A 112,119-nucleotide genomic window follows, 5' to 3' on the forward strand; every position below is an offset into this window, starting at 1 on the left:
TACCTCGTCGTGCGCGAGGTCCTCGCCGGCCTCGGGATCACAGGCCGGGGCCAGGAAGAGGTTCTGCCACTGCGGCTTGGCGGGAGGCGTCCAGCGGTCGGTCTGCTCTCCACGGTGAACCTGAGGGTGGTGCGACATTGCTTCTTCCTTACTTCGCTGCTTCTTCGTGGTTGTGCTGCGGGCCGCGGTTCCTGTCAACGGGCCGCACGGCGGGTGGACCGGTGGCGAAGCCACAGGGGCAGGGCGTACCAGGACAGCGCGAACCAGACCATCACGCCGCCGACGAGCAGTTTCGCCATGAGCCCCGGCACCACGACGTGCAGGATCAGGAGCAGGGTGCAGCCGATGGTCACCGCCATCAGGAGCATCCCGCACATCATCAACCGGTGCGCCACCTCGACCATCTCGTCCTTCATCCGCTGCCCCGAGAGGAAGCGGTGGATGGAGACCGGGGCGATCAGGCACGCCGTGGCCGTGGCGCCCGAGACGACGGTGGTGACGTAGACGGCGTGGTCGAAGGTGTCCAGGTCGTGGAAGAGGGGAGTGAAGGCGACGCTGAGCAGGAATCCGAAGAGGATCTGGACTCCTGTCTGGGCGACGCGCGTCTCCTGCATGATCTCGTTCCAGCGACGGTTGACCCGCTCGCGCGGCGTCTCCGGTGCCTCGTCCGCGGCCGTACCGCTGTGTCCTCCGCACGCGCAGGAGCACCCCTCGGCCCTTGCCTCCGGCTTCTCGATCGACTCCGTCGTCATGTTCGTGTTCCCCCTCCCTTCGCGGACCGTTCATCTGCCCGTTGCGGCCGGTCGCATGCCGGATGCGGCGACGACGGCGCCGGGAAAACGGCACCTACCGCCCGTCCGTCGCCTTGCCACCGGTGCCGGTCTTCCATGCCGGCCGGCTCGTGGACCCTCCGCGGTGGGTCTCGTCCTGTACGAGCAGGGAGAGGAGCGAGGCCACGGTCAGGCCCGCTTCGGCGGGGTGGCGCAGCACCTTGTCCGGTTGGACGCGGTAGGTGTTGGTGCGGCCGTCGCGGGTGTGGGAGAGGTATTCGTCGTGTTCCAGGTCGGAGATGATCCGCTGGACGGCGCGCTCGGTGAGCCGGCAGTGGGCGGCGATGTCGCGGATCCGGATGTTCGGATTGTCGGCGATGGCCGCCAGCACGCGGGCGTGATTGGTGACGAACGTCCATCCGGGGCGAGCTTCGGGCACTTCAACCATGCACGGCATTCTACTGACCGTCTTTGCGTGAACCCCGGTACATGACATACTTTTCGTGTAACGGATGACAGGACCTGTGTAGCGCGGGAGGGACCCGAAGTGTCTTTGCATGAGGCGGTCACTGGGTGCACGGACGCTGCCGACGCGGGCCGGACACAGGACCTCGGCCAGGCTGCGGTGGCGCAGTACGAGTGGGGCGGCGTCTGTGTCGTCGGAGCGAGCGGCTCGTACGACCTGTACTCGATCACCCCGCTGTCGGAAGCGCTGGACGCGGCAGCGAGGGAGCACTCGAAGGTGGTGCTGGATGCCTCCCGCATCACCTTCGCCGACTCGACCCTCCTGAACCTGCTGATCCTCACCCAGCGAGCCGTCGACCTCCGAGTGGCCGCGCCGACGCAGCAGTTGCGCCGCCTGTTGGACATCACCGGGGTCGACACGCTCCTCAAGGTGCGGGAGACGGTGGAGGAGGCCGCTGCGTGCTGAGTCCCGCGGTCGTGACCGGGAGGTCGGATTAGACCTTTCGGCACGGGGCATTCGGGATTCTGTTTGACGCGGTACCGCCCGAGTCGCGGGAGCCGCGGAATCGACGGAGACAGTCACCGCCTGGCGGTGCGGCGGCAGGCCGCCGCGCAGGCGGGATTCACCAGGGGAGAGGTAACACGATGATCCTTCCGGCGGAGAAGGAACTGCGTGCGGTGCTGGCCCGGTTCGCCCACGCGCGCATGGAACACGACGTGTGTCCCACCGGCCACACCAGCAGGGCGCTCGAGGACGCCACCTACACGCTGTGTGTGATCACCGGAGCCCGCACCGCCGAGGACGCCCTGGTCACGGCGGACGCCCTGCTCGAGCGGTACACCGACCGCACGAGCGTCTCCCAGGACGAGGAGACGCTGGCCGCCTGATCGGCGCGTGGGGAACGGGGAGTTCGGTGGCGTCACCCCGCGGGGTCACGCCACGCTCCCGCTCCCCACGCGCCGATCCCGCCGGCCCCCGTTCACCGACGGTGCGTGTCGGCCGCCGCAGTCGGCTTCTGTGCGGCGTGCAGGTGCTCGTAGGTGCCGGTGAGTTCGAGCAGCCGCCGGAGCGCCGGGCCGATGTTGTCCAGGTGGAGGCCGATGCCGTTCTGGACGGCCGTGCGGTGGATCTGCAGAAGCGTGGACAGCCCCATGGAATCGACCGTTTCGAGCTCCCGGCAGTCCAGGCGCAGGTACTCCGCGCCCTCGTGCTCCCGCAGGGCCGACCGCACCCGGTCGAGCAGGTCCTCGCAGGTGTCGTAGTCCAAGTCACCGGTGAGAGCCATGCGTACGGTGTGCGGCGGGCAGGAGGTCGGCGACGGAACGTCGGATTCCGAGTCCGGAGTTGTAGTCACGGTGATGTCCAGGGTCACGGGTCAGAGGCGGGCGGTGAGGGTGCTGCGTCCGGCGTCGATGAAGTCACGGGCGCGCGGGAAGTCGCGCAGCTGCTCCTCCAGCAGGTCGAGGCCGGGCACGAGGGCGCGTGCGGGTACTCCTCGGGCGGCGAGGACGTCGGCTGTCCAGGCGATGAACTCGGTGAATATCTCGGGGGCGTCGACGTAGAGGGACGCGGTCAGGAAGTCGACGATGTGGGCCAGGTCCTCGGCGGTGCGTTCGCGCTGTTCGTCGGTGTAGTCCCGCACGAACGCGAAGCGTTCCTGCAGGGCGTGGAAGGTGTCGCGTACCAGGCGGGCGGAGGAGCGGGCGACCATGGTGTACTCCTGGTCGCCCAGGTGGGGCAGGTCGTCGATCACCTGGTGGGCCGGCGACGGCCGGGGGAGTGGGCCGGCGGCGAGCCTGTCGGCGGCCGCCCGCGCATCGGGTGCCCAGGCGTCCGCGCCCAGCAGACGGGCGTAGCGGCCGTCGGCACCGAAGGCGAGACCGCCGGTCATGACGGGCGCCCCGGCTGCCTGGACGGCGGTGATCGCGCTGTGGGCCAGCGGGAGACGGGTGGCCAGGGAACTGGACAGGCACACCGCGTCGGGGCCGGTGCGGTGGATGTGACCGATGAGGTGCGCCGTGGGCACCTGCGCACCGAGGTAGTCGACCTGCCACCCCCGCAGTCGCAAGGTCTCCGCCACCAGGCGCGCCGGCAGCGCGTGCCACTCCTGGTCCACACAGGCGATCACGATCCGACCGTGCGGTGCATCGGTGCGGCGCACGGGCAGGACCGCTATCGCGCGGTCGTTGATGGCCGTGGCGGCGTGCTCGCCGGCCACGCTCAGGCGGTTGGCCGCCCATTCGACGCCCACCCTGCGCTGGACGGCTCCGATGACGTCCAGCAGCACCGTCTCGGGTTCCAGGCCCGCGCCGAGGGCGTCGTCGACGACGTCGAGGGCCGCGTAGGTGTCCCCGGCGAGCACGGCGGACCAGAGCCGGTCCACCCAGGGTGCGGCCTGCGCGTCGCAGGGGAGCGCGCTGCGGCGGGCGTCGACGCCGTGCTCGCCGGTTCGGTCGTCGACGTCGGTGGTGCGGAGGGTCATGCCGTGTACCTTCCCCGCGTCGTCCCGTCCACCGCACTGAGATGGGAGCCGCGAGGAGCGGTGATGGCCATGACGGCGATGTCGTCGTGACGTCCGTCACCGAGCCACTGCGAGGTGACCATCTGGATCCGCTCGACGACGGCCTCGGCCGGCATGCCGACGCATTCGGCCGCGGCGCTCTTGAGGCGCTGTTCGCCGAAGAGGGTGTCGCCCAGCGGCCCGCCTCTGGCTTCGGTGACTCCGTCGGTGAACAGCAGACACGTGTCGCCCGGCGCGAGCCGCACGTGCGCGGTGTGGGCGCTGATGGCGGGCAGCACGCCGATCAGGCTTCCGTGGGTGTCGACCTCCTCCACGGTCCCGTTGCCACGCAGGACGAGCGGTGGGGGATGGCCCGCGGCGGTGAGGCGGAGGGCCACGTCGCGTTCCTCGCGGCGGACCGAGGCCAGCACGAGGGTCGCGAAGCGGGTGTGGTGGCTGGTGCGCATCGCGTTGTTCAGCAGCCGCAGCATCCTCGTGTGGTCGTCGGCCATGGGGAGCAGGGCCTGCAGCGTGTTGCGGATCTTGCCCGTGAGCACGGCGGCTTCCAGGCCTTTGCCCGCCACGTCCCCGAGGACGGCGAGGGTCTCGGGAAGGTCCTCGCCGGGCGGGTGGACGTCGTAGAAGTCACCGCCGACGCGTTCCGTGTCCTTGCTCGGCCGGTAGCCGCCCGCGAATTCCACCCCCTCCAGCTGCCGCAGGGTGGGCGGCAGCAGTTCCCGCATGAGGGTGTCGGAGATCATGTTCTGCTCGGCGTAGAGTCGGGCGGCCGACATGGCCGCGCCGGCCCGGGCGGCGAAAAGCCTGGCCAGCATCTCGTCCCCGTCGGTGAAGGCGGCCTCCTTGCCACGGCGCAGAAGCACCAGCGCGCCCGCCGACACGCCATGGCCCGGCAGCGGGGTGACCGCCAGGGAGCCGACCTCTCCGAAGCCCTCGGGGACCAGCCACCGGGGCGCGGACCCGGGGTCTATCCACTGCGCGGGCACCGGCGGGAAACCGCGCAGGGCCTCGGTGAGACCGGGCACCGTGTCCGGGGACTCCATGACCGTGCGCCGGGAGACCTCGCCCCGGTGGTCGCAGACCACCAGCGGCAGCTTGCCGGTCGTGGTGGGGGAGACGACCAGCGCCGCGTCCGCCAGGTGCTGGGTGGACAGCCGCGCCGTGACCTCCATGCAGCGGTCCAGGTTCAGTGAGGACAGCAGCGCGGTGGACGCCTCGTTGAGGAACTGGGTCCGCGCCCGTTCCGCCTCCAGCTCCGTGCGGAGCGACTGGCGCTCCGTCTCGTCGACCAGCCACCACGCGGTCCGGTCCCCGGACGCCGCCGACGGATGCGCGGAGAAGAACCGATCGCCGACCGGACCCCGCACGGACCCGGCCAGTGGGGCTCCGCTCGCGGCGGCGAGCCAGGCGGGGGACCGCAGCCGCCGGCCGGAACGGGCGGCAGGCAGGAGCCCGGAGGCCGCGGCATTGAGTTCCACTACGTGCCCGTCCGCGCCTATGACCACCACCGGGTACGGGGCGGTGGCGGCGCTCACCGTGCTGGCAGCACCGGTGCGGGGGCGGGCGGGGGTAGAAGTCATGCAACGGGGCCCCTACGCGTGGACCCTCACCTCACTCAGCGAAGAAAACAGATGTCTAACGACAACAGTCCCGCAGTGCGGTGGTTTCGTGCAACCACCGCAGTCACCCACATCCGTCACACCCTGCCGGGTGAGGGCGGAAAACCCTGGACTTCCTGGGGATTCCGGGTTCCCCGCGCGACGGTCAATCCGCTCAGACCTTCACGATCCGTCCACACTTCGCGGGAAGGGCCGGGCGCGGATCAGCGTCCCAGCCAGTCCAGGCAGACCACGAGGGCGTCGTCGACCGAGGACGACGGGCCGCGGTGGCCGGACAGTTCCCGCAGGACGGCGCGCGGGACCTCCGCGGCGGGAAGCATACGGGTGGCCTGGATGGCCCGGCTCAGTGCGGCGTCGCCGTACGCCTCCCCCTCGGGCGAGGCCACCGCGTAGACGCCGTCGCTGACGAAGACGAGCCGGTCACCGCGCTCGGCCCGCATCTCCTGGTGCACGTAGTCGGTCTCCTCGAACATCCCCAGCGGCAGTTGCGCCTCCAGCTCGACGCGCTCGACGACACCGTCGCGCAGCCGCAGCAACCGCGGTGAGCCGGCGTCCACCACGGACACGCGCCCGGTGGCCAGCTCGAAGTCCAGCATCAGCACCGACAGGTAGGAGCGGCCGCGGTAGTGCGCGTACACGGCCTGGTCAGCGAGGGCGGCCTGGTCGGCCAGGGAGAGGCCGGCCCGGCGGGCGTTGCGCAGCGCGCTGATGGCCAGATTGGTCAGCAGTGAGGCTTCTGTGCCCTCACCCATGCCGTTGGTGACATACAGCATCAGGCGGTCCGCTGTGGCGGACCAGTCGAAGTTGTCGCCGAAGATCGCGTAGGCGGGCTCCAGCTGGGCGCCCAGCTCGTACTCCGGCCGCACGCAGGAGCGGCCGGGCAGCAGCTGCCACTGCATCTCCGCGGCCAGCGTCAACCGGTCCCGGCGCCGCGCCTGCATGTACACGTCGGTCTCGCGCTCCGCCACGACGACCTCGTGTGCGAGCACCTGGGCGACGTCGGCCAGTTCGGCCAGGGCCCCTTCGGCCTGTTCGCCGTCGAGCAGCGTCACCGACAGCACGCCGAGCCGGTCGCCGCGCACCGTGACCGGCAGATGCTGGCGTACCAGGCCGTCGGGCAGCGCTTCGACGTGCGGTTCCTGGGTGGCGAAGGCGCGGCCCGCGGCGCTGTCGTGCACGGGGACCGGTTCGGTGGTGTGCGGCAGCACGGACACCGGTTGCAGCACGGTCAGGCCGTAGTCGGCCATGAACAGTTCGACCGAGCGGGCCGCGTACTGCTCCGTCAGCACGTCGCGGACGGCGTCGAGCAATTCATGGGGCGCCGCCGTACGCAGAGCGCGTTCAGCGGCCACGAATCTGTTCACGAGGAAGAACACCAATCTGTTGCCGGGCCCCGTGCGGGGCCTCGTCGAATATGCGTGAGCCGAGTGTGCCGGATGCGCCGGGCGCGCCGGGTGTGTCGTCGCCGGTCAGCCGAGTCATCCGCCTGCCGCGGCGCCGCCTAGTAAGGTGAGAGCGTCCCAGTGTCTGCGAGAGTGTGACCGTGACTGCTTCCCGTCCCAGCCCCGACGAGGTCGCACGCGTGACCTCCACGGCCGCGGAGCTGCTGGAAGTGGTCTGGGGCCGGGCTTCGACCGCGCCAGCCTCCGTCTCCCAGCTGCGCGTGCTGTTCATCCTCGAGCACCACGAGGGGATCAACCTGCGCACGCTCGCCGGTTCCCTCGCGTCCACGCCGCCGTCGACCAGCCGGTTGTGCGACCGCCTGCAGGCTGCCGGTTTCGTCGAACGCACGGTCAGCTCGACCAGCCGGCGAGAAGTGCGCCTCTACCTCAGCAAGAGGGGGCGTGCCTTCCTCGACGACCTGCGGGAGCGCAGGGAGCGGGAGCTGCGAGCGGTGCTGGACCAGATGCCCGCCGCCAAGCGGACCGCCCTGCTGGCCGGTCTTGAAGCCTTCTGCGAGACCGCGGCGAGCCAGCTTCACCACGACGCCGGCCCCGGCACCCGCTCCGCCTGATCCCCGCAGCGGAGCGGCGCGGTTCCCGGCACCGCGGTGGCGGCGCCCGGCGCTCGGCCCGGTCGACCCCTCCGCCGAGACATGCGGCGTCGTCCTCCCCATGGTCCCTCCCCTTGTTCCCTGCTCCTTCGCGAGCGGCGCCCCCGGCTGCCTGTGCACCGCATACCCCGCTTGCCCGCGTCGAACGGAACCGTGGCGTTCATCTCGTACAGAACACCCAAACGTGCGTATAGCGCACGCCGCCCCCGGTCGCGCGCACCACCGTGGGCGAGTCGGGTGGTGCCGGCACCACCGGTGATCCGGTGCCTGGACCCCCTGTCTCGCGGGCGACCGCGGAGGAGGGTTGATCCCGTCACCGCGGACTCCGGCCGGAGCCCGGGGCACCGACAACGGAACGAGGGATCACGATGGCCAGTCACACGCGGCGGAGAGTTCTCAAGGGCGCGGCGGTCGCGGCAGCGGGCGGTGCGGTGGGGAGCGGGCTCGGGTCCGGCTTCTTCACGGCCGCGGCGCAGGCGAACCCCGTGGCGCCGAAGTGCGTCGAGACCGGGCAGACCCCGTTCCTCGAAGGGGCGTTCGCGCCGGTCACCGAGGAGCTGACCGCCTTCGGCCTGAACGTCGTCGGCCGTGTCCCGCGCGACCTGGACGGCCGGTACCTGCGCAACGGCCCGAACGCGCTGGGCCTTGAGGACGTCCGCGCCCACCACTGGATGATCGGCGACGGGATGGTGCACGGAGTCCGGCTGCGCGGCGGACGCGCGGAGTGGTACCGCAACCGCTGGGTGCGGTCGTCGCAGGTGAGGGCGAAGCTGGGTGAGACCGGTTCGGGGCAGGCACCGCCGGACGACTTCGCGTGCAACACGCACGTGATCCCGTACAAGGGACGCATCCTGGCGATGCAGGAAGGCGGGCCACTGCCGTACGAGCTGGACGGCGAACTGGGCACCGTACGCCCCTACGACTTCCGTGCCACGCTCGAGGGCGCCTTCACGGCACACACCAAGTACGACGCCGCGGCCGACGAACTGCACGCGATCGCGTACTACCCCACCTGGGACCACGTGCGGCACATCGTGATCGACCGCACCGGCCGGGCCAGGGCCGCGCGGCGGATCCCCGTCGCGGACGCGCCGATGATGCACGACTTCGCCCTCACCGAGAAGTACGTGGTCATCGTGGACGTCCCCGTCACCTTCGACGGTGCCGCCGCCGAGTCCGGCGCGATCGTGCCGTACGTGTGGAACGACCGGCACCCCATGCGCATCGGGCTGCTGCCGCGCGCCGGCGGCACCACGCGCTGGTTCGAGATCGACCCGGTGTACTACTCGCACACCCTCAACGCCTACGACCAGGGCGACACGGTCGTGGTGGAGTACACCGGTTTCCCCGCCCCCTTCCACGCGGCCGGGCGCGGCATGGGCGGGCCCTCCGCCACCGGCTCCCCGACGCTCGACCGATGGACGATCGACCTGCGCGCGGACCGGGTCCGCGCCGCGCGGCTGGACGACCGGCCGCAGGAGTTCCCCCGCATCAACGAAGCCCTGGTATCGCGCCGCCACCGCTACGCCTACACCGCGAGCGCGGCCGAGATGTGGCGCGCGTACGAGGCCGTCGACGGGGCGTGTCCGGACGACAAGTTCACCAACTGCCTGGTGAAGCACGACATGGCGCGGGGCAGCAGGCACGTCCACCGCTTCCCCCGGGGTGCCGCGGCCAGCGAGCCGGTGTTCGTCCCGCGGCGCGGTGCGCGGGACGAGGACGACGGCTACGTGCTGTCGTACGTGAACGACCCCGACCGGGGAGCGACCGACCTGGTGATCCTCTCCGCGCAGGACTTCACGGGTCACCCACTGGCCCGCGTCCAGCTGCCCGGACGTGTTCCGCTGGGATTCCACGGCAGCTGGATCCCGGACGCCTGAGGCCTTCCGCCGCCGGGAACCCGGCCGGTCGTCGCGCGAGCGCCCGCCGCGACGGCCGGCCTTCAGCCGAGCTGCTCGGCGAGTCCGACGACGATGTTCTCGGGACCGCGGACGTAACAGAGCCGGTAGACGTTCTCGTACTGCACGATCTCACCGACGAGTTCGGCCCCGCCGCTGTCCCGCAGCCGGGCCACGACGTCATCGACGTCGTCGACGGCGAACATGACGCGACGAAGACCGAGGGTGTTCGCCGGTGCGTCGTGCGGTTCGGGAACGACGGCCTCCGGACGGTGGAACTTCGCCAGCTCCACCCGGCCCCGGCCGCCCGGGACCCGCAGCATGGCCACGTCCTGCCGGACGTCACGGAGGCCGATGACCCGCTCCGCCCCGGGCCATTCGAGCGGTCCGCTGCCCTCCAGCTCCAGGCCCAGCTCGACGAAGAACGCGATGACGGAGTCGAGGTCGTCGACGACGATGAGGACATTGTCCAACCGCTGGACGGTCATGTGGGGAGCCTCCTTCGAGTGGCGCGGTCACCGTAGCGTGCGCCGGACTCGCTCGTCGGCCTCGCGCGAGGACACCGGCCCCGGCGTGCCGCAGTCGTGCCGACGCAGCATCGAACGGACGTGCCCTCGGTCGTCCTGCGTGGAAGTCCTGCGCGAAGGCCCAGCGAGGAGATTCAGCGAAGGAATTCAGCGAGGAGATGCAGCGAGGCGAGACGTATCGTATTGCCATGTCGCCCGTCATGGCGTACTGTCCTTCGCATGGGTTCCCTGTGACATCACCGGCGCCGACGGCGTAGAGCACCGCTCCGCCGTCGCCTCGCCCCGTCGTGCAGCCACTCACCCCGAATCCGGCCCCGGAATCCCGTGCGGCCAGGAGGGAACCGACCTTGCACACCGCACAACTCACCCTCTGTCACGTCACCAAGCGCTACCCCGGCCGCACCGTCCTGGACCAGGTCTCCCTCACCCTCAAGCCGGGCGAGAAGGCCGGGCTGATCGGCGACAACGGCGCGGGCAAGTCCACCCTGCTCAGGATCCTCGCCGGGCAGGAGCGCCCGGACAGCGGTGAGGTGACCGTGACCGCCGCCGGCGGGATCGGCCACCTCCCGCAGAGCATCCCGCTGCCCCCGACCGCCACCGTCCAGGACGCGGTCGACCTGTCCCTCGCTGACCTGCGCGCCCTGGAGGCGGAGCTGCGCCGGGCCGAGCGGGCACTCGGTGCCGGCGACGATCCGGCGGCGCTGTCGGCGTACGCCGTGCTCCTCGGACGCTACGAGGCCCGGGGCGGCTACGACGCCGATCACCGGGTGGACATCGCGCTGCACCACCTCGGGCTGCCGGCGCTCGGCCGGGAGCGTCGGCTCGGCACCCTGTCCGGGGGCGAGCGCTCCCGTCTCGCCCTGGCCGGGGTCCTCGCCGGCCGCCCGGAGGTCCTGCTCCTGGACGAGCCGACGAACGACCTGGACGACCGGGCCGTGGAATGGCTGGAGGCGCAACTGCGGGCGCACCGCGGCACGGTGCTCGCGGTCACCCACGACCGGGTCTTCCTGGAGCGCTTGACCACCACGGTCCTGGAGGCCGAGGCGGGAAGGGTCACCCGCTACGGCGACGGCTACACCGGCTACCGCACGGCGAAGGCTGCCGAGCGCCGCCGTCGGCTCCAGGAGTACGCGGACTGGCGGTCCGAACTGGCCCGCAACGAACGGCTGGCCACCGGCCACGCCGCCCGCCTCGGAGCCATCCCGCGCAAGGCCGCGCTGGCCAACTTCGGTCACGGCGGCTTCCGGGCCCGAGGCCGGGCGCACGGGGCGATGGCCCGCGTCCGCAACGCCCGCGAGCGGGTCGAGCGGCTGAACGAGAACCCGGTGGCGCCGCCGCCGGACCCGCTGGCCTTCACGGCGTACGCGAGGGCGGCGGGGGAGACGGCGGCAGGCGTCGAGGCCCCTGCCGCGGAGCCGGCCGCGGTACGACTGGCCGACGTGCGTGTGGGTGACCGTCTGCACCTGGGGTCCCTCGTCCTCGGCAGTCGCGGCCGGCTTCTCGTCACCGGCCCCAACGGCGCAGGCAAGACGACGCTGTTGAAAGTGCTCGCCGGCGAACTGCGGCCGGACGAGGGCACGGTGCGGGTTCCCGGCCGGGTCGGTCATCTGCGCCAGGGCGAGACGCCGTGGCCGGCCCGCCTGAGGGTGGTCGAGGCGTTCGGGCTGGGCCGCCCGGGCACCGCCGACGAACACGCCGACGCCCTGCTCGCCCTCGGCCTCTTCCGTGCGGCGGAACTGCGCTTGCGCATGGGCGAGTTGTCGTACGGCCAGCGCCGCCGCGTGGACCTGGCCCGGCTGGTCTCGGAGCCCGCCGACCTCCTGCTGCTGGACGAGCCGACGAACCACCTGTCCCCGGCCCTGGTCGAGGAACTGGAGGAGGCGCTGACCGGGTTCCCGGGGGCGATCGTGCTGGTCACACACGACCGTGCCCTGCGCGGACGCTTCCAGGGTGAGCGTCTGCGGCTGCCGGGGGCGGCGGACGTCCCGGCGGGGTGAAGCCCGCCGGGTCCGTGCCGACCGCCGACCGCCTACCGCCGACCGCCGCCCGTCGTCGTTGGGCGGCGGGCGGCGGTCGCTCCGTCGTCGACCGTGTCGCTCGCGAGGACACGGCCGTCGGCCGCGCCGGTGTGGGCGAGCCGGACCGGGCCGGGTCCGCTTCGTATCCGGACTTCCGTTCGGTCGGGCGAACGCCGGTGCGGCGGGAAGGCGTACGGCCGAGCCTGCCTTGTCAGTGCGGCGGCAACGGATGTATAACGTTGCAAAATCAGCGCACGGGCTCGGCGCACGGCTCAGGGTGACGACACCGGACCCGCACCGACCACCCGAGTCGGGCCGCTCAGGGAAGGGAACGCCGTGCGGGTCAGCCTCAAGGACGTCGCCGCGCACGCGGGGGTCTCGATCAAGACCGTCTCCAACGTGGTGAACAACTACCAGCACGTCGCTCCCGCCATGCGGGAGCGCGTGCAGCGTTCCATCGACGAACTCGGTTACCGGCCCAATCTCACGGCCCGGCACCTGCGGGCGGGACGCACGGGCATCATCGCGCTCGCCCTGCCCGAGCTGGGCAACCCCTACTTCGCGGAACTGGCCGCGGCGGTCATCGACACGGCGGCCCAGCACGACTACACCGTGCTGCTCGACCACACCGGCGGGCGTCGTGAGCAGGAGCTGCTGGTGAGCCAGGGCTTCCGGGCGCGGGTCATCGACGGGCTGATCCTCAGCCCCATCGAGCTGGAGACCGAGGACCTGCGCGATCGCGCCGGGAACGTGCCGCTCGTACTGCTGGGCGAGCGGGACTACGACCTGCCCTACGACCACATCGCCATCGACAACGTCGCCGCCGCCCGCGAGGCCGTCGCGCACCTGGTCGCCCTCGGCCGCCGGGAGGTGGCCTTCATCGGCGCCCGTCGCGGGAGCAACCAGCCGGCCCAACTGCGGGTGCGCGGCTGGCGCGAGGAGCTGGCCGCGGCCGGGCTGCCCGTCGACGAGGGGCTCATCGCGGCCACGGACGGCTGGGGGCACGCGGACGGTGCGGCGGCCATGACCCGCCTCCTCGACGAGGGGAGGCGTCCCGACGCGGTCTTCGCCTTCAACGACCCCATGGCGATCGGCGCGATGCGGGTGCTGCACGCGCGGGGACTGCGGGTGCCCGAGGACATCGCGGTGGTGGGGTTCGACGACGTCGTCGAGGGGCGGTTCGGAGCCGTGTCCCTCACGTCCGTCTCGCCGGACAAGGCGGCCATCGGCCGGCTCGCGGTGGAGTCGGTCCTCGCCCGGCTCGGGGGCGCCGCTCCGGAACCCCGGCGCGTCTGGGCCGGCTATCGACTGGTCGAGCGGGAGAGCACGGTGGGGCGCCGCGCCGCCGAGGAGACACCGAGCGGCTGACGGCGGGACCGCCCTCCCGGGGAGGAAGGGGACAGCGGCGTCCGGGCGGGGGAGCGCGCCCGCCGAAGGCGGTGTGACAGCGTTGTCAGCCGCTGACGCGCACCAGTTTTCACGCCCCCCGGTGACGAGTCAAGAGGTGAGTGCCGTCGCGGTCGCCGCGAGACCCGGCGCCGCCGCCGGGAACTCTCCGTCGGACGGCCGGACCGACGCCGGTACCGGGCCCGCCCCCTCGCCCGCCGGGCTGTGGTCACCCGGTCCGCCGCGTGCGTCCGCCGGTCCCGTGGCCCGCCCGCGTCTCCTGCGCAGGGGGTTTACAGGTCCCTTGCAACGATGTAAAACCCTCTTGCGGCGCACCGGACACAGGGCCGGCGCCCAGGGGGTCGGCCGGTTCTGCTCGTCGTTCGGTTCCCCATTCCCTTTCAGCGTTCGCCCGGATCGGGGTCACCACCATGCAGCGCACCACTCCTCGCCGTCCTCTCCTCGCCCGTCCCGTGGTCGTGGCCCTGGCCGCCGCCGTGGCCCTGACCGCGACCGCCTGCGCGAAGACGGAGGACGACAGTTCGGACAACAAGCAGTCGGAGACGGCCGCAGGCGCCGAGCAGAAGGTCGTCACTCCGAAGCCCGGCAGCAAGACCTGCACCATCGACGCCTACGGCGCGAAGAAGATCGATCTGAAGAACGCCACCGTGGGCTTCTCCCAGTCCGAGAAGGAAGCCAATCCGTTCCGCATCGCCGAGACCCGGTCCATCAAGGACGAGGCGAAGAAGCGGGGCGTCAGGCTGCTGACGGCCAACGCCCAGTCGCAGTTCTCCAAGCAGATCAGCGACGTGCAGAACCTGCTGGCCAAGGGCGTCGACCTGCTGGTGATCGCGCCGCTCAACTCCGACGGCTGGGACCCGGTGCTGCAGGCGGCCGCCGCCAAGAAGGTGCCGATCGTCACGATCGACCGCAAGATCAACGCCGAACCCTGCAAGGACTACGCCTCGTTCATCGCCTCCGACTTCGTCGAGCAGGGCCGACGCGCCGCCGACCAGATGATCGAGGCGACGGGCGGCAAGGGTGAGGTCGCCATCCTGCTCGGCGCGGCCGGAAACAACGTCACCACCGAGCGGACCAAGGGGTTCAAGGAGCGGATCGCCGAGAAGGCCCCGGATCTGAAGGTCGTCTTCGAGCAGACCGGTGACTTCGCCCGCGAGAAGGGCCAGCAGGTCACCGAGCAGCTCATCCAGTCCGAGCCGGGCATCAAGGGGATCTACGCCGAGAACGACGAGATGGGCCTCGGCGCCGTGACCGCGCTCAAGGGCGCGGGCAAGAAGGCCGGCGACGTCAGCATCGTCACGGTGGACGGCACCCGCAACGCCGTACAGGGCGTCGTGGACGGCTGGATCAGCGGCGTCGTCGAGTCGAACCCGCGGTTCGGGCCGCTGGCGTTCCAGACGCTGGACACCTTCACCAAGGGCGAGGAAGTCCCCCAGGACATCATCATCGAGGACGGCGCCTACAACGCGGACAACGCCAAGCAGGACATCGGCAAGGCCTACTGACCCTCCTCCGGGGCCCGGACACCGGGCCCCGGCCCCCTCTCACCCCCTTCCTGGAGGCACAGGTGGCACCCCCCGCCGAAGTCCTCGCCGTCCGCGGACTCAGCAAGACCTTCCCCGGCGTCCGGGCCCTGGACGACGTGGACCTGACCCTGCACCCCGGCGAGGTGCACGCCCTGATCGGCGAGAACGGCGCCGGCAAGTCGACCCTCATCAAGCTCCTCACCGGCGTCTACCGGCCCGACGCGGGAGACATCACCTTCCAGGGCCGCACGGTCTCCTTCGCCACTCCTCTGGAGGCCCAGAAGGCCGGCATCTCGACCATCTACCAAGAGGTCAACCTCATCCCCCTGCTGAGCGTGGCCCGCAACCTCTTCCTGGGCCGCGAGCCGCGCAACCGCTTCGGCCTGCTGGACGTCGCCCGCATGAACCGCGAGGCCGAGCAGGCACTCGGCACGTACGGCGTCCGGGTGGACGTGCGGCAGCCCCTGCGCACCCTGGGGGTCGGCGCCCAGCAGATGGTCGCCCTGGCCCGCGCCGTGGCGACGGACGCCCGGATCGTCGTCATGGACGAGCCGACCTCCTCGCTCGAACCCCGCGAGGTCGAGACCCTGTTCTCGGTGATCCGGCGCCTGCGCGACGCCGGCATCGCCGTCGTGTACGTCAGTCACCGCCTGGACGAGCTCTACGCGATGTGCAGCACCGTCACCGTGCTGCGCGACGGGCGCCGCGTCCACCACGGCCGGCTGGCCGACCTGGACCGCCTCGCCCTGGTCTCCACCATGCTCGGCCGGGACCTCGGCGACGTCCGCGAGGAGGGGGCGACGAAGTTCTCCGGCGACCACCAGGCCGCCGACACCAGGCCCGTGCTCCGGGCCGAGGGACTGACGGTCCCGCACAAGCTGCACGACGTCTCCGTGAGCATCCGCCCGGGCGAGGTCGTCGGGCTGGGCGGCCTGCTCGGCTCGGGACGCACCGAGACGGCGAAGGCCATCTCCGGTGCCCTTGCGAGGAGTTCGGGCGAGGTCACGGTGGCCGGCGCTCCGCTGCGCGGCGGCTCCACCCCGGCGGCCATCCGCGCGGGGATCAGCCTCCTGCCCGAGGACCGCAAGAGCGAGGGCATCGTCCCCGGTCTGTCGGTCCGGGAGAACATCGCGCTCGCGGCGCTGCCCCGGCTCTCCCGCTTCGGCCTCGTCTCCGAGGCCCGCGTCGACAGCATCGTGGACACCTTCGTCAAGCGGCTGCGCATCAAGGCGTCCTCCCCGCACCAGAAGGTCGGCGAGCTGTCCGGTGGCAACCAGCAGAAGGTGCTCCTCGCCCGCTGGCTGGCCATGAACCCCAAGGTGCTGCTCCTGGACGAGCCCACCCGCGGCATCGACGTCGGCGCCAAGGCGGAGGTCCAGAAACTCGTCGACGAACTGGCCGAGGACGGCCTGGGCGTCCTGCTCATCTCCTCCGACCTGGAGGAACTCATCGAAGGGTCCGACCGCGTGGTCGTACTGAAGGACGGTGCGGTCGTCGGCGAGCTGACCGGCGACGACGTCACCGAGGACACACTGATGCGCACCATCGCCGGCGGTGGCGAGCCGGTGCACGACGCGGTGAGGGAGGCGGCCACCGATGGCTGAGGCCACCCTCCGCACCCCGGCCCTGGACCGGGCCCGCATCCTGCAGTGGCTGCAGACCTACGGCGTGTACGCCGGCGTGGCCCTGCTGCTGGTCGTCAACATCGTCATCACCCCGCACTTCATGTCCGCGGAGAACTTCCGCACCCAGGCCGTCCAGGTCGCCCCCGTCATCATCGTCGCGCTGGGCATGGCCCTGGTCATCGGCACCGAGGGCGTCGACCTGTCGGTCGGTGCCGTGATGGCCCTGGCAGCCTCGGTGACGGCCCTCTACCTCGGCTACGGCCTGCTGCCCGCGCTGCTGGTGGTGGCTCTGTTCGCCGCCGGCGTGGGACTGGCCAACGGCGCGCTGGTCGCGTTCATCGGCGTCCAGCCCATCGTGGCCACGCTGGCGCTCATGGTCGGCGGCCGGGGTCTGGCCCTGGTCCTGCTTCCGCAGCTGGAGGACCTGCACAACCCGGCGCTGGCCTCCCTCGGCTCCGGTGACCTCGCCGGCATCCCGTACCTGATCCTGATCGCCGCCGCGCTGGCCGTGCTGGTCGCGTTCGTCGTCCGCCGCACCACCTTCGGCCGCCAGCTCCTGGCCATCGGCGACAGCCGTCCGGCAGCCCAGCTCGCCGGTCTGCCGGTACGGCGCGTACTGATCATCGTGTACGTCGCCTGTGCGCTGCTCGCCGCCGTCGCGGGCGTGCTGGCCACCGCCCGCCTCCAGGCCAGCGACCCGACGTCGCTCGGCAACCTGATGGAACTGTCCGCCATCACCGCCGTCGTCGTCGGTGGCACCCCGCTGACGGGCGGACGCGTCAACATCGCGGGCACCGTGGCGGGAGCGGTCCTCATCCAGTTGCTCACCGCCACCCTGATCAAGCACGATCTGCCGCCCTCGTGGACCCAGATCGCCCAGGCCATAGTGATCGTGTGCGCGGTCTACGCGGCACGGGGACGGGGGAAGCGATGACCACCACCGGGACGGACCTGCCCGTGACCACCGCGAGCAACGAACCGACCGACGCCACCGCACCGGTGGGTTCCGCGCGCTCCGAGCGGCTCAGCGCCCTGGTCCAGCAGCACGGCGCGCTCGCGGTGCTGGTGCTCGTCTCGATCGTCGCCTCCTTCAGCTTCGACTCGTTCGCCACCGGCGACAACGTCTCCAACATGGCCACGGGTTCGGCGTTCCTCGCGATCGTCGCCCTCGGCATGACCTTCGTCATCATCACCGGCGGCATCGACCTGTCCGTCGGATCCCTGTTCGCCCTCGGCGGTGTCCTGGCGGCCTGGGGGTCCCGCCACGGCACCCTGGTGGCGCTGCTGCTGCCCCTTCTGGTGTGCGGCCTGATCGGAGTCGTCAACGGCCTGCTGGTCGCCCGCTCCCGGCTGGCCCCCTTCATCGTCACACTGGCCGCCATGCTGGGGGCGCGCGGACTGATGCTCGCCCTCACCGACGAGGGCGCCGAAACCTATCTGATCGGCAAGGGTTCGTTCCTCGCCGAACTCGGGCAGGGCAGCACCCTGGGCGTGGGCAACCCCGTGTGGATCACGCTGGTGCTGTTCGTGGCGGGGGCCGTGGTGCTGCGCCGGACCCGCTTCGGGCAGCACGTGTACGCCGTCGGCGGCAACGAGGACGCCGCCGCGCTGATGGGCGCGCCGGTGGCCCGCACCAAGATCGCCGTATACACCTTGTCCGGGGCGCTGGCGGGTCTCGCCGGAGCGCTCAACGCCGCCTGGCTCGCCTCCGGGGTGACCATCCTCGGCAACGGCATGGAACTCGACGCCATCTCCGCCGTCGTCATCGGCGGCACCCTGCTCACCGGCGGTCTGGGCTACGTCAGCGGTTCACTGGTCGGTGTCCTGCTCCTGAAGGTCATCCAGAACATCATCAACCAGATCGGATCGCTGGACTCCTCCTACCAACTCGTGGTCAGCGGCGCCTTCCTGGCGCTCGTCGTGATCGCCCAGACCTGGCTGGGACGGAGACGGCAACTGATGTGACGGTGTCCAGGACACACGGCGGCCGGTGCCCGGCAATGGCACCGGCCGCCGCGTCGTGTGCCGGTGGTGCCGTGTGTACTCGCCGTGTCGTGTGCCGGCAGTGTGGTGAGTCCGCAGCGTCGTGTCGTGCGGCAGCCGCGTGGCGGATCCGCAGCGTCGTGTCGTGCGGCAGCCGCGTGGCGGATCCGTGCGGCATCGCCGTGCCCCGGGCCCGGAAACACGCGGTCCCGGCGAGTGCGCCGAGCGGCACTCGCCGGGACCGTCACAGGAGCCTGGGCTACGGCTTCTCCTGCGCGTGGAGCGTGTTCACCTCCTCGGCGGTGAGTGCCCGGTCGTAGGCGTGGACCTCGTCGACCGCGCCGTTCCAGAAGTCGGTGTCGTCTCCGTTCCACTGGGCGCGCCCGACCGCGAGCGGCCCGGAACCGACGTAGTTGGCGCCGCCGGCCGCGGTCGCCGCCAACTGCCCGTCGACGTACAGCTTGATCTCGTTCTTCCCGCCGTCGCGTACTCCGACGAGGTGGTACCAGCGGCCGGTCTCCGGGGTGGTGACCAGCCGGGCACGGTGCTCGCCGGGCGTGCTGAAGGCGAAGGCGCCCTGGCCGTACTGCAGGTAGAACGGGCTCGCCCGGAACCGGCCGTCCTGGCTCACGGCGGTGGCGTAGTTGCCGGGGAGCGCGTCGAGCCTCACCCAGGCGGAGACCGAGTAGCTTCCGGTGGTGTCGAGCACGGGGCCGTCCGTCTCGGCGGACTGCCCCTGCCCGTCGAACCTCAGGGCGCTGCCGCTGACACCGGGCGTCCAGGTGGTGCCCTCGGAGAGCCGCAGAGGCCTGGAGTTCGGGCCGTCGTCCCGCGCGGTGGTTCCGGCGCCCTCGTCGAGGGTCCAGTGCCCGCCGCCCTTCAGCTCCGGCCGCTCACCCGCGGCGGCGCCCGCCGCCAGGACTCTGCGGTTGACCTCACGCACCTGGTCCGGGTCGACCTTGATCTCCCGGCGGTCGTACGTGTACAAACCGTTGAGCTCGTTCTCCAGGTCGGTGATCTGCGTGTACACCGAGCCCGACAGCTCGGCGCCGGCCTGTTCCAGGTAGAACTTCTCGGTGTTCTCGACGTACTTGCGGGTCAGCGCCTCCTTGTCGGCGACGCCGCTGTAGATCACGGTAGGGGCGCCCGGCCACATGTGCCCCGGCGTGCGCAGCGTGAAGCCGCCGTGCTCGCCGTCGAGCGCGGCACGGTGGTCGGGGAACGGCGGGTCTTCGTTGTTGTAGTCGTGGTGGTCGACGATGTCGCCCTTGCCCGAGTCGCCCTTGGAGTTGCAGCAGTTCACACCGCTGTGGGCGTTGACGACACGGGACGGGTCGGCGGCCTTGACGGCCTCGGCGATACGTCCGCTCTCCTCGCGGTTCCACTCGCCCCAGCCCTCGTTGAAGACGATGTTGCCGATGACGGCGGGGGAGTCGTGGTGCTGCCGCATCGCCTCCATGCCCTGGTCGACGAACGCCTTCTGACCGGTCGTGCCGGTGATGTTCCCGGAGACGAAGTCCTGCCAGACCAGCAGGCCCAGGCGGTCCGCGTGGTAGAACCACCGGGCCGGCTCCACCTTGATGTGCTTGCGCACGGAGTTGAAGCCCAGCTTCTTGTGGGCCTTCAGGTCGAAGGCGAGTGCCTCGTCGCTGGGGGCCGTGTACAGGCCGTCGGGCCAGAAGCCCTGGTCGAGTGTGGCGAGCGAGAAGACCGGCTTCCCGTTCAGCACCAGCTTCTGGTATCCGCCGACCTTCTCGACGCCCACCTCGCGCATGCCGAAGTAGCTGCCGACCTTGTCGGTGGATCCGCCGTCGGTGAGTTCGACGTCGAGGTCGTACAGGTAGGGGTCGTCCGGGCTCCACAGGTGCTGCTTCGCCACCGGCAGCCGCAGCTCCTCGTTGGCGGGTCCGCGCACCCGGCCGACGACCTTGCCGCGCTTGTCACGGGCGACGGCCTCGACGCGCGCCTCGGGGGAGGCGCCCTCGGACTCGACGGTCACCGCGAGGCTGCCGGAGTCGATGTCGGGGGTCGTGACCACGTTGTCGACGGAGGTGCCGGCGACCGGTTCCATCCACACCGTCTGCCAGATTCCCGACGACTGGGTGTAGAAGATGCCGCCCGGGTTCCCGGACTGCTTGCCCATCGGCTGGTCGGCGCCACCAGTGTCGGTGACCGCGACGACGATTTCCTGCGGCCCCTTGTCCTTGAGCGCGTCGGTGACGTCGGCGCTGAACGCGTTGTAGCCGCCGGTGTGTTCGGCGACCTTCTTGCCGTTGACCCAGACGGCGGCCTCGTAGTCCACGGCACCGAAGTTGAGCTTCAGCCGCTGGCCCTTGCCGCCCTTGCCGCCCTTGCCGACCTTCCAGCTCCCGGGCACGTCGACGAGCCTGCGGTAGAACATGTGGTCCTCGTGCCGCTCGATCCCGGAGAGCTGGGACTCGACCGGGAACGGCACGATGATCTTCTCGTCGAGATCCTGGCCGAAGACCGGCGGTTCACCGGCTTCCGCGGCGGCGAACTGCCAGGGCCCGTTCAGGTTCTTCCACTTGGCACGCACCTGCTGCGGGCGCGGGTACTCAGGCAGCGGGTGCTTCTCGTCGAGCCGGTCGCCCCACGTGGTGGTGAGCCGGTGAGCGGAGTCGTTCTGCGCGTAGCGGTGGATGTCCGGCACGGTCTCGCCGCCGGAGGTCAGCCCGCCGTCGCCGTCGTAGGCCACCCGGACCTGCTGGTTCTTCTGGATCGGCTCCCCGAGGGTGACCAGCAGGGTGTTGCGGTCCCCCGGAGCCACCGAGACCGAGTCGATCGGCATCGGGGTGGTGTCGGCCTCGATCTCCAGGTGGTCGGCCAGCGCCTTGCCGGCGCCGCCGACGCTGCCCTCGAACCGGGCCCGCACCTGCCGGCCGTTCTCCGTGACCGACGGCTCGACCGGGTAGACCTCGAAGCCGTCCGGCGGTGTGAACGCCGACATGGGGACGGCCTGCTTGGGCAGGGACGGGGTCGACCAGCGCAGGAACATGTTGGCCCCGCCGGTGTCCTGGAACATCTCCAGGCGGAAGTCGTGCTTCTCGCCCGCGGCCAGCCTGACCGGCGCACTGGTCTGCTCGTTGTCCCAGTCGGGCTGCCAGTGGTCGATGACCGGTTCGCCGTCGACGAAGAGCCGGAAGCCGTTGTCTCCGCTGGCGTAGAAGGTGTAGTCACCGGTGGCCGGTGCCTCGAGCTGCCCGGTCCAGCGGGCGGTGGTGTGTTCCGTCCGGCCGGTCAGTTCCTGGAAGACGCCGGTCAGGCCGGAGAAGTTGATCTGCGGGTCCAGCAGGGTGCCGCCCAGCTGCGCGAAGTCCCGCGCGCCCGGCGCCGACATGCTGAAGTACTCGCCCTTGAGCCCGTGCACCGCGACGGCGGCGCGTTCGGAGGCGGTGGCCGCCGTACCGGTGGGCGCCGCGGTGGCCGAAGTGCCGGTCACCAGGCCGGTGGTGGGGAGTGCCAGGGCCGCGGCGGTGAGCAGGGCCCAGGCCCTCGCTCGTGGGCGGGTGTGTCTTTGTCTCATCGAACCTTCCTCGCGCAAGGGCCCCGTCCCGGGACCTTTCGGCAGGCGGCGGCGCCGGTTGGGCAGGCGCCGGACGACGATTCTTCCAACGTTGGAAATTCTTGACAGCGGAATGACAACACGTCCGTCGGTGGCTGTCCAGACCTCGGACACCGCCGCCGCGTCCGCTCCCGGGGGAGGCGTCCGGGGCCTCGGGGAGGTGGGGCGTCGGGCAGGCTGCCCAGGGCGGAGACAGTGCCCAACCGCCTTGCGCGGCGCGTCTGGACCGGCTCCGTCGGATCCGCCGCGGCTCCTTCCGGCCGGCCGGGCCGGCGGGCCGTCCGGAAGCCGTCATGCCGCCGGCCCGAGGCGGCTCAGCCTCGCAACCGGTCCAGTTCGCCGCCGATCGCATCCCGCAGTACGTCGTGCTGCGGACCGAGCTTGAACCGGCTGTCGCTCCACCGCTCGGGCGGGTGGAGCCACACGGGCTTGCCCACCACATCGGCGGGCTCCCACGCGAACCGCGGCCACACGTGCGCGTGCAGGAACGGATCGGTGTTCCCCAGGATCTCCAGGTTGACCCGGCGGAAGGCGGGGTCCAGCCGCCGACATGCACGCTCGACCGCCTCACCGAGCTGGTCCATGTCCGACAGGAAGGACAGCCGCTTCGCCCTCGGCAGGTCAGACAGCCGCTGCACGTCCGGTTCGTCCACGAGCAGGACCGAGTAGCCGGGCAGGAACTGGACGTCCCCGATCACCGCGAACCCTGCCGTCAACCTCCGCAGCACGGTGGGGTTCTCGCCCCGCAGCGCCGTCCCGATCCGATCCGTCCGCCAGTCACCGGTCATGGGCGGAACCTACCGGCGTGCGTCGCCGGGCGTCGGTCGGGTAGCGTGCGGAGCATGTCGAGCCCCGAAGCATCCAGGGTGGGGGCTTTCGGTCACGCCGTCAGCCCCCTGCACCACTGACTCCGTAGCCCTGCCGTCCCGCCGCGCACCGTGGCCGGACGCCGGTGCCCCGTGGGTGGCCCGTGGGTGCTGACCGCGGTGACGAGAACGCCTTCCCCGCTGTTTCTCATCGCCTCGGAGCCACTCGATGCCTCTTCCGCTGTACCTGCTCGCCATGGCCGTCTTCGCCATGGGCACCTCCGAATTCATGCTCGCCGGCCTCCTGCCCGGCATCGCCCGCGACCTCGACGTGACGGTGGGGACGGCGGGCTCGCTCACCTCGGCCTTCGCCCTCGGCATGGTCGTCGGCGCACCTCTGGTGGCCGGGCTCGCCCGCAACCGGTCCGCTCGGTCCGCTCTCCTCGGGTTCGTCCTCGTCTTCGCCGCGGCGCACGCGCTGGGCGCCACCACCACGCACTTTCCCGTCCTGTTCGCCACCCGGATCGTCGCGGCGCTCGCCAACGCGGGCTTCGTCGCCGTGGCACTGACCACGGCCGCCCGGCTGGTGGCAGTGGACAGAAAGGGGCGCGCGCTGGCGGTGCTGCTGTCCGGAACGACGGCGGCCACGATCGCCGGGGTCCCGGCCGGGTCGGTGGTCGGCACCATGCTCGGCTGGCGAGCCACCTTCTGGGCCGTCGCCGCCCTCTGCCTGCCCGCGGCCATCGGCATCCTCAAAGGCATCCCGGCAGACCCCGTCCCGGAAGACGCGCCGCACAGGCCGGCCCTGCGAGCGGAACTCCGGCAGCTCAGGAGTCCGCGTCTGGGCCTCGTGATGCTGCTCGGCGCCCTGGTGAACGCGGCGACCTTCGCGAGTTTCACCTTCCTCGCCCCCGTCGTGACCGACACCGCGGGCCTGGGCGACCTCTGGATCCCGGTCGCCCTGGTGCTCTTCGGCCTCGGTTCCTTCGCCGGCATCACCGTCGCCGGACGAGTGTCGGACACCCGCCCCGGTCTGGTCGTCACCTACGGAGGACCGCTGCTCCTCCTCGGCTGGCCGGCCCTGGCCGTGCTGTCAGACCGGCCGGCCGCCCTGCTCGCCCTGGTGTTCCTGCAGGGCGCGCTGTCGTTCGCGCTGGGCAGCACTCTGATCACGCGGGTCCTCTACGAGGCGGCGGCAGCACCCACCATGGGCGGTGCGTACGCGACCGCGGCCCTCAACACCGGCGCCGCGCTCGGACCGCTCGTCGCGGCGGCCTCCCTCGACACCTCCCTCGGAGATCTCGGGCCCCTGTGGGTCAGTGCCCTGCTCGTCGCGACCGCGCTGCTCGTCGCCTGTCCCTTCCGCGGCGTGCTCGCCGTCGGTCGCGGGACGAGGGCGCCCCGGTGACCCGGATGTGCCGCGCGCGGACCACGGCCGCCTGACCAACGGTTCAGCGGTGCCGGGTCACTCCTCGGTGCGCGTGCTGCGGACCGGTTGTTTCGGCGCCGCTTCCGCGGGGGTCCCGATGTCGCTTCGGGAGCGGTGCGACGTGTTGCGGCCGGCGGCAGGGGCGGCCAGGGTTGCCGCGGCGACGAACGCGAGCACCACGACCATCGCCGACCGCAGGCCGTAGTGGTCGCCCAGGAAACCGAGGGTGGGCGGTCCCACCAGGAAGGCGAGGTAGCCGATCGTCGCGACGAGACCGACGCGGGCGGTCTCGTCGGGTCCCGAGTCGCCCGCCGCCGACAGGGCCACCGGAAAGCCCAAGGACGCACCCAGTCCCCAGAACAGCACGGCGGCCGCGGCCAGGACGGTGTGGTCGGAGAAGATGACCAGGGCCAGGCCGACGGCTCCGGACATCGCACTGGCCCGTATCACCGTCGCCCGGCTGTGGCGACCGAGGAGGAAGGTACCGCTGAAGCGTCCCAGGGTCATCGCGGCGGCGAACCCCACGTAGACGAGGGAGCCGACGGCGGCGTCGAGCCCGTGGCCGTCGACCATGAGCAGCGGCAGCCAGTCGTTGGCGGCGCCCTCGGCGAGAGCCATGGCCAGGACGATGGCCCCGATCATCAGGAGCCTCCGGTCCCGCCACACCCGCGGCCTCGCGCCCCGCGCGGTGTCCGAAGCGGGCGGTGCGCCGCGCATGCCGGTCCCGGCGGGTACGGCGCCGATGGCGTACGCGAAGATCGCCGCCGCCACCACGGACACGGCCCACAGGTGCCAGTGGGCGGGGAACGCCGCGGCGGTCGCGACCATGCCGGCCAGGCCCCCGACGACGGTGCCCAGGCTGAAGCACCCGTGGAGCGTGGGCAGCACCGCCGTGCCGGTGAGCCGCTCCACGTGCGCACCGTCCACGTTGATCGCGACCTCGCCCGCCCCGACCCCGCCGCCGAACAGGCACAGCCCCGAGGTGACCAGGGGAGCGGAGGCGAGCACGGTGCCCACACCGACGACGACCACGCTCGTGATGACCATCAGGGTGGCCACTGCCGTCACGGGCCTGGTCCCCCACCGCGACACGAAGCGGCCCGAGCACAGGATGCCGGCCATCGAGCCGACCGACAGGCCGAACAGCACCAGCCCCATCTGTCCCGTGGAAACGCCCAGTTGGTCACGGATGTCCGGGGTGCGGGTGACCCAGGAGGACATGACGACGCCGTTGAGGAAGAAGAACAGGAACAGTGCCCGACGGCGTCGGCTCACGGCGTGGTCGTCCAAGGAAGGGCTCCGCCGGGGTTGGGGACAATGGGGGACAGGCAGGCGACGTATCCGCGCACCCACCGAGTATGCACAAATGTACACACCGGGCGGAAGGCCGAGAAGACGAGACTCTGAAGACGAGACAGCGAAGCCGAGCCAGTGAAGACAAGACAGTCAAGACGAGACCGAGAAGGCAAGGCGGACAACGGCGATGACAGGCAGCACCCGCGGCCCCAACGACCCCCGGCGCCGCGAACGCATTCTCGACGCCGCGCTCGACGTCGTCGCCGAGCACGGCGCCATCAAGGTGACCTTTCGCAGGATCGCCGAGGCGGCGGGTGTGCCGCTCGGTTCGCTCACCTACTACTTCGACGACATGCAGCACCTGCTCACCGAGGCCTTCACCCGGCACGCCGAGTCCGTGTCCACGCGCTACGGCGCCCTTCTGGAGGCAGCGCGGACCCGTCAGGAGGCCCAGGAGGCAGTCGTCGAGATCATCTGCGGCAAGGTGTGGGGGACCGACCACAACCTCCTGCTCGGCTACGAGCTCTACGCCTTCGCCACCCGTCACCCCGAGGTGCGCACGGTCATGCGGTCCTGGATGCGAGCGAGCCGGGACTCGCTGGCCAGACACTTCGACCCGCTCACCGCACGCGCCCTCGACGCCCTGATCGAAGGGCTCTCCATCCACAACTCGGTCGACCCGCGGCCCACCGACCGCGCGGAGGTGGCCGCCATCGTCGAGGCCGTCGTCGACCGGCGCTGCTGAGCCCGGTCCGCGGCCCGGTGGACGCGGTGGACGCGGGGGACGCAGGGGATGCGGCCCCCTTCGGCGCGGAGGGGGCCCCTTCTGCCGCACGCACCCCTCCCGCTCCCCGGCGTCAGGACCCGGCCGTCAGATTGCGCCGCAGCGAGCCGGGGGCGCGCAGGGCCTTCTCGATCTGCTCCAGCGACTTGTTGCGGGTCTCGGGCACCTTCAGCAGAACGAAGGCCACGCACAGGACGTTCATGGCCGCGTACACGAAGAACGTCCCCGACCGTCCGATGGCGTTGACGGTGCTCAGCGCGGTGACCGCGATCAGCAGGTCGAACCCCCACACGGTGAGCGTGGCGAGACTCGTCGCCGGACCGCGCACGCTCAGGGGGAGGATCTCGGGAGCGATGAGCCACACGACCGACTGCATGCCGATGCCGTTGAAGAGGATGTAGGCGAACAGCGCCGCGATCACGGTCCAGCGCTGGACGGGGGAGTCGTCCATCAGGAACGCCGCTCCCAGCACCGTCATGGCCAGCGCGGACAGCGGCACGAAGTACAGCATCGTCCGGCGCCGGCCGAGGGAGTCCACGGCGATCGCGCCCGTGACGCCCGCGACGACGAGCATCGCTCCGATACCGATGCCGGTCAGGAGCGCGACGGAGTCGCCGAATCCCGCGTCGGACAACATGGTCGGGGCGTAGTAGACGACGGCGTTGATACCGGTCAGCTGGGAGAAGGCGGCCACCCCCAGGGCGACGACCAGGGCCGGCCGGACCCACGGCCGGGTCAGGGCGCGGCGGTCGGCGCGGGGAGCCGAGGCGGAGACCTCGCGGATACTGGCGGTCTCGGCCGCGACATCCGCGTCCTTCGGCCGCAGGCGCCGCAGGACCGACTCGGCCTGCTCCTCCCGGTCGTGCTCGACCAGCCACCGTGGGCTCTCCGGCAGCCTGAGCATCCCGGCCGCCAGTACGGCCGCCGGAATGACGGCGAGCCCGAACATGATCCGCCACCCGCCACTGCCGGCGAACAGCCAGCCGCAGAGGTGGGCGAGCAACTGGCCGATGGCCACCATCAGTTGGAACAGCACCATGAGACGGCCGCGGATGGCCGCGGGTGCGACCTCCGCGATGTAGACCGGGACCATGTTGGACGCCCCGCCCACCGCCAGGCCGAGTACGAAGCGGGCCGCGATCAGGGTTCCGGTACCCGGCGCCAGAGCGGCTCCCAGGGCGCCGGCGGCGAAGACCGCCGCGACCCAGACGACCACCCGGCGGCGCCCGAAGCGCCCGGCGAGCCGGCCCGAGCACAGGGCGCCGGCCATCGCGCCGACCAGGATCACGCTCACCACCATCTCCTGGCCCCGGGACGAGAGTCCGAGGTCTTCGCGGAGGTAGAGGAGCGCACCGGAGATGATGCCCGTGTCGTAGCCGAAGAGCAGACCACCGAGGGCGGACACCGCCGCGACCGCGTAGACCTGGGCCGGCTGCCGGCCCGACGAGCCCGCGGCGGTGCCCTCGGTCTCGGCAACGGCCACCGCGGCGGCGCTCTCAGGCATCGCCCATGACCAGACCCTCGATGGTGTGCTTCTGCGTCACCGGCGTCAGCTCGTCCACGACCGGGCAGTCGAGGTGGCGGCGAACCCGCTCCGGCAGTGCTTCCCAGAACGGGCGGGAGACGGCCGTGTCGTGCCGGTCGCCGTTCGTCGCCTCGGGCCCGTCGACGCCCAGCACCAGCACGGGCCGTGACTTCGCGGAGTCGTTGGTCGTGCCGCGATGGATCGTCAGCGCCGTCCGGGCCGAGATGTCGCCGCGCCGCGGGTACTTGCGTACGGCGCGCTCCGCATAACGGTCGTAGTGCGACCGGGGCGGGAACATGCCGTGCTCGAACTCCTCGTCGTCGTCCCACTGCGTGCCGGGGGCGATCTCGAAGGGACCCATGTCCTCCTCGGTGTCGACCGTGGTCACGTTGAAGGCGAGCGAGGTGAGGCGCCGGTCGCGACGGGTCTCCTCGGGCATGGGGAAGTCGCGGTGCCAGGGCTGGTTGACGGCGCCTTCGAGCGGGACGTCGAAACCGAGCTCGACGATCCGGTAGTCCGGGCCGAGCGCCGCGGTGCACAGGGAGCGCACCCAGGGGTGGTCGACCAGCTCCACGAAACCCCTGATCTGCTCGGGATGGATCTCGACGTAGTACCGGTTCGGTCCACGGCCCACCGCGCCGCCGGGCCGGGACCGGGCCTCCGCGAACGCCTTGGCGACGTCCTCGCCGAGCCGGTCCGCCCACTGCGGGGTGAAGGCGCCCCTGCGCGCGGTGATGCCGTCCGCGTACAGGGCCGCCACGTCCGCCGTCACGTCGACGTCCAGGTCCGCGGCGTCGACACCGGGAAAAACAGACACGCTCATGGTGCGCCTCCTCGCGCTGTGCTGACTGCGACCATGTTGCGACGTTGAATGCGACGTTGCAATAGGTTCCCGGGAGATTCTGGTGACCGTTACCCGGGCATGCGAGGATGTCGGCTGTGAGTAGTCGCCTGAAGGACGTCGCCGCCCTCGCCGGGGTGTCGACCCGTACCGTTTCCAACGTCGTCAGCGGCTCGGGCTCGGTGGCCGAGGAGACGCGGGCGCGGGTCCAGGCGGCCCTGGACGAGCTGGGCTACCGGCCGAACGTCGCCGCTCGCAACCTGCGCGCCGGACGCACCGGGCTGATCGGCCTGGCCATTCCCGAGCTCTACTCACCGTACTTCGGCGAACTCGCGAGCCAGATCGTGCACGCCGCCCAGGAGCGCTCGTGGACCGTCGTGATCGACCAGACCTTCGGGGACCCCGACGCGGAGCGGCGGCTGCTCGACGGCACCGGCGGGCGCCTGGTCGACGGTCTCATCATCAGCCCGTGGGCGCTCGGGCCGGAGGAGCTGACCAACACGTCCCGTGACGTGCCGGTCGTCCTCCTCGGCGAACGGCAGCCGCACGGGCTCGCCGACCGCGTCGCCGTCGACAACGTCCAGGCGGCCGAGGAGGCGACGTCCCATCTGCTCGCCTCCGGCCGCAGGCGCATCGCCGCGATCGGTCCGCAGCCGCACCTGCGCAACGAGACGGCCCGGCAGCGGCTGGAGGGATACCGCAACGCCCTGCGAGGCGCCGGGCTGAAGCCGGACCGGGCCCTCGAACAGGCCGTGACGACGCTGCACCGCAAGGACGGAGCGGAAGCGATGACCGCCCTGCTGGACGCGGGCACGCGCCCGGACGCCGTCTTCGCCTTCACCGACGAACTCGCCCTGGGCGCCCTGCACGTGGCGCACCAGCGAGGCGTGAGCGTGCCGCGTGAGCTGGCCGTCGTGGGCTTCGACGGCATCGAGGACGGGCAGTACGCCAATCCGCCGTTGACGACGGTCGTCCCGGACAAGCGGCAGATCGCCGAGCGGGCCCTGCAGTGCCTGGCCGACCGCATATACAGCCCGGCCTCGGCGGTGCCGCCCCTCGACATCGTGATCCCGCACCGCCTCGAGGTGCGCGGGAGCAGCGCGCGGGTCGACTGACGCCTCGGACCGGGGAGTTCAGGGCCTCGGTGCCGCTGCCGGGTCCGGAACCGATCGGCCCGTCATCGCACACGTCCGGCCTCCAGGGGCGGCTCGCTCCTTGCCCGGCACGGCATGCGTACCGTCGGCGGGCCGCCGGCCGACCGTGGCTCTCGGGGCGAGGATGGCGTGATGTCGTGCATCGGACCGATAAACCGCATCGGGGCGATTGTCACCGCTTCGGGGTAAGCCTGCCGTGACCCGGGCGGACATCGCCGTTCCAGCGGCTAGCTTTCTGAGCGCGGACGGATCCCCGTGATCCGTCCGGTCCGATGTCCACGCCTCTTCGCCTCTCCGTCTCTCCGCCTTTTCACCTCTTCGCCTCCCGGCCTCTTCGCCCCCCGTCGACGCACCCGCGTGCGCCGGTCGGTCCGTCGTGCAAGGAGAACGTCTCCCGATGTCCGTCGACAGCCTCCCGGAAGCTCAGACCCCCTCCGACGCGCCGCAGCAGTCCCTGAGTACCGCCGCCGCCCGCAACCTCGCCACCACCACCAAGTCCGCGCCGCAGATGCAGGAGATCACCTCCCGCTGGTTGCTGCGCATGCTGCCCTGGGTCGAGGCAGGGGGCGGCGCCTACCGGGTCAACCGGAGGCTGCGGCACACCCTCGGCGACGGGCGCATCGAATTCGTCCAGGACGGCGCCACGGTCCGGGTGATCCCCCGGGAGCTCACCGAACTGGCCGTTCTGCGCGGCTTCACGGACACGGACGTCCTCAGCACCCTCGCCGACCGCTGCGCGCAACGCGACTTCACGGCGGGCGACGTCCTGGTCGAGCGCGGCAGTCCCGCGGACCGCATCCACCTCATCGCCCACGGCCGGGTGAGCCAGACCTCCGAGGGCAAGTACGGCGAGCGGGTCTCCGTCGCAGTGCTCGCGGACGGCGGCCACTTCGGCGAGAAGGCCCTGACCGACGCCGACGCCCGCCATGACTGCACCTTCACCGCCGAGACCTCGGGCACTCTGCTCACCCTCTCCCGCGCCGACTTCACCGCGGTCCAGGCCGCGGCACCGCAGTTGCGGGCCCATGTCGACGCCGTCGGTTCCCGCACCCGGCAGCCGCAGACCAAGCACGGCGAGGCGGAGATCGCCGTCTCGGCGGGCCACGTCGGCGAGGCGGAACTGCCCGCCACCTTCGTGGACTACGAGCTGCGGCCGCGGGAGTACGAGCTCGCCGTCGCACAGACCGTCCTGAGGATCCACACCCGGGTCGCGGACCTCTACAGCGACCCGATGGACCAGAGCGCGGAACAGCTCAGGCTCGTCGTCGAGGCGTTGCGGGAGCGGCAGGAACACGAGCTGATCAACAACCGGGAGTTCGGGCTGCTGCACAACGCCGACTTCAAGCAGCGCATCCAGCCCCGCAGCGGCCCGCCGACCCCGGACGACATGGACGAGCTGCTGTGCCGCCGGCGCGGCACCAGGATGTTCCTCGCGCACCCCAGGACCATCGCCGCCATCGGGCGCGGCTTCAACGCCTGCGGTCTCCACCCCGAGCACGTCGACCTCGGCGGCCAGACCGTCCCCGCCTGGCGCGGCGTCCCCATCCTGCCCTGCAACAAGATCCCGGTGAGCGAGGAACAGACCAGTTCCATCATCGCGATGCGTACCGGTGAGAAGAGCCAGGGCGTCGTCGGCCTGCGGCAGACGGGACTGCCGGACGAGTACGAACCGGGCCTGTCCGTCCGGTTCATGGGCATCAACGAGCAGGCGGTCACCTCCTACCTCGTCAGCACCTACTACTCCGCCGCGGTGCTCCTGCCCGACGCCCTCGGCGTGATGGAGAACGTCCAGATCGCCCCCGTGTCGAGCTGAGGCCCCGAGCAGCCCCAGGACCACTCCCCGACGCCACCCCTCCGCCGTCCAGCGTCCCACCCACTGCAGCAAGGAGCCGCCGATGCCCGACTCCCGGCCCCTCGGACCACGCCCCGCCGAACCGGGGCCGACGCCGCCCACCGCCGTACCGGACCCGCCCGCCCCGGCGACCCCGGGCGGCCCGGTCGCACCGACCGTGTCCGACTTCCTGGCGGCACTGCACCCGCCGGTCGCGGTCACCGGTCCGGCACCGTCCCCGGCGCCCGTCGCCGCGGCGCCGCCCCCGACGCCCGCCCCCTCCGCGCCGGCCACGCCCGCCCCGGATGCGGCCGACACCGCTCTCCAGCGGGTTCTGCGCGGCCCGACCGGGCTGGGCACGACCGGACTCGCCCTGACCGGCAGGTACGAGCAGCATCCGGAGCCGGTGGTCCCGGCACCCGCCGCACCCGCCGCCGGACGAGCCGTTCCCGGCCTCTACCACCACCCCGTCCCGGAGCCCGACCCCGCGCGCGTCGAAGAGGTGAGCCGCCGGATCAAGCGCTGGGCCGAGGACGAGGTCCAGCTCTACCCCGAGGAATGGGAAGGGCAGTTCGACGGCTTCTCCGTCGGCCGCTACATGGTCGGCTGCCACCCCGACGCCCCGTCCGTCGACCACCTGATGCTCGCCACCCGCCTGATGGTCGCGGAGAACGCGGTGGACGACTGCTACTGCGAGGACCACGGCGGGTCACCCGTCGGCCTCGGCGGTCGCCTCCTCCTCGCCCACACGGCGATCGACCACTTCCACACCACCGCGGAGTACACGCCGGCCTGGCGGGAGTCACTCACCTCGGACGCCCCGCGCCGTGCCTACCACAGCGCCATGGACTACTTCGTCCGCGCGGCGACCGACTCCCAGGCCGACCGCTACCGGCACGACATGGCCCGGCTGCACATGGGTTACCTCGCCGAGGCCGCCTGGGCCCAGACCGAGCACCTCCCTGAGGTGTGGGAGTACCTGGCGATGCGCCAGTTCAACAACTTCCGCCCCTGTCCCACGATCACCGACACCGTCGGCGGCTACGAACTGCCCGCCGACCTGCACGCCCGCCCCGACATGCAACGGGTCATCGCCCTCGCCGGCAACGCGACCACGATCGTCAACGACCTCTACTCGTACACCAAGGAACTCAACAGCCCGGGCCGCCACCTGAACCTGCCGGTGGTGATCGCCGAGCGCGAGCAGCTCTGCGAACGCGACGCCTACCTCAAGGCCATCGAGGTCCACAACGAACTCCAGCGCGCCTTCGAGGCAGCCGCGGCCGAGCTCGCCGCGGCCTGCCCCCTGCCCCCCGTGCTGCGCTTCCTCAAAGGCGTGGCCGCGTGGGTCGACGGCAACCACGACTGGCACCGTACCAACACCTACCGCTACAGCCTGCCCGACTTCTGGTAAGGAACGGACGTATCTGTGACCACTGAGACCACCACCACCTCATCCACCTCCGCCACCGCCGTCGCGAAGATCCCGTCCCCGGCGACGCCGTACCAGCAGGACATCGCCCGCTACTGGAACAACGAGGCACGGCCGGTCAACCTCCGGCTCGGTGACGTGGACGGGCTCTACCACCACCACTACGGCATCGGTGCCGTGGACCGCACCGCGGTCGGCGACCCGGCACACAGCGAGTACGAGAAGAAGGTCATCGCGGAACTGCACCGTCTGGAGTCGGCACAGGCGGAGTTCCTCATGGACCACCTCGGTACGGTCGGCCCCGGCGACACCCTCGTCGACGCCGGCTGCGGACGCGGCGGCTCCATGGTCATGGCCCACCGCCGCTTCGGCTGCCGGGTCGAGGGGGTCACGCTGTCCGCCACCCAGGCGGAGTTCGGCAACAGCCGCGCGCGTGAACTGCGCATCGACGACCACGTGCGCTCCCGCGTGTGCAACATGCTCGACACCCCCTTCGACAAGGGCAGCATCACGGCCTCGTGGAACAACGAGTCGACCATGTACGTCGACCTCCACGACCTGTTCGCCGAGCACTCCCGCTTCCTGAAGCCCGGCGGCCGGTACGTGACGATCACCGGCTGCTGGAATCCCCGCTACGGCCAGCCGTCGAAGTGGGTCTCCCAGATCAACGCCCACTTCGAGTGCAACATCCACTCACGCCGCGAGTACCTGCGCGCCATGGCCGACAACCGGCTCGTGCCGCACACCATCGTCGACCTCACCGCGGACACCCTGCCCTACTGGGAGCTGCGCGCCACGTCCTCCCTGGTCACGGGGATCGAGGAGGCGTTCATCGAGTCCTACCGCGACGGCTCCTTCCAGTACGTCCTGATCGCGGCCGACCGGGTGTGAGTCCGACTCGCGGGACCGGAGCCCTTCCGGCGGCTCCGGTCCCGCGAGCCGCGCCGGCGCGTGCCGGGCCCCATCGGCCCAGGTCGCGGACGTGTCCGCCGACCGGAGGTAGGCTGCGGCGGTGCGTACGGTCGAGCTCCTGTTGGACGAGACGGCGGAGTCGGCGGTCCTGGAGGCCTGGCGGCGGCTCGCCGACGCGGGACTGCCCAGTCAGGCCCGGCACCGCTCGCCGACCAACCGCCCCCACCTCACTCTGGCCGCCTGCCCGGAGCTGACCGCCCCGATCCGGTGGGAGCTGGCCGAGGTGGCCGCCGCCCTGCCCCTGCCGGCCCGCTTCACCGGTGTGGCGCGCTTCGAACGACCCACCTCGGTGCTGGCCTGGGCGCTGGACCGCGACGCCGCGCTGGCCGCTCTGCACCGGCGGGTGTGGGAGGCGGTGACCTCGGACAGCCCGGCCCAAGCCCTCAGTCCCTTCCACGAGCCCGGCCGCTGGAGCCCGCACATCACCCTCGGCCGGACCCTCCGGGCCGGGGCGTTCGCGGACCGAAGAGTCCCTGAGCTGCTGCCGTCCCCGCCCCTCGCGGCCGCTCTGGTCACCCTGCGCAGCTACGACACCGAGGCCGGCACCGTGGAAGTGCTGCGGCCCCGCCCCTGAGCGGCCCGCCGGGCAGCCGGCCGCTCGGCGACACCCTCCCCCGGGAAGCTCCCCGCGATGAGTTTCCGGTGGCCTCGCGGTCTACCCGTCGAGGAAGGGAGCGCACCATGCGCAAGGTCATTGTTTGCACGTTCCTGACGCTCGACGGCGTCATGCAGGCGCCGGGCGGCCCGGACGAGGACGCGGAGAGCGGCTTCGAGCACGGCGGCTGGCAGAAGCCGGTGGACGACGACGAGGTGGGCACCGCCATCGCCGGATGGTACGAGGGCTCCGACGCGATGCTGCTCGGCCGCAAGACGTACGACATCTTCGCGTCGTACTGGCCGACCGCCGATCCGGGCAACCCGTTCACCGACCGGATGAACAGCATGCGCAAGTACGTGGCGTCCCGGACGCTGACGTCCGTCGACTGGCAGAACTCCACACTGCTGGCGGGCGACACCGCCGATGCCGTACGCGAGCTGAAGGCGACCGACGGCGGCGACATCAACGTCGTCGGCAGCGGCGACCTCGCCCAGACGCTCATGCGGCACGACCTCGTCGACGAGTACCGGCTGACCATCCACCCCGTGATCATCGGCACCGGCAAGCGGCTGTTCGCCGACGGGGCGATCCCGACCGCGCTGGAGCCGGTCAGCGTGACGACGACGAAGGGCGGCACCGTCGTCGGCGTCTACCGCCCGAACGGCAGGCCCACCTACGACAGCTACTAGGTCTTCCGGTCGGCCGGTTCCAGCCGACCGTGCCCAGGGACCGGCCTGGCCACGACCTGCCGGCGCGCCCGGCAGAAACGGGGCTTCACGCCCGTCCCCCGAGCCGCCGGCGGCGGATGCCGCGAGGTGACGGCCGCCCGATCCGTCAGCGGGGGATCGAGTACCGCCTCCCGCCCGGACGGCGGACGCTTCTTCACATCCGCAGCCCGCTGCGATCACGACGCTGTTACTCACTTTCGGGTGAACGTGTTCAGGCCTCGGGGGTGGCGTGCTCTGGCGCTCGGGAGCCACGAGCCAGTGCGCGCAAGCCTCGTTGAGCCGTATGTCCGTCAACTTCGTGCCTTCGGCGCATATATGGATGTTGCAGGCGACTGTCACGGCGGTATGGGCGAACGGCAACACCGTTCACGTCTTCTCCACGTGCCGGTCGCGGTGCGGGCAGGGTGTGGTCGTGCGGCCGATCCGGCCGCCATCCGCACCAGGCGCAGTCCGGTCCGCGGCGTGACCGCGGTCGGCTGTGTCCGCACGAAGCAGGGGAGAACCCGTGTCGAAGTTCCTCACCTCCCGCCGGCTCACCGCCGCGGTTCTCACGGTCGGTGCCCTCACCGCCGCGGTCGCGGTGCCGGCGTCGGCGGCCGACCACCGGCCCAAGCGTCCGAACGTCGAGATCAGCCGCGTCCAGTACGACTCCCCGGGGCGTGACGACCACTCCAACCGTTCGCTGAACAAGGAGTGGGTGGAGATCACCAACAACACCCGCCACGCGGTGAACCTGAAGGGCTGGACCCTCAAGAGCGAGGACGGCCACACCTACAAGTTCCGTCACTACCGCCTGGACGGGCGGGCCACCGTCCGCGTCCACACCGGCCAGGGCCGCGACACCGGCCGTGACGTGTACCAGGACCGCCGCGACTACGTGTGGGACAACCGGTCCGACACCGCCACCCTCCGCAACGACCACCGCCGGTTCGTCGACGACAAGTCCTGGGGCCACAAGCGCCACGGCGGACGCCACTAAGAGCCGGCGGACGAGCCGGTAGTCGGGCCCGGGCACCGGCACGGCACCGCCACAGCACACGGCGCGCCATCCCTTCCAGGGGTGGCGCGCCGTCGGCTTGCGCCTCGATACGGGGGCCCCGGGCGGGCGTGGACCGGTGGGCGCCGTGGGCGCGGGCAGGACGGGTAATTCGCTTGCCCCGGCGGCAGGTCGGCGCTGCACTGTGGGCGGACACCATGATCCGGTGGTGCCGGTTCACCGAGGAGGCAGCGGCAGCGATGGACATCCGTCCCACCACCGACAAGGATCTCGACGTCTTCGTGGACACGGTCCATGCCGCGTTCGGGCGCTTCCCGGAGACCCCGGTCGAGGGCGGCGGGCTCTGGTGGTCGGCGCTCGAGACGGACCGCTGCCTGCTCGCCCGTACGGCGGACGGGCGGGCCGTCGGCACCGCCGCCGCCTACTCCTTCGAGCTCACCCTGCCAGGGAAGACCGTCGTCCCGGCCGCCGGAGTGACCGCCGTCGGTGTCCTGCCCTCGCACCGGCGCCAGGGGGTGCTCACCGCGATGATGCGGCATCAGCTTGCCGAGGTGCGGGGACGCGGAGAGTTCCTGTGCGTGCTGCTGGCCTCCGAGGCCCCGATCTACGGGAGGTTCGGTTACGGACCGGCGACCTACACGGCGCGGCTGACCGTGCCGCGCCACGGGGCAGCCCTCGCCGCACCCCGGGTGGCCGGCGCGGCCGGCGCGCCGGCGACGGGCTCCGACAACGGCTCTCTCGACGGCTCGGACGGCGGCTCGGTCGAGGTCCTGCGTCGGACCGAGTGCGGAGAGGTGCTGGAGGAGGTCTACGACCGCTATCGCCGCGCCCAGCCCGGCGCGTTGTCCCGGCCGCACCGCTGGTGGGCCCTGCGCGCGGGGCAGCCCCCGATATCGCCGGCGCCGCGCTACGTCGCCGTCCACCGGGACACCGACGGCGTCCCGGACGGGTACGCGAGCTACTCGGTCGAGTCCGGCACCCTGACGGTCGACGAGACCGTCGCCAGCGACGACGCCGCCTTCACGGCCCTGGCCCGGTTCGTCCTCGGACACGACCTGGTGTCCCGGGTCACGTTCAAGCACGTCCCGCCCGATCACCCGCTGCGCTGGCGGTTCGCGGACTTCCGCGCCGGTGAGGTGAGCGGCGACACCGACTGGCTCTGGGTGCGGCTGCTGGACGTACCGCGTGCGCTGACGGCACGCGGCTGGTCCGCGGACGGCGAGCTGGTCCTCGACGTGCACGATCCGTTCCTCGGCGGGCGCGACCGTCACCTGCTGACCGTCCGGGACGGCAAGGCCGACTGCGTTCCGACGGACCGGGAGCCCGACCTGTCCCTCGACATCCGCGACTTGGGCTCCGTCTACCTCGGCGGCACTGCCCCGAGCACGCTCGTGCGGGCCGGACACGTCCGGGCACACCGTCCCGGCGCGGCGACCCTCGCTGACGCGCTCTTCCGCGCCGAGTCCTCCCCGCACTGCCTCCACTGGTTCTAAACCGCGCCAGGGCGGCCGGCGCAGGCGCTGCGGCGCGGTGCTGGGGCGGGTCAGTCCCCGAAGTAGGCCCGGGCGACGGCGTGGCTGTCCTCGTAGAGGTGGTAGCGGGTGATCCGCCCGTCCCGCACCGTGATGTGCAGGGCGAACGCGGTGTCGATGTCCCGGCCCGTCTTCTTGACCTCGGAGACCATGCGTCCCAGGAGCACCACGTCGTCGCCCTCGGCGATGATCTGGCGGAGCTCGAACTCCTTGGTCCGCACATGGGTTTGCAGCAGCTCGAAGAACGTCCGCATGCCGGCCGACGAGTGGACCTCCGGTACCCATGGGATGCCGGGCGGGTGCGGGATCGAGAAGGACACCGAGTCGGCGAACAGTGCCGCGGCCTCCCCGCTCCTCCCCTCGGCGAGCAGCGGAAACAAACGTTGCACGGTCTGCGTCGGTGACTCTGCCGTCATGCCTGACGACCCTACCGGTCGCCGACCGCATCACGAACGTGTTCGTTACGATCGGTCGCATGGCAGCGAGAAGAGACCCGATCAGCCGCCGGGAGCGCCCGGCCAAGCCGGCCCTGTCCCGTGGATGGATCGTCGACACCGCGGTGGCGATCATGCGTGCGGAGGGGCTGGAGAAGGTCACCATGCGCCGCCTGGCGAAGGAGCTGGACACCGGTCCCGCCTCCCTCTACGTGTACGTGGCCAATACGGCGGAACTGCACGCGGCCGTGCTCGACGCACTGCTCGGCGAGGTCGACCTCGACGCCGCGGACGCCGCAGACGCCGCGGACGCCGCGGACGCCGCGGGGGACTGGCGCGGGCAGCTCCGCGCGGTGCTGACGTCGTACACCCTCGTGCTGTTCGCACATCCGCAGCTGGCCCGGTCGGCCCTGGTCGCCCGCCCCAGCGGCCAGAACTACCTGCGCCTGGTGGAGCGCGTCCTCGGGCTCCTCGCCCGCAGCGGAGCCCCCCGTGCCCAGGTCGCCTGGGGTGTGGACATGCTCCTGCAACACGCCACCGCGACCGCGGCCGAGCACTCGACCCAGGAACACGATCCGACGTCCGACGACGACTGGAACGCCACCGTCCGGGCTCTGCGCGAGGCGGACGGGACGACCCATCCCGCGATCGCCTCCCACCTGACGGTTCTGACCAGCGGCTCCGTCCAGGACCGTATGGGCTGGTTCTTCGACGTGCTCGTCAACGGGATCACCGGGACGCCTGTGCCCGGCACGGGTGACCGGGTGGACGCCGTCGGCTGAGGCCCGGGCCGCAGAGCGAAAGGCCCGGTAGGGGCCGGATCGAATCGCTGGACCGGCTTCCCGGCAGCACTTTCCGCGGGGATGCGCATCGTCTGGCGAACTTGTTCGCCACGAACATGTTCGTTAGCCTGATGGGAGACCCGCATCCACCGGCACGCGCACCTCCCGGAGGCATCGATGAGCACCGACCACCACCCCATCGCGATCGTCGGCGGCGGCCTGGGCGGCCTCACCGCCGCCCGGGTCCTGCACGTCCACGGCATCGAGTCCACGGTCTTCGACCTCGAAGCGGGCCCCGAGGCCCGTACGCAGGGCGGCATGCTCGACATCCACGAGGAGAACGGCCAGCAGGCGATCCGTGCCGCCGGCCTCCATGACGAGTTCCGCAAGATCATCCACGAGGGCGGTCAGGCGATGCGCCTGCTCGGCCCCGACGGCACCGTCCACCTCGACGCCGAGGACGAGGGCGACGGGGGCCGCCCGGAGGTCGACCGCGGTGACCTGCGCGACCTGCTGCTCGACTCCCTGCCGGAGGGCACGGTCCGCTGGGGCCGCAAGGTCACCGGGGTCCGGCCGCTCGGCGACGGCCGCCACGAGGTCACGTTCGCGGACGGCTCGTCCGTCACCACCGGACTGCTGATCGGTGCCGACGGCGCCTGGTCGCGCGTCCGGCCCCTGCTGTCGGACGCCGTACCCGCCTACACCGGCATCTCCTTCGTGGAGAGCGACCTGTACGAAGCGGACAGGCGCCACCCGCGCAGTGCGGCCGTCATCGGCGGCGGATTCTTCCTCTGCCTCGGCGACCGGCGCGGCTTCCTCGCCCACCGCGAGACCGACGGCAGCCTCCACGTGTACACCGCGCTCAAGGCGGACGAGGACTGGGTCGACACGATCGACTTCACCGACCACGCCGCCGCCAAGTCCGCGGTCCTCGCCCACTTCGAGGGCTGGGACGAGGACCTGCGCGGCCTGGTCGCCCACGCGGACACGCTCACCCCGCGCCGCATCCACGCCCTGCCCGTCGGACACCGCTGGCAGCGGACCCGCGGCGTCACCCTGCTCGGCGACGCCGCCCACCTGATGTCCCCCTTCGCCGGTGAGGGCGCCAACCTCGCCATGTACGACGGCGCCGAGCTCGCCCTCGCGCTCGCCGCCCACCCCGGGGACACCGAGGCCGCGCTCACCGCCTACGAGGAAGCGCTCTTCCCCCGTGGTGAAGCATCCGCCGTCGAGTCGGCGCGCAGCCTGGACACCATGTTCGGTACGGACGGCCTGGAGCAGATGGTCGGGTTCTTCACCTCCGCACCCGCCGAGTGAAGCGCCGGGTGGGCGCCCGCCGGGGGAGGGCCGGTGAACCCGGAAGCGACGCGGCCCGGGAGACCCGTCCGAAGCCGTAGAGTCGGCTGGGCAGGAGGGCGACGGAGCGCGGAGGGAGCGAGTCGGGTGCCCCGGACGGGAACGACGGCGGTGCTGGCGCTGTTGCCGGAGGCCGAGCCGCTGTTGCGGTCGGCCGCCGAGGTGGACGGGTCGGCGGTGCGAGCGGGCGTGCCCGCACACGCCGCGCTGCTCTATCCCTGGCTGTCCCACGACGAGTTCGGAGCGCCGGAGCTGCACCGGCTGCGGGCCGCGCTGCCGGCCGGCCCGGTCTCCGTGACGCTGGCCGAGGTCGAACGGACCGGCGGATTCGTCGGTGTCCCGGTGCCGGGACTGACCCACGTGGCCGATGCGGTGCGCAGCGCGTTTCCGGGGCACGTGCCCTACGGCGGCCGGTTCGGCCCGCGCCCGCCCGTGCACGTCACCGTGGCTCTGGAGGCCGCCCCGCACACCGCTGCGGACATCGCGCGCAGGACCGCCGCCGCCCTGCCCATCACCACACAGGTCACCGCCCTGCACGTGGTCGGCCTCACCGACGCGGGCTGGCGGAGCCTCGCCGAACTGCCGCTGGACCCCTGACACGGCAGGCGGCACGTGCCGCCGACGGCTGCCGTGCGGGCACCGGTCGGGACCGAGACACCTCAGGCCGCGCACGGACGACTCGCCGGTGAGATCCGCTCCGTGCGACACGCCCTTTACCAAACGAGCCCCCGCCGGGCGGCACTTCCTCGTGACTTCAGCCTGATTTCACCCACTACACAGCGATCCGGCCAACCTCCCACGGTTTTTCACCTTCTGGACAACCGGGCACGCGGCCGCGCCCTCTCACAGCGCGGGCACAGCAACGTGCCCGCCTGCTTCCTTCCCACAGCACCCCCCAGCACCTGAAGGACGAGGGATCGATGACCAGAACGCGCACCACCCGGCTGCGGCGTCCACTGCTCGCAGGCACCACCGCCGTCGCCGCCATGGCCGTGACCGCCGGACTCGTGGCAGCCACCACGGAGCCGGCGAAGGCGGCGACAGGACCGGAGCTGAGCCTCATCTCTGCGACCGGCTCACTCACGCTCACCTCCTGGAAGGAGGACCCGGGCGTCTACCTCGACCTGGGCACCTACCTCACCGCGGACGGCAGGCCACTTGAGCTGAAGGTGACCCGGAAGTCGTACAAGGACCCGGTGACCGTCACCCAGACCGTGTACGAGGGCGGCAAGGCCAAGGCCAAGACGTTGCCCAAGGGCACGGTGAAGGACTTCTCCGGGCTGCCCGGCTTCGCGGAGATCACCGTCACCGACAAGGCGGGCAGGAAGGTCCTCAGCCGGACCGAGAACTTCTGCCCGAACAACGCCAGCGGCCGGGTACGCCCCGACGCGCCCGCCACCTCCAAGTATCCGGAGAGCTGCCCCACCAACCCGTTCACCCTCGGTTCGGTCTGGGGCGTCGAGAAGGGCTGGGCGGCCAACACCTACGCGGGTTCCTACACCGAGCCCGTCGCCCTGCCGGCCGGGACCTACACGGCCAAGGTGGGCGTCGCCAAGAAGTACCGCGACCTGTTCGGCATCGCCGACAAGCCCGCCACCGTCAAGGTCACCGTGGTGGAACGCAGTTACGAGGACGAACAGGGGGCCGCCGGGGCGAGCGCGTCCCTCAGCGCGACCACGGGCGGACACGCCGGTCACGATGCCGCCCACCGGGCCCCCTCCGCGCACGCGGGTCACGGACCGGGGCACGCCCCGACCCCCGCGCAGGCCGCCGCACCCGTCACGAGCGGCGCGGGCCCGTCCTACAACGTGGGCCACGGACCGCTGAAGGCGGCGCCCCCCGCCCTGCCGTGGGCGCTGAAGAAGAAGCAGGCCGCGCGCTCCATGCCGGTCGGCGACAAGGGAGGCCAGACCGACGGCTCGCGCAAGGCGCTCGCGCTCCAGCCGCTGGCGAAGCGCCCCTCGGGCAAGCCCTCACTCCCGGACGTCCCCAAGCCCGACCTGCGCTCGCTGCCGGCCTACGGCATCGTCGTCAGCGACGGGGAGAAGAACGTCCCCGGCAAGGACTACCTGGCCTTCAGCGCCAACGTGTGGAACGCCGGTCCGGCGCAACTGGTCGTGGACGGCTTCCGGTCGCCCGGCAAGGCCAAGATGGACGCGTACCAGTACTTCTACGACGCCAAGGGCAAGCAGGTCGGCTACACCCCGACCGGCACCATGGAGTGGGACCCCCGTCCGGGCCATGTGCACTGGCACTTCACCGACTTCGCCAGCTACCGGCTGCTGAAGGCGGACAAGAAGGAGGCCGTGCGCAGCGGCAAGGAGGCCTTCTGCCTGGCCAACACCGACGCGATCGACTACACGGTCAAGAACGCCAACTGGCACCCGTTCAACACCGATCTGTCCACCGCCTGCGGGGAGGAGAACTCCATCTCCGTGCGCGAGGTGCTCGACGTCGGCTCCGGCGACACGTACTCCCAGGACCTGCCGGGCCAGTCCTTCGACATCACGGACGTGCCCAACGGCACGTACTACATCCAGGTACTGGCCAACCCCGAGAAGCGGCTCAAGGAGACGAACCTCGACAACAACAGCGCGCTGCGGAAGATCGTCCTCGGCGGCAAACCGGACGCGCGGACGGTGACCGTACCGGCCCACGACCTGGTCGACGCCAACTGACCCGACGCCAGGCGCACCGGCGCCCGGCCAGACGAGCCGACGGCCGCCACGGGTGGCCGTCGGCTCCGGCCGCGGGCCTGCTCGACTCAGAGGTGGGCGAGGACGTTGACGACGTTGCCGTCGTCGTCCCTGTAGAAGAAGCGCCGTACGCCCCACTCCTCGTCCGTGGGGCCGTACAGGATCTCCAGGCCGGCGGCGCGCGCCCCCTCGAGAGCCGCGTCGAGGTCCTCGACCTCGACGGAGGCCGCCGGGTTCACCGGCCCGGTCGGGTCCTTGGTGATCAGGCTGACCTGCACGGACCGGTCGTTCGGGGGAGCGAGGGTCGCGATCCAGCCGTGATTCATGACCACCTCCATCCCGGTGACCCGGACATGGGCTTCGACTGCGGAATCGAGATCGCTCACGGTGAGCAGCGGCATCGCGCGGAGTGCAGACATGGCGCCAGCGTAGCCAGCCCGCCGCACGGGACCGGGGGCCATTCTCGGCCCTTTCGCCCCGCGCCGGCGGGGGTCGAGGCATCACCCTCGGTACTTGCCTTCGCGCTGGCACGCCGGGCCGGTGGGTGAATCCGGCCGAGCGGGATACTGGAAGCAGGACGGAGGCGACCATGCTGACAGAGCTGCGCGGGCATGCGGGCAAAGCCCTGTTCGCGCGGGTGGCAGGTCCTGACGGACCCGCCGTCCGGGCCCGGATCCACGACACTCCCGGGCCCCGCTGGTTCGAGCCCGACCGTCCCATACGCACGGTCCACGGCGATGCCTCGATGTTCATCGGCGGAATCAGCGCCCTGCTGCTGCAGTCCCTGCACCCACTCGCCATGGCGGCGGTCGCCGCCCACTCCGGCTTCCGGGGCGACCCGTGGGGCCGGCTGCAGCGCACCAGTACGTTCCTCGCCGTCACCACGTACGGCACCGCCGACGACGCGCAGCGAGCGGTCGACCACGTCCGCGGCATCCACGAGCGCATCCGCGGCCGGACGGCGGAGGGACTGACCTACCACGCCGCCGATCCGCACCTGCTGGGCTGGGTCCACGCGGCCGAGACGGACAGCTTCCTCCGCGCCCATCAGCGGTACGGGGCCCACCCGCTCGACGACGCCGGCTACGACGCCTACGTGGCCGACACCGCCCGGGTCGCCGAGGCCCTGGGAGTCGTCGACCCGCCCCTCGACCGCCGCGGCCTGGCCGCGCGCCTGTCCGCCTACCGGCCCGAGCTGCGAGCCACCGCGGAGGCCAGGGCCACCGCACGCTTCCTGCTGCTGCAACCGCCGATTCCCCTGGCCGCCCGCCCCTTCTACGCCGGTCTCGCGGCGAACGCGGTGGCCGTCCTGCCGCCGTGGGCCCGGGAGCTGCTGAGGCTGCCGCGGCTGGCGGTCGTCGAGGACCTGGCCGTGCGTCCCGTCGGCCGTGCACTCACAGGTGCCATCCGCTGGGCCATGACACCACCACCGGCAAGCCCGTGACCACCCCTTCTGCTCGTCGCGCGGCTTCCCACTGCGACGCCGGCGGGCCGGGTCGCAGTACCGGTGGCCGGCGCCCGGGACCCGCCGTCGGCCGCGCCTCCGGCGTCAGTCGACTCGCGGACCGGGCTCCGGGAGGCGATGGTCGGTGTGGGGCAAGTGGAACTCCGCGGTGACGTGCTTCCCGTCGGCGCGGTGGTCGGTCTCCAGGCGGTCGCACAGGCGTGTGAGCAGGTGCATGCCGTGTCCGCCGACGCGGCGGGGGTCGGGTACGCGGAGCCGGGGCGTCCGGGGGGAGGTGTCGTGGACGGTGATGCGCAGCCGGGCGGGGGCGCCCGGGAGGACTTCGAGCAGGAGACCGCCGGGCCCCGGCGCGTGCCGCAGGGCGTTGGTGACCAGTTCGCTCACCACCAGCTGGGCATCCTGGCTGACCTGGGCCTCCGGGGGGTGCCCGGCCCGGGCGAGGAGGTCGCGTGTCGCGGTGCGGGTGTCGGCGAGGGAGATGCCGTCCGCACCCCATACGACGCCGTGACGCAGGGACACTGTCGGGTGGTGCTCATCCGGTACCTGCTTTCCGAGCGGGATGACCATGGTGATTCCTGTGCGATGCGGTCGGTTCCTGACTACTGATCGTTTACGTTTGCCTCTTTTCGCTTACCCACGGTGTTCTTGTTCATGGGTGGGGCCGTCGGCACCGAACGGGCCTTCGTGGACCCACGGGCGGGAACGCCCGACGGAGTCATACGGCGTTCACGCGTGCGGGGTCGTGCTCCGGGGCCGAGGTGTGCGACGGTGGAGGGACAACGAGACCGACCGGCACCCCCTGGGCGCCGGTCTTTCGGGACCGGGCGTTGCCCCCCACACGGGCACTCGGCCCCACCAATGCCGTGCACCTCACCGGGGTGCATCGCCTTTGGGCTCGTCAACCCCCGGAAGGGGGCGCGCCCAGAATGAACGTCACCACGACCATCGACGGCACCCGTGCGAGCCTCACCCCGCACGGAGACATCGACTTCGACACCCTGTCCTCGCTCCGGGCCGCCGTCGACGCGCTGCCCGATCACGTGACCGACCTGCTGTGGGACCTGCATCACACGCCCTTCATGGACGTCGCGGGCCTCCACCTCCTGTTCGGCCCGGCCCCGCGAGGGGGCGCCGACCGCACCACGACCGTCACGGGTCTGCGTCCGCAAGCCCTGAGGATGCTGCTCCTGGCCACGGACGTACACCCCACCGTCATCGACATCTCCCGGCTGTTCCCGGACACGCTCCGTACCCTGCCCGCCTGACCTCCCCGGGTGCCGGCCGGACCCGGGAAGCGGCCGGGCCGCCGGCCCCGCGTCCCGCCGCCGGTCCTTACCATGAGGCGAGTGCTGTCGACCGGAGTCGTGCGAGGAGGAAACGCAGGGTGTTCTCAGTGCAGGTCATGCATGAGGCCCGGGGCGCGGTGATCGCGCTGCGCGGAGAGCTCGACTTCGAGAGCGTGGTGCAGCTGGAGGAGGCCGGTGCGACGGAACTGGCCAGGGGACGGGACGCGGGGCCCGTCGTCGTCGACTGCGCGGCGCTGTCGTTCTGCGACTCCTCCGGTGTCGGTGCCCTTCTGCGGCTGTTCCAGGAGTTGGCCGCGCAGCAGCGGGTACTGAGGCTGGGGGCCGTGCCGCACTCGGTGGTGCGGCTGTTCACGCAGACGGGGCTGGACCAGGTATTCGCCGTGCACAAGGACGCCGACGAGGCACTGACCGCAGGAACGCGGCAGCGCGAGGGCGTGGCCGCGCTCGTGGAGGAACCGGCGAGGCCGAAGGGGAGGCAGGTCATATGACGCGCGTACCGGGGCAGTACGCGCCCCAGCCTGCCGGGGGGCCGGTCACGCGCGCCGCCGTCGACCGAGGTGCGGACCGGGACGCGGAAGCACTGCTGGGCCAGTCGACGGTGATGTTCGCCTCTCTCGCGGGGCCCGCCCACATGGTGGAGACGGCGAACACGGCCTTCTTCGACGTGGTCGGCGGGCCTTCGCGCACCCGTACCGGCGTTCCGCTCGGGCAGTTGACGCCGGAACTGCGCGAGCAGGGCTTCATCGAGCTCCTGGACCGGGTCTACCGCACCGGCCGGCCCTGCAACGGGTGGGACGCCCGGGTGCTCCTCGGCCGCGGGCGGGACGTGCGGGAGGCGTTCGTCGACTTCACGTGCGAGCCCCGCGTCGACGCCGGCGGCAACGTCATGGGCGTGCGTGTGATCGGAGTGGAGACCACCCGGATCAAGCACGCGCAGCGGCTGACCGCCGAGCACCGTGTCCTGCTCGAGCAGATCGCCCGGCAGGCCCCGCTGCCGGACGTGCTCGACGGTATGGCTCGCGCGATCGAGGACCTCGCGCCCGGAGACGTCCTCGTCTCCGTGCTCCTGGCCGACCCCGACGGCCGGCACCTGCGCCACGGCGCCGCGCCCAGCCTGCCCGCCTTCTACAACGAGGCCATCGACGGCATCGCCACCGGAGAGGGCGTCGGCTCCTGCGGCACCGCCGCCCACCGACGGCGGCCGGTGATCGTCACCGACATCGCCACCGACCCGTTCTGGGACGACTTCCGCGACCTGGCCGACCGGGCCGGTCTCGCCGCCTGCTGGTCCACTCCGATCCTCGCGAGCGACGGCGCCCTCTTGGGCACCTTCGCGATGTACCACCGCACGCCGCGGACCCCGCAGGACGCCGACTTCGCGCTCGCCCGGATCTTCGCCCACACCGCCGCTCTGGCCATCGAACGCCACCGGACCGAACAGGCCCGTTGGGAAGCCGAGGCCCGGGCGAGGGCCGCCCGCGACGACCTCGCCTTCCTGCTGAACGCCAGCACGCTCCTGAGCGCCGACCTGGACGCCGACCAGGCCCTGCAGCACCTGGCCGACGCCTGCGTTCCCGTTCTCGCCCCGCTGTGCGCCGTCGACCTCGTCGAGGCGGGACGCGTCAGACGGGTCGCCACCGCCGCACCCGCCCAGGCCCAACGGGATCTGCTGGCTGCTCACATCCCGGTCTACGACGCAGCCGACGACGCCGTCGCCCGCGTGCTGGCCTCCGGCACCAGTGAGGTCGCCCGGCGCGCCCCCACGGGAGCCGGCCCCTGGCAGGACCTCGGTGTCACCGGTTACCTGTGCGTTCCGCTGACGGACCGCGGTCGCGTGTTCGGCACCGTGAGCCTGTTCTCGACGGACTCGCACGCCATTGACGGCCGGGCCGTCGCCCTGGCCGAGGAGCTCGCCCTGCGGGCCGCCTCGGCCGCCCGCAACGCCCGCCAGTACACCCAGCGCGCCGCCCTCGCCCGCGACCTCCAGGCCGGCCTGCTCCTGCCCGACCTCCCCGACGTGCCCGGCGTCGACGTCGCCGCCTACTACCACCCGGCCGGTGAGGGGCTCGACGTCGGCGGTGACTTCTACGACGTGTTCCCCCTCAACGACGGACGGTGGGCCTTCCTCGTCGGCGACGTCTGCGGCCGCGGCGCCCTGGCCGCCGCCACCACCGCCCTGGTCCGGCACACCGCCCGCGCCGTCGCCCCGCTCCTGCCCGACGCCGCCGACGTCGTCACGGCCGTCAACCGCGCCCTGATCAACCGCCCCACCAGCCACGGCACCGGCTTCGTCACACTCGTCTACGGCCTGCTCACCGCGACCCCCACCGGGCTGGACGTCGAGCTGGTCCGCGCCGGCCACACGCTCCCGCTCCACCTCGTCGCCGATCACACCGTCCGGACGATCGACGCCCCCGGGATACTGCTGGGCATCGCCCCCGACCCGCCCCTCACCACCCGCCGCGTCCACCTGGAACCGCACGAAAGCCTGGTGCTCTACACCGACGGCATCATCGAAGCGCGGCAGGACGCCACCCTGTTCGGCGAGGAGCGTCTCGCCGACGCGGTGAGCAGCACCCAGCGCCGGCCCGGCGCCCGGCAGATCATCGACGCCGTCACCCGGGCCGTCGCCGCCTTCACCGGCGGCGGCGACGTCGACGACGACCAGGCGGTCCTGGTCCTCACCGCCACCGAACCGCTCCCGTCGCCGCCGGACCGGGCGGTGCCGTCAGGGGCACCCCGACGACCGTGACCGGAGCGGCCGGACGAAGACGGCGGCCGGCGGAGCCCGGCGAGGCCGGGTCAGCGGTCGCCTCCCTCCTCCCGCTCGTCGAAATCCTCGCGTGCGCGCTCGATGGCCGGCATGTGCTGCGACGCCCAGGCCAGCAGCACGTCGACGGGGTCCCGAAGGGTCTTGCCGAGCGGGGTGATCCGGTACCTGACCGCCACGGGGCGGGTGGAGACGACCTCGCGCCCGACGACGCCGTTGCGTTCGAGGCGCCGGAGCGTCGCGGTCAGCGACTTCTGGGTGACCTGGGGAATGGCCCGGCGCAGTTCGTTGAAGCGGCAGGGGCGCTCGCAGAGTTCGTTGAGGACACTGAGCGACCACTTGTCGAGGATCTGGTCGAGCAGCTCGCGATGCGGGGCGTCGATGCGGAGTTCGTCGGCGGTATCCATGGCGAAACCTGGTCTCGTTGAAGTGTCCTTCTTCTCCTAGGTAGCTTCAGGATACCTACTTCGGAGGAGAGAAACCCATGGCAGTCCAGCACTTCACACCGGAAGGCATGCTCCAGCCGGTCCCGTACCACCACGTCGCCGTGGGCACCGGGGCGAAGCACGTCCACGTCAGCGGACAGGTGGCCCGCCGGGCCGACGGGATTCCGGTCGCGCCCGGTGATCTGGCCGGGCAGGTGGCCCAGGCGTTGCGCAACACCGCCGTCGGACTGGCGGGCGCGGGCGCGACGTTCGGGGACGTGCTGCGCCTGACGTTCTACGTGACCCGGTGGGCGCCGGAGAAGATCGGCGACTTCATGGCCGGCGTGGAGGCCGTCGCCGAGGAGATCGGCCTCCCGGCTCCGATGCCGCCCGCCTCCCTCATCGGCGTCGAGTACCTCTTCGAGCCGGACGTGCTCGTCGAGGTCGAGGCGACCGCGGTCCTGGACTGATCTCCGGGGCGGGCCTTTTGAGGGCCGCGGCGGCACCGTCCGCCCCGCGAACGGGTGCGCGGCACCGAGTATGAGGGGAGGGGCCAGGTCGGTACGATGACGGTGAACAGTCCTGCGGACGGGGCCACGCCGAAGACCGCGCCGACGACCGGGAGAAGGACGGTGCAAGCCGTGAAGGACGCGACGTGATCGCCTACAGCACCCGAGAGCGCACGGTCGAACGCATGGACCACGGTGACCACCTGTGTCTGGCGTTCAGTGACGAGGCCGAGCAGCGCCGGGTGGTGACCGCCTATCTTCTGGGAGGCCTGGAGCGCCGTGAGCGCGTGATGTACTTCGCCGACCAGAGCACTCCCGGGCAGGTGCTCACCTGGCTGCGTGAGGCCGGTACGGATCCGGCGGCCGCGCTGGACAGCGGACAGCTCACGGTGACCACGGCAGACGCCAGTTACCTGGCCGACGGCCCCTTCGACGCGGATGCCATGGTGGCCACCCTCCAGAAGGAGGTCAGCGACTCGCTCGCGGCCGGCTACACCGGCTTCAGGGTCAGCGGGGAGATGGGCTGGGCCCTGCGGGACATCCCCGGTGCCGAGCGCCTTGGCGAGTACGAGACGAAGGTGAACGACGTGTTCGCCGGACGCCCCGCCTCCGCCGTCTGCCAGTACGACGCCCGTCGTTTCGACGCCGGGTCCATGGACGCCTTCGACCGGCGCCATCCCGGAATCGTGGCGCAGCAGCCGCTGCACAACAGTTCGTCGCTTCAACTGGTGCCGTCCCTGCGTGACGGCCGGCAGTCGCTGCGCGTGATCGGTGACGTGGACTACCACTGCGCCGAAGCCCTGTCCGGCGCGCTCGAGACGGTCTGCGACTGGCCGGGTGACATCACGGTCGACATGAGCGCCCTCCAGTTCATCGACCTCGCCGGTGTGCGCGCCCTGGTGCGCACCGCCGAGCGGCTGCCCGAGGGACGCAGGCTCCACGTGGTCGACCTGGATCCCATGCTGAGCAACGTCATCCACGTCATCGGCTGGGACGAGACACCGGCTCTCACCGTCACCGCGCGGGGGGTCTCCGCGTGAGCACCGTCGCGGCGTCGTACCCGCAGGGAGACGCGCCCCACCCCCGCGAGAGCGCACCGCGGGCGGGCCATCAGGCACTGGTCTACGGCAGTGACGAGGCTTTCCTCGCCGCGATGGTGCCGTTCTGCCGGGGCGGTGCGGAAGCGGGTGACACCGTCCTGGCCGTGACGACCCGCAGCAACGTGGACCTTCTGCTCGGGGAGCTGGGGGACGCGGCCCGGTACGTCGAGTTCGTCGACGCCGACGACTGGTGTCGCACGCCCGGACCCACCCTGGGCGCCTACCGGCGCTACGTCGACCAGTACACCGCGCGAGGCCGTGCCCGCCGGCTACGGGTGATCAGCGAGCCGGTCTGGCACGGACTCGACGTAGTGGAGGCGGCCGAGCGGACCCGCTACGAGTCCGCACTCGATGCCGCGTTCACCGACCGCCGTGCGCGCATCGTCTGTCTCTACGACACGCGCACCCTGCCCGAGGCCGTGGTGGCCGACGTCCGGCGTACCCACCCCGCGCCGCTGACCGGACCCCCGTCACTGGCCGGCCCCCGCTCCACCGCACCGGGTACCGGCGGCGGTCCCCGGCAGCGCCCGCTGGCGCCGGTGCCCGCCGACGGCGAGGAGGCCGTGATGCGCTTCGGGCACGACCTGTCCGCGGTCCGCGCCTTCGTCACCGAGGCCGCCACCGCGCTGGGGATGCCCGACGACCGCACCCGACGGCTGGTCTTCGCCGTCAACGAGGTCGCCACCAACGCCCTGCAGCACGGTGGAGAGGGCAAAGGACGGGTGACCGTACGGCGTTGCGGATCCCGCGTCGTCTGCGACGTCACCAGCCCCCGCAACACCGCGGGCCTCGACTGGTACGCGGGGTACCTGCCGCCCGATCCGGGACAGCGCCGGGGCCACGGGCTGTGGGCGGTGCGCCAGCTGTGCGACGCGATGGAAGTCGGCGCCAGCTCCCGGGAGACGACCGTCCGACTGCACGTGACCCTGCCCTGACACCGCGTTCCGGTAGCGGAGACACACCGCCCGCCGCCGGGGGCGCGGACCCGACAGCCGCCGGACGCAGCGTCAGGCGGGCGTCGGCGCGGGGGCGGGGAGGTAGGGCGAGATGTTGCGCCAGGCACGCTCGACGTACTCGTTCTTCTCACCGACCGGGGCGACGTAGCGGAGGGCGTCCGCGGCGGCCTCTCCGCTCCGCAGTCGGGCGATGACCCAGGCGGCGAGGTAGGGCGAAGACAGACATCCGCCGGCGGTGGCGACGTTGCCCTTGGCGTAGAAGGGCTGGTCGAGGACCTCGATGCCGGCCGCGACGACCCAGGGTTGCGTGGTGAGGTCGGTGCAGGCGGGGACGTCGTCGAGCAGTCCGAGCCTGGCCAGGACCAGTGCGCCGGAGCACTGGGCCGCGATGAGCCGGCGTGAGGGATCCAGGCCCCGCAGGACCTCCATGATCGCCGGATCTTCGACGACCTCGCGGGTGGCGATGCCGCTGCCGACGATGACGGCGTCGGCGGAGCACGCCTCCTCCAGCGTGGCCATCCCTTCGACGACCACTCCGTTCATGGAGGTCACCTTGGCACCGGGAGTGGCGATGGTGATGCGCCAGTCGGCGGCCTTGACGCGGTTGAGCACGCCGAGCGCGATCAGGGAGTCGAGTTCGTTGTAGCCCTCGAAGGTGAGAATGGCGATGTGCACGGCGGCGTCCTTCCGGGTCGGCGCGATCGGCTGCGACGGTACGGACCCGCCGACAGGACAGTCAAAGAATTGTCATGGATACAATCCGGCCCATGGCAGCCCCGCGCTACAAGGCACTGGTCGACGCGCTCGCCTCCGACATCCGGACGGGACGCCTGGTCGCGGGCGCCAGGCTGCCGACCCACCGTGCGCTGGCCGCTCGCGAGGGCGTCGCCGTGGTGACCGCGACGCGGGCGTACGCCGAACTGGAGGCCATGGGCCTGGTCAGCCGGGAGCAGGGCCGCGGAACGTTCGTACGGGACCTCGCGGTTCCACCCGGGCACGGCATCGACCAACAGGACGTGGCCACGGATGCGGTCGACCTCAACTTCAACTACCCGTCGCTGCCCGGCCAGAGCGACCTCCTTCGCCAGGCCCTGCGCGACGTGGCCGTCGCCGGTGATCTCGAGTCGCTGCTGCGCTACCAGCCGCACCCGGGGCGCCCCCAGGACAGGGCCTCGATCAGCCGTCACCTGGGGCGGCGGGGCATCACCGCGGACCCGGACCGCGTCCTCGTCGTCAACGGCGCTCAGCACGGTCTGGCCGTCACGGTCATGGCCGTCCTCAAGGCCGGGGACGTCGTCGCGGTCGACGCACTCACCTATCCCGGCTTCAAGGTGCTCGCGCACGCCTTCCACCTCGACCTGGAGCCCCTCCCCACCACCGCCGACGGTCCCGATCTCGACGTCCTGGAGAAGCTGTGCGCCACCCGGCCGGTGCGCGCGGTCTACGCCATGCCGACCCTGCACAACCCATTGGGCTGGGTCATGACGGAAGCCGACCGCCTCCGGCTGATCGGGATCGCCCGGCGGTCGGGGGCGTGGATCGTCGAGGACGCCTCGTACGCCTACTTGGTCGAGCACCCCCCGCCCCCGTTGGCGGCGACCGCGCCCGACATCACCCTCCACGTCTCGGGGCTGTCCAAGAGCGTGGCAACGGGCCTGCGGGTCGGCTTCGTCCTCGCACCCGCGCCCGTGGTGCCGCTGCTCGAACGCGCCGTCCGAGCAACCACCTGGAACACCCCGGCCCTGACCACGGCGATCGCCTGCCGCTGGCTCGACGACGGCACGGTGGACCAGCTGGAGGCACAGAAGCGAAAGGACGCCGAAGCCCGCCAGGCCATCGCTGCGGCGGAACTCGCGGGTCTGCCCCTGGTCGGGCATCCTTCGTCCTACTTCACCTGGCTGCCGCTGCCGGACGACGCACGCGCCGACCGGCTGGCCGCGACCCTCGCCCGGCACCGCATCTCCGTCAGTACGGCGGAACCGTTCACCACCTCGGCCGGCCCGCCGCAGGCGATTCGGCTGGCCCTCGGCTCCACCGACCCGCACAGCCTCCGGGTGACGCTGCGCACGGTGCGGCGCCTGGCCGTCGAGGACGCCTTCACGTGAAGCCGGTCGTACGGCAAGCGAAGAGAACCAGGCCGGGGCCGGTCAGCCGGAAGCCGGCGAAGCACGCCACGATCGCGGCACGTGAGCGCGGGTCAACGACGAGTACCCGGCACCGCTTTGAGCAGCTCTCCGTCGAGCAGGACGACGAGGCAGCCGCAGCCACCGGTGCAGTACTCGACTATTCCTTGCGACGTGTGGTGGCGGGACTGTTGTGTCCACCACTGCGCTTCGCCTTCGACCGGTCCATGGCAGACCGGACAGCAGTCCTGTGCCGAAGCCAGGCCGACCGCGGGTACGAGTGTCATTCCTTCACCATGCTGTCATGGTCCAGAACACTTCAACCATTACAGGGGATCGGGGTCTCCACTCCCTCGCGCCTGCGGGGAAGCGGTGATGTAATGGCCGTATGCAGTTCGACCCTTACGGCGGTGAGGCCGCCCGGCTCGCAGCCGACCTGGTCAACCTGACCGAGGCGCCCCGTCCCGCCGACCTGGAGCCGTTGCTCGCCGCGCACGGCGTGGTGAACCGCCGGCTCACCGCCGCGCAGGCAGAGTCCGTCTGGACATGGAGCCGGCGCCTGGCCGCCTGCTTCGGGCGACGGGACCTCGACGAGCGGTGCGACGCGGTCAACTCGCTGCTCGCCGACGCGTCGAGCAGCCCTCGCATCTCCCTGCACGACGGCCGGCCCCACCTGCACTACAGCGCCATCGGAGCCGACCCGGCCGCGCACGTCCGCGCCGTCACCGCCGCCGGGCTCGCCTACGTCATCTGCTCCGCCGACGCGGGGCGTCTGGGCCGCTGTGCCCGACGCGAGTGCGCTCTGGCCTTCGTCGACACCTCCCGCAACGGCCGGCGTGCCTACTGCTCGGTGCGCTGCGCCAACAACGACGCGGTGGCGCGCCACCGGGCCCGGCTCCGGGGAGCCGAACGGGCGGGCGGCTGACGGCGCACCCGCGGTTTCCAGCCTTCCTCGCGGAGGTGAGGAGACGGCGGCGAGGAGGGGGCAGACGAAAGACATGACGGACACACAAGTTCGGCACGAAGAACGAAAGACGCAGGCAACCCGCGCCCGGGGCACCATGGGGATCTGGCAGTGGGCCAGATGGGCGGCGCTCTTCCTCGCTGTCGGCTGGGCGCTGAACCTGGTCGCCAGACTCGTCGAGGGTGCGCAGGGACGGGGCCTGTGGTGGCCTCTGACCAGTACCGTCATCTGGGCCGGGGTGACCGTACACGGGTTCGTGACCTACCGCCGGATCAGGACGACGACGCTGCCGGCCCTCACCGGCCGCCGATCCGTCTGATCGCTCTGTCCGTAACGTAGGGGTATGAGGAACACCGAGGGAAGCACGTCGTTGGTCATCCGCCTGGGCGGGGAGGAACTCGTCATCGGGCGGCGCTACGAAGCCGCGAGCATCGCGAACGACGTCCTCATCGCCCTGTGGTTCATCGCCGGCAGCGTCATGTTCTTCTCCGAGCGGTGGACCACGGCCGGCACCTGGTGCTTCCTGATCGGCAGCATCGAGCTGCTCGTACGGCCCGCCATTCGCCTCACCCGCCACCTGCACCTGCAACGCGTCCACTCCCGCGCTCCGCAGTCCCACGCTCCCCTCGCGTCCCCCGACGGTTCACAGGACTTCTGAACGTGTGACGCGAGCAGCCTCGCACGCCGTGCGGGCGGAGCGGAGATGCTCCCACCGGCACGGCGTGCTGTGGCCCGGACCGGCCGTCAGGGCAGGGTCCATTTCTGGTTGGGTCCGGTGTGGCAGGTCCAGAGGTGGACGGGGGTGCCGTCGTTCCAGGTGCCGCCGGACGCGTCGAGGCATTTGCCGGACTGGGGGTTGCGGAGGGTGCCGTCGGGCTGGGGGTTCCAGGTCTGTGCGCCGGTGCCGTTGCAGGTCCAGAGTTGGATCTTGGTTCCGTCGGCGGTGGCGCCGCCGGAGATGTCCAGGCATTTGCCGAGGGCCTTGAGGGCGCCGGTGCCGGTACCGGTGGTGGTCCAGGTCTGGGCGCTGGTGTCGTTGCAGGTCCAGAGCTGGATCCTGGTGCCGTCGGCGGTCTGTGCGCCGTCGACGTCCAGGCACTTGCCGTTGACGCCCTTGACGGCACCGGAACGCTGCCCCGGGGTACCGCCGCCGGACCGCTTGACCCGGATGTTGCGGAACGCCGCCTCGTCCCCGTCACCATGGTTCTGGATGCCGATGTGGCCCTGCCTGAGGCTCCGCGCCGGGTCGGTGCTGGTGAAGTCGTTGATCTTGCGACCGTTGAGGAACACTTCCAGCCGCTCACCGGTGACCCGGATCTCGTACGTGTTCCACTCGCCCGGCGGATTCAGTGCCGCGTCGCGTGCGGCGGTGTCGGCCGACCGGAAGCCGTAGACGGAGCCCGTCGTGCGGTCGGGGGTGTCGGTGGCGTCGATCTGGATCTCGTAGCCGTTGTCCACCGCCGACCACGGGTCGTCGGAGGCGGGAAAGCCGACGAGGACGCCTGAGTTGTCGTCCCCGCTCACTCTCCAGTCCAGCTTCAGGGAGTAGTCGCCGGTGAGCTCCTCGGCCTGGTACCAGTACATGCCGAGCCCGCCGTGGGAGGTGAGCGTGCCGTCGGCGAGGGTGAAACCGCCGGGGCCCGCCTGTTTCCAGCCGCTGGTGCCGGTGCCGTCGAAGAGGGGGCGGTAGCCCGTCTCCGGGCGGCAGTCGGCTTCGGTCGTTCCCGCCGCCCACCGGACGCCGCCGAGCAGGTGCCGGCGGAACGCGGGGTCGGCGTAGGACTCGTCGGTGTGGCCGCCTCCGGTGTAGAAGGCACGGCCGCCCTCGTACTCCTTGCACCAGGCGATCGGGTGGTCGCCGTTCATGTTGCCGCCCGAGTAGCTGGACTCGTCGAGCGAGGCCAGCACGTGTGCGGTGGCGCGGGGGTCGGTCCGGTAGTTGTACCACTCGTCGGTGCGCTGCCAGGTGCGGCCGAGGTGTGCGGTGGCGTCGTGCGCCCGGTCCTCGACCTCGACCGTGGCCTGCTGGACGGCCGGGTGGGAGTGGAACAGGGCCCCGGCCAGGCCTTCGTAGAAGGGCCACTCGTACTCGGTGTCGGCGGCGGCGTGGACGCCCACGTAGCCGCCCCCGTCCTCGATGTACTGCTCCATCGCCGCCTGCTGGGTGCCGTTCAGTACGTCACCCGTGGTGGACAGGAACACGATGGCCTCGTACTGCGCGAGGTTGCCGGCGGTGAAGGCCTGCGCGTCCTCCGTCGCCGTGACGGTGAAGTTGTTCGCGGTGCCCAGGTCTCGCAGGGCCGCGACGCCGTCGTCGATGGAGGAGTGGCGGAATCCGGCGGTCTTGTAGAAGACGAGGACCTGGTAGGCAGGGTCGGCCGCGGCCTCGTCGTGCGCCCGGGCCGGCGGTGCGGCCGCCCAGGACTGTGGTGCCACGCAGAGCAGGGCACCCGCGAGCAGGCAGATCTTCGCTCTCAGCTTCTTGTGCATGGGTGTCGCCTCCTTCGGCTAGGGCAGGGTCCATTTCTGGTTGGGTCCGGTGTGGCAGGTCCAGAGGTGGACGGGGGTGCCGTCGTTCCAGGTGCCGCCGGACGCGTCGAGGCATTTGCCGGACTGGGGGTTGCGGAGGGTGCCGTCGGGCTGGGGGTTCCAGGTCTGTGCGCCGGTGCCGTTGCAGGTCCAGAGTTGGATCTTGGTTCCGTCGGCAGTGGCGCCGCCGGAGATGTCCAGGCATTTGCCGAGGGCCTTGAGGGCGCCGGTGCCGGTGCCTGTGGTGGTCCAGGTCTGGGCGCTGGTGTTGTTGCAGGTCCAGAGTTGGATCCTGGTGCCGTCGGCGGTCTGTGCGCCGTCGACGTCCAGGCACTTGCCGTTGACGCCCTTGACGGCACCGGAACGCTGCCCCGGGGTACCGCCGCCGGACGTGGTGAAGGAGAACTCGTCCACGTCGAAGAGCGCTCCGCTGCCGCCCTTGAACACCAGGTACAGGGTGGTCGAGCCGCCCGGCTGGTTGCCGAGGGAGGTGGTGACGTCCTGGAACGTCTCCCAGCCGCCGGTCACCGGGACGGTCGCGGTGCCCAGCAGGGTGCCGCTCGGGGAGCCCGCCCGTACCTCGATGGTGCCGCCGCTGCCGGCGGACGACACGCGCGCGGTGAAGGCGGTGGCGTTGTCCAGTGCGTACGGCGAGAACGAGATCCAGTCGCCGTTCTCGATGTCGCCGACCGTCTTGCCGCCGTGCGCGGGGGAGTGGGCGATGACCTGGACGCCGGAGGAGTCACCGTAGTGCTCGCCCTGCCGGTGGGAGGGCTGGACGATGTGCTGGTCGTGGGTGGTGAGCGCCGGCTGGCCGTTCGCGCCCCGGTCGGTGTACTCGGCGTCGAGCACGCCGAAGATGTTGGCGTTCGGGTCGTGTTCGCCGTCGGCCAGGGTCTGCAGGGTGCCGGAGCAGCCGGTGGCCGAGGTCTGCGGGTGGCCGTGGCTGTCGTGGCCGATGATGAAGGTGACCTTGACCTTGGAGCAGTCGACGCTTCCGTCCTCGGGGTCGGACACGGTCACCTTGAAGGGGATCGCGTCGCCGAAGTCGTGGATCCGGCCGTCGGCCGGCAGGTCCAGGGTGACCCGGGGCGCGGTGTTTCCGACCGTGACGAGCACGGAGGCCGAGCCGGACTTGCCCGTGGAGTCGGTCACCGTGAGCGTCGCCGTGTACTGACCGTCGGTGGTGTAGGTGTGCGACGGATCGGCCTGGGTGGAACTGCTTCCGTCACCGAAGTCCCAGGCGTGGCCGAGAGCGTCGCCGTCGGCGTCCGAACTGCCCGCGGCGGAGAACGACACCGCGAGCGGTGCCTTGCCCGAGGTCACGTTCGCGGCTGCCCGGGCGACCGGTGCGTGGCCGCCGGTGACGTGCTCGATGCGGTACAAGGCGGAGTTCTCGTCACCGTTGAAGTAACCGGTGCCGTAGTCCAGTACGTACAGCGCGCCGTCCGGGCCGAAGGCCATGTCCATCACTTGGGTGCCGCCCCAGGGGAAGGCGTTGACGGACTGCACGGTGCCGTCGCCGCCGGCCTCGATGCGCTTGATCCAGCGGCGTCCGAACTCACCGGCGAAGAAGTCGCCGTCGAACTCCTGCGGGAACTTCACCTCGGACGTGGAGGAGGCGTCGTAGCGGTAGACCGGACCGCCCATCGGGGACTCCGAGCCGCTGCCGAACTCCGGTACGGAGGCGCCGTCGTAGGGGATCCAGGCGGGCTGCACGGGGGGCAGGTCGGTCAGACCCGTGTTGCGGGGCGAGGTGTTCTTCGGTGCGGAGCAGTTGAACTTCGCACCGGAGGCACCGGCGGCGAAGTCGTAGTCCGTGTAGGCGTCGTTCTTGCCCGTGCAGTACGGCCAGCCGAAGTTGCCCGCCTTGGTGATGCGGTTGAACTCGACCTGACCGGCCGGCCCGCGCGAGGGGCTCGCGGTACCGGCGTCCGGACCGTAGTCACCGACGTAGACGATGCCGGTCGCCTTGTCGACGCTCATCCGGAACGGATTGCGAAAGCCCATGGCGTAGATCTCGGGGCGGGTCCTGGCCGTGCCCGGCGCGAAGAGGTTGCCGCTCGGGACGGAGTACGACCCGTCCGCGCCGACCTTGATCCGCAGCACCTTGCCGCGCAGGTCGTTGGTGTTCCCGGCCGAACGCTGGGCGTCGTAGGCCGGGTTGCGCGAGGCACGTTCGTCGATCGGCGTGTAGCCGTCCGACGCGAACGGATTGGAGTCGTCACCGGTCGACAGGTACAGGTTGCCGGCCGCGTCGAAGTCGATGTCGCCGCCGACATGGCAGCAGATGCCGCGCGAGGCGGGGACGTCGAGGATCTTCTTCTCACTGCCGAGGTCCAGGGTGCCGTCGGTCCTCAGCACGAACCGGGAGAGCCGGTTGACGCCGTCGAACGGGGTGAAGTCCGACGCCGCCCCGTCGGAGGGCGCGTCGCCCCCCGGCGTGGAGAGTTTCGGGGCGTGGTAGAGGTAGACGTACCGGTTGGACGAGAAGCCGGGGTCCGCCGCGACGCCTTGGAGGCCCTCCTCGTCGTGACTGTAGACGTCCAGCTTCCCGGCGACCTTGGTGGTGCCCGCCGCGTCGGTGATCCTCAGGGTGCCGTCCCGCGAGGTGTGCAGCACCGAACGGTCGGGCAGCACCGCCAGGGTCATCGGCTCACCGGTCTCTGCCACGCCCTTGGCCAGAGTGACCTGCTGGAAGTCCTCGGGTGCCGCGGCCGCCAGCGGCGGGGCGTCGGCCGGTTCCGCGGCATGGGCCGGTGCCGTCGGCAGGAAGCAGCCGACGGCACACACCGCGGCCAGCATCAGGGAGCGGATCCGTCGTGGTCTCGACGGACTGGGTCCTAACGGTCTCGTGCGCACAGATGTCTCCCAGGAGTGGGGTTGGGCAGGACGGTGGGTCCTGCCGGGGGAGTACGGGCGCGCGCCGTCGCGCCGTGACATCACCGGCCATGCGGACATGACCGGTACACCTCAAGGAAGCTAGCGGCCTTCGTCGAAGGTCGTAACCCCTTCCGCGCGGGGAACCGGCACCTTTTTCCTTGTCTGGGACAAAGTGCCGGGACGGCAGACTCTCCCGGATCCGTGATCCAGCGTGAAGAAGATCACAACAGGGCCGATTCACCGGCTCCGATGTCACACGAGGCATCCGTCCGGGCGTCTGGTGCGCAGGCAACCGACCTGAGGGGTGAGCCGTGCTGCACCGAGAGAGATCACAAGCGCGTCCGCGCCGCACCGCCGATCCGGCGCGCTGCGCGAGGGGCGAAGGCGGAGCGGGGCGTCCGAGCGAGTTCACGGGAGGGCACCGGTGAGCCCGGGCAGGCGCTGGTGGCTCCTTCCCGGCCTGCAACAGGGCGCTCCCGCCGCCGCGCGTGGCGGTGTGATCTGGCACTGGCCGCTGCTGGCGGTGCCCGCCGCCACTTTGCAGGCGTACGCCGTCCTCTACATGGCTCTCCATCTGGATCACCTGGACGGTCTGTTCCTGGAAGACAACGGCATGTTCGCCATGTGCACGGCCGTCATGGTCTTCGCTCTCACATTCCGGCCGGCATGGTGAGGAGAGGCCCGATGAACACCGCGGACGGAACGGCGCGCGTCGAACGTGCTCCCCGGGGGGAGCGGCTGGCGGACTGGGCGGACGGCAGAACGGGTCTGTACACCCTGGCCCGGGCCAACATGCGCAAGATCTTCCCGGACCACTGGTCCTTCATGCTGGGCGAGGTGGCGCTCTACAGCTTCGTCGTCATCATCCTGACCGGCGTCTACCTGACCATGTTCTTCCACCCGAGCATGAACGAGGTGACGTACCACGGCAGTTACGTACCGTTGCAGGGCGTGCGGATGTCGGAGGCCTACGCCTCGACCGTCGACATCAGTTTCGACGTGCGCGGCGGCCTGCTGATCCGGCAGATCCACCACTGGGCGGCACTGGTGTTCCTCGCCGCGATGCTGGTGCACATGATGCGAGTGTTCTTCACCGGTGCTTTCAGGAAGCCGCGTGAGGTCAACTGGGTTTTCGGATCCCTGCTGTTCGCCCTGGGCATGTTCACCGGCTTCACCGGCTACTCACTGCCCGACGATCTCCTGTCGGGCACCGGGGTCCGGTTCGTGGAAGGGGCGACCCTTTCGGTTCCGGTCGTCGGAACCTACCTGTCCATGTTCCTGTTCGGTGGCGAGTTTCCGGGGAACGACCTCATCGGCAGGTTCTACTCGGTCCATGTCCTGCTGCTGCCCGGCATCATGGTGGCCCTGGTGGCGACCCATCTAATCCTGGTCTTCCATCACAAGCACACACAGTTCGCCGGTGCGGGACGGAACAACAGAAATGTCGTAGGCATGCCTTTTCTGCCCGTCTACATCGCCAAGGCGGGCGGGTTCTTCTTCCTGGTCTTCGGCGTGATCTCCGCCCTTGCGGCGATCGCCACGATCAATCCCATCTGGACACTGGGTCCCTACCGGCCCGACCAGGTCTCCACCAACGCCCAGCCCGACTGGTACATGGGGTTCGCCGAGGGACTGATCCGCGTGATGCCGGGCTGGGAGGTCACCCTCTGGGGGCACACCCTCGTCCTGGGCGTGTTCATCCCGCTGATGGTCTTCCCGCTGGTCCTCCTGGTCATCGCCGTCTATCCGTTCGTCGAGGCGTGGGTGACCGGCGACAGGGGTGAGCACCATGTCGCAGAGCGGCCACGTAACGCTCCGACCCGCACGGCCTTCGGGGTGGCCTGGCTGACCTGCTATCTGATCCTGCTGCTGGCGGGCGGAAACGACCTGTGGGCCACGCACCTGCACCTGTCCGTGAACGCGATCACCTGGTGCGTCCGTGTCGGGTTCTTCGTGGCTCCCGTCGTCGCGTTCCTCGTCACGAAACGCGTCTGCCTGGGTCTGCAGAGGCGCGACAGGGAGAAGGTCCTGCACGGCCGGGAGACGGGCATCATCAAGCGGCTGCCCCACGGCGAGTTCGTGGAGGCGCACGAGCCTCTGACTCCGGCGCAGCGCTACACCCTCACGGCCCACGAGCAGTACGCGCCCCTCGACACGCCCGGGCACGGCGAGGATCCCACGGCACGCGACGGCGGTCTCCTCGCGAGCGCCCGTGTCGCACTGTCGCAGGCCATGTACGGGGAGCGCGGCCGGATTCCCAAGCCGGCCGGCGACGACCTGCACGAGATCGAGAGCAGCGCGGAGGAGCGCTGACGGCGCCGGCGTCACGGCGGGACCGGAAGGTGCGTCGGAGAGGGGAACGTGCCGTGCCCGCGGTCCGGAAAGCGGTGGTGCTCCCGGCCGGTTCTCGGGGCTGGCCAGACGGAGTCCGAGCGCTCAGGATGACCCGATGAAGAAGATCGTGCTCATCGACGCCCCGTCCAACCTGGGTCTGCGCCCGCCCGCCCCCGGGGTGGTCCCCGGTTGCTACAAGCTCGCCGGCGCCCTGCGTGAACAGGGCTTGCTGCGGCGCCTCGGCGCCGAGGAGGGCGGGGTCGTGGTGCCGCCCCGCTACGACCGGGGCGACTGGCGCGAGGGCGACGGAGTGTTCAACGCCGCCGCCCTCGCCGGGTACACCCGCAAGCTCGCCGACCGCGTCGAACGGCACGTCCGCGCGGGGCGGTTCCCGGTTCTTCTCGGCGGGGACTGCTCCATCCAGCTCGGGGCGTCGCTGGCGCTGCGGCGCATCGGGCGGTACGGCATGGCCGCCGTGGACGCCTCGGCGGACTTCCGCCACCCGGGCAACGCCCCGAGCGTCGGCGCGGCCGCCGGCGAGGAACTGGCGCTCGCCACCGGACGGGGCCAGCGTGACCTCACCGACCTGGAAGGGCTGAGGCCCTATCTGCGCGAGGGCGACGTGCATCTGTTCGGCATCCGCGACGGCGACGACGAGTGCGCGGAGCTCATCGCCGCCGGGATGTCCGTCCGCACGGTCGGGGAGATCCGGCGGCGAGGCGGGCGCGCGCAGGCCGAGGACGCACTGGACGCGCTGGGCGGCGGTGGCCTCGACGGCTTCTGGGTGCACCTCGACGCCGACGTCCTGGACCCGTCCGTCATGCCGGCCGTGGACAGCCCCGACCCGGACGGCCTGCTGCCGGACGAGGTCCGCCCCCTGCTCACCACCCTCCTCGCCTCCGAGCGCTGCGTGGGCCTCAACGTCACCATCTACGACCCCGACCTCGACCCGGACGGCACGGCCGGGGCCCTCCTCGCCGACCTGGTGGTCGACGCCCTCGCCGTCGGGTGACTGCCGTTGCGGCCTTGTGCGTGGATTCGAGGACCGGGCTCGTGCCCGGTGAACCACCCTGATAGGCGGCGCGCAACGGGGTACACGGTGGCGCATGGCACCGAAGACCGAAGGCATCCTGTTCCTGCGGGCCGCGCGGCAGTTGCGCCGGGTCCGTTCCTTCTACGCCGCCGGCATCCTGCTGTGGGGCGGATCCGCGGCCTGGACCGGCTGGCAGGAGCCGGGAAGCCGGCAGATGTGGGTGTCGGTCCTCCTGCTGGCCGTCTTCCTGGTCCTCGCGGTGACCGCGAGCCTTTCCCTGCGGCGTCTCGCGGTCCCCGCGACCGGCCGTCCCGTGCACCACGCCGCCCCGAGCAAGCTGTCGAGCGCTCACCGTCACGCCCCCGCCTGAGGACTCGTCTCCTTCCACCTTGCCGGCCCGTACGGGGGGTATCCGGGTGGTGTGGGAAACCGACGACGCCTGTCTTCGCCGTCGACGTGGCCGTCATCGGCACGGCGGGCACAACGATGCGGTGCGGCAGCGGAGGGGGACGGTGATGAAAGGTGAGGGAAGCGGCCAAGTGGTCGGTGGACCGTGAGCGTTTGTCCCGGTGGGTTCCCGAGGGGGAGCGGATGACGGCCGGTTGCGCGGTGACGTACGGGCGCGCGCTGTGGGGCATGCTTCCGCGGCGCGCCTCGCTTCTGCTGACCGACCGGCGCCTGCGCGTACTGCGCCACCGGGGCAACGATCTCAGGTACGCCGTACGTGGGGTCTGGTTCGAGATGATGCGCGGCGAGGCCGAGGCGGTCTGCCGGAATCCGCGGGTGCGGATCGAGTTCGACAGGGGACAGGAGGTCGAACTGCGCCGGCGCGACGGCGGGGTGGAGCGCCTGCTGATCAGCCAATGGGACGCCGTGCACGCCGACGCCGTGTACGAGGCGTTCCCCGCCGAGGACGACGGCCGTCCACGATGACCTGCCGACGCTCGCCGGGCCCGGCGGACCAGCCGCGACACGCGAGCGCGCAGGCCCGGTAATCGAGTTGCCAGGACCGGCGGGAGCCGACGAGTATCTGCTCATGACCACGACGACCGCTCATTCGCTGCCGATGCCCAGCTCCGCCGCCGCGGGCCGGGGCCGACAGCAGCGCGGCCGGCCGCGGAGGTCGATTCCGCCCCGCGCGTGAGCGCGGCCCTGGTCGCGGGGCTCCTGGCCGGCTACGGCATCGCCATGCCCGTCGGAGCGGTCGCGGCGTATCTCGTGGCCCTCTCGGCACGGACGTCGTGGAGGGTCGGTGCCGGTGCCGCTCTGGGTGTGGCGACCGCCGACGGTCTGTACGCGCTGATCTCCGTGATCGGAGGTGCGGCGCTGGCCCCCGTGCTTCAGTCGATCACGCGGCCTCTGCACTGGGCCTCGGCCGTGGTCCTCCTTGTTCTCGCCTGCCGGAGCGCCGTGACGGCCCTCGCCCACCACCGCAGGCGGCGGGTCGACGCGGGGGCTGATCCCGACGCTCCGAGTCCCGCCCGGGCATACCTGAGACTCCTGGGCATCACGATGACGAATCCGATCACCGTGCTCTACTTCGCGGCGTTCGTGCTGGCCGGCCAGGGGGGAGGCGTGTACGGGCACTGGGGCGCGGGAGTGTTCGTCCTGGCGGCCTTCGCGGCGTCCGCCAGTTGGCAGTTGCTCCTCGCCGGCGGTGGCACGCTGCTGGGCCGCACGCTGACGGGCTCGCCGGGTCGCCTGCTCACCTCCCTGGTGTCCAGCGTCGTCATCACCGGCTTCGCCGTCCACCTGCTGGTCTCCGGGGCGTGACCACGGCTTCGGCGCGGTCGGCTGCGCCCGGCCGATGGTGCCTCACGCGGCGGATCGATGCCGTCCGGTCGATGAGTCGACTGCATCGGTGGGTGGTGCGGCGGGGCCGTGCGTGGCGAGCGGGCGCCGATTCAGTCGTTCACGACCGCCTGCAGAGCGGGCCGTAGCAGCCACCGGCCCGCCGGTCTCCCCCCTGTGTGCCACGGTCCGTCGGTACTTCTCGTTCGAGGATGCTCCCGAGGGCGTTCGGGTCGCCCGCTGCGGGGCGGAGCGGCGAGGTGTGCGGCAACAGCCGATGACGTACCCAATGGTGATAAAACGGGTGAATGCACAAGGGAATGAGCGGTGTGTCGGCGACGCTGCGGAAACCGTGGCCGCAGAGCGTCGCGGCGCAGGTCTTCGTTCTGCAGTTGCTGGTCATGCTGCTCCTGGCCGCGCTGAGCGACGCCACCCTCGTGTACGAAACGCGGAGTCAGACGGTGCGCGGGGCGCGACACCAAGCGCTCGCGGTCGCGGCGGGCTTCGCCAGTTCTCCCGGCGTCGCAGCGGCTCTGAAGGACGCGGACCCGACCGCTGCGCTGCAGCCCCTGGCCGAGGAAGCCCGGCGGGCCTCGGGCGTGGACTTCGTCGCCGTCCTGAACCGGGACGCCGTCCGGCTTACCGACGTCCGCCCCGATCTGATCGGCAAGCGATCGACCGGAGACTTCAGCCGGGCGCTCGTCGGCGAGTCCTACACCGAACTGTTCAGGGGAGCGCCCACGGACGCCGTTCGTGCGGTCGTGCCGGTCACCGACGCGGACGAGCGGGTCGTGGGCATCGTGACGGCCGGGCTGGAGATCAGCACGGTGAGCAGCACCTTCAACCGGCAACTCCCTTTGCTGGCAGCCGGTGCCGCGGGCTCACTGGCGTTGGCCACGTGCGCGGCGTGGCTGGTGAGCCGGCGGTTGCGCCGGCAGACACACGGGCTCGGACCGACCGAGGTGACGCGCATGTACGAGCACCATGACGCGGTGCTGCACGCGGCCCGCGAAGGAGTCGTAGTCATCGGCGCGGACGGCCGGCTGTCGCTGGTCAATGACGAGGCGCGAAGACTGCTGCGGCTGCCCGCGGACGCGGAGCGCCGGTCACTGCGCGACCTCGGCCTGCCTCCCTCGATGGTGCGGCTCCTGACCTCCGACCGGAGGGTGGACGACGCCGTTCAGCCGGTGGGCGGCCGCCTGCTCGCCGTCAACGTGCGGCGGACCGGCCGCGGCGGACAGGGCCCGGCCGGCGGCGTCGCCACGCTGCGTGACACCACCGAACTCCGCGCCCTGGCGGGGCGGGCGGAAGTCGCACACGAACGCCTGGAACTGCTGTACCGGGCGAGCGCGGAGATCGGCAGCACCCTCGACGTGACGCGTACCGCCGAGGAGCTCGCGAACCTCGCGGTCCCGCAGTTCGCCGACGTCGTCACCGTCGACCTCTTCGACGCGGTGCTCCGCGGAGACGAACCCGTACCGGGCGTCGCGTCGTCGGTGCGGCGCGCAGCCGTACGCGGAGCGGCCGGATCCTGGCCCTTCCACGGGGCGGGCAGCAGGCTGGAGTACGGTCCGGTCGCGCTTCAGCACCGGACGATCGACGGTGAGGACGCCGTCCTGGTACCGGATCTGGCACAGGCGCAGGACTGGCGGGCGCCGGACCCGGAAGGCGCGCGGCAGGTTCTCGGGCTCGGCTTCCACTCGCTGCTCACGGTGCCGCTGCGCGCCCGGGGCGTGGTGCTGGGGCTCGTCATGTTCTGGCGCGGCAGCCAGCCTCCGTTCCGGACGGACGACGTATCGCCCGCGGAGGAGCTGACGGCCCGCGCGGCGGTGTGCATCGACAACGCGCGCCGCTACACACGCGAGCACGCCACCGCGGTGTCCCTCCAGCGCAGCCTGCTGCCACGGGACCTGCCCCCACAGGACGCCGTGGAGGTGGCCCACCGCTACCTGCCGGCCCGATCGGGCGTCGGCGGTGACTGGTTCGACGTGATCCCCCTGTCCGGCGCCCGGGTCGCCCTGGTGGTGGGCGACGTGGTCGGACACGGACTGCAGGCCGCCGCCACCATGGGCAGGCTGCGCACCGCGGTTCTCAACTTCTCGGCCCTCGACCTGCCCCCGGAAGACCTCCTGTCCCACCTGGACCAGCTCGTCACGCGTCTGGACACCGCACATCAGGCAGGCGGCGAGGACAACACCGTCACAGGCGCGACCCTCGTGTACGCGGTCTACGATCCCACCAGCGGCCGCTGCGTCCTCGCCGGTGCCGGACACCCCCCGCCGGCGTTGGTGCTGCCCGACGGCTCGGTCGAGTTCGTCGACGTGCCGGCCAATCTGCCCCTGGGCCTGGGGAGCGTTCCGTTCCAGACCACCGAGATCGGCATGCCGCCGGGAAGCCGCCTCGTTCTCTACACCGACGGTCTGGTGGACGGTCCGGGCAGGAGCATCGACGACGGGCTCGAGTTGCTGCGGTCGGTACTCGCCGGCACGGGACCGGACTGTGAGAGCACCTGCCGCACCGTCGTCGAGGCCATGGTGCCCACCAGATCGCACGACGACGTCGCCCTGCTCGTCGCGGGCGCCCGCCGTTTTCCGACCGAGGACATCGCCCAGTGGGACGTGCCCGCCGACTTCGCGGAAGTCGGTTCGGTCCGGGCGCAGTGCATGCGCCAACTGGAGAGGTGGGGACTCGACATCGGATTCACCACGGAACTCATCCTCAGTGAACTCATCACGAACGCCGTACGGTACGGCGCGCCGCCGATCACCGTGCGGCTCCTTCGGCAGCAGGTCCTGATCTGCGAAGTGCGCGACGCGAGCAGCACCGCGCCGCGCGTGGTCCAGGCGGCCGATTTCGACGAGGGCGGGCGAGGCCTGTTCCTCGTGGCCCAGCTCGCCGACCGGTGGGGAGTGCGCTACACGGAAGACGGCAAGGTCATCTGGACCGAACAGTCACTCGCGCAGGGCGACGACGGGCAGGGAACCTCCTTGACCGCCTTGTGAGTCGCGCGCTTCACGAACGTGCCTCGGTGAGGGCCCGCTGCCGGATGCCGCCGAACAACTGGATCGTGGTGGCGGCCAGGACGTCGTCCCCTCCGATGGTCCGACGGTCCCCCGTGCGGGTGGACAGGACCGGCAGGGAATCCTTGGGGAACGGGCGAGGAGCGGCTTCTTCGGGCACTCCCAGCGTGACCTCACCGAAACGTCTGACACCGCCCTCCCTGACGACCATGGCCGCGCTCCGGGCCAGATCCGTCAGGAACACGCTCGCGATGCCGTCCAGGTCGCGGACCATCGCCGGGACGGCCGTCGCCCCCAGGCTCCGCAGCAGCTTCTTGGTCCCGGGCTCGAACCTGTGGGCGCCGACCACGGCACTCGGTCTGCGCGTCCTGCTGCGCTTGGGCGAAGGCACGACGACACCGTTCGCGTCGGTGACGACACCGGTGAGGCCACGGAACGTCGGGCTGTGGCTGTACCAGGTGGATCCCACCTCGACCTCGACGTTCCGGTAGATCGCCGCCAGGAGATCCCCGGGTGTCAGCTTCCTTCGGGCCTCCGCCGCGGCCGCTCCCTGCGCGCCCCGGACGATCTCCGTCAGCACCGTCCGCGTCACCGACCCGGCGGCCCACGCCGCTGACCGCGAGACGTGCAAGGACGTCACGTCCCTGAACACCGCTTTGACGAGAGAGGGCTTGAATGGCGGAGCATCCTGGCCCGAAGGGGCGACGCGGGCGGAGTGTGCGGTCATCGGAAGTGGCGCTCCCTGAGTCGGAGTGGTCAGAGGCGCACACTGCACCATGCGGCCCCGATCCGTCGAAACGACGCCCGGTCAACGCCCCGGCGGGCACGTCCGAGGGCATGGGGCGAGGTCGTTGCGTCCTCGCGGCCGTGGGCCGGGAGGACGGTCCCGGTCCACACGCCGCACGTCGTCGCCGGCCTCGGGGGCGGCCGTGGAAGACCGCGAGCCCCGGTCGATGCGGCTCAGTAGATGTTGGCGTCGACCTCCGGGCCGTCTCCGCGGGCCGCGTTGATCTGGGCGCGCAGCGAGATCTCGTCGTACACGCGGTACTCCCGGACGATGCGCCCGTTCTGGATCAGGAACTGTGAGACACCGAGCACGGTCACCGGCTGCCCGGTCAGAGCGCCGAAGGCGGGAGTGCCCCGGTAGGTGCCGTTCATGGTCCACAGGACGGCGACCCGCAGTCCCGCGTACCGCTCGTTGTAGTTGGCCTGGATGTCCCGGACGGTGAACCGGGCGTCCGGGAAGGGGCCGACCATCGCCAGCAGGTCGGCCTGGTAGCGCTCGGGCCGGATGACGGTGCGGTCGCCGATCGTGTGCAGGAACAGGTCCCGGTCCATGTAGTCGCGGACCTTGTTCAGGCGCCGCCGCGACCACACGTCCTCGACGAACTCCATCACCATCTCGCACTCGGGACGGAACTGGTCGGGGCGCTCACCGCTGTCACCGGTCAGGAGCACCTCCTTGGGCGCGGCCTCGGTCATCGACCCGGTGTACCCCTGGAAGCGCAGCCCGCGGGCCACTTCGTCCGGGTCGAGGCCCAGCTGAAGGCAGTCCGCGAGGTCGTCCCGGACGACCCACTCCTCGACCATCCGGCCACGCCGGTAGAGGCAGTTGGCGACGGTCCGCTTGCGGACGGGCACCAGGCGGCCGCCGACCAGGTGCTCGTCGGCCGAGAAGACCAGGTGCGAGCTGAGGAACGCGTCGTCGCCGCGCGCCTCCCACACGACGTCCTCGGCCTGACCGACGTGACCGGGCACCGATGCCATGCGCATCGTGCTGCCCTCGATCACGCCGTCGCGTCCGACGACCGTACCCAGGCTGGTGTGGACGATGGAGTCCGGCTCGTAGTTCTCGACGATGTGGTCGATGTCGCGGGAGACCCAGATGCGGTCGGTGACCTCGCGGATGAAGTCGTCCGGGTCGGCGTAGGGCTGGTAGGCAATGGGATCGAGGGACATGGTGCTTCTTTCTGTGGAGGTGCGGGTACCGGGCTGGCCCGGTGGCGGAGGTGCTCGGTATACGTATGTGGAAGGACCGGTCAGCGGGCGAACTTGTCGTCCCCCAGCCGGCTCCGGTAGGTCTCCTTCATGAAGAAGGTGACGACGACCAGCGCCAGCAGTGCGCCGACGGCGAGGTAGGCCCACACGGCGTAGATGGTGCCGAAGGTGTTCACGAGAAGGGCCGCCACGAACGGCGTGATGCCCATGAAGACGGAGAACGAGCTGTTGTAGGCGATGGCGCTCGCGCTGAACCGCGTTCGCGTGGCGAAGAGTTCGGCCGCGCAGACCGTGACGATGCCGGTGAGGAAGAACTCCGGGACGACGTAGATGAGCTGGCTCGCGACGGCCGCGCCGAACGTGCCCGCCTCACCGACCTTGAAGGCCAGCGGGACCAGGACGAGACAGGCCACGGCACCCGCGATCAGCATGGGCTTGCGTCCGATGCGGTCGGAGAGGATGCCGGCCAGCGGCAGCATCGGGATCAGCACCGCGATGGAGATCGCGTTGGAGGCCAGGCCCATCCAGCGGGGCAGGCCCAGCGTGCCGCTCAGGTACTCCGGATAGAACGTGACCCAGGTGTAGGACAGGATCGCCAGCGTGATGGAGATGCCGCAGAAGACGAGGATCGGTCGCCACTGGGAGCGCAGCGCCTCCCGGATCGGCGCCTTCACCACGTCGGCGCCGTCCTCGGTCGCCCGCACGAACTCCGGTGTCTCGCCGATGTGCCGGCGCAGCCACATCCCGACCAGGCTCAGCGGCAGGGCCAGGACGAACGGGATGCGCCAGCCCCACGACTCCAGGTTCGGCCCCTGGAAGACCCAGCTGGTCAGCGCGGCCGTACCGGCCCCCGCGAGGATGCCGACGAAGCAGCTGTTGGAGGCGTACGAGGTGTAGTAGGCGCGGCGCTTCGGCTCCGCCCACTCCACCACGAACGCCACCGCGCCGACGTACTCCCCGCCCGAGACCATGCCCTGCACCACGCGCAGCAGCAGGAGGAGCAGCGGTGCGAGGGCACCGACCGCCTGATAGGTGGGCAGGACCCCGATCAGCGCGGTCGTCACTCCCATGCAGACGATGGTGTAGAGCAGGGCCTTCTTGCGGCCGACCCGGTCGCCCCAGCGGCCCACCAGCGTTCCGCCCAGGGGACGGAACAGGCAGGCGACGGCGACGATCGCGTAGGTGCTGATGACCGCGACGCCCTCGTCGCTCGCGGGGAAGAACGACGAGGCCATGATGGGAGCCATGTAGCCGTAGAGGCCGTAGTCGAACTGTTCTACGAAGTTACCGATACTTCCCGCGCCGATGGCGCGGCGTATCGCCCTCCGCTTCTGCGCGGCGTCCTCGGGGACAGAGACGGCGGCGGTGGGTGGCGCTGCGGCGGACATGGCTTCTCCGATCGCGCGGACGAATGGGGTGAGCGGCTGGGACGGATGTGCATACGTATGAATCAGGGGGTTGCGGTGAACGTTAAGGAGCGTCCGGGGTGGCGTCAAGGGGTGTGCGGGGTGCCGGAGCGGAGGGTTCCGCGGTCCGGCGACCGGTCCTCGGTGGCGCGAGCGAGCGGAAGGTGTCCATGAGGACGGCCGCCATGTTGAAGAGGACCAGCTGGGCGCCCGCTTCCTCGGCCTCTCGCGCCGCCGCCGTCGACGGCACGATGGTCATCACGGCCCGCCCCGCCGCGCGCGCGGCCCGGTGGGCGTCCTCGGTGAGTCCGTCGATGACGTCCCGTCCGGGAAAACCGCAGTCGGCGGCGAGGTCGGACGGCCCCACCAGCACGGCGTCCACCCCCCGCGTCGCGGTGATCTCCCCGGCCGCGGCACAGGCGCGCTCCGTCTCGATCATCACCACGACCAGGGTGTCCTCGCCCGCCGTCAGATGCTCCCGCGCCGTCACGGTGCCGAACCGGCCCGCTCTGCTGTACGTCGCGAAACCGCGCTGCCCCAGCGGCGGATAGTGGTCCGCCGACACGGCCCGCCGGGCGTCCTCCGCGCAGTCGACATGGGGATGGATGACGCCCGCCGCCCCCAGGTCCAGGCAGCGCAGGGCAAGAGCCGGTTCCGCCGTGCCCACGCGCACCAGGACCTCGACGCCCTGGGCCGCCGCGGCCGTCAGATGGTGCTGGAGCGCCGTCATGTCGGCCGGCCCGTGCTCGCAGTCCAGGACCACGTAGTCGAGCCCCGCGACCCCCGCCATCTCCACGAGCGTCTCCGAGGGCAGCCGCAGCAGGGCGCCGTAGAGCCGCTCCCCGGACGCGAGCCGCCGCTTGAGCGAGGGGCGGCGGGGTGCGGAGGCCGTCATCGGGCCACCATTCCGGCGGAGAGGTCGATGTCCGCCCCGCACAGTCCCGGCATCCGCAGCATCGCGGTCACGGCGGAGCCGACCTCCTCCTCGGTGACCATCCGGCCGAGTGCCGCCCGTGACACGAACGCGGCCTCCGCCTCGGCCCGGCTACTGCCGGTGCGCTCCGCCTCCAGACGGAAGTTCCGCTCCATGCGCGGACCCGAGACCGGGCCGGGCGACAGGGAGTTGACCGTCACCCCGAGCGGCCCGACCTCACCGGCGAGTGTCGTCGTGAGCCCGATGACGGCCATCTTCGAGGCGCAGTAGGGCGTGCGCCGCAGCAGAGGCCGCTTGCCGGACACGGAGGCGACGTTGACGACGTCACCGGACCCGCGCCGGGTCATCGGGGGCAGGAAGGCGCGGCACATGAGGAACATGCCGCGCACGTTCACGGCGAAGACCTCGTCCCACTCCTCGGGCGTGATGTCCGTCAGCGGAGCGACGGGCCCGGCGATCCCCGCGTTGTTGACCAGGACGGAGATCTCCTCGTCCGCGAGCCCGTCGGCGAGCGCCTCCACGTCACCGGGCCTGGAGACGTCGCAGACCCGGTAGTCGGCGCGGGGGCCGAGGCGCGCGGCCGTCTCCTTCAGGGTGTGCTCGGTGCGGCCCGTGATCACCACGCGGGCACCGTCGGACAGCAGGGACCGGGCGATGGCACTGCCCAGGCCGTTACCGCCCCCGCTCACCAGTGCGGTGCGCCCGGCGAGCGGGGGCGTCACGCCCGTCACGCGCCGGCCTCCTCGTTCCACGGCAGCGCGGCACCGGCGTACTTGGCCGCGCGCACGTCGCCCGAGCGGGCGTGGCCCTCGAAGAGCTCGACGCGCGCGGCGCGCCCGCACACCTCACCGAGCAGTGCGGAGGAGGACGTGTCGGTGACCTCCTGGTACGTCACCGTCTTGAGGTACTTGCCGACCCACAGACCGCCCGTGTACCTGGCGGCGCCGCGGGTGGGCAGCACGTGGTTGGTGCCGATGACCTTGTCGCCGTAGGACACGCACGTGCCCTCACCGAGGAACAGCGCTCCGTAGTCGTGCATCCGGTCCAGCGCCCGTCGCGGGTTCTCGGTCAGGACCTCCACGTGCTCGCTGGCGTAAGAGTCGGCGACGGCGAACGCCTCGTCGAGCGAGTCCGCGACCACGATCTCACCGTGGTCGCGCCAGGCCGGGCCGGCGAAGTCCTTGGTGGGCATGCCGGGCAGGAGGCGTTCGACGTGCCGCTCGACCTCGCGGCCCAGCTGCTCGGAGGTGGTGACGAGGACGGCGGGGGAGTCCGGTCCGTGCTCGGCCTGCGACAGCAGGTCCACGGCCACCACGAACGGGTCGGCGTGCTCGTCGGCGACGACCAGGATCTCGGTGGGACCGGCGAACAGGTCGATACCGACCTCGCCGAACAGCTGCCGCTTGGCCTCGGCGACGTAGGCGTTGCCCGGACCCGCGATCATCGGCACCCGGCCGATGGTCTCCGTGCCGACGGCGAGCGCCGCGACGGCCTGCACCCCGCCCAGCAGGTAGATCTCGTCGGCCCCCGCGAGATGCATCGCGGCGACGGTCGCGGCCGGGATCTCGCCCCGGATCGGCGGGGTGCAGGCGGCCACTCGGGAGACCCCGGCCACCTTCGCCGTCACGATGGTCATGTGCGCCGAGGCGGTCAGCGGGTAGCGGCCGCCGGGCACGTACGCGCCCGCGCCGGAGACCGGCACGTGGCGGTGACCGAGACGCACGCCGGGCAGCGTCTCGATCTCGATGTCGGTCATCGAGTCGCGCTGTGCCTGGGCGAACGTCCGTACCTGCTGCTGCACGAAGCGGATGTCGTCCAGGACCGTTCCGGGTACGCCGGAGACGATCCGCGCGACGTCGTCCTGCGACAGCCGGAAGGACTCGGGGCTCCAGTCGTCGAACTTCTCCGAGTACTGGCGGACGGCGTCGTCACCGCGCTCGCGGATGTCGTCGAGGATCGCTGCGACGCGCTCGGCGACGTCGGCGCGTGCGGCGCGGACCTGACCGGCGGGAACGGCGGACTTCAGATGTCGGGGCATGGTGGCTCTTCCTGTCGGGGAGGGGCGGTGGAGGGGGTCGGGGGAAGGGAGGGGGGAGGAAGGGGGGAGGGGGACGGGGGCGGGTGACGGGTGGCCGGAGTGGGCCTCAGCCCGCCCGTGCGGGACGGTGGTGGGCGACCTGCACGGTCGCCATGAGGTCGCCGAGGACCGAGGTGAGCGCGTCCGGCCGCTCCCACGGCAGCAGGTGTCCCGTGCCGGGCAGCTCGTGCAGCCGGGCGCCCGGGACGGCGCCGGCGATGGCCCGGTGGAAGCCGGGCGGGCACAGGACGTCCCGCGTGCCGCAGACCACGGCGGTGGGACAGCGGACGGTGCGCAGGGCGGGGAAGGCGTCCCGGCGGGTGGCCTGCGCGGCGAGCTGGGCCCGTGCGGCACGCGGGCCGACGGCGCGGGCCATGCGGCGGTAACGCTCCGCGAGGCGGACCGGCGCCGGGGCCTGGGCGAACATGCCCGGCAGGGTCTGCTCCACCACCGCGTCGAACCGGCCGTCGCCGGCCAGCTCGTCCCACGCGCGCCAGGCCGCGTACTGCTCCGGGCGCGGTGCTCCCGCGTTGGTGGAGACCAGACACAGTCCGGCGACCCGCCCGGGGGCCCGGCGCAGCACCTCGAACCCGACGATGGCCCCGAGGCTGAGCCCGGCCAGGACGAACGGGCCCGTCGTCGCGGACAGTACGGTGTCGGCCAGCTCCCCGACGGACGGGTCGGTGAGCGCGACGTGGTGCACCGGATGCCCGTCCGGGAAGCAGACGTCCGACCACAGGCTCGCGTCGCACAGCATGCCCGGGACGACGACCAGGGGCAGTGGCCCGTCCGGCGCCGCGGTGGAGGGGCCGGGCATCAGCGGCGCGCGGAGCGGGGCAGCAGCGCGTACGGCGCGACGTACCCGTTGTGGTCGATGCCCAGACCGGCGTCGGCGGCGGCCTTGACGACCTCCTCGTCCCACTCCAGACGCACCCGGCCGTCACCGGAGTTGACCACGAGCAGATCGCCCCGGTCGTCGCCGACGTTGCGCAGGGTCCGCCAGGCGTCCTGCGGCACGGAGAGCATGTCCCGCGGGCCCAGGCGCACCGACACCGGGTCGGTGCGGTTGAGGGTGATCTCCCACAGGCCGTCCTTGACGATCAGGGTCTGCGTCTCGTGCTGGCGGTGCAGGGAGACGCCCTGGCCCGGGTCGGCACGCAGCCAGGCGGCGTTGTGGCCGTGCGGGTTGAAGATCCGGGGCTCCTGGTGCGGGTCCTCCGTCATGCCGTACCCGATGACGCAGCTCAGGCGGGCGCCCGCGCCGGGCAGGGAGCTGTCGAGGAACGGGTGCTCGGACCAGACGAGCTCGTCCGCCGCGGCGATCCGGCGCTTCATCTGCTCGGGGCTGTAGCGGCGCAGCCGGTCGATGTGCTCCTGCGCCATCGGCTGCACGAGTTCGCCGCCGTCGGGGATCTGGTCCCCGGCCACGGTGTCGACGAGCTGGTTGTCGGCGGTCAGGTACAGGCCGTGCCCCTCGGCCTCGCGCAGCACGGACGGGCCCCAGATGATGCCGCCGGTGTCGTCCATGCCGAGCACGGTGAACAGCCAGCCGTCGTCCGGGCCGGTGTTGGTGAAGCCGCGGAAGATCCAGGTCGGGACGGACACGACGTCACCGGCGCGCAACGGCAGCTCGCCCTCGGTGCCGTCGGCGCCCCAGCGCAGCAGGTACTCGCCCTCGGTGCAGACGAACACCTCGGCCGTGTAGTGCAGGTGGAGGTTGTTGGTGATGCCGTGGGGCATGGCCGCGGCGCCGATGTTGTAACCGTGCGGGAGGCGCAGGTTGACGAACTGGCCGGCTGCCTGCGACACCCCCGGTCCGATCATCGCGTAGTTCTCCTTGCGGTCCGAGCCCGGTGTCCGGCAGTCGATGAACGCCTGGTTGCAGGAGACGAAATCGCTGCGGCGGATCGTGCGCCGGTCCAGTTCGGAAGGGGAAACGACGGTGTCGGGCATGACGACTCCTCTGTTCGAGGTCTGTGCGAGGTCTGTTCGGAGGGGACTGTGAGTTCTGTGAATACGTATGTATTTCCATGACAGGGTGTGCTGCGGGCTGTGTCAAGGGGTGTGTTGCAAAAGCCGAGAGAGCTTTGTCCCGAGTGGGTGGACGGTCCGCGTGTCCGACCCGTTCGGACGCGGCGGCGGCTACATACGTATCCTTGGCAGAGGGCGCCGGGCCGATGGGCGCGGTGGGCGGCGAGAAGAGGGGCCGATGGCGATCACGAGTCATGACGTGGCGAGACTGGCGGGCGTCTCCCAGCCGACGGTGTCCCGTGCCCTGCGGGACGACCCCAGGGTGTCGCCGGCGACACGGGAGAAGGTGAAGGAGGCGGCACGTGCGCTGAACTACGTGCCGAGCGAGGTGGGCCGCTCGCTGTCCACCCGTTCCACACGGCGGGTCGGCGTCATCGTGACCGATCTGACGAACCCCTTCTACCCGCACGTGGTCGCGCCCCTGCACGACGAACTGGGCCGGCTGGGTTACCGGATGATGCTCCTCACCGAGCGGTCCGACGAGGCGGTCGCCCAGGAGGAACTGCTCGACCAGTCGCTCGACGGCGTCGTACTCGCCACCGCCACCACCGACTCCCGCCTCCCGGCGCGGCTGGACCGCCGCGACATGCCGTACGTCTTCCTCAACCGTGACACCGGCCGGGCCGGTGACTACGCCTCCGTCGTCGACAACGAGGGAGGCGGCCGGCTCGTCGCCCGCGAGCTCGCCGCGCTCGGGCACCGCCGGATCGCGGGCATCTTCGGCGCGGCCAACACCACCACGGGGCGCGAGCGGGAGCTCGGCTTCCGCCTGGCCCTCGCCGACGAGGGCATCGGCCTGCCCGAGGAGCGGGTGGTGAGAGGGCCTTTCGAGTACGAGACCGGGTACGAGGCCCTGTCCTTCCTGCTGGACGCGGCGCAGCGGCCCACCGCGGTGTTCTGCGGGAACGACGTGGTCGCGGTGGGTGTCCTCAACGCCGCCCGTGCCGCGGGCCTGAGCGTGCCCGGCGACCTCACCGTCGTCGGATTCGACGACCTGCCCATGGCCTCCTGGGAGGTGCTCCGCCTCACCACGGTCCGGCACGACCTGGCGGAGCTGGCCCGTCAGGCGGCCCGTCTGCTCGTCCGCCGCATCACGGGCCGGGCGGATCCCGCGGGGGAGCGCCTGGTCCTGCCGACCGAGTTCGTCCCCCGAGGAACGCACGGCCCGCCGGCGTGAGCGGTCACCGCCGCACGGCATCGGCCGGGGAGGCCGTCGCGGGCGACTCGACGCCGACGGGGCCCCGGCCCGGCGGCCGCGCCCCGGGGCGGCGTTGGCGCAGCGCGCCCACCGTGACGAGCACGGCCGCGAGTCCGAGCGACAGCCACAGTTCGAGCCGGTGCTCCGGAAGGACCGCCATCAGGACCAGGACCCCCGAGATGAAGGCGATGGTCGCGAGGGTCAGGTAGGGGAACCCCCACATCCGCACCTCGGAAGGCCGGGGCGCCTTGCGCCGGGTCGCGTACTGCGTGAGCGCGATGACCAGGTACATCATCAGGGCGATCGCGCCGCTGGACGCGATGAGGTACGTGAACACCCTGGGCAGCAGGTAATTGGCGACCACGGCGGCGACGCCGATGGCGGTCGACGCGACGACCGCGCAGCGCGGCACACCCGAGGCGGAGGTGACACCGAACGCGGCCGGGGCGTCGCCGCGCCGGGCCAGCGAGAAGGCCATGCGCGAGGCGGTGTAGATCGCCGAGTTCAGACAGCTGCTGACGGCCACGACGAGCACGACGTCCATGATGCGCTCGGCCCCGGGGATGTTCATGCGGTCGAGCACCGCCTGGTAGGAGCCGTCGGCGAGCGCGTCGGAGTCCCACGGCACGAGGCTGACGACGAAGAAGATCGACCCGAGGTAGAACAGACCGAGCCGCCAGACGACGGCGCGCACGGCCTTCTTGATGTTCTTCCGCGGAGCTTCGGACTCCGCGGCCGCTATGGTGACGATCTCGCTGCCCTGGAAACTGAACATCGCCGTGAGCAGCCCGGCGACGACGGCCGTCCAGCCCCGCGGCGCGAACCCGCCGTCGCTCCAGAGGTGGCCGACTCCGCGGGCATCACTGCCCGGCAGCAGCCCGAGAACCGCGAGCACACCGAGGACGAGGAACGCCACGATGGCGATGACCTTGAGGAAGGCGAACCAGTACTCGAACTCGCCGTAGTTGCGTACCGCGAGAAGGTTGCTCCCGGCCAGGACGGCGATCAGCGCGAGGGCCGGTATCCAACTGGGCAGAGCGAGGAGTCCGCCGACGACCTCGCCGGCGGCGATGGCCTCGATGGGGATGACGAGGACGTAGAACCACCAGTACAGCCAGCCGACGGAGAACCCCGCCCAGCGGCCGAGGGCGCGGTCCGCATAGGTCGAGAACGAGCCGGTGTCGGGGTGGGCGACCGCCATCTCCCCGAGCATCTGCATGACGAGCACGACCAGAGCGGCCGCCAGGAGGAACGAGACCAGCACGGCGGGTCCGGCCGCCGCGACGGCGGTGGACGAGCCGACGAACAGGCCGGCCCCGATCACGCCGCCGATGGAGATCATGGTGATCTGGCGGCCCTTGAGCCCCTGGGTGAGGGCGGGCCCGTGCGCACCCGGCGGGGGAGCGGAGGGAGGGGGTCGGTGCATGAGGGACCTCGGGGAGATGGAGGGGGAGCGGAACCCGGCCGGAGGGCGGTGAGCCGTCACGCGGACCGCGTCGGAACGTCGGCCCCCGTGACGTGGACGTCCGTGGGCGTCCTGCGGTGCCGCCCGCTCGGCCGGTGCCCTACCGGCGACCGGTCACAGCTGTTCGCGCAGCGGCGCGGGAACGGAGTCGAAGGCAGCGGACGTACGGCCGACCCGGTCGATGCGGAGCGTGGCCGTCGCCCCGTGGGCGGCGAGTCCCTCGAACGCGGAGATGCGCTCGACGGCGGGTGCCAGTGCGGCCGTGCCGTTCTCGGCCGCCCTCTGGTACGTGAGCGGCTTGAGGAAGCGGGAGACCGACAGGCCCGCGTTGTAGCGGGCGGTCTTGCCCGTCGGCAGCACGTGATTGGTGCCGGCGATGCCCTTGTCGGAGTACGCCACGGTGGACCAGGGGCCGATGAACAGCGAACCGTAGTTGGTGAGGTTCCGCAGGTAGTAGTCGTCGTCCTCGGTGTGGACCTCCAGGTGCTCGGGGCCCAGGACGTCGGCGACGGCGATCGCGTCGTCACGGTCCCGTACGACGATCACGGAGCCGAAGTCGCGCCAGGCGGGTCCCGCGATGTCCCGCGTCACCAGCTTCTCCAGCTGGCTCTCCACCTCCGCGGCCACGGCACGGCCCAGCGCCTCGGACGTGGTGATCAGCGCGGCGGGCGAGTTGGGGCCGTGCTCGGCCTGCCCCAGCAGGTCGGCCGCCACCCACGCGGGGTCGGCACTGTCGTCGGCGATCACCGCCACCTCCGACGGTCCCGCCAGCAGGTCGATGCCGACGCGTCCGAACAGCTGCCGCTTGGCCTCCGTGACGAAGGCGTTGCCCGCGCCGACCAGCATGTCGACCGGTGCCTCGCCGAGCAGGCCGAAGGCCATGGCACCGAGCGCCTGGACCCCGCCGACGGCGAAGACCCGGTCCGCCCGGGACAGGTGGGCGCCGTACAGAACGGCGGGGTGGGCGCCGTGCTCGCCGGACGGCGGCGTGCACGCCACGACCATCGGCACCCCGGCCGTCTTCGCGACGTTGACGGTCATGAAAGCGCTGGCCAGCAGCGGGAACCTGCCCGCCGGCAGGTATGCGCCGACCCGGGAGACGGGGACGTACCGCTGGCCGCAGTTCACCCCGGGAGCCAGTTCGATCTCGAAGTCGGTCAGGTGCTCGCGCTGCGCGGCGGCGAACCGGTGCGTGCGCTCGTACCCCATCTCCAGCGCGGTACGGACGTCCGGAGGCAGGGCGTCCCCGGACTTCTTCAACTCGGTCTCGCTGATCTCCAAATCGCCGGACCAGCCGTCCAGTTCCTCGGCGTAGGCGCGGACCGCGTCCAGACCCCGGCGCTCGATCTCCCGCAGCATCTGCGAGACACGCTCGACCACCTTCGGGTCACGCTGGGCGGGCGGGCCGTCGACGGCGGGCTTCTTCAGCCACTGGAGAGGGGGGAGGGCCTGTGCTTCTTCGTGCGTGATCTGCATGACCGGGACGCTAGGCGAGACGGAGCCACAGGACCAGAGGGGCCTTTCCTGGACGTCCCACAGGGAAACCCTGTGGCTCGGTCGGCCTCTCACTCGCCCCTGCTCTGGCGCACCTCCCGCAAGGTGTCCTCGGCCAGCCGGGCGAGCTCCCGGGTGGCACGCGACAACGGCCGGCCACGGCGCCGAACGAGCGCGATCGTGTCGTACAGCGGTTCGGCGAAGGACGCCGTGTGCAGGCCGGCCGGAAACGACGGGCTCCCGATGACGGCGCTGCTGGCGATCGTGTCCCCGACCCCGACCGCCGCCAGCTTCACCGCCGCCTCGACGTGCTCCAGCTCGATGAGCGGATCGATCCGGACACCGGCCAGCTGGGCCCGTTCCGCGAGCTGCCGCCGCGTCGGATCCTGCCAGCCGTAGTGCGCGTCGTACAGCACGAGTGGCGCCTGCGAGAACGCCTCGATGGTCACCGGCACGCGCGTGCGCTCCGGGGCGGCGCTGACGTAGAACACCTCGTCGCGCAGCAGCGGGGTGACCGACAGCCCCTCGTCGTCGATGGGCAGGACGACGAGCCCCGCCTCTATGCGGCCGGCCGCCACGGCGGCGGCGGTCTCCGCCGAGTTCTGGCCGACGAGCCGCACCCGGACCTTGGGGTAGCGGGCGTGGAACATCTGGACGAGGTCCGCCAGCAGGTAGTAGTCGGCGTTGCGCAGGACTCCGAAGGTCGCCGTGCCACCGCCCAGCGAACCCAGCGAGTGCACGGCGCGGATCCCGCTGTCCGCCGCGGCCAGCGCCTCCTGCGCGTACGGCAGCAACTCCTGCCCGGCGGTCGTGAGGGTGAGCGTGCGGCTTCCCCGGACGAACAGTTCCGCGTCCAGTTCCGCCTCCAGGCGGCGGACCAGTTCGGAGGCGGAGGCCTGAGCGATGTCCATGGCTCCCGCCGCGGCGGTGAACGACCCGAGGCGTTCGGCCACGACGAATGCCCTGAGCTGGTTGAGGGTCATGCCGCCCCTCCTGGCACGGGGTGGGCGGCATGTCGGGGCGAGGAGCAGGTCGAAGGCATGCCGGAACCCTAACGGGGCCCGGGGTCCCCGTCCGGGGTGAGCGACCCCGGCCTGCCGCAGGATTCTCCTGTGCTTCCCACAGGTTTCGGCGGCCTTGTCCTGTGTACGGCCGGATGATTGGCTGCTGCCCGTCCCCTCCTCTACGCCTCTACGCCACCCGATGCGGAAGGTGCCCACCTCCATGCCCACCCCCCTGTCGCTCGGCCTGGTGCAGACGGCCGCCTTCCACCACGGTGACGACCCCTTCGAAGGCTTCGCCCGCCAGGTGCGCGGCCTCGCCCGCGCCCACCCCGCCGTCCGGCTGTTCGTCTTCCCGGAACTGCACGTGTGCGGGCACCGGCCCGACGAGGACCCCGAACAGGTCATGAACACCGCGGCGCAGGAACTGGACGGTCCCAGGGGCTCCGCGCTGGCCGCCCTCGCCCGCGAGCTGGGCGTGTGGCTCGCCCCCGGAAGCGTCTACGAACGCGGCGAGGACGGACACGTCTACAACACGGCCCCGGTGTATTCGCCCGAGGGGAAGCGAATCGCCGAGTACCGCAAGGTCTTCCCGTGGCGCCCCTACGAGACCACGGCGGCCGGTGACCGCTTCGTCGTCTTCGACCTGGAGGAGCACGGGCGAGTGGGTCTGTCGATCTGCTACGACGCGTGGTTTCCGGAGATCACCCGGCATCTGGCGTGGCAGGGAGCCGACCTCGTTCTGAACCTCGTACGCACACCGACCGTCGATCGTGCTCAGGAACTCGTCCTCGCCCGTGCGAACGCGATCGTCAATCAGGTCTTCATGGCCAGCGTGAACGCGGCGCCCCCGGACGGGATCGGCCGCAGCGTCGTGGTCGATCCCGAAGGCCGGGTGCGCGCCGAGTCGGGTCCCGAACCGCGGATCGTCGTCACGGACGTCCTCGACCTCACCGAGGCCCGACGGGTCCGCCGGTACGGCACCGCGGGGCTCACCCGGGTCTGGGATCCCTTCAGCGACGGCCGGCAGCCCATCGAGCTGCCCCTCTACCAGGGGCGGATCGAGCCGGCGCGGTGGCGCCGCGGGCCTGGATGATCCAGCGACCGCGACCGCGACGGCTCGGCGGGCACCTCGGCGCCGTTCAGGCCCAGTTCGGCAGGTCGGTGCCCCACCGGGTGGGTCCACGGTTCCAGTTCGAGGGTGCGCCTTCGTAGTGGACCGGGGGCAGTGCGTGCCGCAGCGGACCGTAGGGGGACGCGGTCTCGGTGAGCCGGGCTCCGGGGTCGTGGGGGTCGTCTCCGCCCGGGGCGGAGGCGGGGCGGATGTCCAGCAGCCAGGAAGCCGTACCCGCCAGGGAGAGGCGAAGGTGTCGCCCGCCACCGGCGGCGTGGCGGTCGCTGAGCGCACGCAGGACGGCCGCGGCGAGCAGATACCCGGTCCCGTGGTCCAGCGCCTGAGCGGGCAGGACGCCGGGTCGGCCGTCGGCGCCGGCCTCGATCGCGGCGATACCGGTACCGGCCTGGACGAGGCTGTCGAAGCCGCGTCGCCCGGCCCAGGAGCCGGACCAGCCCCAGGCGCACAGCTGGGCGACGATCAGGCCGGGACGCCGGGACAGGAGCGCGTCGGGCGCGAGTCCGTGCCGGTCCAGGGCACCCGGTCGGTATCCGATCACCACGACGTCCGCCTCGCTGAGAAGGTCCTCGAAGGAGCGCCGGCCGGCAGGGTCGGCGAGGTCCAGCAAGGTGGAGCGTTTGCCCATGCCGGTGTCGGCATGGGCATCTGCGTCCTCGGCGAGTCGGGGCGCGTCCACGCGCAGCACGTCGGCGCCCAGCAGTGCCAGGGTGCGGGTGGCGACGGGACCGGCGATGACACGGGTCAGGTCGAGGACACGGACCCCTTGGGCCGGCAGGGAAGCGGGCACCAGTAGCCGGGGATCGCCCTGAGGCGCGGGCCGCGTCTCGATCAGAGCGGACCCCGCCGCGACGGGTGGGCGACGGGCGGCGAGTGCGGGGCCGGCGGGCAGGTGGCCATCGGGCCTGTGGCCGGCGGGCGCGGACGCCACGGCGACGGCCAGGCCGCCGGCCGCGTAGACGGCCTCCTGGATCTCCAGGGCCGGACGCGATGCCAGTTCCTTCGCGAGCGTGTCCACCAGGGCGTGGTCCTGCCCCGTGTCCGAGAGCCCGAGGGCGCCGAGCAACCGGGCACGGTGGTGGGGGTAGTTGGCGTGCGTGCGCACCCATCCGTCGGCTGCCTGCCAGAAACCGGACAGGGGGGCGAAGGACGCCGGGGCCCTGCCGTCGATGCGCAGGTGGCGCTCACTGACGAACGCGGTGGCCACCGCGCCCTCGTCCACCCGCACCGCGGGCACCGGCACGCGGTTGCGCAGTGACAGCAGTTCCGCGGCGGCCAGTGAGGCAACCGCCACGGCGGCCCGGGCCAGTTCCCTCACTGGCAGACGCGACGGCAGGACGGCGCCCGCCCCCTCGAAGGACACCCTCCGGACCAGTTGGCGCCGGCCTCCCAGGGCCGCCCAGGCGTGTGCGGTGGCCGCATCCTCGGTATACGTCATCCGCTCATTGTGCGGCTCGCGGCGCAGGGTGACGTGGACGGAGGCAGGGTCACCGGGCCGCACCGCGCCGGCGTAACCCGGAGCGTGTGTCTCGTCACGTGGAGGGCGGCGGCGGAGGTTGTGGGTGTGAGGCCCGGAGTGCGGGACACCCGCGGAGTGCAAGAGAGTTCATCTCGTGCTCGCGGTGGTCACCAGCGCGGGCGCACGGTCAGTGAAAGGGGCTTCTGCGTGTCTCAGGTCGAGGAGTCGGTCGAGGTCGACGTGCCGGTGCACACGGCGTACAACCAGTGGACGCAGTTCGAGACCTTCCCCGAGTTCATGGGCGGCGTGGAGCGGATCGAGCAGCGCAGCGACACGCTGACGCACTGGACGACGAGTGTGGGCGGGGTGAAGCGCGAGTTCGACGCACGGATCACGGAGCAGGTCCCGGACGAGCGGGTGGCCTGGACGACCGTCGAGGGCGAGGCCCGTCAGGCCGGGGTGGTGACGTTCCACCGGCTGGACGAGGCGCGCACCAAGGTCATGCTGCAGATGGAGTTCGACCCGGACGGTCTCGCGGAGACGGTGGGGGACAAGCTCGGCCTCGTACGCAAGCAGGTCACCGGGGACCTGGGGCGGTTCAAGACGTTCATCGAGAAGCGCGGCCGGGAGACCGGGGCCTGGCGAGGTCAGGTCTGACCCGCCCGGCACCTGCGGGCCCCGCGAGCACGAGGAGTGCCGACGGGGCCCGCCGTCCGTGCCGAGCGGCCGACATCGGCCCGGGGAGGGGCGGATGCCGGTGGAAGGGCCGGCAGTCGGAGGGCGCGGGAGGGACGTGCGGCACCGCGGAGGTGCCCCGAAGCCGCGCCGGGTCAGTCCTCCAGGAGGACGGGCACCGGTCCCGTCGCCGCTGACGGCGACGCGACCGCAGCGGTGAAGTTGTCCTCGACTTCCGCCTTCTCCGCGGCGTTCGGGTACGGGTTCGTGCACGGCACGCCCGCGCTGGATCCCGACATCAGGCTGGAGCAGGGTCCGGGTTTGCGATCCGGCAGGCCCAGGATGTGGCCGAGTTCGTGGGACGAGATGCGCACCGTGTCGTAGCCCTCGTTCACCGCTTGGCGGCCGATCCACACGGTGCCGTTGCCCAGGGAGGTGGGGAGGGCGCGCGGCCAGCCGTTGTCGGCCAGGATCCGGATGTTGGCCCGTTGCCCGGCCGCGGCAGGCCGCAGCTCCGCGCCGTCCACGCTCGCGTTCCAGATCGCCGCGCCCCGGTCGACCGCGGACCTGAACTCCGCGGACCCGCTCGCGTCGTAGGTGAGGACCCGCGCCGCGGCCGATGAGGCGGAGGTGGCGCCCGGCGTTTCCGCGGCCAGGGCCTGACCACCGCCCAGGGCGGGCAAGGACGTCAGCAGGATCGCGGCTAGGCCGCTCGTGAGTGTCCGGACATGCATGTTCGATCTCCTTGTGGGGGATAGGAGTCGTGCGCATGACATCACTGGGTTGCCTGCCCACTGGATGCGGCTGCCAATCCGTGATTTCGACCGGACGGCGGGCGAGTTGCGGGCGGGGAGGCGTCGTCCTCCTTCCGGCCCGAATTCGCGTGTCTGGGCCGGGGGCGCGCGTAGGGTCGGGAATGTGACGAAGAACCCGAAGTCTTCCGCGTCGACACCCGAGACGGAGCCCTGTCCGGACATGTCCGCGAAAGCGGCCGCCTTCCTGGCCGGTCAGCAGATCACGATGACGCAGTGCGGACTGTGCGGCACGGAGATCGCCGGGGTGAACGGGCGGTATTCCTGCGGGGTCTGCGGCTGGACGAACCCGTGGTGGGAGGGGACCAGCACGCTGCCGAGCGCGCAGGACGACGTACAGACGTGAGAAGGGGGCGGCACGGAGAGGCCCTGTTCGGCTTCCTCGCCGCAGGGCGGACCCGCGGGTTGGACACGGAGGCATGAGGCCGAGCGCCGGGGCAAGGCTGAGGACATGACTGCCACGCTCGGTGCCTTCGTCCTCGGTACTCCCGACCCTCCCGCGCTCGCCGACTTCTACCGGGCGCTGCTCGGTTGGGAGGAGGCCGAACGGTCGCCGGAATGGGTGCGGCTGAAGGAGCCGGGACGGGAGCGCCCCAGCCTGAGCTTCCAGCTGGAGCGGGATCACACGCCTCCGACCTGGCCGCAGCGCCCGGGCACCCAGCAGATGCAGGCACATCTGGACCTCCAGGTCGCCGACCTGGCGGAGGAGACCGCGCGGGCCGTCGCCCTCGGCGCGACGCTGCAGGAGCACCAGCCGCAGGAGGACGTGCGGGTGTTGCGCGACCCGCACGGCCATCCGTTCTGCCTGTTCCTCCCGGGCGCCTGAAAGCCCTCGGCGGACACCGGGCCACCGGTCGGACTCGGTCGCGGACGCCACTTCGCAGAGGTTCGCGGCACTGCTCGGCAGAGGCACGGGTGTCGTGAGGCGGCCCCCTGGGTACCCGCCGGCCGGCGGCACACCGGCGAGCGCCCGGACCCGCGTCTCGATGCCATGGGAGAGGGAATGGGACTTCGTGAGTCGGCTCGGACCGTCGCTTCCCGATGCTCCGCCGAAGTACTGTGCGGCCGCTACCGTCTGGACGGCCGCATCGGTTCGGGCGGTGCCGCGGACGTCCATCGGGGCCTCGACCTGCGGTTGAGGCGGCCGGTGGCGGTCAAGGTGTTCCGGCCCGACACCGGCTTCGACCTGGCGGAGGCCTCGCACGGCGAGGCAGTGATCCTGGCACGGTTGCAGCACCCCGGACTCGTCACCGCGTACGACGTCGGGCAGCACAACGGGCGTGGCTTCCTGGTCATGCAACTGATCGAAGGCGAAACGCTCAAGAAGCGCATCGCCCGGGGACCGCTGACACCGGCGGCGACGGCGGCAGTCGGCGGAGGCCTCGCCGACGCGCTCGCCCACGCCCACGACGCCGGAGTCGTCCACCGAGACGTCAAACCGTCCAACGTCCTCCTGGACGCCTCACACCGTCCCTACCTCACCGACTTCGGCATCTCCCGTCTGCTGGACGCCACCACACGCACCGCCACCGGCACACTCGTCGGCACCGCCGCCTACCTCTCCCCCGAGCAGGTCCTCGGCCGGCCCGTCGGCCGCCCCGCCGACGTGTACGCCCTCGGCCTGGCCCTCCTGGAGTGCCTCACGGGCAGGCTCGAATACGACGGCGGACCTCTGGAAGCCGCGATCGCACGACTGCACCGCCGGCCCGTCGTGCCCCCCGGGCTGCCGGCGGCATTCGCGGACCTGCTGAGGGACATGACCGCCCTGGACGAGCGGGACCGTCCGACAGCCCGTGACTGCGCCCGCACGCTGGCGGCGTGGGCCGACCCGGTGAGCCTCGCGGCCGGCCCGTCGGCGCCGACCGGGAGCTTCGTCCCCTCACCCGTGGCGTCGCGTTCCGCCGACCGTACCCATCCGAAACCGTCCGTCGGGGACCGGACCGCTCCTCGTCCCGTGCCCGCGCGACGGCGCACGCTCGTGGCGGGTGTGGGCGTCACGCTCGTCACGGTGCTGGCGACCGCCCTCACCCTCGCCGACGACTCCGCACCCCAGGGGCACGACCGAAGCGCGACCGAGGCCAGCGGCGCTCCCACCGGAGACGTGCATGCTCCACGGACCAAGCGGGAGACCGAGGCGTCCACGCCCTCTGCCGCGACACCATCGCCCTCCCGCCACAACGCCTCGGCCGACGCCGACCGGCAGGCCGCCTCCCCGGCCCAGGGCGCTGACCGTGCACCCGGTGCCGGTACGGCTGCGCACGACTCCGCGGCGCGGGGTGCGGACCGCGGCCCGAGCGTCCCGCCTGCGCCGGCGGGGCGCGGCCGGTCGGGCAAGGCCCCGGACCATCGCCCGCCCGGCCAGGCCAAGAAGACCGAACAGGCCGCTGACAAGGGACCGGGCAAGAGGGCCGAGCCGCCGAACGCGAAACGCTGAGGAGCCGTGAGGGGCGTTCGCGTCTGATCACCGCACGGGTCGGGGCCCGGTGATGGGAGGTGGGTTCCGCTGCGCCACCGGGCCCCGACTGTGACGGCTGATGCCCGGGAAAGCGGCATTCACACCCATTGCGGCACAACCGGCTTCCGGTGCCGGACATGCCGGTGGGCCCCGGACGGTGTCCGGGGCCCACCGATGGCTCGGGCCCGCTGGTGCGGTGCGGCAGTGCCGACTCGGCTACCAGCGATACCAACGGCCCTTGCGGCCGCCACCGTCCGCGGAACGGACGACGAAGCCCAGCAGCCAGACCACCAGCACGATGACGGCGATCCACCACAGTGCCTTGAGGGCGAAGCCCGCACCGAACAGGATCAGAGCCAGCAGAAGAACGAGAAGCAGGGGAACCATAGTTATCAACCTCCGCCGCTCCTCGTGCCCGCCACCAGGCGGAACACACACCTGACCACCCTGATTTCTTCACGGTCCGACCACTGGCCGGTCGCGAACGGAGCGCGGGGAGACGCATGACCGACGGGCCCGGGCGGCGTCGGCACGGCTGGTGCCACGGTCACTCGTCGACGGCCGCGCCGAACCGCGCGTCGGCCGCCGGAGCGCCGAGGCGTGTCCCGTCGTAGGTCCAGGTGCCGGCGGCGACCAGGCCCGACGGAGACGCGGGCAGCACCCAGATGAAGCCGTCGTCGCCGTTCTCACCCGGTGCCGCCGCCAGGAGTCCGTGGCGACCGTCCTTGTCGGCGTCGATCAGCCGGACCTGACCGCCCCAGCGGTCGGACCTCTCCGCCGTTCCGGGAATGGCGGAGAGCTGCTGGTCGAAGCTCTTCGCGCCCGTGCCGCTCAAGCCGGTCCGGTCGCCGCGCAGCACCCACACCGCCCCCGCGTCGGGCACGCTGCCGATGTCCTCGCCGGGCGCCCCGACGGCGAGGTCGGGGTGGCCGTCGCCGTCGGTGTCCCCGGCCGACAGCTCGGCGCCCCACTGGTCGCCCGCCTCCGCGGTCCCGGGCACTCCGGGGGAGTCCTGGGTCCAGTACTGCGCCGGTTCGGGCTCCAGCCCGGACAGGTCCCCGCGGCCGAGGTACAGGGTGATGCCACCTCCCGTCGGTGCGCCGGCCCCGGTGTCGCCGATGACGAGATCGTCCTGACCTGTGCCGTCCCAGTCGCCCGAGACGACGGCCGGACCACCCGGGAAGGTGCCCCCGTCGCCGAGAGCGCCGGAGTCCGGCGCGCCGTGCAGGACGTGCACCGTGCCCACACCCGGCCGCCCTCCGGTGGTGACGCCTGAGACGGCCAGGTCGGCCCAGGAGTCCTCGTTGTAGTTGCCGTGGCTCAGGCTGCGGAACTCGAAGCCGGCGCCCGACGGCGCCAGATCACTCGCCCGCACACGGTGCTCGGACAGGGTGGGGTGCCGTGCCGTCAGGCCGGGCGTGAGGGTGAAGAAGAGCAGGGTGTCGTCCTCCAGGAGGGCGAGGGAATCACGCGGGTCGGCGTCCGGATCCGCCGGATCGGGGGCGAAGTACCGGGCCGCCTCGACGGCCCGTCCGAAGCTCGCTCCGGCCCGCGGGGCTTCGTCCTCCAGCCAACTGCTGTCGGACCCGTGCAGCCCGGTGGGCGACCCCCAGAACACGACGGCGCCGCCCGCGTCGGGCAGACCCCCGAGATCCTCGCCCGGGATGCCGACGACGGCGTCGTCATAGCCGTCGTTGTCCAGGTCACCGGAGGCGACGGCCGCGCCGAAACGGTCACCGGCCTCCGCGCCGCCGGGTACGCCGGAGACGTTCTGGTGGAGCACGCTCTTCCTCGTCGTGCTCAGACCGCCCGACGAGCTGTACTGGACGGAGACGTAACCGGCGCCCGAGGCGCCGCCCACCGTGGCTCCGGGGGCACCGGTCAGCACGTCGTCGTAACCGTTGCCGTCGTAGTCGCAGTTGCGCTGCTGCCACCCGATGGACGGGAAGGGCACAGGAGCTGGGGCCTGGGCCGGGGCCGCGGGCGCCGAAGGGGCTGCGACCACCGCGCCGCCGCCGAGAGCGAGGAGCGCGGCCGTCGCGACGACCGCTCGTCCGAAGTGACATACCGGAAGGCGTACGGGAAGACGCACAAGAAGACGCACAGGAAGACCTCCCTGGTCTCCGGGACCGCCCGCGGTCCATGCCGGCCGCGGCGGGTGCGGGCGAGGGTGTGCGACGCTGCGCGCGCCGGACACCGGGAGAGGGACTGGTGCGCGCCTGCCGCACGGCACCGGTCCGCGCCGCAGCCTCCAGCATGTGAAGGACGTGCGGCCGTGTGCGTCTTCCGCCGTCGTGCAGTGCGGTGAGGGCACGGACCTTGTTGCGTTCACCGAGTAGACAACCGCGCGTCGTCGAAGGTTGTACGCACGCCGCTGCGGGCCGCGGGCTGCGGGCTGCCAGCCCCGCCCCCCTGGCCGCTGGACTTCAGTGCCCGGCCGCTCGCGCCTCGGCGCAGGGTCCGAGGGGGAGGGCGAGGGCAGTGCCGTACGGTGCGAGATCCCTCATCGCGGGCCTGTGGAGCCACAGGCCGCCGGGACGCCGAGCGGAGCGCCGGGAGTGCCCGCCTCGCCCTCAGTCGGACCCGTGTTCCTCCTGGGGCTCCGTGCGGGATCCGGTGGGGACCGTGGACGGCTGCCTTACCCATGTCAGCGCCTCTTCGCAGTCCAGCCGCGGGATCCAGGCGTCGGACCTACCGCAGTCGCCGCCCTCGGGCAGGGGGCCCACACCGAGCACGCGCAGGCCCGCACGGGCCGCCGACTCGATACCCGTGAGGGAGTCCTCGACGGCGAGCGCGGCCCGTGGCGGGACCCCGCAGAGGCGGGCGGCCCTGCTGTACACGTCGGGCCACGGCTTGGGCCGTACGGCCTGCTCCGGCTGCTCCGGTGTTTCCTCCGTCACCGGCCCCGGCCCCGGCCCGCGAGAGTGTTCGGGCTGCACCGTGGGCACGACGACATGCCGGAAATACCGTCGCAGCCCGGCGCGGTGAAGGCTCTCGTCCACGACCTCCAGGGGGCAGTTGCTCGCGACGGCCAGGGGAAGCCGGCGCGCGCACAGCCGTACGAACTCAGGGGCGCCCGGCATGGTCAACGGGTCCTCCGCGACGAGCGACAGGAAGTGCCGGAGCAGGGACGCGGAGAGATCGGCGGCCAGGTCGGGCTTGTTCGTCTCCTGCGCCATCAGGCGGCCGCAGTCGAGGTAGTGCACTCCCTTGGCCCGCTCGGCGAAACCCGGTGGCGTGGGCAGTCCGAACTCGCGGAAGGCGCGGGTGCGGGCGTCCTGCCAATGACGTTCGGTGTCCATCAGGGTGCCGTCGCAGTCGAAGACGACGGCCTCCGGTGACCAGTTGCGCAGGGTGCGTGAGATCGGCGCCACGGTGCCTCCTGGGGTGGGCGGTGCCGCGCGGGGCAGGACCGCGTTCGTGGTGATGCCGCGTGGCGTGACGCGCGGTACGGACCGCCGCCGTTCCCTCCCGGGCTTCGGCCAGGGAGGAGCATTACGGGCATCAAGCACAAAAGGAAAACATTGCGACGGCTACGTTATTTCCGTGCCGAAATGTGGCGCAATCACCATTTCGAGTGCTCGCTCTTCGGACAGTCGTGGTGTATGGGCTGTGAAGGGGAGGCAATTGCCAGTGGCCTGACGCTCAGTCATGAAGGGTGTGTAGCAGCGGACTTGAGGAGTCTCGCCCGTCAGGCATTTCCTGCCGGGACGCGGTGACCGTGCGGCAGGGTTGACCGGGAATCGCGTCCAGCGGGGTCACAGGCCACCCGCACGCGTGCATCTTCGAAAGGAATGTGGAACATCCGCGCACGGTTGACGCTCGATTGCTCCAGGCGTACGCGGGCGCACTACATTTCCCGTCATTCATTCCATGACGACCCGAAAGCGCGGAACCTTGCAGGAACGGGCCAGAGCAACCCGCAGTTCACTCCTCGAGGCGGCCGCCTGCCTCTTCGCCGAGCACGGATACGCGGGGACCAGCGTCAATGACATAAGCGCCCGCTCCGGTCGCACCAGCGGGTCGGTCTACTTCCACTACACCAGCAAGGAGGGCATCGCGCTGGCCGTCGTCGAAGGCGGCTTCGCCACCTGGTCCGGTCTCGCCACCCGCTACGCCGATCACGCAGTGCCGCCGCTGGAACGCCTGGTCGTGCTCAGTCACGAGGTCGCCCGCGCGCTCTCCGAAGACCCCCTGACCCGGGCCGGTGCCCGTCTGTGGGCGGAGCGCGACACCATCAACGTGCACCTTCCCGACCCGTTCGTTCTCTGGACGACCGCGGTGACCCGTCTGCTGGCCCAGGCCCGGATCACCGGGCACCTGGCCGCCCACGTGCGGCCGGCCGGCACCGCACGGACACTGGTGCGCGCCTTCTTCGGCTTCTGCACCCTCACCGATGCACTGGAAGGCCCGCACGCCGTCAACGGTCGCGTCACCGACTGGTGGGACCTGACGCTGCCTGCCCTCCAGTCGGGCGCACGCCCGGTCGGCGGAGCGGCCCGCGAGGCGTGAGGCGGGAACCCTGACGCGGAAGGCATCCGCCGGGCTCGTCGGGGCATGCGCACACCACGGCAACTCGTCCCCGGGCACACAGAGATGAGCGTGAAGACGTGGCCTTCCCCGAACATCCCGGAACACCCGCCGACTCGACGCAGTCATACTCCACGGCTGGGCGCGGCAACGGACTGGCCGTCGCGGCGCTCGTACTCGGCATCCTGGCCGTCCTCTTCTTCTGGACCGTCATCGGCGGCGCGGTCCTCGGGCTCCTGGCGTTGATCTTCGGCATCATCGGCGCTCGCCGGGCCCGGGGCGGCCGGGCCCCACGCGGAAAGATGTCCGTCGTCGGAGCGGTGCTCGGCGCGCTCGGGCTCGTCGCCTCGATCGTGATCATCGCCATCGGTGCGTCGATCCTGAACTCGGACGAGTTCAAGGACTTCGACGACTGCGTCCAGCACGCCGACAGCCAGAGCGAGCGGGACGCCTGCGCGGACGACTTCAACGAGGACATCAACCGCTGACGCGTTCGGTGCCGGTGCCGCGCGAAAGGCAGCGGGTCATCCGCCCGCGGCACCGTGTCCGTGAGCAGCCGGTCCGACAGCCGCCGCTGTCACCGCGAGGGCGGACCAGGCCCGCCGCCCGTGCCGCGTGCGCGCCTCCTGCCCGACCGCGGAGGTGCTCCCCGCCGTGCGCATCGACGCCGCCGCGGCCGTCGGCGGAGCGGCGAGCCCCGGCGTCCCGTGCGGCGATGGCCACCGTCGTGCCCTCCGGCTGGCGACATGCAGTCCGCAGCGGCACGCTGGAAAGGTGACCAGCGCGCCCATAGTCGTGCACCGGCCCTCTGTAGCAGGCGGCCGGAGAGTCAGCGTGCACCACCACGGACGGGACGAGATCCTCGGCACCGCCTACAGCGACCACGACCTGGTCGTGCTCCTGGAAGGCGCCGGCATGACCGACCCGGAGGACGTCCTCGACCAGCCGCAATGGGTGGAATGGCGCGAGGCCCCCGCTCACGACTTCGGTGCCGGCTGACAGCCGGGCCATGGCGAGGCATCACCCGTGACGCGGAACGCGCCGGCTCTTGGCCTCTCACGTCTGCGGCCGACCGTGCCCCGGTCCGGAATCGGCCGCTCGGTCGTCACGCGTCCTTCGCACATCACGCCAGGCTGTCACGCAGCCCGACGACGAGGGTGTCCTCGGCCCGCGGTGGCAGGCGGAAGGCCGTACGGACCGGTCTGCCTCCTGGCTGCCGGACCGGTCCGCGTCCTGGATGTGTCAGTGTTCCCTCGACTACGTCTAGGCTTCCCCCCGGGTCAGCGGCGCGCGAAGGACTTCGCCCACCGCCCGGACCGGACGCACGGCCCGCTCGTGCCGCAGGCGGCGTACGGGGGAGGGGCCGGTCCGGGTGCGCGCATGAGGATGTGAGGACGACGCCAGTGGAGAACCTGGTCGAGGACGCCGGCTGTACCGGGCAGCCGGACGACTACGTGACGCGCGGCGACTGTGTGATGCGCAGCGCCTACGTGCTGGACGCGGAAGGCGGCGGCTGCATCGCGGACGCCCGCCGTCACGCCGCCACCTTCCTCGACCGGGCCGCCCGAGAGCACCGTCTGCCGGTCTCCGCACGGACGAGGGACCTCACCCAGCTGGTGGTCAGCGAACTCGTCACCAACGCCCGCAAGTACGCCCCGGGGCCGGTCCGAATAGCGCTGCGCATCAGCGCCCGCGCCGTGGACGTCGTCGTGTCGGACACCCACACCTCGGTGCCGGCCGCTCGTCCCGCCGATCCCCGCAGGATCGGCCAGCACGGCCTGGAAATCGTCAAAGCCGTCTCGGAGGAGCTGTTCGTGGAGCGGGAGCCGGGTGGCAAACGCATCACCGCCCGCATCTCCCTGGACAGTGCCCGGGCCACGAGGACCGGTACGACGACGGCATAGCCGACGCGTCACGCCGCTCGACCGTCCGCTCAGCGCGCCCACGTGCACAGCGCGCCGCTGACTCCGGCCGCACAGACCAGGAGGCCCGACGCCCACGCCGCGTGGCGTCGGAGCAGGTCGCGCCGCAGCTGCCGGTAGCGGGCCTCGTACTCCCGGCGCAGCTCGTCGGCGCGCCTGACCGTCACACCGAGCATCTCTTGGGACAGGGCGATGCGGTGGCTGACGTAGTGCCGGGCGAGGTCCTCGGCCTGGGCGGTGGTCAGCCAGGGGAGGGCACTGCACAGGGCCTGTGCGTCGCGGCGCGCGTCGTGCCGGTGCTCCCGCGCCAGCAGGAAGCCCTCCGCCTGCGCCGCGACGGCCGAGGCGGCTCCCGGGGACGGGACGCGAGGGGGCCGCTCGGTCATCTCCGGTCGCCTTTGTGGCCGCTGGGGTCCAGGGCGTCGCGTTGCCCGGTGTTCTCCGCCTGGTCGAGGCCGGCCATCGCGGGGTGGTGCAGATCGAAGGCGGGCGACTCGGAGCGGACCCTGGGCAGGGTGACGAAGTTGTGCCGGGGCGGCGGGCAGGACGTCGCCCATTCCAACGAGCGACCGTACCCCCAGGGGTCGTCGACGTCGATGCGCTTCCCGCGCTGGGCGGTCTTCCAGACGTTGTAGAGGAAAGGCAGGGTGGACAGTCCGAGGAGGAAGGCGCCGATGGAGGAGACGGTGTTCAGAGCGGTGAAGCCGTCGGCGGCGAGATAGTCGGCGTAGCGGCGCGGCATGCCCTCGGCGCCGAGCCAGTGCTGGACGAGGAACGTCGTGTGGAAGCCCACGAACAGCGTCCAGAAGTGCACTTTCTCCAGTCGGTGGTCGAGCATGGTGCCGGTCATCTTGGGCCACCAGAAGCTGAAGCCGCCGAACATGGCGAAGACGATCGTGCCGAAGAGCACGTAGTGGAAGTGGGCCACGACGAAGTAGCTGTCGGTGACGTGGAAGTCGAGCGGCGGCGAGGCCAGGAGGACACCGGTCAGGCCTCCGAAGAGGAACGTGACGAGGAAGCCGGCCGCCCACAGCATCGGCGGCTCGAACGACAGGGATCCCTTCCACATGGTGCCGATCCAGTTGAAGAACTTCACCCCGGTGGGGACGGCGATGAGAAAGCTCATGAACGAGAAGAACGGCAACAGCACGGCGCCGGTGGCGAACATGTGGTGCGCCCAGACCGTGACCGAGAGGCCGGTGATGGCGATGGTGGCGCCGATCAGCCCCATGTACCCGAAGACCGGCTTCCGCGAGAAGACGGGGATGATCTCGCTGATCACCCCGAAGAAGGGCAGCGCGAGGATGTAGACCTCGGGGTGGCCGAAGAACCAGAAGAGGTGCTGCCACAGGACCGCTCCGCCGTTCTGCGCGTCGAAGACGTGGGCGCCGAACTGCCGGTCGGCCTGGAGCACCAGCAGGGCGGCCGCCAGCACCGGAAAGGCGAGGAGGACCAGCACCGAGGTGAGCAGCACGTTCCAGGTGAAGATCGGCATGCGGAACATGGTCATGCCCGGGGCACGCATGCAGATGATGGTGGTGATGAAGTTGACCGCGCCGAGAATCGTGCCGAACCCGGAGAGCGCCAGCCCCATGATCCACATGTCGGCCCCGTCGTAGGGGGTCCGCTCGCCGCCGCTGAGGGGTGTGTAGGCGGTCCAGCCGAAGTCGGCGGCGCCCTGGGTGGTGAGGAAGCCAGAGAGCACGATCAGGCCACCGAGGGCGAACAGCCAGTAGGAGAGCATGTTCAGCCGCGGGAACGCGACGTCCGGGGAACCGATCTGCAGCGGCATGATGGCGTTGGCGAACCCGGCGAACGTCGGTGTCGCGAACAGCAGCAGCATGATCGTGCCGTGCATCGTGAAGGACTGGTTGTACTGCTCGGTCGACACGATCTGCAGGCCGGGCCGCGCCAGCTCCGCCCGGATCACCATGGCCAGCGCCCCGGCGATGAGGAAGAACGCGAACGACGTGATCAGGTAGAGGTGCCCGATCTTCTTGTGGTCGGTCGTGGACAGCCAGCTGATCAGGACGTGGCCCCCGCCACGCCGCTCGGCCACGGGGACGGGAGCCACCGGCTCGGTATGAGTCGCCATCATGTCCTCACTCGGCGCAGCAGGTGACCGAGGACGGCGACGATCGGCCCCCTCCGGCCCTGGGTCGGGCAGTGCGTGTCCAGCCCGGTGAAAAGTAGCCGCCCCTGCTCCCGGCCGTGTCCGCGCACAGCCGTTCCTGGGCCGAAGAGACGCATGTTCCAGCCGGACGGGTGAGACGCGGGCGTGTCTGCGCCCGGCCCCACGACCTGTCACGGGCCGCCGCCCCCATCCGGCCGACGACGGCCTGTACCCGGCGGTGGCTCAGTGTCCCCGGACTGGCGGCAGCGGTTCGGCACGCTGGTTCCGAGCCGTTTCGAGCAGGGTCTCGATGAAGGCGTGCACCTTCGGGGTGCTGTTCGTGGCGGCCCACAGGAGACCGTATTCGACCGGCGGCGCGTCGCGGAAAGGCACGTAGACGACGTCGGGACGCGAGTAGTAATGGGCCGCGCGGGCGCACGTGGGGGAGACCCCCTTGCCCGCGCCCACCAGGGCGAGCACTTCCTGCCAGGCGGTGGTGGACGGTCCGCGCCGGATGGGGCGCCCCTTCGGGGTGCGGCGCGGATAGTGATGGTCGATGAAGTACTGGGGCTGACTCGTCACGGTGATCAGGGGGGCCTCGGCGAGGTCCTCCATGGAGACGGTGTCCCGCTCGGCGAACGGGTGCCCGCGGGGGACGACGAGCGCACGGGGCTCCGTGAAGACGACCGGGCCGTTGACGATGTCCGGTTCGTCGATGGGCAGCTCGATCAGCTGGATGTGGTGAGTGCCGTCGCGCAGAGGGCCGATCGGGTCGAGGAGCGGGGACTCGTGGATGTGGACCGTACAGTTCGGATGCCGGGCTCGGAAGACGTCGGTCGCGGCCACGACGAGGGTGCCGCACCAGGCCGCGGAGTAGGCGACGGCGAGTTCACCGGTGATGCCCCGTCCGGCGGCGGCCGCGGCCGACAAGGCTTCCTTGATCTGCTGGTAACCGGCGGCGAGGCCCTCTTGCAGCACCTTGCCGGTGGGCGTGAGCTGGACACTGCGGCTGGTCCGTTTGAACAGCTCGGCGCCGATGGCACGCTCCTGCTTCTTGATGGCCTGGCTGACCCTGGCCGGTGAGACACGCAACCGGTCCGCCGTCCGGCCGAAATGCAGTTCCTCCGCCAGCACCAGGAAGATCTCTATCTCCCTCAGTTCCACGCTCTCCGCCCCCACCTCTGCTTCGTGTATCGCTGGGTTAACCGCCGTTGCACGAAGCGTTCTTGATGCCCTACGTCGAGATCGTGATGCTTGACCGTGTGAGCAGCGGCTACGTGGAAGGGGGCTCAGCGTATGAACATTATGGGGTCGGCTGTCTGGCTGACCGTCGACGACCCGGCGTCCTCCGCTCGGTTCTTCGTGAGCCATCTGGGGTTCCGCGAAGTGCTGGCCACCCAGGGAGTGACCCACCTTGCGCGGGACGACGCGGCCACCGACCTGGTCCTGCGCAAGGGCGCCGGCCCGAGCGTCCGGCAGAGCCGTCCGCCCGTGCAGGCGGAGGTGATGGTGTCCTTCACCGTCACCTCCATTCACGCCGAGTACGAGCGCCTGAGGCGGGAGGGGGCGAGGATCACTCTCCCGGTCCGCAAGGAACCCTGGGGAGAGTGGGTGCTTCAGCTCACCGACCCCAACGGCGTGGTGGTCCAACTCGTGACGTGGGTCCCTCCGGCCGGAGCCTGACCGGCCTCGGAACGCACGGCCCGAGTGCCCACGTCCGCATGCCCGGCTCCGAGGCGGCGCGCCCGCTGCCACCCCAGCCTCCCCACGGGGGGTGTCCGCACATGCCGTGTGCGTCAGTTTCCGCGCAGGAGGAGAGAGACCATGGCGCTGTTTGCCGTCCCCCCGTTCGGCCGGAGAGCGCAAGAGGCATCCGCCGGGCCGCGTGACGAGCGGCGGGCTGCGAGTCGACCGGCCCTGCGGACCGGGCGCCAACGAGTCCGGGCCGGGACGGCACGAGGCGTACCGCCGAAGCAGAACCGCCCCCTACGCCGGTGAAGCACGTCCTTCACGGCGCCCCTTGACCCCGCCGCCCGTTTCCGGCTTCCCGACAATCCGACAGGAGCACACAAGCATGTCCCGCACTCTTTCCGGGCAGGACCGCCCGGCGTTGCAGAAGATCATCGAGGAGATGACCGAGTCCGGTTTCACCGGCGTGTCCTTGCGCGTGCAGGACGACACCGAGCACTGGGAAGGCAGCGCCGGGGTGCGCGAGCTGGGCGAGAGTGCGAAGCCGGCGGTGAACGGGCACGTCCGGATAGGCAGCAACACCAAGACCTTCACCGCGGCGGTCGTGCTGCAACTGGTGGCCGAGGGCACCCTCGGGCTGGACACCCCGGTGGCCGGCCACCTGACCGGTCTCGGGCTGGACCCGGAGATCAGCGTGCGCATGCTGTTGCAGCACACGAGCGGGGTGTTCAACTTCACCGGCGAGTACTACGACGACGGAACGTTCGTGCCGGGGATCGCCGCCACGACCGCGGGCCAGGAGTGGGTGGACAACCGCTTCAGAACCTACCCGCCGCAGGAGCTGGTACGACTGGCGCTGTCCAAGCCGGCGCGATTCCGGCCGGGGACGGACTGGAGTTACTCCAACACCAACTACGTGCTCGCCAGGTTGCTGATCGAGGAGGTCACCGGCCGCTCCTTCGCCGAGGAGATGCAGCGGCTGGTCCTGGGACCGCTCGGACTGGCGGACACGGTGGTGCCGGAGTCGGACCCGGAGATTCCGGAACCACACGCCCACGCCTACTACCGCTACGAGGAGTCCGGCGTGTCGACGACGGTCGACGTCACCCGCCAGAACCCCTCGTGGATCTCCACCGGCGGAGACATGATCTCCACGCCCCGCGACCTGCACACGTTCATCTCCGCACTGACGGGTGGCAAGCTCCTGCCGGCCCCGCTGCTGGCGGAGATGTGCACGCCGCATCCCAAGGCCGGTTACGGCCTTGGCGTGTTTGTGCAGAAAGCGGGCGAGGACGGCGTCACCCTCATCACCCACAACGGCGGCATGGCGGGCCACGCGGCACTGATGTACAGCACGCAGGACGGCAGCAAGACCTTGACCGCCGCCCTGAGTTACGTGGACGACGCGACGATGTCGATGGCAGCGGCGTTCCAGACGGCGACGCAGAAGCTCGTCGCGGAGGTCTTCGGCAGCGGACAGGCCGAGGCGGCAGACGCCGCCGAGGCGGCCGCACCGGCTCGGTAGACGCGTCGAGCGGTGCGCCGGGGCCGGGTCCGAGTCCGATGACGCGGGGGCGCCGACGGTGTCCGAGAGATCAGCCGGCCCCGCGCCGCGGTCAGGCGGCCCCGGCTCCCGCGACCTGCGAAGACGGACCTCAGGCGGCGGCCCCGCCTTCGAGGTCGAAGGGAACACCAGTGAGCTGCTCGCTCGCCGCCCACAGCCGCCTGCCCTCCGCAGGGTCGTCGGCGCCGGCGGGAAGCCTGGCGGGCTCGGGGGTGCCGGAGGTCTGATCCCGCCCGGCGGGGCCGATGAACCGGCCCGAGCGGACGTACGGGCTGGTCGCCGCGTACAGGGAGGGCCAGGCCGCACCCTCGGCGGAGCCCATTTCAGGTCGTCCAGCCTGCCCATCGGCCACCGCGCCGCGATGGCGCTGACGGTCACCACGCGCGGCGCGGACGAGCGCCGTACGGCGGGCCAGCCCCGGGCGTTGAAGGCGAAGTGGCCGAGGTGATCGATGCCGACCGTCATTTCGAGGCCGTCGCGGGTGGTCCGCCGCTCGGGCAGGTTCATCCCGCCGGCGTCCGCGACCCGGTGGGGGCTGCGGAGTCCGGCACCCCCGCGTAGTCGGGCAGTTCGATGCCGTCGATGGCGCGCCCGACCAGCTCGGAGAACCACGCACCGGTGAAGTCGGGGCGCGGCTCGGCGTCCGGCCCGGGGAGGTCGCGACTCCGGGCGTTCAACCGGCCGATCTCCTGGTTGGCCTCGACGAACGGGCGCATCCTCGCCTCGTAGCGGGCGAACCCGGCATCGGGATGCCATCCGGCGGCGGCCAGCTCTCCGGCCAGCACGTAGGCGCCGACCAGCGCCAGCCCGGTGCCCTGCCCTGACATCGGCGACGAGCTGAACGCCGCGTCCCCGAGCAGGCCCACCCGTCCGCTCGACCAACGGTCCATCGTCACCTGGGCGACCTGGTCGAGGTAGAAGTCCGGGGTGTCGTCCAGGTGCGCGAGGATGTCCGGGACCAGCCAGCCCAGGCCCGCCGTCCGCTCCCGCAGCAGGCGCTTCTGGGCCACGACGTCGCGGTGGTCGACGTCGTGGTCGGACGAGGCGAAGTAGAACATGGTCATCGCCCGGGTGGCGTCCTGGATGGGGCGCAGGAGGGCGGAGCGCCCGGACTCCGGGTCCTGATACTCGAGCAGCCAGCGGTCCAGTCCGAACACGTTGGGCACGCTGTAGAAGGCGAGCACGTGGCCGAGGTGGCGGAGGAACCGCTCATGCGGCCCGAAGACCATCGCCCGCAGCGGCGAGTGCAGCCCGTCGGCCCCGACCACCAGGTCGAAGCGCCTCCGGTCGCCGCCCGCGAAGACCACGTCGACCCCGTGCGCATCCTGGGAGAGCTCGGCGATCCGGTCGCCGAAGAGGTACTCGACGTGGTCGCGGGTGTCGTCGTAGAGCAGTTGTGACAGATCCCCGCGCAGGATCTCGATGTCCGCGACGAACCCGTCGCCACCCTCGTCGTCCGCGCGGAAGGTCTCCAGCACCTGCCCGTGCACGTCCACGGTGTGCGCGCCGGCGGTGTCGGTGCAGGCCGCGCGGACCGCCGCGTCCAGCCCCATGCGCCTGACGACCTCTTTGGCGACCCCTCGTGCGTCCACCGCCTGCCCACCGGGACGCAACTCGGGAGCCCGCTCCACCACGGTCACCGAGGCCCCCCGCCGACGCAGCCAGTGGGCCAGCGCGGGCCCCGCGATGCTCGCCCCCGCCACCAGCACCGCGGGACGGCCCACCCGCGTCCGCCGCCCGTCCGCCCGGGTCGTGCCGTCCTGCTCGGAGCCGTCGACGCCCATCACTGCCTCCATGCGCTTCTTCCCGCGCCGGATCGTCCCCAGCACGGGTCCACCTCTGCCGGCGGATTCGGCAGTCACGACTCCGGATCCGCACAGAACTCATCGGTACGCCGGAGTCGCGATCTGCGGGCAGCGGAGGGAGCACCTGGACGTCATCTGAACGGGTTCGGTGGAGGAGGTTCGTGTGATTCTCACTCGATCGTGTAGGTCGAACGACCATATGACTACAAGGCTTCCGGTCGCCGATTAGCGTGCCTGCTCGGTCGGCCCGCCAGGGCCGGCCCGAGGTGAGGCGGGACCAGGGGAGGTTCTCAAAGATGGCGGACGAGTCTTCGGCTGAGGGTGGCGGGCTGTCGCGGCGCAGACTGCTCGCTTCGTCCGTCGTCGCGGGTGGCGGGGTCTGGTTGTTGCGCGGGATGATCCGGCCGGGCAGCGCCTACGCAGACGCCCCGTCACCGCCCGGCTTTCCGGCCGGACTCGCGGTCTATCGCCGCGTCTACGAGAACTGGGCCGGTGAGATCCGCGCCGACCAGCTGTGGACGTGCGCGCCACGCACTCCGCAGGACATGCTCGACGTCGTGAACTGGGCCCACGGCGCAGGCTGGACGGTGCGCGCCCAGGGCAAGCGGCACGGCTGGGCTCCGCTCACGGTGGCCGACGGCACGCCCGCCGCGACCCGGGTCGTCCTGGTGGACACCACCGCGCACCTCACCGGGATGTCGCTGGAGCGGCAGGACGCCGACGGTTCTGCCCTGGTCCGGGTGCAAGCCGGGGCCCTGCTGGAGAGGCTCCTGGCGTTCGCAGGCACACACGGGTACGGGTCGTCTCCGCACCGGCGCCGGGGGAGCTGACGGTCGGCGGCGCCCTGGCCATCGGCGCGCACGGTACGGCCGTCCCCGCCACCGGTGAACGACCGTCCCCCGGGCAGGGCTACGGCTCGCTGAGCAACCTGGTCACCGAGCTGACCGTGGTCGTCTGGGACGCCGGAGCCGGGCGATACGTCCTGCGGACGGTCGGCCGGGCCGACCCCGACTGCGACGCCCTCCTCACCCATCTCGGTCGCTCCCTCGTCACCGAAGCCGTGCTGCGGATGGGCACCGACCACCACCTGCGCTGCCGGTCCTTCCTGAACATCCCCGCAACCGAGCTGTTCGCCGCCCCCGGGGCCCCGGCCGGTACCAGGACCCTGGCTGACTTCGTGGACAGGACCGGCCGGGCGGAGGCGATCTGGTTCGCGTTCACGGACAAGCCCTGGCTGAAGGTGTGGAGCGTCGCCCCTGAGCGGCCGTTCGCCTCCCGGAGGGTCGACGGCCCGTACAACTACCCGTTCTCCGACTCGCTCCCCGAGCCGGTCGCCCGGCTCGCCGGAACGCTCGTCTCGGGAGCATGGGCGAGCGCACCGCTCTTCGGCCAGATCCAGTACCTGCTGGCCAAGGTCGCACTGACCGGTGACATCACCGACGTCCTGCTGTCGCCGACCCTCGTGCGGGACGTGCTGACCGGCGACGTGCTCACCCACCTGCTGGCGGGCGGGCTGCGCTCGGACCTGTGGGGAGCCTCCCGCAACCTGCTGGAGTACGTGCGTCCGACCACGCTGCGCGAGACCGCCAACGGCTATGCCGTCCTCACCCGCCGCGCCGATCTGCAGTGGGTGGTCAGCCGGTTCGCCGACTTCTACGGCACGCTGCTCGCCGAGTACGCGGCACGAGGCGAGTACCCGGTCAACGGCCAGGTGGAGATCCGGGTGACCGGCCTGGAGGACCCGTCCGTGTGCGGCGTCCCCGGAGCCAGGCCACCACTGCTGTCCGCCCTGCGGCCCCGTCCGGACCGGCCGGACGTCGACACCGCCGTGTGGATCGACATCCTCTCCTTGCCGGACACACCCGCCCTGCACCGCTTCTACCGGGACATCGAGCTGTTCCTCCTGGCCTTGGACGAAGACCGGGCAACCGTACGGGTGGAGTGGTCGAAAGGCTGGGCCTACACCGACACCGCCGCGTGGTCCGACCCGGACGTCCTCGACCGGGCCGTACCCGCCGCCCTGCGCGCAGGAGGCGGCCCGGGCTGGGACGAGGCGGTCGCGACCCTGAACCGGCTCGACCCCCACCACGTCATCTCCAGCCCTTTCCTCGACGCGCTGCTGCGCTGAATCGGCAGCGGGCCCATGCGGCGACAGCGGCATGGAGCATACTGCCCCCGACCGGCGCAGACCCGCCGACGCCTCCACCCCCGCGCCCGCGGCCCGGCCTGCCCGAGGGCGGCCGGGTGCGGGGGCGGGTACGGGGGGTGGGTCAGGAGGTGCGGCAGACCGTGCCGTTGAGGGTGAACGTCGTCGGGACGGGGTTGGCGCCGTCGTTGGCTCCGACGAAGCCGAAGGTGGCGGTGGTGCCGCCGCGCGGGGCCAGCTCGGCGTTGGCGCCGTTGTCGGTCACGTGTACACGTGTGCCCGAGCCGGTGACGTTCGCGTTCCAGGAGCTCTGCACCGTCTGGCCGGTGGAAGGCCAGGTGAAGTCCAGGGTCCAGCCGTTGACCGGGGCGTCACCGACGTTGGAGACCGTGACGGTGGCGACGAATCCGCTGCCCCAGCCGCTGTCCACCCGGTACGTGACCAGGCAACTGCTGTCGCGGGGAGCCGTGGTGGCGAAGGTCAGCGGCTCGGAGGGCCGCGACAGGCGGCCGTCCGCGTCCCGGGCGAGGACGTTCACCGTGTGCTCGGAGCCCGGCGGCAGGTTGCGCAGCGTCGCCGAGTTGGAGGTCGAAGTGGCGAGCAACTGGGCGTTGGTGCCCAGACGTTCGTACACCTCGTAGCGCACCGCCTCGCCGTTCGCGGGAGCCGTCCAGCTCACCGTGGCGGTCGAGTCGTCCACGGCGGTGGTCTTCGGCGCGGCGGGCGCGCCGAGCGAGGCCGCGGCGGCGTGCGGGGCGACGGTGATCGTGGTGATCGAGTACGGCGGCAGTACCTGGCCGCTCCCGGCGGTTGCGGCCACCCGGGTGACGTCGGAGTCGCCGCGGCCGTAACGGTGCACGACCGGCGCCTGGGCCGTGGGTGTGTAACCGGCGTAACCGATGTCCGCGGTACGGGCGTTCAGCGGATCCTTGTTGATCAGCATCACGCTCAGCGTGCCGTCGGCCCGGTGCACGGCGTGCGCGGAGACCTGGTCGCTGTCGGTGGAGGCGGCGACCATCGTGTCACCAGGACGGCCCAGCTCGGTCAGCGACTTGATGCCGAAGTACGGGTGGAACGGCGTGTTCACGGAGGGCTGGCAGACCTCACCGACGCAGCCGCCGCTGGAGAGCAGGCCGAAGTCGTTGAAGTCGGTGTCGCCGTCCACCGTCTCCACCTTGGTGGGCCCGTTGTGGACGTTCCACCAGTCGACGTTGAAGACACCGTTCTCCAGCGCCGTCATGTAGGTGTCCGCGGCGAACAGGCCGTTGGGGCGGCTGTTCATCTGGACGTTGGAGTTGACCTCGGTGAGCGCGATGCCGATCTTCGACGAGCGTTCCCCGGCGTACCGGTCGATCTGCCGGCGGACCTCGCGGAGCTGTCCGGGCAGCCGCGCGGTCCGGTCCAGGGCCTCGTCGGCGGTGGAGCCGCCCGGGTAGGAGTGCACGACGGCGAAGTCGATCGTTCCGGCGACCGAGGACAGCACGGTGTGGTTCCAGTCGGCCGTGTCGTCCGGGCCGGTGATGCCGTCCGGCCAGTCGCCCGGCGTGGTCAGCACGGCGCCGATCTTGATCGTCGGGTCGACCGCCTTCATCGCCCGGGCGTAGGAGAGGACGTTTCGGGCGTACTCGCGCGGGCTCTTGTCCGGGTGGTCGTCGGCCTCCCAGCCGCTGCCGTAGTGGCCGTTGCCGTAGATCTCGTTGCCGATCTCCCAGTACTTCGCCCCGTAGCCGCGGGTGACGTTGGCGTACCGGACCCAGTCGGCGGCCTCCTCGGGGGAGCCCGTGCCGTAGTTGGCGATGATCATCGGCTGGGAGCCGGCGGCGCGGACGCTGCCCATGAACTCGTCGAAGGTGGTGCCGGGGGCCACGTAACCGCCGGGAGCGGAGTGGTCCTTCCAGTGGTAGATGTCCCCGTAGGAACCGCCGGGATAGCGCATGACACCGACGCCCGCCTCCTCCAGCAAGCCGGTCACCTCCGGGTCGTTCATGTGGGAGTCCCAGAGCGCGTGGTTGACGCCGAACGCCGCCTTGTCGATGGTGCCGAGTCCCACCCCCGCGTTGACGGAGACCTCGACGGGCGACGCCTCGTCGGCGGCCGTCGCCTTGGCGGCTGTCGCCGCGGCGGCCGGGTCCGCGGCGGCCGGGCCGGTCGCGGCGTGCGTCGGGGGAGTGGCGGCGAGAGCGGCGACCGCGGCCAGGGCGCAGACGAGCGCGGCGGCGGGGCGTCTGCCCGCGGTTCTTCCGGCTCTGCCGGGCGGCCGGCCGGGCCGGCCGGTGGCGGGGAGGTGTGCGAGCGGCATGACGTGTCCTCCTCGGACGAGCGCCGCGTCGGTCGGAGAGCCCGGTGCGAGTCGTCGATCGGGCTCTGTGATGCGGCGGAAGTGGGAGCGCTCCCATGATGATGCGAGGGAGGCATGACCGCGTCAATGGTGCGGACGAGGGCGATCTGATCTCCCGTCACCTCCTCCGGCGCCCCGGCCTCCACGTCGAGGCAGGCGCCAGGCAGTGCCGGCCGAGGTCCGCGTCCGCCCCGACGCCCTGCACCGGTCGGGGCTGCCCGGACCAGCCGACCGCCCGCGTCACCGGCCCGCCTCCGCCCGCCTGGTGGCACGCGGAGGCCGAACGGCTCGCCACGCGGCGGCGCGGGGCTCTCGCTTCCGTCTCGGCAACGCCAGGAGGCTGATGCCGCCGTGCCGGAGTGCCCGTGACGCCGCCGCCGGGTTCAGCGGTTGGCGCTGAGCACCGCTGCGAGACCTTCGCGCAGGTCCTCGACGAAGCGTGCGGGAACCTCCAGCGACGGGAAATGACCCCCCTTGTCGGGCAGGCCCCAACGGACGATCCGTCGGTAGCGCTGCTCCGCCCAGGGGCGCGGGCACTTCTCGACGTCGTGGGGATAAGCGGTGATCGCTGACGGGACGTCGACCCGGAGTTCGGGGTCCAGCGAGTTGTGGCTCTCGTAGTAGATGCGGGCGGCGGACGCTCCGCTGCGCGTCAGCCAGTACAGCGTGACGTTGTCGAGGATGCGGTCCCTGGAGATGGTTTCGAACGGGGTGTCCCGGGTGTCCGACCATTCGGCGAACTTGTCGACGATCCAGGCGAGGAGCCCGACCGGTGAGTCGACGAGCGAATAGCCGATGGTCTGCGGTCGGGTCGCCTGCTGCTTCGCGTACGCGGCGCGGTGGCGCCAGAAGCCGCGGGTCTCCTCGGCCCATCGGCGCTCCGTCGCCGTCAGTCCCGCCGTCGTCAGCCCGGGCGGGCCCTCGGCGAAGGTGGTGTGGATGCCGAGGACGTTGGCCGGGAACCTGCCCGCGAGGACCGTGGTGACATTGCCTCCCCAGTCGCCGCCGTGAGCGAGGAACCGCCGGTAGCCGAGCCTGCCCATCAGTTCCACCCAGGCGGCCGCGATCTTCTCGGTTCCCCAGCCGGCGGTGGCGGGCTTGTCGCTGTAGCCGAACCCCGGCAGCGACGGGACCACGACGTGGAAGGCCGGCGTGTCCTCGTGCTTCGGATCCGCCAGTTCCTCCACCAGGTGGCTGAACCGGGCGACGCTGTCCGGCCAGCCGTGCGTGAGAAGGAGCGGAGTGGCGTCGGCCCGCGCCGATCGGCGATGCAGGAAGTGGATCCCCAGGCCGTCGATGGTCGTGCGGAACTGGCCGATCTGGTTGAGGTGCTCCTCGAACGTCCGCCAGTCGTACCCGGTACGCCAGTACTCCGCGAGGTCGGTGAGGTCGGCGAGCGGAACGCCCTGTGCCCACCGCCCGGGGCCGGCCGGGGCGCCGTGAACGGTCTCGGCCTCCGGCAACCGCGCCGCGGCCAGCCGCGCACGCAGGTCGTCGAGGTCGGCCTCCGTCGCGTGAGCTTCGAAAGCCTGCACGGTGCTGGTGGGGCGGGGCATGGGGCCTCCTGGCCGTCGCTTGCACTGCAACCTGTAGTGAACCGGCAATGACGGTTCTACTAGGTCCTCCCGTGAGCGCGCAACCGGCTATGGTGGTTCCATGCGTTCGGAATTCCCTGACTTCCGCCTCGGCACCGTGCTGGCGACCAGCTTCACGGGGACCCTGTCGGAGCGGCACGGCGATGCCGTGGAGCGCATCCCCACACCGCAGCGACTCGTCGACTGGCTGACGGTGTTCGGCCTCACCGTGGACTCGTGCACCACCGCCCAGCTGGAACGGGCCCGGCAACTGAGGGAGTCGATCCACGCCGCCGCGACGGCGTCCGCGCTTCAGGCGCCCCTCCCCGCGGCCGCCGTCCGGGTCATCAACGACTGCAGCTCCCGAGGGCGGGCGGCGGCCACCCTGACGCCTGAAGGCACGCGGGAGTGGCAACTCGTCTCGACCGACCGCGTGGAAGACGCCCTCGGCGTGATCGCCGCCGACGCGATCAGCATCATCGCCGGGGAACGAGACGGAAAACTGGCCCTGTGCGCGTCACCGACATGCCGAGCCGCCTTCTTCGACACCAGCCGAAGCCGCACCCGCAGGTGGTGCGACATGAACACATGCGGAAATCGGCAGAAGAAGGCGCGCTTCAACGCCAATCGGGGCAAGGGCCACGCGTAGGCCAGGTGTTGAAGGACGAGGGACAGATCCTGGCCAGGTCGGGCGAGGCGTGGCCCGCGGCTCGGGACCGCCGGCGCCCGACCGGATCACGACGTCGGGGTCAGGCACTCGGCGAGCAGGCCGACGACGTCGCGCCAGGCTCGCCGCGCGTGCCGTGCGTGGTATCCGACGCCGCGCACCACGGGGTGGTCGACCGGCGGGTGGTGGAAGGCGTGCAGGGCGCCGCCGTAGACCACGAGGCGCCAGTCGACGCCCGCGGCCTGCATCTCGGCGGTGAACGCGCTCCGTTGCGCGGGCGGCATGATCGGATCTTCCGACCCGACCCCGGCCCACACCGGGCAGCGAATGCGCGCGGCCTCGCCCGGCCGGCCCGTGGTCAGGGCGTTGACCGTCCCGATCGCGCGCAGGTTGACGCCGTCGCGCCCGAGTTCCAGCCCGACGGCGCCCCCGGTGCCGTAGCCGACGGCGGCGATCCGGTCGGGGTCGGTCCGTGGCTCGGCGCGCAACACGTCGAGCGCCGCGTGACCGATGCCCCGCATCCGGTCGGGACTGGCGAGCAGGGGCATGCAACGGGCCAGCATCGCCTCGGGGTCACTCAGATAGCGCCCACCGTGCAGGTCGAAGGCCAGCGTCACGTATCCCAGCTCGGCGAGAGCCTCGGCCCGGCCGCGCTCGACGTCGCTCAGCCCCATGCCCTCCGGCCCGAGCAGCACCGCGGGCCGGCGGTCGGCGCCGGCCGGGAGTGCGAGGTGCCCGATCATCGTCAGACCGTCGGCCGGGTACTCGACCGTACGCGTCGTGATCTTCGTCATGAGACGGGACTGTAGCGATCGGCGAGCCCCCTCCGGCCGCTGTTCTGCCGCGGGCAGAGCGGGACGGGTGTCCCGCCGGGACAGGGGAAGGGCCCGGCGCCAGGGGCTCCACGACGTCCCGTGTCACCTGAGCGCGCATCTCGGATGCCCCCCACGGGTTCCGTGACGCGAGCGTCGTACGCGTGGTCGCGCGGCCACGACCGCGAGTGTGTACGCGTGTGCGGCAGCGGGCGGGCCCACCTTCCGAACCGATCCACTAGCCCCCGTCCCCGTCCATCGGCTGCGGGGACGGTCGGTCGCCGGGCCGGGGGCCGGAGCCCGGATCCGGAAGCACGGGTCCGGTGATGCCGGCTCGGGCGGCCTCCAGCTGGGCTGCGAAGGCCACGCCCAGGAAGAGCGCCACGCCGGCCAGGTTGGCCCACAGGAACAGGGCCATCAGGGCGGTCAGCGGCCCGTACAGCGAACCGAAGGACCCGCTGTACGCGACATAGAGCGCCAGCAGCCAGGTAGCCGTGATCCACAGGACGAGCTGTACGGCGGAGCCGAACACCAGCCAGGTGTACCCCGGTTGGGCGCGCCGGGGCGCCCAGCGCAGGACGACGGCCGACGCCACGCAGGCGAGTGCCACGCCCACCGGGACCTTCCCCCACTCCCACCAGCTCAGCCACGCCCCGTGCCGGCCGAACACCTCCGCCACCGCCCTGCCCACCGCCCCGCCGGCCACCGTCACGAGAAAGCCCAGCACCAGCGGCCCACCGGCACCGACCGCCAACAGCAGGCTGCGGGCGTACTTCTCCAGGAACGGCCGGTCACGTTCGATGCCGTAGATGCGGTTGCACCCCCGCTCGATCTGGCCCATCGCCGAGGCGAGGTTCAGGACGGCGAAACCGAGGCCCAGCCACATGGCCACGGTGCCCGCCGCATCGGCGTCGGCATGCGTGCGGGTTGCCCGCAGTCCCTCACGCACGAGCTCGGCGCTGGCCGACGGAACGATCTCGCCCAAGGTCAGTTCGATAAGCCGTCCGACGCTTTCCGTGTGGATGGCCGCGGAGACCCCCACCAGGGCGATGGCGAGCGGCACCATCCCGATGACCAACTGGAAGGCGAGGGCGCGCGCGAAGCTGAACCCGTCGGCGTACCGGAAGCGCAGGAACGCGTCGGTCACCAGCCGGCGCCCCCCGTAGCGGCGCAGCGCGGCCCATGCTTCGTCCCCGGACAACTCGTCACCGATCATGTCCCTCGTCTGCGGGACGTGCACCACTGTTCCCATGCTGAAGGTGTGCTCCACCGACCCGTTTCCATGCGGACGGGTGCGATCGTGCGCAGGGAACCCGATGACGGGACCGGTTCCTTCCGTCAGACTGCCGCGACGCAGTTGTCGGAGCTGTTGGTGCCGTGGACGGTGACCACGCCGGACGAGCCGTCGCCGAAGAAACGGGCCAGTATCCCGGCCGGCCGGCCGCCGAAGAGGAGAGGGCCGAGGACGGGCGCCACCTGGGCGAGGTGAGGCTCCGCCGCGCCGTCGGCGGCCAGGTACAGCGGGCAGGTGCGCGGCGAGACGAAGTCCTGCACGACACTCGTTCCCGACTCCGCGGCGGCGACCACCGCCGACTCCCACTGCCGGGGAGACTGCTCGCGGCCGATGGCGACCTGCTTGCCGCTCATTCCGATGCCCGCCTTGAGGACGAGCAGCTCGCGGTTGGCCACGGCGTACGGCACGAGGTCCACCTTGCGACCGGCCCGGTGCGTGAAGCGGTGGGACAGCACCCGGGTCCACGGAACGTACTGTTCGACCAGGTGCTGTTCGGCGGCGCTCATCCAGGGACGTCCCTCCGACAGGAAGCCCAGGGTGAGCTTGCTGGACAGGAACGTGGACGTCTGGGTGCCCACCAGCAGGCAGCCGTGATTCAGGGCGTCCTGCACGGGAGCGGTGTCGATGCCCAGTTCGAGCCAGTCCGGAATGGTGAAGTCCCTCAGCCCCACCCGGTAGCGCAGGTGCGGGGGGCAGTCCCAGGCCTCGTGGAGATCCTCCGGCTCGAAGAAGCGGGCGGCCAGCCCCCGGCCGGCGAAGTACTCGGTCTGCATGTCGAAGTACCGGGTGGAGCCGCCCTGGTCGCGCGCGCTGCCGAGGACCGCGACACGGGGGGCGACGCCCAGCTCGGCACACAGGCCGCGGAACATCTCGGCGCGTACCGCGAAGGGGTCCGGGCTGGTGAACGGCAGCCGTCCCTGGTCGTCGGCGTACAGGGCGCGCCAGACCGCCATGCGGGAGCGCACCTCGACCGGGCCACCGAGGGCGCCGCTGACGTTGAACTCCACGAACCGCGGGCCGTCCGGGCCGACGACGACGTCCGGCCGGGTCACGCAGTCCGCGTAGCGCTCCTCGGTGAACTGGTCGGTCATGAAGAGCTGGTGCTCGCTCTCGGGCATCCGGTACGCGGCCAG

At 71.5% G+C, this 112,119-nt stretch carries 101 protein-coding genes and 1 pseudogene (2 of these 102 only partly in view); 56 read left to right on the plus strand and 46 right to left on the minus strand.

Annotated features, from left to right (window positions below; genetic code table 11):
• The 3 genes from ACIBCJ_RS31825 to ACIBCJ_RS31835 form a co-directional block, all read right to left on the minus strand.
• Positions 1 to 138 carry the 5' portion of a hypothetical protein gene (locus ACIBCJ_RS31825; protein WP_362103307.1) on the minus strand. The gene continues 60 nt to the left of window position 1, outside the view, so only the first 138 of its 198 coding nucleotides appear in the window; it begins with the start codon at positions 136 to 138; its stop codon lies beyond the left edge, outside the window.
• A gap of 56 nt (positions 139 to 194) precedes the next feature.
• A complete protein-coding gene (locus tag ACIBCJ_RS31830) occupies positions 195 to 752 on the minus strand; it encodes a DUF6328 family protein (protein ID WP_362512426.1) in 558 nt (185 codons plus the stop codon).
• Between the two features lie 94 nt (positions 753 to 846).
• Positions 847 to 1,218 carry a helix-turn-helix domain-containing protein gene (locus ACIBCJ_RS31835; RefSeq protein ID WP_362512429.1) on the minus strand — a complete coding sequence of 124 codons (372 nt, stop codon included), beginning with the start codon at positions 1,216 to 1,218 and terminating at the stop codon, positions 847 to 849.
• Positions 1,219 to 1,317: 99 nt separating this feature from the next.
• Here ACIBCJ_RS31835 and ACIBCJ_RS31840 point away from each other — a divergent pair, with 99 nt between their 5' ends.
• Entirely contained in the window at positions 1,318 to 1,701 is a 384-nt protein-coding gene (locus tag ACIBCJ_RS31840; protein WP_362103310.1) for an STAS domain-containing protein, read from the plus strand.
• A 179-nt stretch (positions 1,702 to 1,880) separates the two neighbouring features.
• Positions 1,881 to 2,123, plus strand: a complete 243-nt coding sequence (locus ACIBCJ_RS31845; protein ID WP_133889678.1) for a DUF5133 domain-containing protein — start codon at positions 1,881 to 1,883, stop codon at positions 2,121 to 2,123.
• A 92-nt stretch (positions 2,124 to 2,215) separates the two neighbouring features.
• On the opposite strand, the gene ACIBCJ_RS31850 is transcribed toward ACIBCJ_RS31845, so the two are convergent.
• The 4 genes from ACIBCJ_RS31850 to ACIBCJ_RS31865 form a co-directional block, all read right to left on the minus strand.
• Complete coding sequence (locus tag ACIBCJ_RS31850; protein WP_365981255.1) at positions 2,216 to 2,521, minus strand: STAS domain-containing protein; 306 nt, start codon at positions 2,519 to 2,521, stop codon at positions 2,216 to 2,218.
• Positions 2,522 to 2,611: 90 nt separating this feature from the next.
• Complete coding sequence (locus tag ACIBCJ_RS31855) at positions 2,612 to 3,718, minus strand: cobalamin-dependent protein (protein WP_362512435.1); 1,107 nt, start codon at positions 3,716 to 3,718, stop codon at positions 2,612 to 2,614.
• The gene (locus ACIBCJ_RS31860; RefSeq protein ID WP_362103313.1) at positions 3,715 to 5,334 is read right to left on the minus strand and encodes a PP2C family protein-serine/threonine phosphatase; all 1,620 of its coding nucleotides are present in this window, start codon (positions 5,332 to 5,334) and stop codon (positions 3,715 to 3,717) included. Before ACIBCJ_RS31860 ends, ACIBCJ_RS31855 begins: the two co-directional genes overlap by 4 nt.
• Before the next feature lie 242 nt (positions 5,335 to 5,576).
• Entirely contained in the window at positions 5,577 to 6,737 is a 1,161-nt protein-coding gene (locus ACIBCJ_RS31865) for a PP2C family protein-serine/threonine phosphatase (protein ID WP_362103314.1), read from the minus strand.
• 173 nt (positions 6,738 to 6,910) lie between these two features.
• Here ACIBCJ_RS31865 and ACIBCJ_RS31870 point away from each other — a divergent pair, with 173 nt between their 5' ends.
• Positions 6,911 to 7,387 carry a MarR family transcriptional regulator gene (locus tag ACIBCJ_RS31870; protein WP_362103315.1) on the plus strand — a complete coding sequence of 159 codons (477 nt, stop codon included), beginning with the start codon at positions 6,911 to 6,913 and terminating at the stop codon, positions 7,385 to 7,387.
• Positions 7,388 to 7,794: 407 nt separating this feature from the next.
• On the plus strand, positions 7,795 to 9,306 hold the full coding sequence (locus ACIBCJ_RS31875) for a carotenoid oxygenase family protein (protein WP_365981254.1): 1,512 nt from the start codon (positions 7,795 to 7,797) through the stop codon (positions 9,304 to 9,306).
• Positions 9,307 to 9,368: 62 nt separating this feature from the next.
• On the opposite strand, the gene ACIBCJ_RS31880 is transcribed toward ACIBCJ_RS31875, so the two are convergent.
• Positions 9,369 to 9,812, minus strand: a complete 444-nt coding sequence (locus ACIBCJ_RS31880) for a VOC family protein (protein WP_362103317.1) — start codon at positions 9,810 to 9,812, stop codon at positions 9,369 to 9,371.
• Between the two features lie 386 nt (positions 9,813 to 10,198).
• Between ACIBCJ_RS31880 and ACIBCJ_RS31885 the strand changes: the two genes are divergently transcribed.
• The 6 genes from ACIBCJ_RS31885 (at position 10,199) to ACIBCJ_RS31910 (ending at position 18,392) form a co-directional block, all read left to right on the plus strand.
• A complete protein-coding gene (locus ACIBCJ_RS31885; protein WP_365981253.1) occupies positions 10,199 to 11,848 on the plus strand; it encodes a TlrC/CarA/OleB/SrmB family ABC-F type ribosomal protection protein in 1,650 nt (549 codons plus the stop codon).
• 357 nt (positions 11,849 to 12,205) lie between these two features.
• Positions 12,206 to 13,237: a LacI family DNA-binding transcriptional regulator gene (locus tag ACIBCJ_RS31890; RefSeq protein ID WP_362103319.1), complete on the plus strand. Its 1,032-nt coding sequence runs from the start codon at positions 12,206 to 12,208 to the stop codon at positions 13,235 to 13,237.
• 449 nt (positions 13,238 to 13,686) lie between these two features.
• On the plus strand, positions 13,687 to 14,781 hold the full coding sequence (locus tag ACIBCJ_RS31895) for an ABC transporter substrate-binding protein (RefSeq protein WP_365981252.1): 1,095 nt from the start codon (positions 13,687 to 13,689) through the stop codon (positions 14,779 to 14,781).
• Positions 14,782 to 14,843: 62 nt separating this feature from the next.
• A complete protein-coding gene (locus ACIBCJ_RS31900) occupies positions 14,844 to 16,406 on the plus strand; it encodes a sugar ABC transporter ATP-binding protein (protein WP_362512451.1) in 1,563 nt (520 codons plus the stop codon).
• Positions 16,399 to 17,361 (plus strand): ABC transporter permease, encoded by a 963-nt coding sequence (locus tag ACIBCJ_RS31905; protein ID WP_362512454.1) that lies wholly within the window; start codon positions 16,399 to 16,401, stop codon positions 17,359 to 17,361. The genes ACIBCJ_RS31900 and ACIBCJ_RS31905 overlap by 8 nt, the downstream gene beginning before the upstream one ends.
• The gene (locus tag ACIBCJ_RS31910; protein WP_362103323.1) at positions 17,358 to 18,392 is read left to right on the plus strand and encodes an ABC transporter permease; all 1,035 of its coding nucleotides are present in this window, start codon (positions 17,358 to 17,360) and stop codon (positions 18,390 to 18,392) included. The genes ACIBCJ_RS31905 and ACIBCJ_RS31910 overlap by 4 nt, the downstream gene beginning before the upstream one ends.
• Positions 18,393 to 18,669: 277 nt before the next feature.
• On the opposite strand, the gene ACIBCJ_RS31915 is transcribed toward ACIBCJ_RS31910, so the two are convergent.
• Both ACIBCJ_RS31915 and ACIBCJ_RS31920 read right to left on the minus strand, forming a co-directional pair.
• Entirely contained in the window at positions 18,670 to 21,954 is a 3,285-nt protein-coding gene (locus tag ACIBCJ_RS31915) for a LamG-like jellyroll fold domain-containing protein (protein ID WP_365981251.1), read from the minus strand.
• A 353-nt stretch (positions 21,955 to 22,307) separates the two neighbouring features.
• Complete coding sequence (locus ACIBCJ_RS31920; protein ID WP_365981250.1) at positions 22,308 to 22,781, minus strand: diadenosine tetraphosphate hydrolase; 474 nt, start codon at positions 22,779 to 22,781, stop codon at positions 22,308 to 22,310.
• A 247-nt stretch (positions 22,782 to 23,028) separates the two neighbouring features.
• On the opposite strand from ACIBCJ_RS31920, the gene ACIBCJ_RS31925 reads away from it, so the two are divergent.
• Positions 23,029 to 24,207 (plus strand): Cmx/CmrA family chloramphenicol efflux MFS transporter, encoded by a 1,179-nt coding sequence (locus ACIBCJ_RS31925; protein ID WP_362509220.1) that lies wholly within the window; start codon positions 23,029 to 23,031, stop codon positions 24,205 to 24,207.
• A 57-nt stretch (positions 24,208 to 24,264) separates the two neighbouring features.
• Here the strand turns inward: ACIBCJ_RS31925 and ACIBCJ_RS31930 are convergent, their stop codons facing one another.
• A complete protein-coding gene (locus ACIBCJ_RS31930) occupies positions 24,265 to 25,518 on the minus strand; it encodes an MFS transporter (RefSeq protein ID WP_365981249.1) in 1,254 nt (417 codons plus the stop codon).
• A gap of 193 nt (positions 25,519 to 25,711) precedes the next feature.
• Between ACIBCJ_RS31930 and ACIBCJ_RS31935 the strand changes: the two genes are divergently transcribed.
• On the plus strand, positions 25,712 to 26,269 hold the full coding sequence (locus tag ACIBCJ_RS31935; protein ID WP_365981248.1) for a TetR family transcriptional regulator: 558 nt from the start codon (positions 25,712 to 25,714) through the stop codon (positions 26,267 to 26,269).
• 112 nt (positions 26,270 to 26,381) lie between these two features.
• Here ACIBCJ_RS31935 and ACIBCJ_RS31940 read toward each other — a convergent pair whose 3' ends face one another.
• Together ACIBCJ_RS31940 and ACIBCJ_RS31945 are read right to left on the minus strand one after the other, a co-directional pair.
• Positions 26,382 to 27,812: a sugar porter family MFS transporter gene (locus ACIBCJ_RS31940; protein ID WP_365981247.1), complete on the minus strand. Its 1,431-nt coding sequence runs from the start codon at positions 27,810 to 27,812 to the stop codon at positions 26,382 to 26,384.
• Positions 27,805 to 28,656 (minus strand): phytanoyl-CoA dioxygenase family protein, encoded by an 852-nt coding sequence (locus ACIBCJ_RS31945; protein ID WP_362103330.1) that lies wholly within the window; start codon positions 28,654 to 28,656, stop codon positions 27,805 to 27,807. Before ACIBCJ_RS31945 ends, ACIBCJ_RS31940 begins: the two co-directional genes overlap by 8 nt.
• Before the next feature lie 116 nt (positions 28,657 to 28,772).
• Between ACIBCJ_RS31945 and ACIBCJ_RS31950 the strand changes: the two genes are divergently transcribed.
• From ACIBCJ_RS31950 to ACIBCJ_RS31985, 8 genes are all read left to right on the plus strand, one after another.
• A complete protein-coding gene (locus ACIBCJ_RS31950; RefSeq protein WP_365981246.1) occupies positions 28,773 to 29,789 on the plus strand; it encodes a LacI family DNA-binding transcriptional regulator in 1,017 nt (338 codons plus the stop codon).
• 436 nt (positions 29,790 to 30,225) lie between these two features.
• A complete protein-coding gene (locus ACIBCJ_RS31955) occupies positions 30,226 to 31,641 on the plus strand; it encodes a family 2B encapsulin nanocompartment shell protein (protein ID WP_365981244.1) in 1,416 nt (471 codons plus the stop codon).
• A gap of 82 nt (positions 31,642 to 31,723) precedes the next feature.
• Positions 31,724 to 33,073 (plus strand): family 2 encapsulin nanocompartment cargo protein terpene cyclase, encoded by a 1,350-nt coding sequence (locus tag ACIBCJ_RS31960; RefSeq protein WP_365981243.1) that lies wholly within the window; start codon positions 31,724 to 31,726, stop codon positions 33,071 to 33,073.
• 15 nt (positions 33,074 to 33,088) lie between these two features.
• Entirely contained in the window at positions 33,089 to 33,982 is an 894-nt protein-coding gene (locus tag ACIBCJ_RS31965; RefSeq protein WP_362103334.1) for a geranyl diphosphate 2-C-methyltransferase, read from the plus strand.
• 121 nt (positions 33,983 to 34,103) lie between these two features.
• A complete protein-coding gene (locus ACIBCJ_RS31970) occupies positions 34,104 to 34,637 on the plus strand; it encodes a 2'-5' RNA ligase family protein (protein WP_365981242.1) in 534 nt (177 codons plus the stop codon).
• A 107-nt stretch (positions 34,638 to 34,744) separates the two neighbouring features.
• Positions 34,745 to 35,350 carry a dihydrofolate reductase family protein gene (locus ACIBCJ_RS31975; protein WP_362509244.1) on the plus strand — a complete coding sequence of 202 codons (606 nt, stop codon included), beginning with the start codon at positions 34,745 to 34,747 and terminating at the stop codon, positions 35,348 to 35,350.
• Between the two features lie 544 nt (positions 35,351 to 35,894).
• On the plus strand, positions 35,895 to 36,368 hold the full coding sequence (locus ACIBCJ_RS31980) for a lamin tail domain-containing protein (RefSeq protein ID WP_362103337.1): 474 nt from the start codon (positions 35,895 to 35,897) through the stop codon (positions 36,366 to 36,368).
• Between the two features lie 257 nt (positions 36,369 to 36,625).
• Positions 36,626 to 37,879: a GNAT family N-acetyltransferase gene (locus tag ACIBCJ_RS31985; protein ID WP_365981241.1), complete on the plus strand. Its 1,254-nt coding sequence runs from the start codon at positions 36,626 to 36,628 to the stop codon at positions 37,877 to 37,879.
• Positions 37,880 to 37,929: 50 nt separating this feature from the next.
• Here the strand turns inward: ACIBCJ_RS31985 and ACIBCJ_RS31990 are convergent, their stop codons facing one another.
• Positions 37,930 to 38,334, minus strand: coding sequence for a nuclear transport factor 2 family protein (locus ACIBCJ_RS31990; protein WP_362509250.1), 405 nt, complete (start codon positions 38,332 to 38,334; stop codon positions 37,930 to 37,932).
• A gap of 59 nt (positions 38,335 to 38,393) precedes the next feature.
• Here ACIBCJ_RS31990 and ACIBCJ_RS31995 point away from each other — a divergent pair, with 59 nt between their 5' ends.
• The 4 genes from ACIBCJ_RS31995 (at position 38,394) to ACIBCJ_RS32010 (ending at position 43,168) form a co-directional block, all read left to right on the plus strand.
• Positions 38,394 to 39,134 carry a TetR/AcrR family transcriptional regulator gene (locus ACIBCJ_RS31995; protein WP_365981240.1) on the plus strand — a complete coding sequence of 247 codons (741 nt, stop codon included), beginning with the start codon at positions 38,394 to 38,396 and terminating at the stop codon, positions 39,132 to 39,134.
• Between the two features lie 177 nt (positions 39,135 to 39,311).
• On the plus strand, positions 39,312 to 40,451 hold the full coding sequence (locus ACIBCJ_RS32000) for an FAD-dependent monooxygenase (protein WP_365981239.1): 1,140 nt from the start codon (positions 39,312 to 39,314) through the stop codon (positions 40,449 to 40,451).
• Between the two features lie 126 nt (positions 40,452 to 40,577).
• The gene (locus ACIBCJ_RS32005; RefSeq protein ID WP_362509259.1) at positions 40,578 to 41,087 is read left to right on the plus strand and encodes a 2'-5' RNA ligase family protein; all 510 of its coding nucleotides are present in this window, start codon (positions 40,578 to 40,580) and stop codon (positions 41,085 to 41,087) included.
• A gap of 323 nt (positions 41,088 to 41,410) precedes the next feature.
• Entirely contained in the window at positions 41,411 to 43,168 is a 1,758-nt protein-coding gene (locus ACIBCJ_RS32010) for a lysyl oxidase family protein (protein WP_365981238.1), read from the plus strand.
• A gap of 86 nt (positions 43,169 to 43,254) precedes the next feature.
• Here ACIBCJ_RS32010 and ACIBCJ_RS32015 read toward each other — a convergent pair whose 3' ends face one another.
• Complete coding sequence (locus ACIBCJ_RS32015) at positions 43,255 to 43,605, minus strand: VOC family protein (protein WP_362103344.1); 351 nt, start codon at positions 43,603 to 43,605, stop codon at positions 43,255 to 43,257.
• A gap of 170 nt (positions 43,606 to 43,775) precedes the next feature.
• Between ACIBCJ_RS32015 and ACIBCJ_RS32020 the strand changes: the two genes are divergently transcribed.
• Entirely contained in the window at positions 43,776 to 44,630 is an 855-nt protein-coding gene (locus ACIBCJ_RS32020; RefSeq protein WP_362509265.1) for an oxygenase MpaB family protein, read from the plus strand.
• A 105-nt stretch (positions 44,631 to 44,735) separates the two neighbouring features.
• On the opposite strand, the gene ACIBCJ_RS32025 is transcribed toward ACIBCJ_RS32020, so the two are convergent.
• Entirely contained in the window at positions 44,736 to 45,170 is a 435-nt protein-coding gene (locus ACIBCJ_RS32025) for an ATP-binding protein (RefSeq protein ID WP_362509267.1), read from the minus strand.
• A 407-nt stretch (positions 45,171 to 45,577) separates the two neighbouring features.
• Here ACIBCJ_RS32025 and ACIBCJ_RS32030 point away from each other — a divergent pair, with 407 nt between their 5' ends.
• The 3 genes from ACIBCJ_RS32030 (at position 45,578) to ACIBCJ_RS32040 (ending at position 48,710) form a co-directional block, all read left to right on the plus strand.
• Positions 45,578 to 45,916, plus strand: a complete 339-nt coding sequence (locus ACIBCJ_RS32030) for an STAS domain-containing protein (protein ID WP_365981237.1) — start codon at positions 45,578 to 45,580, stop codon at positions 45,914 to 45,916.
• 137 nt (positions 45,917 to 46,053) lie between these two features.
• Positions 46,054 to 46,446 carry an STAS domain-containing protein gene (locus ACIBCJ_RS32035; RefSeq protein WP_365981312.1) on the plus strand — a complete coding sequence of 131 codons (393 nt, stop codon included), beginning with the start codon at positions 46,054 to 46,056 and terminating at the stop codon, positions 46,444 to 46,446.
• Positions 46,443 to 48,710, plus strand: coding sequence for a SpoIIE family protein phosphatase (locus tag ACIBCJ_RS32040; RefSeq protein WP_365981236.1), 2,268 nt, complete (start codon positions 46,443 to 46,445; stop codon positions 48,708 to 48,710). The genes ACIBCJ_RS32035 and ACIBCJ_RS32040 overlap by 4 nt, the downstream gene beginning before the upstream one ends.
• A 50-nt stretch (positions 48,711 to 48,760) precedes the next feature.
• On the opposite strand, the gene ACIBCJ_RS32045 is transcribed toward ACIBCJ_RS32040, so the two are convergent.
• Positions 48,761 to 49,135, minus strand: a complete 375-nt coding sequence (locus tag ACIBCJ_RS32045; protein ID WP_362103350.1) for a helix-turn-helix domain-containing protein — start codon at positions 49,133 to 49,135, stop codon at positions 48,761 to 48,763.
• A gap of 77 nt (positions 49,136 to 49,212) precedes the next feature.
• Between ACIBCJ_RS32045 and ACIBCJ_RS32050 the strand changes: the two genes are divergently transcribed.
• The 3 genes from ACIBCJ_RS32050 to ACIBCJ_RS32060 all read left to right on the plus strand — a co-directional run bounded on the left by ACIBCJ_RS32050 (position 49,213) and on the right by ACIBCJ_RS32060 (position 51,697).
• Positions 49,213 to 49,623: a RidA family protein gene (locus ACIBCJ_RS32050; protein ID WP_362103351.1), complete on the plus strand. Its 411-nt coding sequence runs from the start codon at positions 49,213 to 49,215 to the stop codon at positions 49,621 to 49,623.
• A gap of 185 nt (positions 49,624 to 49,808) precedes the next feature.
• The gene (locus ACIBCJ_RS32055) at positions 49,809 to 50,702 is read left to right on the plus strand and encodes an MEDS domain-containing protein (protein ID WP_365981235.1); all 894 of its coding nucleotides are present in this window, start codon (positions 49,809 to 49,811) and stop codon (positions 50,700 to 50,702) included.
• The gene (locus ACIBCJ_RS32060; protein ID WP_365981234.1) at positions 50,699 to 51,697 is read left to right on the plus strand and encodes a sensor histidine kinase; all 999 of its coding nucleotides are present in this window, start codon (positions 50,699 to 50,701) and stop codon (positions 51,695 to 51,697) included. Before ACIBCJ_RS32055 ends, ACIBCJ_RS32060 begins: the two co-directional genes overlap by 4 nt.
• 72 nt (positions 51,698 to 51,769) lie before the next feature.
• Here ACIBCJ_RS32060 and ACIBCJ_RS32065 read toward each other — a convergent pair whose 3' ends face one another.
• Complete coding sequence (locus ACIBCJ_RS32065) at positions 51,770 to 52,393, minus strand: DJ-1/PfpI family protein (protein WP_365981233.1); 624 nt, start codon at positions 52,391 to 52,393, stop codon at positions 51,770 to 51,772.
• Positions 52,394 to 52,485: 92 nt separating this feature from the next.
• Between ACIBCJ_RS32065 and ACIBCJ_RS32070 the strand changes: the two genes are divergently transcribed.
• From ACIBCJ_RS32070 to ACIBCJ_RS32085, 4 genes are all read left to right on the plus strand, one after another.
• Complete coding sequence (locus ACIBCJ_RS32070; protein ID WP_365981232.1) at positions 52,486 to 53,823, plus strand: PLP-dependent aminotransferase family protein; 1,338 nt, start codon at positions 52,486 to 52,488, stop codon at positions 53,821 to 53,823.
• Positions 53,824 to 54,229: 406 nt separating this feature from the next.
• Positions 54,230 to 54,766, plus strand: coding sequence for a CGNR zinc finger domain-containing protein (locus ACIBCJ_RS32075; RefSeq protein WP_365981231.1), 537 nt, complete (start codon positions 54,230 to 54,232; stop codon positions 54,764 to 54,766).
• Between the two features lie 73 nt (positions 54,767 to 54,839).
• Entirely contained in the window at positions 54,840 to 55,124 is a 285-nt protein-coding gene (locus ACIBCJ_RS32080; RefSeq protein ID WP_362509284.1) for a hypothetical protein, read from the plus strand.
• 24 nt (positions 55,125 to 55,148) lie between these two features.
• Complete coding sequence (locus ACIBCJ_RS32085) at positions 55,149 to 55,463, plus strand: YrhK family protein (protein WP_362103358.1); 315 nt, start codon at positions 55,149 to 55,151, stop codon at positions 55,461 to 55,463.
• 86 nt (positions 55,464 to 55,549) lie between these two features.
• On the opposite strand, the gene ACIBCJ_RS32090 is transcribed toward ACIBCJ_RS32085, so the two are convergent.
• Complete coding sequence (locus ACIBCJ_RS32090; protein ID WP_365981230.1) at positions 55,550 to 57,295, minus strand: ThuA domain-containing protein; 1,746 nt, start codon at positions 57,293 to 57,295, stop codon at positions 55,550 to 55,552.
• An 18-nt stretch (positions 57,296 to 57,313) separates the two neighbouring features.
• The gene (locus ACIBCJ_RS32095) at positions 57,314 to 60,196 is read right to left on the minus strand and encodes a PQQ-dependent sugar dehydrogenase (protein WP_365981229.1); all 2,883 of its coding nucleotides are present in this window, start codon (positions 60,194 to 60,196) and stop codon (positions 57,314 to 57,316) included.
• A gap of 445 nt (positions 60,197 to 60,641) precedes the next feature.
• On the opposite strand from ACIBCJ_RS32095, the gene ACIBCJ_RS32100 reads away from it, so the two are divergent.
• The 7 genes from ACIBCJ_RS32100 to ACIBCJ_RS32130 all read left to right on the plus strand — a co-directional run bounded on the left by ACIBCJ_RS32100 (position 60,642) and on the right by ACIBCJ_RS32130 (position 68,377).
• Positions 60,642 to 60,890, plus strand: a complete 249-nt coding sequence (locus ACIBCJ_RS32100) for a hypothetical protein (protein WP_362509293.1) — start codon at positions 60,642 to 60,644, stop codon at positions 60,888 to 60,890.
• A gap of 11 nt (positions 60,891 to 60,901) precedes the next feature.
• On the plus strand, positions 60,902 to 62,530 hold the full coding sequence (locus ACIBCJ_RS32105; protein WP_365981228.1) for a cytochrome bc complex cytochrome b subunit: 1,629 nt from the start codon (positions 60,902 to 60,904) through the stop codon (positions 62,528 to 62,530).
• Positions 62,531 to 62,666: 136 nt separating this feature from the next.
• On the plus strand, positions 62,667 to 63,563 hold the full coding sequence (locus ACIBCJ_RS32110) for an arginase family protein (protein ID WP_365981227.1): 897 nt from the start codon (positions 62,667 to 62,669) through the stop codon (positions 63,561 to 63,563).
• 94 nt (positions 63,564 to 63,657) lie between these two features.
• Positions 63,658 to 63,954, plus strand: coding sequence for a hypothetical protein (locus tag ACIBCJ_RS32115; protein ID WP_362103364.1), 297 nt, complete (start codon positions 63,658 to 63,660; stop codon positions 63,952 to 63,954).
• 221 nt (positions 63,955 to 64,175) lie between these two features.
• A complete protein-coding gene (locus ACIBCJ_RS32120) occupies positions 64,176 to 64,517 on the plus strand; it encodes a hypothetical protein (RefSeq protein ID WP_365981226.1) in 342 nt (113 codons plus the stop codon).
• Positions 64,518 to 64,724: 207 nt separating this feature from the next.
• Positions 64,725 to 65,357, plus strand: a complete 633-nt coding sequence (locus ACIBCJ_RS32125) for a LysE family transporter (protein WP_365981225.1) — start codon at positions 64,725 to 64,727, stop codon at positions 65,355 to 65,357.
• A gap of 326 nt (positions 65,358 to 65,683) precedes the next feature.
• On the plus strand, positions 65,684 to 68,377 hold the full coding sequence (locus tag ACIBCJ_RS32130) for a SpoIIE family protein phosphatase (protein WP_365981224.1): 2,694 nt from the start codon (positions 65,684 to 65,686) through the stop codon (positions 68,375 to 68,377).
• A 10-nt stretch (positions 68,378 to 68,387) separates the two neighbouring features.
• Here the strand turns inward: ACIBCJ_RS32130 and ACIBCJ_RS32135 are convergent, their stop codons facing one another.
• The 8 genes from ACIBCJ_RS32135 to ACIBCJ_RS32170 all read right to left on the minus strand — a co-directional run bounded on the left by ACIBCJ_RS32135 (position 68,388) and on the right by ACIBCJ_RS32170 (position 76,763).
• On the minus strand, positions 68,388 to 69,122 hold the full coding sequence (locus ACIBCJ_RS32135) for a hypothetical protein (protein WP_365981223.1): 735 nt from the start codon (positions 69,120 to 69,122) through the stop codon (positions 68,388 to 68,390).
• A gap of 233 nt (positions 69,123 to 69,355) precedes the next feature.
• Positions 69,356 to 70,354, minus strand: coding sequence for an ester cyclase (locus tag ACIBCJ_RS32140; RefSeq protein WP_365981222.1), 999 nt, complete (start codon positions 70,352 to 70,354; stop codon positions 69,356 to 69,358).
• Positions 70,355 to 70,434: 80 nt separating this feature from the next.
• Complete coding sequence (locus tag ACIBCJ_RS32145) at positions 70,435 to 71,781, minus strand: MFS transporter (protein WP_365981221.1); 1,347 nt, start codon at positions 71,779 to 71,781, stop codon at positions 70,435 to 70,437.
• Positions 71,782 to 71,863: 82 nt separating this feature from the next.
• A complete protein-coding gene (locus ACIBCJ_RS32150) occupies positions 71,864 to 72,694 on the minus strand; it encodes an aldolase/citrate lyase family protein (RefSeq protein ID WP_365981220.1) in 831 nt (276 codons plus the stop codon).
• Complete coding sequence (locus tag ACIBCJ_RS32155; RefSeq protein ID WP_362103372.1) at positions 72,691 to 73,464, minus strand: SDR family oxidoreductase; 774 nt, start codon at positions 73,462 to 73,464, stop codon at positions 72,691 to 72,693. The genes ACIBCJ_RS32150 and ACIBCJ_RS32155 overlap by 4 nt, the downstream gene beginning before the upstream one ends.
• On the minus strand, positions 73,461 to 74,771 hold the full coding sequence (gene hisD, locus ACIBCJ_RS32160) for a histidinol dehydrogenase (protein ID WP_362103373.1): 1,311 nt from the start codon (positions 74,769 to 74,771) through the stop codon (positions 73,461 to 73,463). The genes ACIBCJ_RS32155 and hisD (ACIBCJ_RS32160) overlap by 4 nt, the downstream gene beginning before the upstream one ends.
• A 106-nt stretch (positions 74,772 to 74,877) precedes the next feature.
• Positions 74,878 to 75,627, minus strand: a complete 750-nt coding sequence (locus ACIBCJ_RS32165; RefSeq protein ID WP_365981219.1) for an alpha/beta fold hydrolase — start codon at positions 75,625 to 75,627, stop codon at positions 74,878 to 74,880.
• Entirely contained in the window at positions 75,627 to 76,763 is a 1,137-nt protein-coding gene (locus ACIBCJ_RS32170) for a cupin domain-containing protein (protein ID WP_362509319.1), read from the minus strand. Before ACIBCJ_RS32170 ends, ACIBCJ_RS32165 begins: the two co-directional genes overlap by 1 nt.
• Before the next feature lie 256 nt (positions 76,764 to 77,019).
• On the opposite strand from ACIBCJ_RS32170, the gene ACIBCJ_RS32175 reads away from it, so the two are divergent.
• Positions 77,020 to 78,018: a LacI family DNA-binding transcriptional regulator gene (locus ACIBCJ_RS32175; protein WP_365981218.1), complete on the plus strand. Its 999-nt coding sequence runs from the start codon at positions 77,020 to 77,022 to the stop codon at positions 78,016 to 78,018.
• Between the two features lie 4 nt (positions 78,019 to 78,022).
• Here ACIBCJ_RS32175 and ACIBCJ_RS32180 read toward each other — a convergent pair whose 3' ends face one another.
• From ACIBCJ_RS32180 to ACIBCJ_RS32190, 3 genes are all read right to left on the minus strand, one after another.
• Positions 78,023 to 79,465 (minus strand): amino acid permease, encoded by a 1,443-nt coding sequence (locus ACIBCJ_RS32180; protein ID WP_365981217.1) that lies wholly within the window; start codon positions 79,463 to 79,465, stop codon positions 78,023 to 78,025.
• Positions 79,466 to 79,618: 153 nt separating this feature from the next.
• Complete coding sequence (gene hisD / locus ACIBCJ_RS32185; RefSeq protein WP_365981216.1) at positions 79,619 to 80,980, minus strand: histidinol dehydrogenase; 1,362 nt, start codon at positions 80,978 to 80,980, stop codon at positions 79,619 to 79,621.
• An 89-nt stretch (positions 80,981 to 81,069) separates the two neighbouring features.
• Complete coding sequence (locus ACIBCJ_RS32190) at positions 81,070 to 81,981, minus strand: LysR family transcriptional regulator (RefSeq protein ID WP_362103379.1); 912 nt, start codon at positions 81,979 to 81,981, stop codon at positions 81,070 to 81,072.
• A 241-nt stretch (positions 81,982 to 82,222) separates the two neighbouring features.
• Here ACIBCJ_RS32190 and ACIBCJ_RS32195 point away from each other — a divergent pair, with 241 nt between their 5' ends.
• Positions 82,223 to 83,095, plus strand: coding sequence for a carbon-nitrogen hydrolase family protein (locus ACIBCJ_RS32195; RefSeq protein ID WP_365981215.1), 873 nt, complete (start codon positions 82,223 to 82,225; stop codon positions 83,093 to 83,095).
• A 46-nt stretch (positions 83,096 to 83,141) separates the two neighbouring features.
• Here the strand turns inward: ACIBCJ_RS32195 and ACIBCJ_RS32200 are convergent, their stop codons facing one another.
• Positions 83,142 to 84,569 (minus strand): CoA transferase, encoded by a 1,428-nt coding sequence (locus tag ACIBCJ_RS32200; RefSeq protein WP_365981214.1) that lies wholly within the window; start codon positions 84,567 to 84,569, stop codon positions 83,142 to 83,144.
• A 228-nt stretch (positions 84,570 to 84,797) separates the two neighbouring features.
• Here ACIBCJ_RS32200 and ACIBCJ_RS32205 point away from each other — a divergent pair, with 228 nt between their 5' ends.
• Complete coding sequence (locus ACIBCJ_RS32205) at positions 84,798 to 85,247, plus strand: SRPBCC family protein (RefSeq protein ID WP_362509334.1); 450 nt, start codon at positions 84,798 to 84,800, stop codon at positions 85,245 to 85,247.
• 173 nt (positions 85,248 to 85,420) lie between these two features.
• On the opposite strand, the gene ACIBCJ_RS32210 is transcribed toward ACIBCJ_RS32205, so the two are convergent.
• Positions 85,421 to 85,999 (minus strand): snapalysin family zinc-dependent metalloprotease, encoded by a 579-nt coding sequence (locus ACIBCJ_RS32210; RefSeq protein ID WP_362103383.1) that lies wholly within the window; start codon positions 85,997 to 85,999, stop codon positions 85,421 to 85,423.
• A 241-nt stretch (positions 86,000 to 86,240) separates the two neighbouring features.
• On the opposite strand from ACIBCJ_RS32210, the gene ACIBCJ_RS32215 reads away from it, so the two are divergent.
• From ACIBCJ_RS32215 to ACIBCJ_RS32225, 3 genes are all read left to right on the plus strand, one after another.
• On the plus strand, positions 86,241 to 86,423 hold the full coding sequence (locus tag ACIBCJ_RS32215; RefSeq protein WP_362103384.1) for a hypothetical protein: 183 nt from the start codon (positions 86,241 to 86,243) through the stop codon (positions 86,421 to 86,423).
• A 105-nt stretch (positions 86,424 to 86,528) separates the two neighbouring features.
• Positions 86,529 to 86,903, plus strand: coding sequence for a VOC family protein (locus tag ACIBCJ_RS32220; RefSeq protein WP_365981213.1), 375 nt, complete (start codon positions 86,529 to 86,531; stop codon positions 86,901 to 86,903).
• A 177-nt stretch (positions 86,904 to 87,080) separates the two neighbouring features.
• On the plus strand, positions 87,081 to 88,511 hold the full coding sequence (locus ACIBCJ_RS32225) for a protein kinase (RefSeq protein WP_365981212.1): 1,431 nt from the start codon (positions 87,081 to 87,083) through the stop codon (positions 88,509 to 88,511).
• A gap of 237 nt (positions 88,512 to 88,748) precedes the next feature.
• On the opposite strand, the gene ACIBCJ_RS32230 is transcribed toward ACIBCJ_RS32225, so the two are convergent.
• The 3 genes from ACIBCJ_RS32230 to ACIBCJ_RS32240 form a co-directional block, all read right to left on the minus strand.
• Entirely contained in the window at positions 88,749 to 88,919 is a 171-nt protein-coding gene (locus tag ACIBCJ_RS32230) for a hydrophobic protein (protein WP_362103387.1), read from the minus strand.
• Positions 88,920 to 89,079: 160 nt separating this feature from the next.
• Positions 89,080 to 90,624, minus strand: coding sequence for an FG-GAP repeat protein (locus ACIBCJ_RS32235; RefSeq protein ID WP_365981311.1), 1,545 nt, complete (start codon positions 90,622 to 90,624; stop codon positions 89,080 to 89,082).
• A 481-nt stretch (positions 90,625 to 91,105) separates the two neighbouring features.
• Positions 91,106 to 91,906 (minus strand): HAD family phosphatase, encoded by an 801-nt coding sequence (locus ACIBCJ_RS32240; protein WP_365981211.1) that lies wholly within the window; start codon positions 91,904 to 91,906, stop codon positions 91,106 to 91,108.
• 499 nt (positions 91,907 to 92,405) lie between these two features.
• Here ACIBCJ_RS32240 and ACIBCJ_RS32245 point away from each other — a divergent pair, with 499 nt between their 5' ends.
• From ACIBCJ_RS32245 to ACIBCJ_RS32260, 4 genes are all read left to right on the plus strand, one after another.
• On the plus strand, positions 92,406 to 93,044 hold the full coding sequence (locus ACIBCJ_RS32245) for a ScbR family autoregulator-binding transcription factor (protein ID WP_365981210.1): 639 nt from the start codon (positions 92,406 to 92,408) through the stop codon (positions 93,042 to 93,044).
• Between the two features lie 98 nt (positions 93,045 to 93,142).
• Positions 93,143 to 93,550, plus strand: coding sequence for a DUF4190 domain-containing protein (locus ACIBCJ_RS32250; RefSeq protein ID WP_362103390.1), 408 nt, complete (start codon positions 93,143 to 93,145; stop codon positions 93,548 to 93,550).
• A 346-nt stretch (positions 93,551 to 93,896) separates the two neighbouring features.
• Complete coding sequence (locus tag ACIBCJ_RS32255) at positions 93,897 to 94,061, plus strand: hypothetical protein (protein WP_388778421.1); 165 nt, start codon at positions 93,897 to 93,899, stop codon at positions 94,059 to 94,061.
• A gap of 476 nt (positions 94,062 to 94,537) precedes the next feature.
• Positions 94,538 to 94,966 carry an ATP-binding protein gene (locus ACIBCJ_RS32260; protein WP_365981310.1) on the plus strand — a complete coding sequence of 143 codons (429 nt, stop codon included), beginning with the start codon at positions 94,538 to 94,540 and terminating at the stop codon, positions 94,964 to 94,966.
• Positions 94,967 to 94,995: 29 nt separating this feature from the next.
• On the opposite strand, the gene ACIBCJ_RS32265 is transcribed toward ACIBCJ_RS32260, so the two are convergent.
• From ACIBCJ_RS32265 to ACIBCJ_RS32275, 3 genes are all read right to left on the minus strand, one after another.
• Positions 94,996 to 95,370: a hypothetical protein gene (locus tag ACIBCJ_RS32265; RefSeq protein WP_365981209.1), complete on the minus strand. Its 375-nt coding sequence runs from the start codon at positions 95,368 to 95,370 to the stop codon at positions 94,996 to 94,998.
• Positions 95,367 to 97,079 (minus strand): cytochrome c oxidase subunit I, encoded by a 1,713-nt coding sequence (ctaD, locus tag ACIBCJ_RS32270; RefSeq protein WP_365981309.1) that lies wholly within the window; start codon positions 97,077 to 97,079, stop codon positions 95,367 to 95,369. Before ctaD ends, ACIBCJ_RS32265 begins: the two co-directional genes overlap by 4 nt.
• 261 nt (positions 97,080 to 97,340) lie before the next feature.
• Positions 97,341 to 98,261, minus strand: a complete 921-nt coding sequence (locus ACIBCJ_RS32275; protein WP_362512094.1) for a LysR family transcriptional regulator — start codon at positions 98,259 to 98,261, stop codon at positions 97,341 to 97,343.
• A gap of 132 nt (positions 98,262 to 98,393) precedes the next feature.
• On the opposite strand from ACIBCJ_RS32275, the gene ACIBCJ_RS32280 reads away from it, so the two are divergent.
• Together ACIBCJ_RS32280 and ACIBCJ_RS32285 are read left to right on the plus strand one after the other, a co-directional pair.
• Positions 98,394 to 98,780 (plus strand): VOC family protein, encoded by a 387-nt coding sequence (locus tag ACIBCJ_RS32280; protein ID WP_362103394.1) that lies wholly within the window; start codon positions 98,394 to 98,396, stop codon positions 98,778 to 98,780.
• A 391-nt stretch (positions 98,781 to 99,171) separates the two neighbouring features.
• Positions 99,172 to 100,311, plus strand: a complete 1,140-nt coding sequence (locus tag ACIBCJ_RS32285) for a serine hydrolase domain-containing protein (RefSeq protein WP_365981208.1) — start codon at positions 99,172 to 99,174, stop codon at positions 100,309 to 100,311.
• Between the two features lie 130 nt (positions 100,312 to 100,441).
• Here ACIBCJ_RS32285 and ACIBCJ_RS32290 read toward each other — a convergent pair whose 3' ends face one another.
• Positions 100,442 to 100,672, minus strand: coding sequence for a hypothetical protein (locus ACIBCJ_RS32290; RefSeq protein WP_365981207.1), 231 nt, complete (start codon positions 100,670 to 100,672; stop codon positions 100,442 to 100,444).
• A 181-nt stretch (positions 100,673 to 100,853) separates the two neighbouring features.
• Positions 100,854 to 102,179, minus strand: a complete 1,326-nt coding sequence (locus ACIBCJ_RS32295; RefSeq protein WP_365981206.1) for an FAD-dependent monooxygenase — start codon at positions 102,177 to 102,179, stop codon at positions 100,854 to 100,856.
• A 272-nt stretch (positions 102,180 to 102,451) separates the two neighbouring features.
• Here ACIBCJ_RS32295 and ACIBCJ_RS32300 point away from each other — a divergent pair.
• Positions 102,452 to 104,283: pseudogene (locus ACIBCJ_RS32300) on the plus strand (cholesterol oxidase substrate-binding domain-containing protein).
• Between the two features lie 142 nt (positions 104,284 to 104,425).
• Here ACIBCJ_RS32300 and ACIBCJ_RS32305 read toward each other — a convergent pair.
• Together ACIBCJ_RS32305 and ACIBCJ_RS32310 are read right to left on the minus strand one after the other, a co-directional pair.
• Entirely contained in the window at positions 104,426 to 106,600 is a 2,175-nt protein-coding gene (locus tag ACIBCJ_RS32305; RefSeq protein WP_365981203.1) for a cellulose binding domain-containing protein, read from the minus strand.
• Between the two features lie 422 nt (positions 106,601 to 107,022).
• Positions 107,023 to 108,195: an epoxide hydrolase family protein gene (locus ACIBCJ_RS32310; RefSeq protein ID WP_365981202.1), complete on the minus strand. Its 1,173-nt coding sequence runs from the start codon at positions 108,193 to 108,195 to the stop codon at positions 107,023 to 107,025.
• Positions 108,196 to 108,295: 100 nt separating this feature from the next.
• Here ACIBCJ_RS32310 and ACIBCJ_RS32315 point away from each other — a divergent pair, with 100 nt between their 5' ends.
• Positions 108,296 to 108,862, plus strand: coding sequence for a CGNR zinc finger domain-containing protein (locus ACIBCJ_RS32315; RefSeq protein WP_365981201.1), 567 nt, complete (start codon positions 108,296 to 108,298; stop codon positions 108,860 to 108,862).
• Between the two features lie 86 nt (positions 108,863 to 108,948).
• Here ACIBCJ_RS32315 and ACIBCJ_RS32320 read toward each other — a convergent pair whose 3' ends face one another.
• The 3 genes from ACIBCJ_RS32320 to ACIBCJ_RS32330 form a co-directional block, all read right to left on the minus strand.
• Complete coding sequence (locus ACIBCJ_RS32320) at positions 108,949 to 109,674, minus strand: dienelactone hydrolase family protein (protein WP_365981200.1); 726 nt, start codon at positions 109,672 to 109,674, stop codon at positions 108,949 to 108,951.
• A gap of 256 nt (positions 109,675 to 109,930) precedes the next feature.
• On the minus strand, positions 109,931 to 110,944 hold the full coding sequence (locus ACIBCJ_RS32325) for a YihY/virulence factor BrkB family protein (protein ID WP_365981308.1): 1,014 nt from the start codon (positions 110,942 to 110,944) through the stop codon (positions 109,931 to 109,933).
• A gap of 86 nt (positions 110,945 to 111,030) precedes the next feature.
• A protein-coding gene (locus tag ACIBCJ_RS32330) for a hypothetical protein (protein WP_362103403.1) crosses the window boundary here: on the minus strand, positions 111,031 to 112,119 show its 3' portion. 276 nt of this gene lie beyond the right edge of the window; the window shows 1,089 of its 1,365 coding nt (coding positions 277-1,365); its start codon lies beyond the right edge, outside the window; its stop codon occupies positions 111,031 to 111,033.

Origin of the sequence: Streptomyces sp. NPDC051136 (assembly GCF_044455745.1) — a bacterium.
In the GTDB taxonomy this organism is placed as follows: domain Bacteria; phylum Actinomycetota; class Actinomycetes; order Streptomycetales; family Streptomycetaceae; genus Streptomyces.

Excerpts from the sequence above, each read along its gene's own strand:
- ACIBCJ_RS31830 (WP_362512426.1), bottom strand. The coding sequence starts at position 752 with ATGACGACGGAGTCGATCGAGAAGCCGGAGGCAAGGGCCGAGGGGTGC.
- ACIBCJ_RS31835 (WP_362512429.1), bottom strand. The coding sequence starts at position 1,218 with ATGGTTGAAGTGCCCGAAGCTCGCCCCGGATGGACGTTCGTCACCAAT.
- ACIBCJ_RS31845 (WP_133889678.1), top strand. The coding sequence starts at position 1,881 with ATGATCCTTCCGGCGGAGAAGGAACTGCGTGCGGTGCTGGCCCGGTTC.
- ACIBCJ_RS31850 (WP_365981255.1), bottom strand. The coding sequence starts at position 2,521 with ATGGCTCTCACCGGTGACTTGGACTACGACACCTGCGAGGACCTGCTC.
- ACIBCJ_RS31855 (WP_362512435.1), bottom strand. The coding sequence starts at position 3,718 with ATGACCCTCCGCACCACCGACGTCGACGACCGAACCGGCGAGCACGGC.
- ACIBCJ_RS31860 (WP_362103313.1), bottom strand. The coding sequence starts at position 5,334 with ATGACTTCTACCCCCGCCCGCCCCCGCACCGGTGCTGCCAGCACGGTG.
- ACIBCJ_RS31875 (WP_365981254.1), top strand. The coding sequence starts at position 7,795 with ATGGCCAGTCACACGCGGCGGAGAGTTCTCAAGGGCGCGGCGGTCGCG.
- ACIBCJ_RS31880 (WP_362103317.1), bottom strand. The coding sequence starts at position 9,812 with ATGACCGTCCAGCGGTTGGACAATGTCCTCATCGTCGTCGACGACCTC.
- ACIBCJ_RS31895 (WP_365981252.1), top strand. The coding sequence starts at position 13,687 with ATGCAGCGCACCACTCCTCGCCGTCCTCTCCTCGCCCGTCCCGTGGTC.
- ACIBCJ_RS31905 (WP_362512454.1), top strand. The coding sequence starts at position 16,399 with ATGGCTGAGGCCACCCTCCGCACCCCGGCCCTGGACCGGGCCCGCATC.
- ACIBCJ_RS31910 (WP_362103323.1), top strand. The coding sequence starts at position 17,358 with ATGACCACCACCGGGACGGACCTGCCCGTGACCACCGCGAGCAACGAA.
- ACIBCJ_RS31915 (WP_365981251.1), bottom strand. The coding sequence starts at position 21,954 with ATGAGACAAAGACACACCCGCCCACGAGCGAGGGCCTGGGCCCTGCTC.
- ACIBCJ_RS31920 (WP_365981250.1), bottom strand. The coding sequence starts at position 22,781 with ATGACCGGTGACTGGCGGACGGATCGGATCGGGACGGCGCTGCGGGGC.
- ACIBCJ_RS31925 (WP_362509220.1), top strand. The coding sequence starts at position 23,029 with ATGCCTCTTCCGCTGTACCTGCTCGCCATGGCCGTCTTCGCCATGGGC.
- ACIBCJ_RS31935 (WP_365981248.1), top strand. The coding sequence starts at position 25,712 with ATGACAGGCAGCACCCGCGGCCCCAACGACCCCCGGCGCCGCGAACGC.
- ACIBCJ_RS31940 (WP_365981247.1), bottom strand. The coding sequence starts at position 27,812 with ATGCCTGAGAGCGCCGCCGCGGTGGCCGTTGCCGAGACCGAGGGCACC.
- ACIBCJ_RS31945 (WP_362103330.1), bottom strand. The coding sequence starts at position 28,656 with ATGAGCGTGTCTGTTTTTCCCGGTGTCGACGCCGCGGACCTGGACGTC.
- ACIBCJ_RS31955 (WP_365981244.1), top strand. The coding sequence starts at position 30,226 with ATGTCCGTCGACAGCCTCCCGGAAGCTCAGACCCCCTCCGACGCGCCG.
- ACIBCJ_RS31960 (WP_365981243.1), top strand. The coding sequence starts at position 31,724 with ATGCCCGACTCCCGGCCCCTCGGACCACGCCCCGCCGAACCGGGGCCG.
- ACIBCJ_RS31975 (WP_362509244.1), top strand. The coding sequence starts at position 34,745 with ATGCGCAAGGTCATTGTTTGCACGTTCCTGACGCTCGACGGCGTCATG.
- ACIBCJ_RS31985 (WP_365981241.1), top strand. The coding sequence starts at position 36,626 with ATGGACATCCGTCCCACCACCGACAAGGATCTCGACGTCTTCGTGGAC.
- ACIBCJ_RS31990 (WP_362509250.1), bottom strand. The coding sequence starts at position 38,334 with ATGACGGCAGAGTCACCGACGCAGACCGTGCAACGTTTGTTTCCGCTG.
- ACIBCJ_RS31995 (WP_365981240.1), top strand. The coding sequence starts at position 38,394 with ATGGCAGCGAGAAGAGACCCGATCAGCCGCCGGGAGCGCCCGGCCAAG.
- ACIBCJ_RS32000 (WP_365981239.1), top strand. The coding sequence starts at position 39,312 with ATGAGCACCGACCACCACCCCATCGCGATCGTCGGCGGCGGCCTGGGC.
- ACIBCJ_RS32010 (WP_365981238.1), top strand. The coding sequence starts at position 41,411 with ATGACCAGAACGCGCACCACCCGGCTGCGGCGTCCACTGCTCGCAGGC.
- ACIBCJ_RS32015 (WP_362103344.1), bottom strand. The coding sequence starts at position 43,605 with ATGTCTGCACTCCGCGCGATGCCGCTGCTCACCGTGAGCGATCTCGAT.
- ACIBCJ_RS32020 (WP_362509265.1), top strand. The coding sequence starts at position 43,776 with ATGCTGACAGAGCTGCGCGGGCATGCGGGCAAAGCCCTGTTCGCGCGG.
- ACIBCJ_RS32030 (WP_365981237.1), top strand. The coding sequence starts at position 45,578 with ATGAACGTCACCACGACCATCGACGGCACCCGTGCGAGCCTCACCCCG.
- ACIBCJ_RS32035 (WP_365981312.1), top strand. The coding sequence starts at position 46,054 with ATGCATGAGGCCCGGGGCGCGGTGATCGCGCTGCGCGGAGAGCTCGAC.
- ACIBCJ_RS32040 (WP_365981236.1), top strand. The coding sequence starts at position 46,443 with ATGACGCGCGTACCGGGGCAGTACGCGCCCCAGCCTGCCGGGGGGCCG.
- ACIBCJ_RS32045 (WP_362103350.1), bottom strand. The coding sequence starts at position 49,135 with ATGGATACCGCCGACGAACTCCGCATCGACGCCCCGCATCGCGAGCTG.
- ACIBCJ_RS32050 (WP_362103351.1), top strand. The coding sequence starts at position 49,213 with ATGGCAGTCCAGCACTTCACACCGGAAGGCATGCTCCAGCCGGTCCCG.
- ACIBCJ_RS32070 (WP_365981232.1), top strand. The coding sequence starts at position 52,486 with ATGGCAGCCCCGCGCTACAAGGCACTGGTCGACGCGCTCGCCTCCGAC.
- ACIBCJ_RS32075 (WP_365981231.1), top strand. The coding sequence starts at position 54,230 with ATGCAGTTCGACCCTTACGGCGGTGAGGCCGCCCGGCTCGCAGCCGAC.
- ACIBCJ_RS32080 (WP_362509284.1), top strand. The coding sequence starts at position 54,840 with ATGACGGACACACAAGTTCGGCACGAAGAACGAAAGACGCAGGCAACC.
- ACIBCJ_RS32085 (WP_362103358.1), top strand. The coding sequence starts at position 55,149 with ATGAGGAACACCGAGGGAAGCACGTCGTTGGTCATCCGCCTGGGCGGG.
- ACIBCJ_RS32090 (WP_365981230.1), bottom strand. The coding sequence starts at position 57,295 with ATGCACAAGAAGCTGAGAGCGAAGATCTGCCTGCTCGCGGGTGCCCTG.
- ACIBCJ_RS32105 (WP_365981228.1), top strand. The coding sequence starts at position 60,902 with ATGAACACCGCGGACGGAACGGCGCGCGTCGAACGTGCTCCCCGGGGG.
- ACIBCJ_RS32110 (WP_365981227.1), top strand. The coding sequence starts at position 62,667 with ATGAAGAAGATCGTGCTCATCGACGCCCCGTCCAACCTGGGTCTGCGC.
- ACIBCJ_RS32115 (WP_362103364.1), top strand. The coding sequence starts at position 63,658 with ATGGCACCGAAGACCGAAGGCATCCTGTTCCTGCGGGCCGCGCGGCAG.
- ACIBCJ_RS32120 (WP_365981226.1), top strand. The coding sequence starts at position 64,176 with ATGACGGCCGGTTGCGCGGTGACGTACGGGCGCGCGCTGTGGGGCATG.
- ACIBCJ_RS32130 (WP_365981224.1), top strand. The coding sequence starts at position 65,684 with ATGCACAAGGGAATGAGCGGTGTGTCGGCGACGCTGCGGAAACCGTGG.
- ACIBCJ_RS32135 (WP_365981223.1), bottom strand. The coding sequence starts at position 69,122 with ATGACCGCACACTCCGCCCGCGTCGCCCCTTCGGGCCAGGATGCTCCG.
- ACIBCJ_RS32140 (WP_365981222.1), bottom strand. The coding sequence starts at position 70,354 with ATGTCCCTCGATCCCATTGCCTACCAGCCCTACGCCGACCCGGACGAC.
- ACIBCJ_RS32145 (WP_365981221.1), bottom strand. The coding sequence starts at position 71,781 with ATGTCCGCCGCAGCGCCACCCACCGCCGCCGTCTCTGTCCCCGAGGAC.
- ACIBCJ_RS32150 (WP_365981220.1), bottom strand. The coding sequence starts at position 72,694 with ATGACGGCCTCCGCACCCCGCCGCCCCTCGCTCAAGCGGCGGCTCGCG.
- hisD (WP_362103373.1), bottom strand. The coding sequence starts at position 74,771 with ATGCCCCGACATCTGAAGTCCGCCGTTCCCGCCGGTCAGGTCCGCGCC.
- ACIBCJ_RS32165 (WP_365981219.1), bottom strand. The coding sequence starts at position 75,627 with ATGCCCGGCCCCTCCACCGCGGCGCCGGACGGGCCACTGCCCCTGGTC.
- ACIBCJ_RS32170 (WP_362509319.1), bottom strand. The coding sequence starts at position 76,763 with ATGCCCGACACCGTCGTTTCCCCTTCCGAACTGGACCGGCGCACGATC.
- ACIBCJ_RS32175 (WP_365981218.1), top strand. The coding sequence starts at position 77,020 with ATGGCGATCACGAGTCATGACGTGGCGAGACTGGCGGGCGTCTCCCAG.
- ACIBCJ_RS32180 (WP_365981217.1), bottom strand. The coding sequence starts at position 79,465 with ATGCACCGACCCCCTCCCTCCGCTCCCCCGCCGGGTGCGCACGGGCCC.
- hisD (WP_365981216.1), bottom strand. The coding sequence starts at position 80,980 with ATGCAGATCACGCACGAAGAAGCACAGGCCCTCCCCCCTCTCCAGTGG.
- ACIBCJ_RS32190 (WP_362103379.1), bottom strand. The coding sequence starts at position 81,981 with ATGACCCTCAACCAGCTCAGGGCATTCGTCGTGGCCGAACGCCTCGGG.
- ACIBCJ_RS32195 (WP_365981215.1), top strand. The coding sequence starts at position 82,223 with ATGCCCACCCCCCTGTCGCTCGGCCTGGTGCAGACGGCCGCCTTCCAC.
- ACIBCJ_RS32200 (WP_365981214.1), bottom strand. The coding sequence starts at position 84,569 with ATGACGTATACCGAGGATGCGGCCACCGCACACGCCTGGGCGGCCCTG.
- ACIBCJ_RS32210 (WP_362103383.1), bottom strand. The coding sequence starts at position 85,999 with ATGCATGTCCGGACACTCACGAGCGGCCTAGCCGCGATCCTGCTGACG.
- ACIBCJ_RS32215 (WP_362103384.1), top strand. The coding sequence starts at position 86,241 with ATGTCCGCGAAAGCGGCCGCCTTCCTGGCCGGTCAGCAGATCACGATG.
- ACIBCJ_RS32220 (WP_365981213.1), top strand. The coding sequence starts at position 86,529 with ATGACTGCCACGCTCGGTGCCTTCGTCCTCGGTACTCCCGACCCTCCC.
- ACIBCJ_RS32225 (WP_365981212.1), top strand. The coding sequence starts at position 87,081 with ATGGGACTTCGTGAGTCGGCTCGGACCGTCGCTTCCCGATGCTCCGCC.
- ACIBCJ_RS32230 (WP_362103387.1), bottom strand. The coding sequence starts at position 88,919 with ATGGTTCCCCTGCTTCTCGTTCTTCTGCTGGCTCTGATCCTGTTCGGT.
- ACIBCJ_RS32245 (WP_365981210.1), top strand. The coding sequence starts at position 92,406 with ATGACGACCCGAAAGCGCGGAACCTTGCAGGAACGGGCCAGAGCAACC.
- ACIBCJ_RS32260 (WP_365981310.1), top strand. The coding sequence starts at position 94,538 with ATGCGCAGCGCCTACGTGCTGGACGCGGAAGGCGGCGGCTGCATCGCG.
- ACIBCJ_RS32265 (WP_365981209.1), bottom strand. The coding sequence starts at position 95,370 with ATGACCGAGCGGCCCCCTCGCGTCCCGTCCCCGGGAGCCGCCTCGGCC.
- ctaD (WP_365981309.1), bottom strand. The coding sequence starts at position 97,079 with ATGGCGACTCATACCGAGCCGGTGGCTCCCGTCCCCGTGGCCGAGCGG.
- ACIBCJ_RS32280 (WP_362103394.1), top strand. The coding sequence starts at position 98,394 with ATGAACATTATGGGGTCGGCTGTCTGGCTGACCGTCGACGACCCGGCG.
- ACIBCJ_RS32285 (WP_365981208.1), top strand. The coding sequence starts at position 99,172 with ATGTCCCGCACTCTTTCCGGGCAGGACCGCCCGGCGTTGCAGAAGATC.
- ACIBCJ_RS32290 (WP_365981207.1), bottom strand. The coding sequence starts at position 100,672 with ATGGGCTCCGCCGAGGGTGCGGCCTGGCCCTCCCTGTACGCGGCGACC.
- ACIBCJ_RS32305 (WP_365981203.1), bottom strand. The coding sequence starts at position 106,600 with ATGCCGCTCGCACACCTCCCCGCCACCGGCCGGCCCGGCCGGCCGCCC.
- ACIBCJ_RS32310 (WP_365981202.1), bottom strand. The coding sequence starts at position 108,195 with ATGCCCCGCCCCACCAGCACCGTGCAGGCTTTCGAAGCTCACGCGACG.
- ACIBCJ_RS32315 (WP_365981201.1), top strand. The coding sequence starts at position 108,296 with ATGCGTTCGGAATTCCCTGACTTCCGCCTCGGCACCGTGCTGGCGACC.
- ACIBCJ_RS32320 (WP_365981200.1), bottom strand. The coding sequence starts at position 109,674 with ATGACGAAGATCACGACGCGTACGGTCGAGTACCCGGCCGACGGTCTG.
- ACIBCJ_RS32325 (WP_365981308.1), bottom strand. The coding sequence starts at position 110,944 with ATGGGAACAGTGGTGCACGTCCCGCAGACGAGGGACATGATCGGTGAC.